Origin of the sequence: Runella salmonicolor, assembly GCF_024158025.1 — a bacterium.
Taxonomy (GTDB): domain Bacteria; phylum Bacteroidota; class Bacteroidia; order Cytophagales; family Spirosomataceae; genus Runella; species Runella salmonicolor.
The window spans coordinates 496,971-612,313 of record NZ_JAMZEL010000001.1; the positions used below are offsets into that span (position 1 = coordinate 496,971).

At 44.8% G+C, this 115,343-nt stretch carries 83 protein-coding genes (2 of these 83 cut by a window edge); 31 read left to right on the forward strand and 52 right to left on the reverse strand.

Features of this window, described 5'->3' with window-relative positions; translation table 11 throughout:
* The 19 genes from NCI00_RS02180 to NCI00_RS02270 form a co-directional block, all read right to left on the reverse strand.
* Positions 1 to 377, reverse strand: the 5' portion of a protein-coding gene (locus NCI00_RS02180) for an alpha-1,2-fucosyltransferase (RefSeq protein ID WP_253524535.1). The gene continues 460 nt to the left of window position 1, outside the view; only the first 377 of its 837 coding nucleotides appear in the window; the start codon lies at positions 375 to 377; the stop codon falls past the left edge of the window.
* Positions 377 to 1,054, reverse strand: coding sequence for a hypothetical protein (locus tag NCI00_RS02185; RefSeq protein ID WP_253524537.1), 678 nt, complete (start codon positions 1,052 to 1,054; stop codon positions 377 to 379). Before NCI00_RS02185 ends, NCI00_RS02180 begins: the two co-directional genes overlap by 1 nt.
* 1 nt (position 1,055) lies before the next feature.
* Positions 1,056 to 1,796 carry a class I SAM-dependent methyltransferase gene (locus NCI00_RS02190; protein ID WP_253524539.1) on the reverse strand — a complete coding sequence of 247 codons (741 nt, stop codon included), beginning with the start codon at positions 1,794 to 1,796 and terminating at the stop codon, positions 1,056 to 1,058.
* Positions 1,783 to 3,063, reverse strand: a complete 1,281-nt coding sequence (locus NCI00_RS02195) for an ABC transporter ATP-binding protein (RefSeq protein WP_253524542.1) — start codon at positions 3,061 to 3,063, stop codon at positions 1,783 to 1,785. Before NCI00_RS02195 ends, NCI00_RS02190 begins: the two co-directional genes overlap by 14 nt.
* Positions 3,064 to 3,163: 100 nt before the next feature.
* On the reverse strand, positions 3,164 to 4,648 hold the full coding sequence (locus NCI00_RS02200; RefSeq protein ID WP_253524545.1) for a glycosyltransferase family protein: 1,485 nt from the start codon (positions 4,646 to 4,648) through the stop codon (positions 3,164 to 3,166).
* A 53-nt stretch (positions 4,649 to 4,701) separates the two neighbouring features.
* Positions 4,702 to 5,556 carry an ABC transporter permease gene (locus tag NCI00_RS02205; protein WP_253524547.1) on the reverse strand — a complete coding sequence of 285 codons (855 nt, stop codon included), beginning with the start codon at positions 5,554 to 5,556 and terminating at the stop codon, positions 4,702 to 4,704.
* Between the two features lie 39 nt (positions 5,557 to 5,595).
* Positions 5,596 to 6,549 (reverse strand): Gfo/Idh/MocA family oxidoreductase, encoded by a 954-nt coding sequence (locus NCI00_RS02210; RefSeq protein ID WP_253524550.1) that lies wholly within the window; start codon positions 6,547 to 6,549, stop codon positions 5,596 to 5,598.
* A 17-nt stretch (positions 6,550 to 6,566) separates the two neighbouring features.
* A complete protein-coding gene (locus NCI00_RS02215) occupies positions 6,567 to 7,142 on the reverse strand; it encodes an acyltransferase (RefSeq protein WP_253524553.1) in 576 nt (191 codons plus the stop codon).
* 10 nt (positions 7,143 to 7,152) lie between these two features.
* On the reverse strand, positions 7,153 to 8,313 hold the full coding sequence (locus tag NCI00_RS02220) for a DegT/DnrJ/EryC1/StrS family aminotransferase (protein WP_253524556.1): 1,161 nt from the start codon (positions 8,311 to 8,313) through the stop codon (positions 7,153 to 7,155).
* Between the two features lie 14 nt (positions 8,314 to 8,327).
* A complete protein-coding gene (locus NCI00_RS02225) occupies positions 8,328 to 9,434 on the reverse strand; it encodes a sugar transferase (RefSeq protein WP_253524559.1) in 1,107 nt (368 codons plus the stop codon).
* Between the two features lie 148 nt (positions 9,435 to 9,582).
* Positions 9,583 to 11,949, reverse strand: a complete 2,367-nt coding sequence (locus tag NCI00_RS02230; protein ID WP_253524563.1) for a GumC family protein — start codon at positions 11,947 to 11,949, stop codon at positions 9,583 to 9,585.
* A gap of 78 nt (positions 11,950 to 12,027) precedes the next feature.
* Positions 12,028 to 12,873, reverse strand: coding sequence for a polysaccharide biosynthesis/export family protein (locus NCI00_RS02235; RefSeq protein WP_253524566.1), 846 nt, complete (start codon positions 12,871 to 12,873; stop codon positions 12,028 to 12,030).
* Positions 12,874 to 13,114: 241 nt separating this feature from the next.
* Complete coding sequence (locus NCI00_RS02240) at positions 13,115 to 13,612, reverse strand: UpxY family transcription antiterminator (RefSeq protein ID WP_253524569.1); 498 nt, start codon at positions 13,610 to 13,612, stop codon at positions 13,115 to 13,117.
* A gap of 1,539 nt (positions 13,613 to 15,151) precedes the next feature.
* The gene (locus tag NCI00_RS02245; RefSeq protein WP_253524572.1) at positions 15,152 to 16,135 is read right to left on the reverse strand and encodes a DUF1028 domain-containing protein; all 984 of its coding nucleotides are present in this window, start codon (positions 16,133 to 16,135) and stop codon (positions 15,152 to 15,154) included.
* 11 nt (positions 16,136 to 16,146) lie between these two features.
* Complete coding sequence (locus NCI00_RS02250) at positions 16,147 to 17,472, reverse strand: M20/M25/M40 family metallo-hydrolase (protein WP_253524575.1); 1,326 nt, start codon at positions 17,470 to 17,472, stop codon at positions 16,147 to 16,149.
* A 96-nt stretch (positions 17,473 to 17,568) separates the two neighbouring features.
* The gene (locus NCI00_RS02255; protein WP_253524577.1) at positions 17,569 to 18,627 is read right to left on the reverse strand and encodes an alpha-hydroxy acid oxidase; all 1,059 of its coding nucleotides are present in this window, start codon (positions 18,625 to 18,627) and stop codon (positions 17,569 to 17,571) included.
* Complete coding sequence (locus tag NCI00_RS02260; RefSeq protein WP_253524579.1) at positions 18,624 to 20,111, reverse strand: serine hydrolase domain-containing protein; 1,488 nt, start codon at positions 20,109 to 20,111, stop codon at positions 18,624 to 18,626. Before NCI00_RS02260 ends, NCI00_RS02255 begins: the two co-directional genes overlap by 4 nt.
* 112 nt (positions 20,112 to 20,223) lie before the next feature.
* Positions 20,224 to 22,413, reverse strand: coding sequence for a sensor histidine kinase (locus NCI00_RS02265; protein WP_253524581.1), 2,190 nt, complete (start codon positions 22,411 to 22,413; stop codon positions 20,224 to 20,226).
* A gap of 20 nt (positions 22,414 to 22,433) precedes the next feature.
* The gene (locus NCI00_RS02270; RefSeq protein WP_253524584.1) at positions 22,434 to 24,464 is read right to left on the reverse strand and encodes a tetratricopeptide repeat protein; all 2,031 of its coding nucleotides are present in this window, start codon (positions 24,462 to 24,464) and stop codon (positions 22,434 to 22,436) included.
* Positions 24,465 to 24,562: 98 nt separating this feature from the next.
* Here NCI00_RS02270 and NCI00_RS02275 point away from each other — a divergent pair, with 98 nt between their 5' ends.
* Both NCI00_RS02275 and NCI00_RS02280 read left to right on the forward strand, forming a co-directional pair.
* A complete protein-coding gene (locus tag NCI00_RS02275; RefSeq protein WP_253524586.1) occupies positions 24,563 to 25,762 on the forward strand; it encodes a hypothetical protein in 1,200 nt (399 codons plus the stop codon).
* A gap of 9 nt (positions 25,763 to 25,771) precedes the next feature.
* Positions 25,772 to 27,208, forward strand: a complete 1,437-nt coding sequence (locus tag NCI00_RS02280) for a C1 family peptidase (RefSeq protein WP_253524588.1) — start codon at positions 25,772 to 25,774, stop codon at positions 27,206 to 27,208.
* Between the two features lie 4 nt (positions 27,209 to 27,212).
* Here the strand turns inward: NCI00_RS02280 and NCI00_RS02285 are convergent, their stop codons facing one another.
* The 5 genes from NCI00_RS02285 to NCI00_RS02310 are packed head-to-tail and all read right to left on the reverse strand — an operon-like array spanning position 27,213 to position 36,941.
* A complete protein-coding gene (locus tag NCI00_RS02285) occupies positions 27,213 to 27,392 on the reverse strand; it encodes a hypothetical protein (protein WP_253524591.1) in 180 nt (59 codons plus the stop codon).
* A 58-nt stretch (positions 27,393 to 27,450) separates the two neighbouring features.
* Positions 27,451 to 31,146, reverse strand: coding sequence for a two-component regulator propeller domain-containing protein (locus NCI00_RS29480; protein ID WP_310586762.1), 3,696 nt, complete (start codon positions 31,144 to 31,146; stop codon positions 27,451 to 27,453).
* A gap of 37 nt (positions 31,147 to 31,183) precedes the next feature.
* Entirely contained in the window at positions 31,184 to 33,196 is a 2,013-nt protein-coding gene (locus tag NCI00_RS02300) for an ATP-binding protein (protein ID WP_253524594.1), read from the reverse strand.
* Positions 33,193 to 35,211, reverse strand: coding sequence for an ATP-binding protein (locus NCI00_RS02305; protein ID WP_253524597.1), 2,019 nt, complete (start codon positions 35,209 to 35,211; stop codon positions 33,193 to 33,195). The genes NCI00_RS02300 and NCI00_RS02305 overlap by 4 nt, the downstream gene beginning before the upstream one ends.
* 2 nt (positions 35,212 to 35,213) lie before the next feature.
* Complete coding sequence (locus NCI00_RS02310; protein ID WP_253524601.1) at positions 35,214 to 36,941, reverse strand: sensor histidine kinase; 1,728 nt, start codon at positions 36,939 to 36,941, stop codon at positions 35,214 to 35,216.
* A 1,047-nt stretch (positions 36,942 to 37,988) separates the two neighbouring features.
* On the opposite strand from NCI00_RS02310, the gene NCI00_RS02315 reads away from it, so the two are divergent.
* The 3 genes from NCI00_RS02315 to NCI00_RS02325 are packed head-to-tail and all read left to right on the forward strand — an operon-like array spanning position 37,989 to position 43,214.
* Positions 37,989 to 40,883 carry a tetratricopeptide repeat protein gene (locus NCI00_RS02315; protein WP_253524605.1) on the forward strand — a complete coding sequence of 965 codons (2,895 nt, stop codon included), beginning with the start codon at positions 37,989 to 37,991 and terminating at the stop codon, positions 40,881 to 40,883.
* Between the two features lie 8 nt (positions 40,884 to 40,891).
* The gene (locus NCI00_RS02320) at positions 40,892 to 41,713 is read left to right on the forward strand and encodes a caspase family protein (RefSeq protein WP_253524607.1); all 822 of its coding nucleotides are present in this window, start codon (positions 40,892 to 40,894) and stop codon (positions 41,711 to 41,713) included.
* A 19-nt stretch (positions 41,714 to 41,732) separates the two neighbouring features.
* Positions 41,733 to 43,214: a C1 family peptidase gene (locus tag NCI00_RS02325; RefSeq protein WP_253524609.1), complete on the forward strand. Its 1,482-nt coding sequence runs from the start codon at positions 41,733 to 41,735 to the stop codon at positions 43,212 to 43,214.
* A 19-nt stretch (positions 43,215 to 43,233) separates the two neighbouring features.
* Here NCI00_RS02325 and NCI00_RS02330 read toward each other — a convergent pair whose 3' ends face one another.
* The 4 genes from NCI00_RS02330 to NCI00_RS02345 form a co-directional block, all read right to left on the reverse strand.
* A complete protein-coding gene (locus tag NCI00_RS02330; RefSeq protein WP_166561721.1) occupies positions 43,234 to 43,413 on the reverse strand; it encodes a hypothetical protein in 180 nt (59 codons plus the stop codon).
* A 55-nt stretch (positions 43,414 to 43,468) separates the two neighbouring features.
* Positions 43,469 to 45,598 (reverse strand): tetratricopeptide repeat-containing sensor histidine kinase, encoded by a 2,130-nt coding sequence (locus NCI00_RS02335; protein WP_253524612.1) that lies wholly within the window; start codon positions 45,596 to 45,598, stop codon positions 43,469 to 43,471.
* A 204-nt stretch (positions 45,599 to 45,802) separates the two neighbouring features.
* The gene (thrA, locus tag NCI00_RS02340; protein WP_253524614.1) at positions 45,803 to 48,265 is read right to left on the reverse strand and encodes a bifunctional aspartate kinase/homoserine dehydrogenase I; all 2,463 of its coding nucleotides are present in this window, start codon (positions 48,263 to 48,265) and stop codon (positions 45,803 to 45,805) included.
* A gap of 287 nt (positions 48,266 to 48,552) precedes the next feature.
* Positions 48,553 to 50,274: a GMC oxidoreductase gene (locus NCI00_RS02345; protein ID WP_253524616.1), complete on the reverse strand. Its 1,722-nt coding sequence runs from the start codon at positions 50,272 to 50,274 to the stop codon at positions 48,553 to 48,555.
* Positions 50,275 to 50,557: 283 nt separating this feature from the next.
* Here NCI00_RS02345 and NCI00_RS02350 point away from each other — a divergent pair, with 283 nt between their 5' ends.
* Positions 50,558 to 51,244 carry a 3-keto-disaccharide hydrolase gene (locus NCI00_RS02350; protein WP_253524618.1) on the forward strand — a complete coding sequence of 229 codons (687 nt, stop codon included), beginning with the start codon at positions 50,558 to 50,560 and terminating at the stop codon, positions 51,242 to 51,244.
* Between the two features lie 411 nt (positions 51,245 to 51,655).
* Here NCI00_RS02350 and NCI00_RS02355 read toward each other — a convergent pair whose 3' ends face one another.
* Positions 51,656 to 53,068, reverse strand: a complete 1,413-nt coding sequence (locus NCI00_RS02355) for a DUF1593 domain-containing protein (protein ID WP_253525995.1) — start codon at positions 53,066 to 53,068, stop codon at positions 51,656 to 51,658.
* Positions 53,069 to 53,427: 359 nt separating this feature from the next.
* On the opposite strand from NCI00_RS02355, the gene NCI00_RS02360 reads away from it, so the two are divergent.
* From NCI00_RS02360 to NCI00_RS02370, 3 genes are read left to right on the forward strand one after another with little or no spacing between them, the layout of a single operon-like run.
* Positions 53,428 to 53,985: an RNA polymerase sigma factor gene (locus tag NCI00_RS02360; protein WP_253524620.1), complete on the forward strand. Its 558-nt coding sequence runs from the start codon at positions 53,428 to 53,430 to the stop codon at positions 53,983 to 53,985.
* On the forward strand, positions 53,960 to 54,676 hold the full coding sequence (locus NCI00_RS02365) for a hypothetical protein (protein WP_253524623.1): 717 nt from the start codon (positions 53,960 to 53,962) through the stop codon (positions 54,674 to 54,676). Before NCI00_RS02360 ends, NCI00_RS02365 begins: the two co-directional genes overlap by 26 nt.
* Before the next feature lie 7 nt (positions 54,677 to 54,683).
* Positions 54,684 to 55,826, forward strand: a complete 1,143-nt coding sequence (locus NCI00_RS02370) for a hypothetical protein (protein ID WP_253524625.1) — start codon at positions 54,684 to 54,686, stop codon at positions 55,824 to 55,826.
* A 102-nt stretch (positions 55,827 to 55,928) separates the two neighbouring features.
* Here NCI00_RS02370 and NCI00_RS02375 read toward each other — a convergent pair whose 3' ends face one another.
* The 3 genes from NCI00_RS02375 to NCI00_RS02385 all read right to left on the reverse strand — a co-directional run bounded on the left by NCI00_RS02375 (position 55,929) and on the right by NCI00_RS02385 (position 59,368).
* Positions 55,929 to 57,647 (reverse strand): GMC oxidoreductase, encoded by a 1,719-nt coding sequence (locus NCI00_RS02375; RefSeq protein WP_253524627.1) that lies wholly within the window; start codon positions 57,645 to 57,647, stop codon positions 55,929 to 55,931.
* 31 nt (positions 57,648 to 57,678) lie between these two features.
* Positions 57,679 to 58,230: a gluconate 2-dehydrogenase subunit 3 family protein gene (locus NCI00_RS02380; RefSeq protein ID WP_253524630.1), complete on the reverse strand. Its 552-nt coding sequence runs from the start codon at positions 58,228 to 58,230 to the stop codon at positions 57,679 to 57,681.
* 103 nt (positions 58,231 to 58,333) lie between these two features.
* Positions 58,334 to 59,368: a LacI family DNA-binding transcriptional regulator gene (locus NCI00_RS02385; RefSeq protein ID WP_166559765.1), complete on the reverse strand. Its 1,035-nt coding sequence runs from the start codon at positions 59,366 to 59,368 to the stop codon at positions 58,334 to 58,336.
* Positions 59,369 to 59,745: 377 nt separating this feature from the next.
* Between NCI00_RS02385 and NCI00_RS02390 the strand changes: the two genes are divergently transcribed.
* The 13 genes from NCI00_RS02390 (at position 59,746) to NCI00_RS02450 (ending at position 82,418) form a co-directional block, all read left to right on the forward strand.
* Entirely contained in the window at positions 59,746 to 60,912 is a 1,167-nt protein-coding gene (locus NCI00_RS02390; protein WP_253524632.1) for a glycoside hydrolase family 88 protein, read from the forward strand.
* 70 nt (positions 60,913 to 60,982) lie between these two features.
* On the forward strand, positions 60,983 to 61,597 hold the full coding sequence (locus NCI00_RS02395; RefSeq protein ID WP_166559763.1) for an RNA polymerase sigma factor: 615 nt from the start codon (positions 60,983 to 60,985) through the stop codon (positions 61,595 to 61,597).
* Positions 61,598 to 61,689: 92 nt separating this feature from the next.
* On the forward strand, positions 61,690 to 62,781 hold the full coding sequence (locus tag NCI00_RS02400) for a FecR family protein (protein ID WP_253524634.1): 1,092 nt from the start codon (positions 61,690 to 61,692) through the stop codon (positions 62,779 to 62,781).
* 79 nt (positions 62,782 to 62,860) lie between these two features.
* Entirely contained in the window at positions 62,861 to 66,310 is a 3,450-nt protein-coding gene (locus NCI00_RS02405) for a TonB-dependent receptor (RefSeq protein WP_253524636.1), read from the forward strand.
* Positions 66,311 to 66,342: 32 nt separating this feature from the next.
* Positions 66,343 to 67,956: a RagB/SusD family nutrient uptake outer membrane protein gene (locus NCI00_RS02410; protein WP_253524638.1), complete on the forward strand. Its 1,614-nt coding sequence runs from the start codon at positions 66,343 to 66,345 to the stop codon at positions 67,954 to 67,956.
* Between the two features lie 246 nt (positions 67,957 to 68,202).
* Complete coding sequence (locus NCI00_RS02415) at positions 68,203 to 69,078, forward strand: 3-keto-disaccharide hydrolase (RefSeq protein ID WP_253524640.1); 876 nt, start codon at positions 68,203 to 68,205, stop codon at positions 69,076 to 69,078.
* Positions 69,047 to 70,912 carry a DUF4962 domain-containing protein gene (locus tag NCI00_RS02420; protein ID WP_253524642.1) on the forward strand — a complete coding sequence of 622 codons (1,866 nt, stop codon included), beginning with the start codon at positions 69,047 to 69,049 and terminating at the stop codon, positions 70,910 to 70,912. Before NCI00_RS02415 ends, NCI00_RS02420 begins: the two co-directional genes overlap by 32 nt.
* A gap of 6 nt (positions 70,913 to 70,918) precedes the next feature.
* On the forward strand, positions 70,919 to 71,728 hold the full coding sequence (locus NCI00_RS02425) for a 2-oxo acid dehydrogenase subunit E2 (RefSeq protein ID WP_253524644.1): 810 nt from the start codon (positions 70,919 to 70,921) through the stop codon (positions 71,726 to 71,728).
* A 638-nt stretch (positions 71,729 to 72,366) separates the two neighbouring features.
* Positions 72,367 to 75,552 carry a SusC/RagA family TonB-linked outer membrane protein gene (locus NCI00_RS02430; RefSeq protein ID WP_253524646.1) on the forward strand — a complete coding sequence of 1,062 codons (3,186 nt, stop codon included), beginning with the start codon at positions 72,367 to 72,369 and terminating at the stop codon, positions 75,550 to 75,552.
* A gap of 58 nt (positions 75,553 to 75,610) precedes the next feature.
* Positions 75,611 to 77,386, forward strand: a complete 1,776-nt coding sequence (locus NCI00_RS02435; RefSeq protein WP_253524648.1) for a RagB/SusD family nutrient uptake outer membrane protein — start codon at positions 75,611 to 75,613, stop codon at positions 77,384 to 77,386.
* A 143-nt stretch (positions 77,387 to 77,529) separates the two neighbouring features.
* Positions 77,530 to 78,744, forward strand: coding sequence for a mandelate racemase/muconate lactonizing enzyme family protein (locus NCI00_RS02440; protein ID WP_253524650.1), 1,215 nt, complete (start codon positions 77,530 to 77,532; stop codon positions 78,742 to 78,744).
* 209 nt (positions 78,745 to 78,953) lie between these two features.
* A complete protein-coding gene (locus NCI00_RS02445; protein WP_253524652.1) occupies positions 78,954 to 80,840 on the forward strand; it encodes a heparinase II/III domain-containing protein in 1,887 nt (628 codons plus the stop codon).
* 66 nt (positions 80,841 to 80,906) lie between these two features.
* The gene (locus NCI00_RS02450) at positions 80,907 to 82,418 is read left to right on the forward strand and encodes a BNR-4 repeat-containing protein (protein WP_253524654.1); all 1,512 of its coding nucleotides are present in this window, start codon (positions 80,907 to 80,909) and stop codon (positions 82,416 to 82,418) included.
* 18 nt (positions 82,419 to 82,436) lie between these two features.
* Here NCI00_RS02450 and NCI00_RS02455 read toward each other — a convergent pair whose 3' ends face one another.
* Positions 82,437 to 82,880, reverse strand: coding sequence for a YHS domain-containing (seleno)protein (locus tag NCI00_RS02455; RefSeq protein WP_253524655.1), 444 nt, complete (start codon positions 82,878 to 82,880; stop codon positions 82,437 to 82,439).
* A gap of 252 nt (positions 82,881 to 83,132) precedes the next feature.
* On the opposite strand from NCI00_RS02455, the gene NCI00_RS02460 reads away from it, so the two are divergent.
* A complete protein-coding gene (locus tag NCI00_RS02460; RefSeq protein WP_253524656.1) occupies positions 83,133 to 84,743 on the forward strand; it encodes a hypothetical protein in 1,611 nt (536 codons plus the stop codon).
* Between the two features lie 106 nt (positions 84,744 to 84,849).
* Here NCI00_RS02460 and NCI00_RS02465 read toward each other — a convergent pair whose 3' ends face one another.
* The 3 genes from NCI00_RS02465 to NCI00_RS02475 form a co-directional block, all read right to left on the reverse strand.
* Complete coding sequence (locus NCI00_RS02465) at positions 84,850 to 86,094, reverse strand: putative porin (RefSeq protein ID WP_253524658.1); 1,245 nt, start codon at positions 86,092 to 86,094, stop codon at positions 84,850 to 84,852.
* A 232-nt stretch (positions 86,095 to 86,326) separates the two neighbouring features.
* Positions 86,327 to 87,940: a DUF5060 domain-containing protein gene (locus NCI00_RS02470; protein ID WP_253524659.1), complete on the reverse strand. Its 1,614-nt coding sequence runs from the start codon at positions 87,938 to 87,940 to the stop codon at positions 86,327 to 86,329.
* A 135-nt stretch (positions 87,941 to 88,075) separates the two neighbouring features.
* On the reverse strand, positions 88,076 to 88,420 hold the full coding sequence (locus NCI00_RS02475; protein ID WP_253524662.1) for a winged helix-turn-helix transcriptional regulator: 345 nt from the start codon (positions 88,418 to 88,420) through the stop codon (positions 88,076 to 88,078).
* A 130-nt stretch (positions 88,421 to 88,550) separates the two neighbouring features.
* Between NCI00_RS02475 and NCI00_RS02480 the strand changes: the two genes are divergently transcribed.
* From NCI00_RS02480 to NCI00_RS02495, 4 genes are all read left to right on the forward strand, one after another.
* Complete coding sequence (locus NCI00_RS02480; protein WP_253524666.1) at positions 88,551 to 89,315, forward strand: type 1 glutamine amidotransferase domain-containing protein; 765 nt, start codon at positions 88,551 to 88,553, stop codon at positions 89,313 to 89,315.
* Between the two features lie 19 nt (positions 89,316 to 89,334).
* Positions 89,335 to 89,988: a hypothetical protein gene (locus tag NCI00_RS02485; RefSeq protein ID WP_253524669.1), complete on the forward strand. Its 654-nt coding sequence runs from the start codon at positions 89,335 to 89,337 to the stop codon at positions 89,986 to 89,988.
* 6 nt (positions 89,989 to 89,994) lie between these two features.
* Complete coding sequence (locus NCI00_RS02490; protein ID WP_253524671.1) at positions 89,995 to 90,933, forward strand: bestrophin family protein; 939 nt, start codon at positions 89,995 to 89,997, stop codon at positions 90,931 to 90,933.
* A gap of 80 nt (positions 90,934 to 91,013) precedes the next feature.
* On the forward strand, positions 91,014 to 91,628 hold the full coding sequence (locus NCI00_RS02495; RefSeq protein ID WP_253524673.1) for an NADPH-dependent F420 reductase: 615 nt from the start codon (positions 91,014 to 91,016) through the stop codon (positions 91,626 to 91,628).
* 75 nt (positions 91,629 to 91,703) lie between these two features.
* On the opposite strand, the gene NCI00_RS02500 is transcribed toward NCI00_RS02495, so the two are convergent.
* Positions 91,704 to 95,324 carry an alpha-L-rhamnosidase gene (locus tag NCI00_RS02500; protein WP_253524675.1) on the reverse strand — a complete coding sequence of 1,207 codons (3,621 nt, stop codon included), beginning with the start codon at positions 95,322 to 95,324 and terminating at the stop codon, positions 91,704 to 91,706.
* A 239-nt stretch (positions 95,325 to 95,563) separates the two neighbouring features.
* Between NCI00_RS02500 and NCI00_RS02505 the strand changes: the two genes are divergently transcribed.
* Positions 95,564 to 95,944 (forward strand): hypothetical protein, encoded by a 381-nt coding sequence (locus NCI00_RS02505; protein ID WP_253524677.1) that lies wholly within the window; start codon positions 95,564 to 95,566, stop codon positions 95,942 to 95,944.
* A complete protein-coding gene (locus tag NCI00_RS02510; RefSeq protein ID WP_253524680.1) occupies positions 95,937 to 96,362 on the forward strand; it encodes an HNH endonuclease in 426 nt (141 codons plus the stop codon). The genes NCI00_RS02505 and NCI00_RS02510 overlap by 8 nt, the downstream gene beginning before the upstream one ends.
* Before the next feature lie 59 nt (positions 96,363 to 96,421).
* Here the strand turns inward: NCI00_RS02510 and NCI00_RS02515 are convergent, their stop codons facing one another.
* The 9 genes from NCI00_RS02515 to NCI00_RS02555 all read right to left on the reverse strand — a co-directional run bounded on the left by NCI00_RS02515 (position 96,422) and on the right by NCI00_RS02555 (position 106,085).
* On the reverse strand, positions 96,422 to 97,291 hold the full coding sequence (locus NCI00_RS02515) for a metallophosphoesterase family protein (protein WP_253524681.1): 870 nt from the start codon (positions 97,289 to 97,291) through the stop codon (positions 96,422 to 96,424).
* A 165-nt stretch (positions 97,292 to 97,456) separates the two neighbouring features.
* On the reverse strand, positions 97,457 to 99,586 hold the full coding sequence (locus tag NCI00_RS02520; protein ID WP_253524683.1) for a xanthine dehydrogenase family protein molybdopterin-binding subunit: 2,130 nt from the start codon (positions 99,584 to 99,586) through the stop codon (positions 97,457 to 97,459).
* A 9-nt stretch (positions 99,587 to 99,595) separates the two neighbouring features.
* On the reverse strand, positions 99,596 to 100,057 hold the full coding sequence (locus tag NCI00_RS02525) for a (2Fe-2S)-binding protein (RefSeq protein WP_253524685.1): 462 nt from the start codon (positions 100,055 to 100,057) through the stop codon (positions 99,596 to 99,598).
* Between the two features lie 128 nt (positions 100,058 to 100,185).
* Positions 100,186 to 100,431 (reverse strand): hypothetical protein, encoded by a 246-nt coding sequence (locus NCI00_RS02530; RefSeq protein WP_253524687.1) that lies wholly within the window; start codon positions 100,429 to 100,431, stop codon positions 100,186 to 100,188.
* Positions 100,432 to 100,706: 275 nt separating this feature from the next.
* On the reverse strand, positions 100,707 to 101,096 hold the full coding sequence (locus NCI00_RS02535) for a hypothetical protein (RefSeq protein WP_253524689.1): 390 nt from the start codon (positions 101,094 to 101,096) through the stop codon (positions 100,707 to 100,709).
* Positions 101,097 to 101,166: 70 nt separating this feature from the next.
* Positions 101,167 to 103,257, reverse strand: coding sequence for a PKD domain-containing protein (locus NCI00_RS02540; RefSeq protein ID WP_253524691.1), 2,091 nt, complete (start codon positions 103,255 to 103,257; stop codon positions 101,167 to 101,169).
* A gap of 34 nt (positions 103,258 to 103,291) precedes the next feature.
* Positions 103,292 to 104,110: an SDR family NAD(P)-dependent oxidoreductase gene (locus tag NCI00_RS02545; RefSeq protein ID WP_253524693.1), complete on the reverse strand. Its 819-nt coding sequence runs from the start codon at positions 104,108 to 104,110 to the stop codon at positions 103,292 to 103,294.
* 4 nt (positions 104,111 to 104,114) lie between these two features.
* Positions 104,115 to 104,495 carry a hypothetical protein gene (locus tag NCI00_RS02550; protein WP_253524695.1) on the reverse strand — a complete coding sequence of 127 codons (381 nt, stop codon included), beginning with the start codon at positions 104,493 to 104,495 and terminating at the stop codon, positions 104,115 to 104,117.
* 72 nt (positions 104,496 to 104,567) lie between these two features.
* Entirely contained in the window at positions 104,568 to 106,085 is a 1,518-nt protein-coding gene (locus NCI00_RS02555; RefSeq protein WP_253524697.1) for a hypothetical protein, read from the reverse strand.
* Positions 106,086 to 106,343: 258 nt separating this feature from the next.
* Between NCI00_RS02555 and NCI00_RS02560 the strand changes: the two genes are divergently transcribed.
* A complete protein-coding gene (locus NCI00_RS02560) occupies positions 106,344 to 107,069 on the forward strand; it encodes an NUDIX hydrolase (RefSeq protein ID WP_253524699.1) in 726 nt (241 codons plus the stop codon).
* A 180-nt stretch (positions 107,070 to 107,249) separates the two neighbouring features.
* On the opposite strand, the gene NCI00_RS02565 is transcribed toward NCI00_RS02560, so the two are convergent.
* The 5 genes from NCI00_RS02565 to NCI00_RS02585 all read right to left on the reverse strand — a co-directional run bounded on the left by NCI00_RS02565 (position 107,250) and on the right by NCI00_RS02585 (position 112,464).
* Complete coding sequence (locus NCI00_RS02565; protein ID WP_253524702.1) at positions 107,250 to 108,233, reverse strand: aldo/keto reductase; 984 nt, start codon at positions 108,231 to 108,233, stop codon at positions 107,250 to 107,252.
* 62 nt (positions 108,234 to 108,295) lie between these two features.
* A complete protein-coding gene (locus NCI00_RS02570; protein WP_166559777.1) occupies positions 108,296 to 109,186 on the reverse strand; it encodes a helix-turn-helix domain-containing protein in 891 nt (296 codons plus the stop codon).
* 3 nt (positions 109,187 to 109,189) lie between these two features.
* Complete coding sequence (locus NCI00_RS02575) at positions 109,190 to 109,984, reverse strand: hypothetical protein (protein WP_253524705.1); 795 nt, start codon at positions 109,982 to 109,984, stop codon at positions 109,190 to 109,192.
* Between the two features lie 167 nt (positions 109,985 to 110,151).
* The gene (locus NCI00_RS02580; protein WP_253524708.1) at positions 110,152 to 111,384 is read right to left on the reverse strand and encodes a multidrug effflux MFS transporter; all 1,233 of its coding nucleotides are present in this window, start codon (positions 111,382 to 111,384) and stop codon (positions 110,152 to 110,154) included.
* Positions 111,385 to 111,702: 318 nt separating this feature from the next.
* Positions 111,703 to 112,464, reverse strand: coding sequence for a hypothetical protein (locus NCI00_RS02585; protein WP_253524711.1), 762 nt, complete (start codon positions 112,462 to 112,464; stop codon positions 111,703 to 111,705).
* 203 nt (positions 112,465 to 112,667) lie between these two features.
* Between NCI00_RS02585 and NCI00_RS02590 the strand changes: the two genes are divergently transcribed.
* A complete protein-coding gene (locus tag NCI00_RS02590) occupies positions 112,668 to 113,567 on the forward strand; it encodes a helix-turn-helix domain-containing protein (RefSeq protein WP_253524714.1) in 900 nt (299 codons plus the stop codon).
* A 57-nt stretch (positions 113,568 to 113,624) separates the two neighbouring features.
* Here NCI00_RS02590 and NCI00_RS02595 read toward each other — a convergent pair whose 3' ends face one another.
* Positions 113,625 to 115,343 carry the 3' portion of a glycosyl hydrolase gene (locus NCI00_RS02595; RefSeq protein ID WP_253524717.1) on the reverse strand. Its footprint extends 1,566 nt past the window's final position, so 1,719 of the gene's 3,285 nt are visible here — the last part of the coding sequence; its start codon lies beyond the right edge, outside the window — the gene reads right to left on this strand; its stop codon occupies positions 113,625 to 113,627.

Here is a 115,343-nt window from a genome sequence, read left to right on the forward strand (position 1 = left end):
AAAATATTTCTAATATCAGATGTGTATTCCTTAAAATAAAGTTCTGACTGCCAAAAGCCTTTATATACAATAAAAGGAAAACAATGGCTATAGACAGCTTGAAAAATACCACTTTTGTTTTCTTTTACAGTCCTAAAAATATATTTTGTAAGGTAAGTTGTATGGACTTTTTTAATTCTCCTTTGATATTTTTTTTTTATAGGTGGTATTTTTTTAAAAATAGAGGACAACTCATAACCATTGTGATGTGTATAACTTGCCTCTACGTCAATTTCTGTTAACCAAAATGAAGCTTTTTTAGATAAGGCATAGTAAAATGCATAAATAAACATCTGATTACCAAGACCTCCATTTAACTCTACAATACTTACTATCATCAAAACTCTAATCGTAAAATTCTCTTTATAACATATTTAATTTTTTTTTTCTTTTGATCAATAGCATATTTTCGACTTGCTTCTTCTTGGTCTTTAGTAGTTTTCTCTTGCATAAATTCTAAGAATACTTTTTTTGCAAAAAATGGAACTGCAATAATTACGTCCTCATAAATAACAATCTCATGGTGTTTTTTATTTAGTTTTTCAATAATTTGTTGAATATTAGGATAATATTCTAACAGATTGGGCAAAGGTGGGGGGGAAAGAAACAAACGAGCATCATCAATCAATAAAAAATGTTCAAATTCAGACGAATTTATTATATCTAATTCTTCAAGAAGCGGACATTGGTCTTTTTCACCATATGATCCAAAGCTACACCAATGAGCATCAAGCCAAAATAATGCTGGCGCTTCAAGAGCTGCAACAATATCTTTTAGTTCTTTTCTAGAATCACCAAATATAAAATCTACATTTTGCAATTCTTTATATTTCTCCTTAGTAATATTAAAAATATCATTTGAATATTCTATAGTTTTAACTCTATCGAAAATTTTCGAAGCCCAAATTGTAGTCCCTCCATAAAATGTACCTGTTTCTATAAACAAATTTACATTAAAAGAAGACTTCAGAAATTCAATAACATCCTCAGGTGGTCCCATTCTAACAATTCCCATACTAATACCTTTTTTTTAAATGATAACAGCCAACTCCAAATTGTTGAGCATTAATTGTATTTTGGAAATTCGTGCCATAAATATATTTTTTATCAACAACTTCAAAGTTTGGAAAAAGAAATGATAGCAAATATTCTTCATTAAAAGCTCGGTGAGCATTAAAATATACTTTATTTATTTCTTCCACTGGGACAGAAAAATAGAAATTTGCCCCTTTTTTAAGAACTCTATTTATTTCTTTAACGGCTCTTTCCGTACCTAATGGATCTATTTTATCTCCATATCTACCTAAGCCAATATGCTCAATTACACATATTGAGGATAAGGACTCAACAGATTCTTCTTTGAAAGGCAAATCCAAAATATCTCCTTTCATAAATTTTATAGTGTCCATTTCTAATGATAAGGGCCTTATATCAACCATTGTTAAGCTAGTAATTTTTGACAAAAAAGATACTAGTTTATGGCTTGATCCAATATCAATATGTTCATTTGGATTATTTAGAAGTATTCTTTCAAAAGCCCAAGCATCTTGATAAAAATACATAGGCTCTATATATGTTTCACTTGTTGCATCATATAAACATGGATATAGGTATTCTTTCTTAGCCTTAGCTTCTACAGTTGCTAGAGTATTATAGAGTTCGAAATCACTTTCAAAACGCCTCCTAAGCTTAAAACCTTCTAATATTGGCATAATTTTATTAAAAAAATTACGTTTTAACGTTCTATATATTTTCATTTAATTTCCATTTTGCTTCAATTAACACTAAACTATGGGATGACGGAGGAGTTTCTCCATTATTATAAAAATTACTACTTATTATAGAAAATTTTTTTGCAAAAGAAAGACTATCTAAAAATTCACTATTACTCAGTAAGCTGAAACCAATATAATAACTACCAGGCACTATATTTAAAGATGCTATTTCAAAACTGAAATAGCCCTCATTTGAACTGTTTTTAAAAATAACACCATTAAGCCTGCTGTGATGTGAATATATAAATTGCTCAAATTGATTTATTATGGACAAAGTTGGAATCACAGATATATTATCTTTCACAAATTTTCTATAGAAGATTTTTACAATCATCTTAGAGCCTGCTAAAATCTCATCTTTTTCCTGATTATCCTCTCCATAGATAACAATATTAGTAACTCTTATTTTACCGTTACCTAATCTATCTACAGTATTCATTAAATCATTTTCAGCATCTGCTTTTGCCATTAAGTAATTGTAAATAACTGATTCAATATCTCCTTGAAAAGTTATCGTTCCATTATTAATTACCAGTCCTTTCGTGCACAAATTCTTCACCGCTCCCATATTATGACTCACAAACAGCACCGTCCGGCCGTGATTGCGGCTAACGTCTTGCATTTTGCCAATGGCTTTCTTTTGGAATTCGGCATCGCCCACGGCCAATACTTCGTCTACCACCAGAATCTCAGGCTCTAAGTGTGCGGCTACCGCAAAGCCCAAACGTACGGTCATCCCGCTTGAGTAGCGCTTTACGGGCGTATCAATGTAGCGCTCACAGCCCGAGAAGTCAATTATTTCGTCAAGTTTGGTCCGTATTTCGTGTCTTGTCATTCCCAAAATAGCCCCATTAAGGTAGATATTTTCGCGCCCAGTCAGTTCAGGGTGAAAGCCCGTGCCAACTTCCAACAAACTGCCAATGCGTCCGTCGTACAGAATACGGCCCGTGGTGGGTCCAGTTACCTTTGAGAGTATTTTCAAGAGTGTTGATTTCCCTGCACCGTTTTTGCCAATAATGCCCAAAATCTCTCCAGGCATCACTTCAAAGTTAATATCTTTCAACGCCCATACGTAGTCACTGCTGCCTTTTGAAGTTCGGTCATTGCTTTCTCCAACGGTCAAAAAAGGGTCTTCTTTTCCTCTTACTTTGTGCCACCAGCGTTTCAGGTCGTTGCTGAGCGTGCCCGTCCCGATGGTGCCAAGGCGGTATTGTTTGGAGAGATTTTCTACTTTAATAATGGGTTTCATTTTCCAGCAATTCAGCCAATAGTTGTACTTAGCACTAAAATATTTTCAAAGATTCACATTACTCATTTGAGCATACTTCTAATTTTATTTGGCACCAGAGTTAATACCTTTCGAAGAAATTTTTGGTACCATGAACTAATTTATATCGGCATTCTGGACATCTACTTCGTATTGCCTCTGAGGGCATGATGATTAAATCAAATTCAAGGAGTTTATTAATCGTAACGTCCGTAAACTTTTTCACTTCCCTACCGATAGAATGTACCGTCCCTTTTTGAAAAGTAAATTTATTAGGATATACTTTCTTCTTCTGAGCACTTAATTTTCCGTATTCATATAAATATTTAATAAAAGGACCTTCTCCATACTCAACAAAAATTTTATCATATTTACTAGTATTCAATACAGTAAAATTATCATATATATATTTGTTATAAAACACATTATAGGTAAGTCGATTTCTTATAAATAAATTATCAGAAGTTGAATAAAAAGAAAAAAAAACCATCACATAAGATAGGTTATAGGCAATATCTGTCGATTTTTCAAATACTTTAAGTATAACTTCTCCACAGAATGAAACAAAACAAATCGTAAATAACATTATAAGAGAAATACACCTAAAATTTGACAGTGACCAAGGGTGTTTACCCAAAAAAGAAAGTATTATAAATAAAATATTACTAAGAACTGTTACAAATACAAGAGATTGGTATTTTTCTATTAGTGGGTATTTATGCTTTTGATAAAATAATCTTATCAAAAGTGCAATACACAAAAGCGCTAAAATATTTTGAGGCTCAACCAAAATGCTTATATCCTTACTGAGATAAGGCAGATAATACAGCTCAAGAAGATCATTGTTTTGAAATACTAGTGCAAAAAAATAGACATAAGCTAACGTTACAAGAAGGGGGAGAGAATACAATAGTATTGACAACACCTTTTGAGCTAATGTTAACTCAGACTTTGTTATGAGATATAATACATAGATTGAAACGATATATAAAATCAAAATCTCTGAATATCTGGATGTCATAAAAAAAGAAAACACACAACTCCACAGCAATAATTTTCGATAAGTTATTCTAGTATTTAAGTTTTCTAAAGCAATAATCCCTATAACCGTACCCAAACATTCCATACTATATGCCCTTATTTCAAAGGCCATATAAAGTAGTTTAGGGGATAATATGGGGATAAAACCCATCAAGATTGCCACATTGATATTTCTAGTCCAGACAAATGATAAATAAATAAATGAGATGACTACACCAATAAAAAAAAAAAAGGGAAGCATTCTCAGCCAAACATGGTGATTAGAGATAAATGTCCAATAGTGCAATAAAATTCCGAAGCCTCCAGGATCTAGGTTATAATACTTGTTATTTTCAATTACTTCCAATACGCCTTTTTCAGGTGTCATTGGTTCTGAATCATGGTTGAGACCTTTTGCAATCCAAAACTGACCTGCTTCGTCATACCATAGATACGGCGTAAATAAGTTTCTTGAAATCGCCAGAAAGAAAATAACATAGGCTCCTATAAAAAAGAGTATATATGATTTATTATTCGACAATTTCATGGCAACAAAAACTATTATTTTATTTTCTCCCTAAAATAAAATTTGTACGAGCGCTAAACCGTATCCATAAAGTTTTTCTCGGTATAATTAAATACCACCAGTCCCAACAGAAATACCACAATAGTGAATCCAGCCGAGTAACCCAAAAGCTCCCAAGAAAACGTTCCCGTTGAAAAAAAACTGTACTTGAAGGTTTCAATGATGCCCGTCATGGGATTGGCCAACATCAGAGGGCGGTACTTGTCGGGTACGGCCGAAAGCGGCAATATCACGGGCGTGGCATACATCAACAATTGCACCCCAAAATCCACTAGGTACTGCAAATCTCGGTATTTGGTGGTCATGGCCGACACCAACATTCCCAACCCCAGCCCCATCAGCCCCATCAATAAAATAAGCACGGGCAAGAGCAGCAATGATGTATTGAGTGACAAAGTCGCACCTGTTACTACAAAATAGAGATACAACAACAAAAACAACAACAATCCAATCCCGAACTGAATCAGGTTGCTGATGATGATGGACAAAGGCGTGACCGCCCGCGGAAAATACACCTTACCAAACAGAGATGCATTGGCCGTGAAGGTGTTAGAAGTCGTACGCAGGCAGTTGGCAAAGTAATTCCAGCAGGTAATGCCCGCTAGATAAAACAGAATAGGCGGAATGCCGTCGGTGGAGAGACTGGCCATGCCTGCAAAAACAAGGGCTAAAATGGCAGTTTGAAATATGGGCTGAATAAAAAACCATACGGGCCCTAAAACGGTCTGTTTGTATTTGGCCACGAAATCTCGCTTTACAAACAGCAACAATAAATCACGGTACTGCCATATTTCCTTCAAACGAAGGTCAAACAATGCATCTTTCGGAACGATGGCGTTCGCATATTTTTTTGTGTCGGCAACCTGCATTTTTCTTATTTAATTGCTACGTTTCAATCACCTCCTCTATCAAACCTTCTCTAAGGTCCGTTTAGCAAACGGGTGATAATCACCCGTTAAGCCAGCAATGGGGGCGGTTCGGATATTATGTGCAATTTCAATAGAGGGATAAGCTTCCGACAAACCAAACCCGTTTCCGTCCAGAATATGTTGATAACTTTGGGTATGGAGGTCGGTAAAACCGTCGCTGAATTCAATTTCTTCGCCTTCCATTTGCAGTGAGCGGTAGGTTCTTTTGTTGCGCAATTTTGCTTCTTCGGGCAAGGTGTTGAAGTCGGTGCTTAAAAACCAGCGTACGCGCGCGCGCTTCAAGTCTAAATAGCCCGCCGCCGAATTTGCTTCGTGCAAATGCACGATATTCCGCTTTACCGCGCCAAAAATCCACGTAAGCGCGTCAAAAAAATGAATGCCGATATTGGTGGCTATTCCGCCCGATTTACTGACATCACCCTTCCAACTGATATTGTACCACTTGCCTCTTGACGTGATGTAAGACAAGTCTATATCATAAATTTTATCGGCTGGCCCTTCTTCTACCTTTTTTTTGAGGGCCATAAGGCTCGGGTGTAGTCTGAGTTGCAGGATGTTATAAACCCTTTTCCCCGTTTCGCTCTCAATTTCGCTCAACGCGTCAATGTTCCAAGGATTGAGCACGAGCGGCTTTTCGCAAATCACGTGGGCATGACTCCGCAACCCAAAACGGATGTGGGCATCGTGGAGGTAATTGGGACTACAAATACTCACGTAATCGACGGGATTTCCCTCCCGGCGCAGCTTATCAACGTGCCGGTCAAAGCGTTCAAATTCAGTAAAAAAATTAGCTTCGGGAAAATAACTGTCCATTACGCCTACCGAATCTGACTTATCAAATGCCGTCAGCAGCACATTTTCAGTATCTCTGATGGCTTTCATGTGACGGGGTGCTATGAAGCCTGCTGCACCAATAATTGCAAATGTTTTCATGAAGTAGGGTATTGAAATTAACGAATAGCGGATACAATATTTTGGTGGAGGTTGTACACCGTCCCGCTCTCTGGACAAGTCGCAAGGCCATGATTATCAAAACTCAAACGGTGACCATATTCACTTATCCAGCCCACTTGCCGGGCGGGATTTCCGAGCACGAGCGCGTACGGAGGAACATTTTTGGTCACTACGGCACCGGCTCCGATAAATGCATATTCTCCGATGTCGTGTCCGCATACAATGGTGGCATTGGCTCCGATACTGGCCCCCTTTCCTACGTGCGTTTTTTCGTACTGTCCACGACGGTTAATGGCGCTTCGGGGATTAGACACGTTGGTAAATACCATCGAAGGCCCTAGAAAAACATCATCGTCGCAGGTGACGCCCGTATAAATCGAGACGTTGTTTTGGACTTTCACATTATTTCCCAAGATAACCCCGGGCGAAATCACGACGTTTTGACCAATGTTACAGTTTTGTCCTATTTTACAATCGGGCATAATGTGGCAAAAATGCCATATTTTGGTTCCTTCGCTTATTTCGCAACCTTCGTCTACGACGGCGGTAGGGTGTATAAAAACGGGCTCCATGCGTAAAATCTCAGGAAAAATAAGTGGCAATGGCTTCCGAAATATAGGCAATGTGCGCCTCGGTCATTTCGGTGTGCATCGGCAAAGAAATGACCTGCTTACACAACTCTTGAGTTACGGCCAGGTTGCCCACCACTCTTCCTAAGTGTTGGTATGCTTTCTGTTGATTGAGCGGTACTGGATAATAAATCATGCTCGGAATTTTTCTTTGCCGCAGGTATTCCTGCAACCCCTCCCGGTGTGGCGCGGGCACTTTCAAAGTATATTGGTGAAAGACATGGGTGGAAAAATCGGCTCGAAACGGGATTTTAACCGCCGCTACCTCCGCCAATGCCGCATCGTACAGGCTGGCGGCTTTTTGGCGTGCGAGGGTATATTCATCCAAATACCGCAGTTTTTCGGTCAAAATCGCCGCTTGTAGGGAGTCCAATCTTGAATTGATCCCAATCATTTCATGGATATATTTTTTCTCCTGTCCGTGATTAGCAATCATTCTTGCCTTCCTTGCCAACTCTTGACTTTGCATATATACAGCACCGCCATCGCCGTAACAACCAAGGTTTTTGGAGGGAAAAAATGAGGTTGTGCCCATATCTCCGAGCGTTCCTGCCTTCTTTGTGGTACCATCGGCAAACCGATACGTGGCTCCAATGGCTTGCGCGGCATCTTCGATAACGGCTATTTGATGGGCCGTACATACGTCCAGTATTCCTTCCACGTCGGCGCATTGACCAAATAAATGCACGGGCACCACCAGCTTGGTTTTGGGCGTAATGGCGGCCTCTACCAGCTGTCTATTGAGGTTGAATGTCAAGGGGTCTACGTCTACCATCACGGGGGTAAGCCCTAGCAATCCAATGGCCTCGGCTGTGGCTACGTAAGTAAACGCTGGCACAATCACTTCATCACCTGGTTTGAGTTCGAGGGCCATCATCGCTATTTGGAGGGCATCGGTGCCGTTGCCACACGAAACTACATAATTTGCGCCAAGGTAATCGGCCAATTGAGCCTCAAAATGTGCTACCTGTGGGCCTTTGATAAACGTGGCATTATCCAAACAGTTGTGAATGGCCGCATCAATGGAAGGTTTGATTTTGGCGTACTGCCCCTTCAAATCAACCATCTGAATGATCTCCGCGACTTTTTTATTTGGGGCTTCTACTCCTGTCATCTTTTTCGCATCCGTTATTTACTACGGGCTTTATTAATCACAATGTTTTTCAAAATTTTCCACAGATAGTTTACATCCGTTTTGAAAGGCGCCTTTTCGTAGGCCTCCAAATAAGTTAGTTCAGACTGTACAATTTCTTCAAACGTTTCGGGCAAATCTGCATAATAAGGTGGCAGCAATCCCGGAGTATGTTTTTTACGAAGAGCTTGTAATTTCTCGGGGTATAGCCCAAAGTAATGCTCACTGATGGGCCGGACGCCAATCAATTTAAGATCACCCCGAAGCAGGTTGTACAGCATCGGCAATTCATCAATCCAGTATTTCCGAATGAGCCGGCCTCCCGTACTTACCCGAAAATCATTTTTAAATTTCCCACCAGCATCCAATCCTTGCGTGCTGTGCAAGTATTCCTGCACGTATTCAGCGTAAGGGTGCATGGAGCGAAATTTATAAACGGTCATCTTTTTCCCTCCTTTACCTATTCTATTCATCCTAAACACCACGCCTTCACTCGCCTCTGGATTAGTCAAACTTGGATTACTCTTACGATTAATCTTAGCAATGATTAGCGTCTCCTTACAATCGTCTACTACATCTACGATTTGAAAGCCATTATAGATTAGGCGCCCCATTATTTCTGCCTTTGACATATCAACGGGGATTTGGAGCTTCCGGTAAAACGTATGAAATCCAGCTAGTTTGGGCAAAACCCTCCTAAACAAAAAGTGCACTGGATAATAAAGACGAAGAAAGAAAGGGGAAATGTCCTTCTGAATTTCACATTTAATATTTTCTGCCGTAACAATTTTAAGGGCAAAATATCCATTGATGCCAATCAATCGCCTAATTGTTTCCAACACAATATTTGGATTATATCTTTGGAGCATCAACTCATCCAGATACAAATTGGGGCCCTTAGGCGAAAAATTACGCATCAAAACAACGTCTGCCTCAACTTGACTCCAAGAACTGGGGGAGCCAAACTTCAACAAATAAGCGGGTATGGCCTGATTTACGGCGTTTTTACACACCGAACTAGGCACGGGCATCTCCAAAATATCTTTTGATATTCCCGAGATTGGAACGTTTGTTCCAATGAAGTTAAGTTGCCGATGAGTCATCGGTATCAGCGGTAAAAACCGGTGTTAGGTAAAGTGTTAAAACTGGGTAAAGTGTTGATATACTAAAACTTATTAAGCGCGCTTAGCAACGGAGTCAGGAGTCTACTCTTTCCTCCAAAACAAAAAATAAATATTGGGTAACGGGATATTATTTTTTAGCCATTAATTTGTCAAACCAGCCTTTCGAACTTTTTTCTTCTCCGTAATAGCCGCCATATTGGGTACCGTAGCCGTAGCCATAGCCATAATCTGCCGATTTTTTGATATTGACAGCGTTAAAAATCAGATTGAATGATTTGAAAGTTTTCTTTCGGTCCAGCTCCTTTATGGTTGATAAAAACATTTTAGGGGTCTTGTTGTGACGTATCAGGTAAAACGTTGCTTCAGCATAAGGGGCCAAAAGGGTAGCATCAGTCACCAAACCAATGGGTGGAGTATCCATGATGATGTAATCAAACGAGTATTTAAGTTCATCAATTAAGTCCTTGATACGGCCGTTGGCAATCAACTCAGAGGGATTGGGAGGCATAGGCCCGCTGGGTGCTAGATAAACATTGTTGATAGAAGTACTCACAACGATGTCTTCGGCCTTTGCTTTTCCAATCAAATAGTTAGAAATCCCTTTTTTATTGGCGACGCCTAAATACGAGTGAATGGTGGGCTTGCGCAGGTCTAATCCAAGAATAACCACTCTTTTGTCAAGCAACGCCAACGACGCCGCGATGTTGGTTGCCACAAAGGTTTTACCCTCTCCGCCCGTCGACGAAGTAAAAAGAATCACATTGGCAATGCCTTCGTGTACATCGTTAGAGAGGATGTATTTCATGTTGGAGCGAATCATCCTGATCTGTTCACTGATAAAACTGCGGCTACCTGTATCAATGATTTCGCCTTTATTTTCTCTGGGCTTAATGGCAATTTCACCAAACACTTTCAAGCCCGTTTTTCGTTCTATTTCCTTCTTCGTCTGAACGGTATTCGTCAGTAGCTCTTTGGTCGCTATGATGGTAGCAGGAATAACCAACGCCAACAAAATAGCCATCATGTAAATATTTTTGCTGTTTGGCCGAATCTGCCCCGTGAGGAAGGGCGCTTCAATCACCCGGCTGTCGGTCACGGTCGAGGCATACGACAGCGCCGTTTCTTCTCTTTTTTGTAACAATAATAGGTACAGATTCTCTTTTATTCCCGCCTGCCGTTTGATACCCACATACTCTCTTTCTTTGCGCGGAATGGTAGAAATGGAGCCCGAAAGACGGTTATTAAGCGCCTCCAGACTTCTTCGGCTTACCTGTATGTTTGCCTTTTGGTTGTTGAGGTTTTCACGGATAGCCTGTTTAACATTTTTCATTTGGTTGTTTATCGTTTCCAAATAAGGGTTGCCAGGCTGAACGGTTTGGGCGAGCTTGCTTCTCTCGGCTTCCAACTGCACAAATTGGTCGATGTAAGAATTCAGCACTGGGTCATTTACCATCATGGTGGCGGGGGCGATGTTTCCTACCTGCGTGCTGTTGAGGTATCGTTCTACCTCGTTGAGTACGTTCTCTCGAATATCCAATTCATTGATTTTGGCGTCGTTTTCCTCTACTTTTCCCAAAAAGAGGCTTGCTTCTGAGCTGAGGTCTGTAATACCTTGGCTACGACGGTACTGCTCTACATCTTGTTCTACATCTCCGAGTTCGGAAGTTACCAATTTTAGGCGTTCCTCAATGAAACGTAGGGTGTTGGTTGCCTCCCGGTTTTTGTCTTCTAGGGTCCCAAAAGCGTATTCCTCCAAAAGTTTGTTAAGAATATCTTTTCCTTTGTCGGGTACCGTCGTTTGCAATCCAATGGAAATGATGGTCGAATAATATTCTTTGAGGGGGGCTATCTGAAGGCTCCCAGCCAAGCCGCCAATTAGACCCTCTCTGGATTGAAAAAGCACCTTGATGGGCGTACTGTCTACAATACTAACGCTATCTCTCTTAAATACCCTAAAAGTACCGTGTTTGGTTTTAACCAACTGACTATAATCAAACGTTCCCAAAATATTTTGGTCTGCGGTTACTACCTGATACTTATTATCGTCAAACGGCTTAATGTACAGCGGGTTTCCGTAGGCATAGTCTGTCAAATCCTTCGTGTTTATTTTGATGGGGCTCTTGGTATGTAGCTCCTCATCACGGGCTGAGCCTTCTTTCCAGTACGAAACCGTTAGGTTGAGGGCATCAATTACCTTGCCCACCAACGGTCTTGATTTCAGCACTTCGATTTCGTTATCAATTACCTTGGGGTCATTGACCGAAAACTCGTCTTTAATATCTTTACTGAAGCGTTTTGAGCGGTCGTCTTTAATCAACAACGACGCTTTTACCTCATAGACTGGCGTATATTGTCGGAGGTATTGATAAGCCCATCCCATTCCAATGGCCCCAGTAAGTACAAACCAGTACCAATAGCGTAAGTATTTGAATATGACACCAAGAATGTCCAAGTCTTCATCTTGCTCTTCGTTAATAGTATTGTCATTGTTCATAATAGGCGGCTTTTAAAGAGGAAAAATCGTTTCAGATGTTAGGTGCTTATTGTAAATAAAGGTGAAATCAGTTTGGGCTTAACGGGTAAAAAGGCTGAACAAAATAACGACCGTAGAGACCAAACTCAGGTAAATGGGCGCTCGTTGGAGAAACACGCTTGGCGGTGGTGCCTGGGGCTGCGGAGGCAACGGAATAAACTTGTCTTTGGTGGGTTCAACATAAATCAAATCCCCATTTTGAACATAGAAATAAGGCGACGTAAACACGGTTCGGTTGCGAAGATTCACTTTACCGATTTCGCGTTTTCCGTTTACGTAGCGAATCACCGTCACGCTGTCGCGCTTACCATAAATAGTCAAATCGCCTGCCAAGGCAATAGCCTCCAGAATGGTCGTTCGTTCATCCAACAAATTGTACGTACCTACCGCACCTACCTCTCCTAAAATGGAGAATTTATGGTTCATAAAACGCACATTGACCACTGGATCTTTAATGCTTTTTTCTAGCTCTTGCCGAATTTTGTCCTCTGCTTTTTGCAGCGTCAAACCACCGAGCATTATTTTACCAATCAAAGGAATCACTACTGTCCCTGATGAATCTACGGGATAGCCCAAGGGCTGCGAACCGCCCCCCACGTTTCCTGAGAATACCGATACTGGCAACGTGTTGATATTAGTAAAGTTGAGTATTTCATTCGACTCTTTATTGAGACTACTGACAATAACGGCTAAAATATCATCTTTTTGAATCTTGGCAACCTGCGGCAGGTTCGTCTCCAAATAAGCTGGGAAGGAGGCATTTTCTGTTTGAAAATATTCCAAATTGGGAGGCGTAATTTTCTGAACCGTTGTGCAAGACGACAATTGGAAAATCACGGCGATGCTCAAAAGTAAAAGTAGAGGTTGAGTTTGAATATAACGCATAATAAATGTACTGTTAAGGATGTTTTTACTGCATATCAGGAAGATTATCAAATATATAGTAAAAACAAAATGCTAATTTTAAATTAAAGTTTTTTTTACGGCTTCGCCCTTTCAATCCCATTTTTGGTATAGGATCTAGGTTTTATTGAAATGCAATACACGCACCGTTAGGGATAAAATCGTGTATGTACAATATATGTCATTACTACTCTTATCCCCTTCCATATGAGAGGAAACGTAGCTAGGCAATTGCCTGAATTTTCTTAATTTTATTCTTACTCTTGTCGATGGCGATACAGATACCCAAAGAGTCTATTTTTGCAATGATTTTTCGACCTTGGGTTGAAACTACCTCGGCTTCATGATCAATGAATGCCCCAGAATCTATCCTGATGCGGTCTGCCACGGCTAAGCTCACAACCTCGATACTACCGTGGTCAAAATCATTCAACATATCTTTAATTATGTCAATCTCGGCTTGCTTGACAATGGCGGGTTTTTTCAACCAAAACAAATACCTCACCACTCCCGAAACCCCAAAAACTAAGCTTCTTTCTTCTTCTCTCAGGTTCACAAAACAGTAGGATTTAAACAACGGCTCCTCCACAATCTTTACCCGGTCAGACCATTGCTTTTGTCTCTTCATGAGCGGGCAGTAGACTTCAATACCCTTTTTTTGGAGGGCATTGGCTACCAATTTCTCACTTCTTGACTTAGTATAAAGTACAAACCACGGCATAAGTATACGTTGGTTGGTGATTACTAAAAACAGGATATCTTTTTACTGATTACACCTACAAAAACGAAGGGAGAAGCCGCGGGCAGGATAACCGCAGGAGAGGAAATTCCTCGCGGTTTAGCCCAACTCATTTTTTTTTCTAAAAATGCGGCTAAAATATCCGAAATCATATCGAATACTAACCTAAAAGGTAAAAGTATATTTTTTCTCATTAAGTAGGGTACGGCCATGCCGTCTATAACTAGTATACCAAAATAAACAAATTCACAATGCTGACAATTACCGTATTCCTTGTAGGAAACAATCTGGCAACTCACTCACAATTAGGTGAACTTGCAAAAACAGTATGTCAATTAATCATCACTATTGACAACTGAGAGGTTAAAAATGAGCATTTTAATAAAAACAAACAAAAAAACTTATCCAACGGTATGCAGATTTTATTTTTCAGCTCAGGCGTTGATTGCGATTTGAACAAATATACCAAGCAGATAAGAAACATATTTATATCCCTACCAATCATACCCTCAAATCAAAATAGAATAAATATACAATACAGGTAAATACTCGGCTTTTGAAATTTATCGCACAAATCAGGCGAATAAATTCCACAAATAGCCCTTAAAAAGTGCCATTATGAACACGCTATCATTCTAAAACTGCGTTGTACAACACAAATAAAGCGATATTACTCTTAAAATATATACTAAAAAGAATATACAAATAGACCAAAACCAATACCTATTTTCTTGAATAAAAATAGAAAAAGGCTATGGTTTTAGTAGTTCATACGGCTTTGGCGTATAGTTCATACTTTCTCCGAGATTAATGCGAAGCTACGCTCAAAAAATGGGCGTCTACTTACCATTTTAGCCTCACTTGACATACCTGATTATTTTATTGCTCCAATTATTAGGACTCAAAATATAAAAACCAGTCACTACGTAGAAATACGTGTTTTTCAAAGTATTTTTACTCAATTCTTTATCTTCCAAAAGCATAGGTAAAAGCTGCTAATTGAATGATAAAAAGCATAGTAAAGTAGCTTTAGACCAATGGAATAATCGCTGTAAAGAGCCGATTAAATATTAACTATTGTAAATCAGCCTTAATAGCCGCCAAATCTGCTGTTACGCCTAATAAATTTCCGATTATGTTATGGCACTAGGTGTTTCGACGAATCTGATTGGGATGTTTGTTTAGGACTTGAGAATATTCACTAATTGGAAGTACAACGCCCCACCAGCTTTCCAGAGAGTATATCGTATTCTAATAATTGCAGTCGGAGTGCCTTGTCAATCAAAGCAGTACTAGGCTTAAGAATTGCATCGTATTTGAAGTGATAAAACTCAACCTAAAGCCACCCAGTTATACCCAACTCTACCGCCTACAAGCGAAGTGTATGAAGGACTTTGATTCACATCAATGTCGATGTTCAATGTCTTCATTTAGTGATTGATAGCACAGATTCAAAAGGTTTTGGAGAAGGCGGCGAGGCCGCCCTATTACTCTGTATTTCATGCAGCAAGAAAGGCACTGCTATTTTAACAACAGCGATAACTCTTTTTCTTCGACGGTCAGCAATCCTGCTTTGGGCAACCTTCGGGTCATTTTTCGCCAGTTCGGTTCTTTGGCGTAAATGGCTTGCAACATCAGAGCAGCTTTTTGTACATTGCCGCCGTTGGCCAGCGTGATGGCCGTCCAATACTGCATTTCCAGATTTTTGGGAAACATTTTCATGGCCGCTCCGTATTCCTGCATGGCCAAGGTCATGTTGTTGTTTTCAATGGCCAAATCGCCGTTGTTCATGTGCTCATAAGCCCGATGGGTTTTTAATAATCGTTCCATTTCGGCCAACGGGTCAGCGTGGTCGTCGACGCGCAAATCCACCAGATGGTTGTCATCCCAGGGTTTGCCCGTTGCTTCGCCTTTCACCACCAAAATAGCCGCCGATTGCTTTCCTCGAATATCACCGCCGACTTTTTGAGCCGCCTTCAAGGCTTCCAAGACCCGCTCGGCCAAAGGCAGTCGGGCATTGGCTTCAAACGATTTTGCCATGGCCTCAGGCACCTCATTGGTCAGCATCATGTTGGATTGTACGGCGTAGTTTTTGCCTTTTAAATCGCCCGCAAAATCCACGCAATTTTTGCCCGTAAAATTGGCAACGTTTCCTTTTGCATCCACAATCCCAACTTGCCGCACTTCCTTGCCTGGGTCATCAGACAGAAGAATATCCAACGCCTGTTGGGCCGTTTTGCCTTCTTTAAGCAACGCCAAACCTCTGATTCCGAACGATTTGTTGGTAAATGATTGGGTTGCCACGGCCCCGACTCCCGCTTCGGCCCACGAAACCGAAGTACCCACGCTGAACCAATGACTTTGAACACCGACGGCGATTTCTCCCGTTTTTTCGTCGCGGGCCACTATCGAAAACGTATGCGCCAAGCCATTGTCTTTCCTGAAAAATTGGGCCTTTGTTTGACTGAAAGAGAGTACGATACTGATAAGGATGTAGTTTTTCATACAGTTTTTAATTAAGGATTGACCATTCCTGCTTCAGAAACCAGCGTCAGCAATGCCGCCTGAATGGATTTGTAGGCTTCGTCATCGTACCACCATTCGTTGAGGGCGTGCGCATTGCTTGATTTACCCCCTCGCCCTAGGGTAACGGCAGGGATTCCCTTTGAAATAGGGGTATTTGAATTGGTCGAACCACGACCAATTTTTGGGCTCACTCCGAAAGTAGTGATGGCGGCCATAGCGCGCTGAACGAGGGGTAAATTCTCGGGAAGCTCGCCCGAAGGACGGTCGCCGATTTTTTTGATTTCTACCGTCAATGCGGGGCCCATGCGTTTCATGGTATTGTGTTCTTGAAGGGCCTGCTGTACCGATGCTTTTAAAAGCGAGTCCACTAAATTGAGGTTTTCGGGGATTTCGGAGCGCATATCCACTTCCATCCAAGACTCAAAAGCAATGGAATTGACCGACGTACCGCCGCCGATTCTGCCTACATTGTAGCTGGTACGGGCGCCCGTCCGGGTAAATTTGTCGGCGACTTTTGAAAAATAATGGATGGCTGAACCCAAGGCATGTTGGGGATTGGCCAAACCAAATGCCCCCCACGAGTGGCCACCGGGGCCTTTGAACGTAACCCGATAACGGTAGGAACCCAATCCCATGTTGCTCATCCGCCCAAGCTCTCCGCCGTCCACGGCAATCCACGAATCAATGCGCGGGCTTTGGTCGGTGAATAGGTATTTTACACCTCTCAAATCACCCAATCCTTCTTCGCCCACGGAGCCTATGAACAATACATCTGCTTCGGTCTCTATTTTAGCTTCTTCCAGTGCTCTCAAAACCGACACCACCAAGACCAAACCTTGCGTATTGTCGCCTATGCCAGGGGCAAAGAGGGTATCACCTTTGATTTTTACTTTTACATCGGTTTCAAGCGGGAATACCGTGTCTAAGTGGGCGTCAAGAGCGACGGTACGATTGCGTTTTTTGCCTTTGCGCAGCGCAATTACGTTGCCCACTTTGTCCGTCCAAACCGAGTCTGCGCCCGCTTCTTTGAGCATAGAAGCAAACCGAATAGCGCGTTTGGTTTCCAAAAACGGCGGGGCGGGAATCTCCGTCAACATAATGAGCTCGTCCCGATTGCGTTTGTTTTGTGCCAAAATGGATTGAAAAGCTTTTTGAATTTGCTTGTTTTTGGTCAGTTGCTCTGCTTCTTTTAGATAAGCGGCTTCTACTTTTCCACTCCTGCCCGCGTCTTCCTCTTGGGCATAAACAGCACTAAAAATGAGCGTGAAACAAATAAAAAGCCCAAGGAGACGCAAAGTAGATTTTCGATTTTTCATAGTTGGTTTTTAGTGGTTATTATTTTGTCAATTTTACAATAGATAGGTTTAAATAGTCACGCAAAGTCATTAATAAACAGCGACTTAATACATCAACTATTTCCATATCACCGAGGAATCTATACTGGCAATCGTGGTTTTACCCGTGAGTGCCATCGCCAGTTCAAATTCATTTCGGAGTATTTCCAATACCTTCGTTACGCCTTCGGCCCCGCCACAGGCCAGCCCGAAACAGATGGGTTTGCCCACCAATACGGCATTTGCGCCCAAAGCAATGGCTTTCAGTACATCGGTTCCGCGCCGTATGCCGCCATCCATCAATATCGGGATTCTTTTGTTTACTTTTTCGGCAATGCGCGGAAGCGCTTCGATGGTGGCGGGCACGGTGTCCAGATTTCGTCCGCTGTGGTTAGAGACGATAATACCCGAGACTCCCGACTGAACCGCTTTTTCGGCGTCTTCGGGATTTAAAATCCCTTTGAGCAACACGGGGATTTTGGCGAAGGATTTCAGCCATTCAATGTCTTTCCACGTAAGGGATTTTGTGAGGGCAAAAGCATCTTGCATGTGGGGCGTATGTATACCATGAGGCAGGGCAAAATTGACTCTTTGTTGACGATTACGAGCACCCGCCACGGGCGTGTCTACCGTAATGCATAGTGCTCTACACCCTTGGTATTCAGCTTCTTGAACAAGGTCTTTGGTAAAGTGTCGGTCGTCTCTGACGTACAACTGAAGCCACAGCGGTTGAGTCGCCACCCTGGTTATTTCTTCCAAAGGCGTTGTGGTAAAAGAACTTACTACATACACGGCCGAAGCGTCACCAGCACCACGAGCCGTGGCCAGCTCTCCTTCAGGGTGCATGATTTTGTGATAGGCCGTCGGAGCAATGAGTATTGGATGGGACAAATCAAGCCCTAAAAGTGAAGTACTGGTATCTATTTGACTGACATCAACAAGTACCGTTGGATTGAGTTTTATCGCATCCAATGCCTGTCTGTTCCATCGAACCGTAAACTCGTCGGCGGCCCCGCTTGCTACGTATTCATAGGCCATATTGGCCATTTTACTCACTGCCAATTTTTCAAAATCAAACAGATTAACGATTTGTGAAATATCAATTTTATCCATTTCCAGTTCGTTTTCTTGGTTCATTTCTTTTTTTCAGGTACGGCTTCCATCAGCAGCGAATATGCCTTGTTCAAGGCTACGCCTCCTGCCTGCGAGCCCTTGTAATGCCCCAGACGAACAACTACTAAGTCGTGCGATGGAATAATCGTAACCGACTGTCCACCAGCCCCCAACATCATGTAGGCATCTTTGGGAATTGGGAAACCACCATCACCGTTTATCCAAAACAGACCTCCATAAATAGGTCGCCCGTCGGCTATCCACGGTTCGGCGAGGGTACTGACAAACTTTGTAAAACCTTCGGGCAAAATGCGTTCGCCGTTCCAAACACCGTCCTGCAAATACAAATTTCCCAGCCTCGCCCAATCTCGACCCGAAGCAAATTCGTAGCCTTGGGTCAAAAAATTGCCGTACGGGTCGGTTTCCATGACCATCGTGCGTACCCCAATTTTATCAAACAAAGCCCGTTGCGGAAAGGTATGATACACTTCACCCATTTTTTCTATTCCCAACCGATTCAGGTAGTTGGTCAGGACGGGGTCAGAGTTACGGTAGCGGCCTACGGTATTGGGTAGCCATTGTTGAGGCAAATTGGCCGCGTATTCAAACGAATTTACGGCTCCAGTGTACAAGTACAAATGGTCGGGATAACCCAATGCGGGATTGTAGTCGGGGTCTTGTGGCGCACGACAATACAACCCACTAGACATGTGCATGATGTCCATGATTCGGATTTTAGCTCTTTCATCGCCTTTGCCCTGCCATTGCGGAATGGGCGCGGGTTGATCTAATTTATAAACCCCTTTACCAACTAAAATGCCCATAATTGTTGCCGAAAGGCTTTTACCCATCGACCAGCTTTCCAACGGGGTATCTTTGGTAATACCTTCGCCATAACGTTCAGCGATGATGCGCCCCTTGTAGGTGACGACGAAAGCCGCCGTTTGGGCCTCGGCGGGTTCAAAAGCCACCTTGACGGCTTGTTCCACTTTGGCCCTATCAATTTCCGAAGGCATTGGGTCAGTGGGCAACACATCCCCCATGGGCCACGGAGTCGTAGCGGCATTTGGTAGATTACGTACTACTTTTACAGGACTGTAGTTCAACGAATTACTCCCTTCGGGCAAGGTTACGCAACCTTGGTCGCCCGCGTAAATAGCGGTTCGGGTAACACCGTTGGGCAAAGTAATCGAAACTGATTTTTTATCATAATCAACGACGGGTTTACCTACCTTGGCCCGCTCGGCGTAGGGGCTTGTAAAATACCCCACATTCTCGGCGGCAAATTCGGGTTTGAGCCCCGTAATGAACACCGCAGAACACATGATTTTGGCGTAGCCCGACGTATGATGCGAAAGCGCATCGCCAGGGGGCGCTTTGTAAGTGGCGGTCTTCAATTCGAGTTGAGCGCCCCGCGCAATCATTTTATTGCGTGCATCTTGGGCGTTGATAGTCAGGCCATTCAAAAGGTGAAAAGCCAAAAAGAAAAGAGGAGAAATTCGGTTCATTTTGATATTTTGTTTAGGGTTTAAGAGTCGATTGGTTACCTAATCACAGGCCTAATTTCGTTCTTTTCACAGGCAAACTTTATCTCATTTTACTTATTTCTTCGGAGGCGTTTTATATTTCCGATGAAATCTTATTCAGCGTTGGCAAGACCATTATTACTTCCGTGAATTTGCCCTCTTCTGAATCAATTTTAATTTCACCCTTGTGTATTTCTATGATGTCTTTGCTCATAAACAGACCCAAACCTGTGCCTTTTGAGGTGGGTTTGGTGGTAAAAAAAGGATTGCAAAGCCTTTCCAAATCACGCGGTGAAACACCCGTTCCATTGTCTTTTACTTTTAAAATAATGTCATCATTCACCAATTCCGTCGATATTTTGATCTGAGGACTAAAGGCTTTATCGGTCACGCTTCTGTCGGCAAGGGCATAAAATGAATTATCAATTAGTGCCACAATCACTTCCCCAAATTCGGGCGGTAGAATCTTGGTTTCGAGGGGTTGTTTTGCCAAGTCAAGGAGTAGTTCCACCCTAAAATCGGGATAATTTACTTTTATTTCATCATAAACACATTTGGCTTCATTTTCGACAAAAACATTGAGGTCAGTTTGCAAAAAGTCTTTTGATTTTTCTTTCAATAGCTTTTGCATGTCTTTTACAATTCTCGTTGTAGTAGCACCATGCTCGTAAATTTTTATCACACTGCTTTTAATAAGGTCTACGACACTCAAAAACTCTTCTTTTATACTTTCTGGTACGGCGTCTTTGTGCTTTTCAAGCATTTCGTTGAGTTCATCCACCAAAAGGCTTGAGGATTCTGAGAAATTGTTGATGTAGTTGAGCGGATTCAGAATACGGTCAACGATACCCTTCGTGAGTTGTCCAACCGAAGCCAACTTTTCCTGCCTGATGAGTTCTTCTTGCGTATTTTTAAGGTGATTTAAGGTTTTTTCGAGGTCTTCCTGCGAGGCTCTCAGCTCGGCCGTGCGTTGTTGTACCTGTTGTTCGAGCAGTATATTTTGGTTAGCGAGCAGTTGTTTTTTCTCTTCACTGACTTTGACGAGTTTGTTGGCCTGCTGTTGTATGTCAATCAACAGCTCCTTCATCAGCAGCGACACATACACCACCAATGAAATCGGGAAAGAAATGCGAACCCCCGTCAGCAACATATTATAGTTGTAAGGGGTGTCGTTATAATCAAAAAATGCCATTAATATCGCAAAACAACTTGCCACTATCACCCCAATAATAAGGGCCCGGGAAGCGCCTTTGATGTTGTCTCGCCCGAGTAAAATGAGCGCTATGAAGATACAAAACTGTATCGGCAAATAATAATCAATCAACGTTCCGTCAAACACATATACATTTAGAAAACCTCCCAGAGCGTGTATACCAATGATGACGACAGACCATCCTCGGGAGATTTTAATGCGTAAAGCCATCGCCAAGGCAACAATCGCAAAACCGTTGCTTGTCCAGGCGGTCAGGCTCAATACCAGCGCATTAACCAATAATTCTTGGTGAGAAAGGCTAAAATTAAGTAAAAAACGCGCCAGCATTTCCACAGAAATCAGGGATTGAACAATGGCAATCAAGTGAATGATTTTCTTCTCGTATAGATTCAGAAAAGACAACAGCCAAAGCAGTAATGCAATCAGTAAAGAAACAAACAACCAAGTGGCGGTATAGACGGCGTTATTCTCGGCCCGTTGGTGCATCAAGGTCGTGTATTTAGCACCCGTAAGCGAGAGCATCTGCCCCGAGCGAGGCAATGATGGCAACATCAGGGGTTGTAATTGCGAAGTCTCGTCCACGATATGAATCGCAATCAAATGCGCTTGCTGAGGTTGTAATTGTACAGGCACCGGCAGTACATAATACGGGTTATGCTCTTCAAACGGCTTCCCATCGCGCCCTGTATTACCGTAAGAATGAATCAATTGTCCATCCAGATACACATCAATTGCCGCCCATGTTTCTTTAGACAAGCTGAGGGGAAAATGATAGAAAGTTGAATCCAACTTCACTCTGAGCCGAAACCAACCCTCTACCAACCCTGATGAATCGGCGTAGCGGACAGGTATATCTGCTGGGCGAAAATGTTGCCAATCGGAAGTATTGAGGTTCTTTTTTGACCAATCGGCATTATTTCCTGACTTAAATACCCAGCCGTGCATGGAAGAAATAACCAGTTGCTCATCTTGTGCAAACATTTTTTTGGACAAGACGAGCGTAGTATCCTGCCCAAACCCCGAAAAACAAACAAGGTTGAAAAGTATGGCCCGAAGAATGCGTTTTATCATGTTATCGCTCGTGATTATTGTTACTTGATAGGCAATTCCACCCTAAACGTCGTCCCCTCGCCCTCTATACTCTCACATTCAATCGTTCCGCCATGGCCTTTCGTCACAATATAATACGCCAAACTCAGCCCCAAGCCCGTGCCTTCGCCCGTGGGTTTGGTCGTAAAAAAGGGTTGAAAGATTTTGGACTTGGTAGCTTCTGACATCCCTATACCGTTGTCTTTAACTCGGATTTCAACATGATTATCAACAACTTGGGTACTGACAACAACTTTGGGTGAGTAACCAACGTCGGCAGCGTTCAGAACGCTGCCGACGTTTATGCTACCGACGTTGACTGCGTAAAATGCGTTGTTAATCAGATTCAGCAAAACCCTACCTATTTCCTGTGGAACCACTTCAATTTTTGGCAAGTTTCTATCCGTAATCAACTCATATTCAGCATTAAATTGGGTCACCGAACCATCTTTGTCTTTTGCTCGAAAACCATGGTAGGCCAGACGCAGGTACTCATCCGCCAATTGATTTATATCCGTCAACTCTCGCTCTCCCGTTGATTGGCGGGAATGCTCCAACATCCCTTTCACAATACTTGATGCCCGTTTGCCGTGAAGGTTGATTTTCTCTTGATTTTGAGCGAGGTCATTCAATAAATCTTTTTCCAGCTCTTCATCCCGTTCTCCGTATACCTTGTTCCGTTCTTCCAATAACTCTGAAACCAAATCCACGCTCAATTCCGAGAAGTTATTGACGAAATTCAATGGATTCTGAATCTCGTGGGCGATGCCTGCGGTGAGTTCGCCAAGGCTGGCGAGCTTTTCTTTTTGGATGAGTTGGGATTGAGTGGAGCGGAGTTGGGTAAGAGCTTCTTCGGCTTTGTTGCGTTGGAGGTTTATTTCGTCGCGCTGGTGTTGGAGCAAGGCATTTGCTTTTTGTTTGAGTCGGATGTTGCGATACAAAAGCAGCAACACTACAAAAAACACTACTAATACGCTCGCCATTGCATATACTTTGACGCGGTTTTGATAGGCTTGTTCGGCTTGTTTGATTTCCTGTTGTCTGAGCTGTTCGTTAAATTCTACCTTCTGAAAATTTTTCACTTTGTCGATGCTCAGTATACTATCTTTAGCCACCCACGCCATTTTGAGGTAGTCGAAAGCGCGGGCTTTGTTGATAGACTCATAGACTGACGATAACAAGTAACTGGCGTTTACCACCGTTGGAATAATATTGGCATCTTGAGCTAATTGTAAGGCATTTTGGGCATAAAAAATGGTCGAATCGCTGCGGTTGAGTTTTCTAAAAATTTCGGCAATGTCTAAGTAAGTTTGGCTCAACGCCCGGTGATTTTCAGCGGTGATAGACTTCGGAATGCTGTTTTTGTAATAGCGCAGCGCTATTTCGTCTTTGCCCATTCGCTTGTAGATATTACCCAGGTTGACCAAGTTTACGTTGAGATCGCCGCCCTTGCCTTCTTTAGACATTTGGTAGGCTATTTGGGTGTAAAATAGCGCGGAATCCAATTGATTCAAGAAAGAGTAGTCCATGCCAATATTGGCCAAAGCGATATTTTTGAGATTATCGTCTTTCAGTTCTTCGGCAAGTTTTCTGGTTTTTTGGTAGTATTCAATGGCTTGAACATGATTTTTCTGTTCTGAATACAAAATACCGATGTTATTGTAGGTTCGGGCTAAGGCATCTCTGTCTTGACTTTCTTGCGCCACTTTGATAGAAGCCAAGTGCGATTCCAGTGACTTGGTGTAGTTGCCCGAAATGCGTAAAATTGAGCCGATTCGATTCAAAACTCGTGCTTTACCCTTGTTATAATTACTCTGATTGGCCAGTTTTAGTCCTTCTTGTGCGTATTTCATGGCTTCTACGGGCTGCGAGTACATCAGGCTGCGCCCCAGTTGGTCGAGGATTAGCACTTTACTGGTATCTGGCATGGGCTGAGTGAGCATATTTTTGAGACTGTCGGTAAGGCTATTATGCTGACCAACGGCACCAAAGTAAGACAACCACAGAGAGATGATGTAAGTTAGGTTTTTCATATAATAGCGTTGTTTAACAAAGGTATAAATGCGCCCGTATTTTGCTCAAAAAACTTGCCTGATTTGCTGAAAACCACTACCTTTCCCAAAAACCCAACATGAAAAACCTTTGCTTGATTCTTACGGGATTGCTGATGAACGCCTGGGTGTATGGCCAAAAACTCCACGTGGTATTTGTCATCGAAAAAGAGGATATCAACTTCGGCCTGCTCAATCTACGCAACGAAGAACTAATGATGCAGATAATGGAAACGGTAAAATGGGGCTTGAATTACCCCATGCAAACCACCTACTTGTCGGGGGCGAAATTTACGGCGACGGCGGTCAAAAAAGCCATTGTCAACCTCAAAACCAACTCAAAAGACATTGTGGTAGTGTATTTTGCTGGTTTTGGCATAGCACAGCCTGATGACAAAAGCCTTTTTGCCAACTGGAAGCTGCGCGATACCCCCAAAATGGGGCTTTCTGTAGGGGAAGTGGAACGTTGGCTCATTGCCAAACAAAGGGCAAAAAAGCTACGTCTGGGCTTGATTTTGGCAGAATGTAGCGAGCAAAGTATCAAACAAAAACAAAAAATAAGGGCCTCAATAGGGCTGAGGATTGATTTGAGGAGACCTGTTATTAGAAAACTATTTTTAGAAAACTGCGGCATTATCAAGATGGGTAGTTCGCTCCCTTACGAATCTTCGTGGATTACGTCAGATGGACCATCGCTGTTTACAAGTTCATTTCATCGGGCTTTTGAAACAATGCTCACTCCCGCCGACTCGTCTGCGCTGCAAAGAACATCTTTCCAACAGCTGCAAAGTCTTACTTCGATGTTTATGGGTCAGTATTTCTACGATATGGGGATAAGCCAAACGCCCGTTTTGGAAATCAAATCGTGCAAAGGTGCCGCCGCCAACGTAATCATTGGCCCCATACCCGACTCTTTGGTGTCCCAAACCACCGTGCTAAATGGATTACTCAATGGATTGAGCCAAAACAGAGACTCAGTACAACGCGCCCAAATCAGACGGAAAATTATGTCCTATTTTGCCCCAACTGCTACCGTATCTTTGAGTAGCTATTATCTAAACACCGCAATTCCCGAAGTAAAGACCTATCCACTGAAACAATACTTAGACGACATACACTTAGCCAAAAGAAATCCCAAGTACGAGATGATGGTTCTTGACAAAGAATATTTGTTTATTGAAAAAATGGAAGTCAATGCCTCCAATCCAAGGGCGAAGTGGCCACTCGTCGAACAGGTGGCTATTGTTGAGTTTTGGGGAGAAATTAACCGGCCTAGATAACCTATATTTATGAAAAAACTATTGCTCATTTTTTTCCTCTTCAGGTGCCCTGTTGGGGTGTTTGCGCAGGGTATGATGTTCAACGACAATACCTATCAGGGAATGCCTCAAAAACGCTCTGCACAGGCGGTACGTAGCTTACCTAGCAGAATAGACCTCTCAGTTTATGCCCCATCGGTGATGGACCAGGGCGAATTGGGCACCTGCGTGGGGGTGTCGGTAGGATATTACATGCGCACTATGCTGGAGGCCCAACGTAGAAGATTGACTAAAAAAATTGAGATTGATAAACTACGGTTTTCGCCGTCTTTTCTCTACAACAGCATCAAACCGCTTACAGACAATACCTGTATGCTCGGAGCCGACATTGCCGAGGCGTTGGAATATCTCAAACAAAACGGTTTGCCCAAACTTTCTGAACAACCCTATCCTTATTGTGCCCCCAACAAGCCGATAGCGCTCAAAAACGATTCTAAAATTTTGGATTATGTCAAACTATTTGGCATCACCGACCGCGAAGAAAACGTAGTGGTCACCACTAAGAAAGCCCTTTCGGAGCTTTCCCCTGTTGTAGTAGGCATCCAGACCACCTCTTCGTTCAACGACTTATCGCTCAGAAATACCTTTTTCTCGCGCGGGATGGCATTTTTTGGGTCTTCAACAGCCCAGGCCCAAATCAGTCAGTGGAAACCTGCCACCAATGCTTCTACCACCCTGAGCTACGGCCACGCCTTGTGTGTGATAGGCTACGACGACAAAAAATTCGGTGGTGCATTCAGATTGGTCAATAGTTGGGGCGACTCTTGGGGCGAGAGCGGCTACTTTTGGATGACCTACGCCGACTATAAAAAGTATGTAAAGTATGGCTATCAGGCTTACATAGAACCACTTAATGTCGCACAAAATGCACTTTCAGTCGATTTGACAATTTCGGTGGGGACCTTTGTAACGGGCACCCAAGAAGAGGTAGTGCGCGCTAATGCCAACGCCAAACTCACGGCCTACACCTTCAAAAAACCGCAGCGGACGGGTACACCTTATAAATTTAGTGCCAACGTATCAAAGCAGACTTACGTCTATATGATAGCCGCCAATGCCACCGAAAACATCACCACCAAGCTATTTCCCAACAATAATTTTAGCCCCCTCATCGGAACCAATACCAAGTTGGACTTACCCAGCGACGAACTTCTCACCCTCATCGACCCCAAAGGGACCGAGTATTGGTTATTTTTGTTTTCGGACAAAGCCATTGACATAGATGGCTACGTAAAGAAAATCAACGAAGCAAAAGGCCCATTTCCCGATCGTATCATTGAGACTTTTGGCGATACGCTATTGCCTTACCAACAAGTCAATTACAAAGAAAAGAAAATGGGCTTCTTCTTAAAAAACCAGCAACGAGGGCGTATTGTGCCACTGTTGGTGAGCATGAATCACATCTAATTGATTATTTTTTCATGCGCGAGCCAAGTAAGTAGCCAATGATAACACCAATCACTAAGCCAATACCAACCGACAGAAAATCAATACCAGAGCTTGTCTTGGGAGCGGTATCGATAGGCACTTGGGCCATTGCAAAAACACCGACAAATAACAAAAGAAGGGTGAAGGCAAGAGCGCTTTTCATTAGGTAAGAGAGGTTAAAAGGTTAAAAAATCAACCAAATATAGCAGAAATGTATTATTTTAAACTATTGGCAGCTTCACAATAAACGTCGTACCCTCGCCCTCTACACTCTCTACCTCAATCGTCCCGCCGTGCCCCTTCGTCACAATATCATACGCCAAACTCAGCCCCAAGCCCGTGCCTTCGCCCGTGGGTTTGGTCGTGAAAAAGGGTTGAAAAATTTTGGCCTGCACTTCTTTCGACATTCCTATACCGTTGTCTTTCACTTGGATGACAACTTGATTATCAATAGCTTGGGTGCTGACAATAACTTTAGGCGAGTAACTAACGTCGGCAGCGACTGCGCCGCCATTGCTGACCAATCGGCGGTTTTGAACCACAGACGCGTCTGCGTTACCAACTTTGACGGCATAAAAAGCGTTGTTTATCAAATTCAACAACACCCGCCCGATTTCCTGTGGAACAATCTCGATTTTTGGCAAGCTTTCATCTATAATCAACTCATAATCAGCATTAAATCTACTATCTTTAGCTCTTAATCCATGATAAGAAAGCCGCAAAGACTCATCTGCCAGTTTATTAAGGTCGGTAAGCTCTTTTATGCTCATACCTGCTCTTGAGTGTTCTAGCATTCCTTTCACAATACTGCTTGCACGTTTGCCGTGGTGGCTGATTTTTTGCTGGTTTTGGCTTAAATCTGTCACTAAATCCAAGATAGCGTCTTTATCTATTTCTGGCTTTTCTACTTCTTCTTTCAATTCTTGGGCAAGCTCAACGCTCATTTCCGAGAAGTTATTGACAAAGTTCAATGGATTCTGAATCTCGTGGGCAATACCTGCCGTAAGCTCGCCGAGGCTGGCCATTTTTTCCGATTGAATCAGTTGAGCTTGGGTAGATTTGAGTTTATTGAGAGAGTCTTCTAATTCACGGGTACGAATATTTACCTTGTGTTCCAACATTTGGTTTTTTTTCACTAACTGCCGTGAACGGAACACAATATAAGCTCTCAATCCACTTAAAAACAGTAAAGCGTAAATCAAATAAGCCCACCAAGTAGCCCACCACGGAGGCCGAATCGAGAAAGTGTACTGATACTCGTTGCTCCACTCGCCAACGCTGCTGAGTGCTTTTGCTTTGAAGGTGTACCTACCCGGCGAAAGGTTACTGTACGAAGCTCGGTTGCTACTGGAAAGACTACTCCAGCTCCGGTCGTTACCTTCCAAGAAGTATCGGTATTTTACTTTATCTGACTGATGCATCGTGATACCGATAAAATGAAAAGTCAGGTAGTTGTTATCATAAGGCAGGCTTAGACCTCCTGGCAATGCTTGCCATTTAATGGTACTATCTACCCGAATATCACCCACTTGTACACCATTTCCCAGCACTATGCTAGTATCTGGATTGTTGATAAGTGTGTTCCAATCTACGGGCTCATTATACAGCGAAATACCAGTGAGCCGAGTTTTGGGAGGGGCATTTTTTTTCACCTCTCTGCTTGTATAATACACCGTAACTCTGTCATTTGAGCAAGCCCAAATGTTGCCTGCTCGGTCGGCAATAATGGTATTTCCACTTTGACCTCCCATCCCCAAAAAACCATCACCGTACCCAAAGCTTTTAAATAAGTTTAGGTTTTCATCAATGCCCAATGCATTGGGTGTTGTTTTTAAGTAAGATTTTAGGGCTTTTTCTTTGGGTAATTTATTAAGACCGTTACGAGTCACAAACCACATATTGCCTTCGTGGTCTTCGGTAAGTGTGAGCGGGTATATTTCCGAAAGTCCTTCTTTGTGGGTAAAAGCCGTAAAATATTTCCCATCGTATCGGGCAGCGCCTTCTGAAGTACCAAACCATATATTGCCCGCTTTGTCTTCGTGGCTTGCCCAAACACTGTTGTGCGGCAATCCGTCTTTGGTGGTATAACAGGTAAATTGTTTGCCGTCGTATTTGGCGATTCCAGCGTCACTTGTCCCAATCCAGATGTTGCCGTGTCGGTCTTCGGTGAGGCTATTAGTAATGTTGGAAGGAAGTCCCTGTTTGGTGGTAAAAACAGTAATGCTCTTACCATCATATTTATAAACACCCGACCCATAATTAGCCATCCACAGATTGCCGTGCCTATCTTCCATTATATCCTGTATGGCGTTTCCTCTTTCGCTGTTTGGGTCTTTATAGTAGTAAAACTTCTTGCCGTCAAATTTTGCGAAGCCCCCGCCTCCATCGCCCAAACCTAGCCATATATTTCCCTGGCGGTCTTCGGCGATGGAGCGCACCGTTTGTGGTGAGGGTAAGCCTTTTATGGAAGTATAATGTGTAAAATGTTTACCATCATATTTGCACAGACCCGCTTGCGAGCCAAACCACATATTCCCTTTTTTATCCTCCAAAATGCTCCAGTTTCGGTTGAATAACAAGCCCTCCTTGTCCGTAAAGTGATTAAAAGGAATGCCGCTAAGTTTGGTCAAACTACCATAATTCCCAAACCAGATGTTGCCCGAACGGTCTTCCAGCATACATAATACTTCTCTATCAGGAAATCCTTCTTTCGGGCCATAGTGCGTAAACTGTTTCCCGTCGTACTTGACGACTCCCGCGCCTTCGGTACCTAACCAGACGTTGCCAGTCCGGTCTTCTAGCAAGGTGCTAATCGTATTATGACTTAATCCTTCTTTTTGGGTAAAATTGAAAAACTGTTTTCCATCGTATTTTATCAGGCCCGTGCTGTCGGTGCCCATCCAGATGTTGCCAGCTTTATCTTCCAACAAACACCGAATACCTTGGGCGGGCAGACCGTTTTGATTAGTATAATGGAAAAAACTTTGTCCGTCAAATTTATCAACACCCTTTTCAGTAGCTATCCAGAGGTTTCCGTGGCGGTCTTCAATAAGATGCCTGACCGTGTTGCCTGAAAGCCCCTGTTTGGTAGAGTACATCGCAAAATTTTTGCCATCGTACCGACCTATCCCCCCTTTGGTGGTACCAAACCAAATCGTTCCTTTTCGGTCTTGCAACATGGTTCGGACGTGCCCCATTCGCGTATTTTTCTTATCTACGATGTACCTAAAATGTTGACCATCGTACTTAAACAAGCCCTCTTTTTCTGACCCAAACCACATATTGCCCGAGCTATCTTCAATCAAAGTCATGACTCGGTGGCCGTTGGTGGCGGGAATATTGGAAAAATGGGTAAAGTTTTGTCCGTCAAACCTGCTCAAACCTCCTCCCCTCATACCTATCCAAATATTGCCAGCCTTGTCTTGAATCAAAGTATGTACGGAGGGGTGTCGCAACCCTTGCAGTTTGGTGTAGTAGCTAAAATTAGCAGGATTTGGGTCTTTGATGGCCATATCTTTGGCCACTACTACTTCTCTCGGCCCTACCGTAATTTGGGTATCAATCGCCTCAGAGATAATAGGTAACAAGAATGAATCTTTGCCAGGTGTACAAATGGTGGGGGCGGTCAGTTTGAAGGGCTTTTTCGCAATTGCTGCATAAATATTGGTATTAGCTGGAATTGATTTTAGAGCCCCCACAGTTGTGATTTTAAAGTCAGCTGCCGTCACGGGGATTACTTTGGGCGGCGCTAGACTGTCAGCTGGGGTTTTATAACCCTTCGCCTCCACGACTAACAATTGATGAGACTCATTGCCTTTGTTTTCGGATTGACGACACGCGTACTGAGATAAGATGAATAAGCTAATACAAGACACCTTCAGGATACTGATAACAAGCAGAGATGTAGTGTTTTTCATACGAGATATGGGTAGGTTTTCTTTGAATATCAATCGTTTATAGATTAGGCAATCGCATTATAAAAGTCGTCCCTTCGCCCTCCTTACTCTCTACTTCAATCATTCCCCCGTGCCCCTTGGTCACAATATCATAGGCCAAACTCAGCCCTAAGCCCGTGCCTTCGCCCGTGGGTTTGGTCGTGAAGAAGGGTTGGAAAATTTTGGATTTGGTGGCTTCAGACATACCTATGCCGTTGTCACTGACCCGTATCTCAACCCAGTTCTCAGCAACATTTGTCGTGACCGTTACTTTGGGTTGATAATCGGCTTCTCCCTTTTTAGCACGCTCGTTTACGGCATAAAACGCATTATTGATTAGGTTCAATAAAACCCTGCCGATTTCCTGCGCAACAACCTCAATCCTTGGCAAACCTTCATCTCTAATCAACTCATAATCAGAGTTAAATCGGGTCACCGAACCGTCTTTATCTTTTGCCCGAAAACCATGATAGGCGAGGCGTAAGTATTCATCCGCCAATTGGTTAATGTCGGTGAGTGTTCGTTCGCCTGTCGATTGGCGAGAATGCTCCAACATGCCTTTCACAATGCTTGACGCACGCTTGCCGTGAAGGTTGATTTTCTCTTGGTTTTGAACTAAGTCACCCACTAAATCACTGACCAGTTCCTTGTCAATGTCCCGTTTTTCTACTTCTTCTTTGAGTTCCTGAGCTAAATCAACACTGAGTTCCGAGAAGTTATTGACGAAATTCAATGGGTTTTGAATCTCGTGGGCGATGCCTGCCGTGAGTTCACCGAGAGATGCCAGTTTTTCCTTTTGGATGAGTTGAGATTGGGTGGAGCGGAGGTCGGTTAGGGCTTTTTCGGCTTTGTCGCGTTGAAGATTGATTTCTTCCTTTTGGCGGTGAAGTAGGTGATTGGCTTTCTTTTGTTGCTTATTGTTACGCCAGAGAATAAATGCTAAAAACAAAACAACTGTCAACCCGGCAAGTACCGTATAAAATCGTACTCTATTTTGGTTTTCCTTGTGTTCGTTGATCAAGTCCTGTTGTTTTTGTTGTTCGCTCAGGACAAACAATTGAAGTTGTCGGAATTTATCGGGACCATATAGACTATCATTGATGGCTTTGGCGATTGATTGATAATAAAAGGCGCTGTCGAGCTTGTTTTCTGATTTGTAAAGTCGGGTCAGCAAATTGGCAGCACGCAGGTAGTTTACTTTTAAATCTAACTGACGGCTGTTGACCAACCCAAGTTGAGCGTAATAAAAGGCTGAGTCAACTTGCTGTATTTGGTCAAAGAGTTCTGCAATACTCAACTGAGCACTGGATGCACGGCGAATATCTTTTTCCGATAGTGCCATAGTCAGGGCCTGTTTGTAAAGCCTGAGGGCTTCAGGGTAGTGTTTATCCAAAAAAGCAATTTGTGCCGAGCGATTTAATTGAGAGATTTGACTGATAATAGGAAGGGGAGTGAGCTTATTCAATTGCTGCACCTGCTGATTGACAATTTTGGCAGAATCAATCAAGTGCAAGCTTATATAGGTATTGGTCATGTTGCTTAACGCTTGAGCCATGCCGGTTTTGAACCCACTTTCTTCAAAATATTTTTTTGCCTGTTGAAAATAGTGAAGTGCTTTGCGTTTTTCCCCTAAATCAAGGTAAATAACCCCCACTTGGTTCAATTGCCAACCTACTTGTACAGGGTCATTCAAAGTTTGAGCGAGAGTCAATGCTTTAAATGAATAGTCTAATGCTTGCGGTAAATCTCCGTTTAGTCGGGTGATGTTACCAAGTGCTCCCAATGCGCTTGATTCACCCTTGGCAAAGCCGAGTTGACGAGCCAGCAGCAAAGATTGCTGAGCAAATTTCATACTGGAGTCGGAGGAGTGAGCGGTGTAGATAACCGCCAATCTTGTCATGGTCATTACATAGCCAGTGTCTTTTGGACTTTTGGCTAAAATACGCCGTAAGCTATCAATTCGGGCATTTTGCCCCATTATAATAAATTGGGGGGAAGCCCATAATAATAGTAGCAATAGCTGCCTTTTCATGATAGTATTGTAAAGGGTAAGGTAATTATAAACTCAGTATAATCGTTGAGTTGACTTTTAACTTCCAGTGTCCCGCCATGCCCCTTCGTCACAATATCATACGCCAAACTCAGCCCCAAACCCGTGCCTTCGCCCGTGGGTTTGGTGGTGAAGAAAGGTTGGAAGATTTTGGACTTGGTGGCTTCTGACATCCCTATGCCGTTATCACTGACCCGTATCTCAACCCAGTTCTCAGCAACATTTGTCGTGACCGTTACTTTGGGTTGATAATCGGCTTCTCCCTTTTTAGCACGCTCGTTGACGGCATAAAACGCATTATTGATTAGGTTCAACAATACCCTGCCTATTTCCTGCGGTACTACTTCAATTTTTGGCAAACCTTCATCTCTAATCAACTCATAATCAGAGTTAAATCGGGTCACCGAACCGTCTTTATCTTTTGCCCGAAAACCATGATAGGCGAGGCGTAAGTATTCATCCGCCAATTGGTTAATGTCGGTGAGTGTTCGTTCGCCTGTCGATTGGCGAGAATGCTCCAACATGCCTTTCACAATGCTTGACGCACGCTTGCCGTGAAAGTTGATTTTCTCTTGGTTTTGAACTAAGTCACCCACTAAATCACTGACCAGTTCCTTGTCAATGTCCCGTTTTTCTACTTCTTCTTTGAGTTCCTGAGCTAAATCAACACTGAGTTCCGAGAAGTTATTGACGAAATTCAATGGGTTTTGTATCTCATGGGCAATGCCCGCCGTGAGTTCGCCCAAGCTGGCGAGTTTTTCTTTTTGAATGAGTTGGGCTTGGGTGGAGCGGAGTTCGGTGAGGGCTTTTTCGGCTTTGTCGCGTTGAAAATTGATTTCCTCTTTTTGGCGGTGAAGTAGGTGATTGGCTTTCTTTTGTTGCTTATTGTTACGGTAAAGAATAAAGGCAATCATAAGAAGTACGCCCAAACCTGCTAAAAAAGCATATTGCCTTATTTGAGTTTGATAGGCAATTCTTTGGACTTCAGCTTCTCTCTGCCGTACTTGCTCATCCACAACGATGGTTTGCAAGGCTTGCAGTTGTCGTGGCCCAAACAAACTGTCTTTGGCTGCTGCGGCCATCTTATGATAATAGAACGCCTTGATTGGGTCTTTGGCTTCGTATAATTCTGACAGTAAAGTGCTGCTAGCTAAAATACCCTGTTTAGACGAATTCAATTTGGATTCTGCCAATCCTTTTTGCGCATAATAAATACTCGAATCAAGTTGATTTTCTTTCTGGTATAATTGGGCAATTTGATTCAGAAAGCTACCAGTCACTTGTCTCCCATCCTCACCTTGCACTTGGAGACTTTTTCGATAATATTCCATTGCAAGGCGATTATTACCCAATTTGGCCTGAATGTTCCCTAAATTTGTAAACACAATCGGATTAATTCCATTTCCAGCCCGAGCCATTTCCTCATACGCTTGTTGCCCATAATACAGCGCCGAATCCAATTGATTCATTTTCTCAAAGGCATTTCCGATACTCATTTTTTGAGCTCTCACCCGTTGATAGTCATGATTTGCTTCAGAGACCAACATTGACTGTCGGTAATAGCTGATTGCTTTCGGATAGTTGCCCAATGTAGAGTAAACACTACCAATATAACTAAACGGCAAAGCTCTTTCGGCTGACAAGTGATTGTCCTCCGCAATTTGTAAAGCTTTGAATTGCATCTTCAGTGATTGAGGCAAACTTCCTACATCTAACTGTAATCGCCCCATGTAAGCCAATGCCCGTATTTCTCCTTTTGGGAATTTGATTTGTTGTGCCAATGTCAACGCCTGCTGTCCAAACACCAAGGCGGAATCAGGTTGTGGAACACGGTAACTATTACATAATTGTGCCATAATAAGAACGCGACTTGTATCGTGCTTAGCAATGGTCAATTGACGTTTTAAACTCTCAATTATCAATCTGCCCCGGGCATTTTGAGCAAAGCTAATGCTCCCAATAAGGGTAAGAAGAAAGATAAAGGTTAAAGTCTTCATGTTCAGCTATTTTGAATCGGTAATTTCACAATAAACGTCGTTCCCTCGCCCTCTACACTCTCACATTCAATCATTCCCCCGTGCCCCTTGGTCACAATATCATAGGCCAAACTCAGCCCCAAGCCCGTGCCTTCGCCTGTGGGTTTGGTCGTAAAAAAGGGTTGAAAAATTTTGGATTTGGTGGCTTCTGACATCCCTATGCCGTTGTCACTGACCCGTATCTCAACCCAGTTCTCAGCAACATTTGTCGTGACCGTTACTTTGGGTTGATAATCGGCTTCTCCCTTTTTAGCACGCTCGTTTACGGCATAAAACGCATTATTGATTAGGTTCAACAATACCCTGCCGATTTCCTGCGCAACAACCTCAATCCTTGGCAAACCTTCATCTCTAATCAACTCATAATCAGCGTTAAATGTATTATCCTTAGCCCTCAAACCGTGATACGCAAGACGCAGATATTCATCCGCCAGTTGGTTAATGTTGGTGAGTGTTCGTTCGCCTGTCGATTGGCGAGAATGCTCCAACATCCCTTTCACAATGCTTGAAGCACGCTTGCCGTGAAGGTTGATTTTCTCTTGGTTTTGGGCGAGGTCATTCAATAACTCTTTTTCAAGTTCTTCATCCCGTTCGTCGTATAGCTTATTCCGTTCTTCCAATAACTCCGAAACCAATTCTAGACTCAACTCCGAGAAATTATTGACAAAATTTAACGGATTCTGAATCTCATGGGCAATGCCCGCCGTGAGTTCGCCCAAGCTGGCGAGTTTTTCTTTTTGGATGAGTTGGGATTGGGTGGATTTGAGCGTTTCGAGGGTTTGCTCTACTTTTTCTTTTTGAATGTTTAGAAGAATGTTTGCCTTCTGTTTTTGCTGATTGTTGCGGTAAAGAAGGAAGGCAATCACCAATAAAACGCCTAAACCCGCCAGAAAAGAGTATTGTTTGAGCTGATTTTGATAGGCGATTGCGTCAGCTTCAATCTTGCGCTGAAGTTCCTGTTCTTCAAACACTATTTTTTGTAATGCCTGTACTTGCTTAGGACCATAGAGTTCTTCATTGACTAATTGAGCCTCTTTTAAATGATAATGGGCTTTTGAAAGATTCTTTGATTCATAGCCTACTGCTAATAATTTATTGGCTAATAATATCTGTCGCTTAAATGAAATTCGTTTAGCCTCCACGAGGCCTTTTTCTGCATAGTAAATGGAAGAATCATAAAGGTGCTCTCTATTGTAAAATTGGGCAATTGTCAAATAGTTAGCGGTTTTTGTACGGGTATCTTTGGCTTGAATGGCGATTTGAAGCCCTTGTTTCCAGTAATTCAAAGCACTGGCAGTATTTTTGGCCCTGTCCTGAACATTGCCCAAAAGTAAAAAAATGTCAGATTGTAAACGTAGAGGTATAACAACTTGCTTGCTTCTTTCAAAAGCTAACTGACTATATTTTGCGGCTGAATCTATATTATTGGAGGATAAATACAAGATTCCTAAATTCATAAATACGGCGGCTATTCCCTCATCAAAATGAGCTATTTCGTATTTTTTTATGGCTCGGTTGTAAAAATTTATGGCTTTGATACGGTCGATTTCATCCCGGTAAATGTTGCCAATCCGCATTAAAGAATATCCTGTTTCTAAAGGATAAGCGTTTTCCTCGCCAATTTTTAAAGATTTTAATTGAAGCTCTAGTGACTCAGAAAGATTGCCATCCTGTCTGATGATAAGTGCCATAATACTTAAAGCCTTTGCTTCGCCTTTAGAAAATTTTATTTTCTTTGAAAGTTCCAAGGCCTTTTGGGCATATAGTTTGGAGCTTTGGGGACTTGAAACAAAATCATTAAAAGCTATATCAGCCATTAAAAGTACACGACTAGTATCATGTTTAGTAATAAGCATTTCATGCTTTAAACTATCAATTTCTGGTCGGCTTTGGGCAAAGCAAAAGCTCCCTGAAAGTAACGCCATCAAGAAGCTCAGAAGGAAGATTTTCATTGTCAGGGTATGAGGTTTAGAAGGGTAAAATGTCAAAATATCTCAGGCTTTAGCGTCAGATTTACCCGAAACTTCAAATTTTTATGCTTTTTTACTGCGATGAATTAAGTGAATGTTCATCTTCAATAATGAGTTTTCAACCAATGTTTAAACTATTAATCTACTCCAAATACTACCTCCAATAGATATACCGTTTTAAAAGACAGCGGTGGCCTATCTGCTATCCCTGTTGGTGAGCGGGGGTGTTATATCGTTATGACGATACAAATCGTACTTAAACAGGTCCTTTAAAAATTTTAATGCTATACTCGCAGCGCCTCTAACTAAGAAAAAAATCAGCGGCTGCCCTTGGGAGCGGAGGTCTTTCTTGAGATTTTCCATAATAGCAGAGGTTATAAACTACTCCAATTGTACGATGTTTAAATCTCATTTCCAAACAGTTACCCACAACCTATGACACAAAATTTAATATAGAAAAAACGATACAGTTTTCTTGGAAAGATACCGATTCCCGGTATTTTTGGGGAGATTCTTACAAATCGCGACGTTTTGTCAATGCAGGGAGGCTTTTCTCGTCAATCACCCCTAATGTACCGTCGTAATTCATTGCCACGCCAAATAATATTCCTATCATCCGAAAAATAAATGTTCCGAAAAGGCTTTACGATTTCCTTTTAAAAGGAGGAAAAATCAGTTAATTTTACTTTAAAGTATGTCTTTACTCCCCTACCCTTTTTATTAAATATTTGCCATTTGCTAAACCTGATTGGACCTACTTTACGCTTTATGAAACTTCAAAAACTCTTATTCATTTTTTGGGCTTCTATCACGTTTACGGGCCAGATTGAAGCACAGGAAGAACGCGGCCAAAAAGTGGAAAAGGCCAACATGGCCCCAAAAACAGTGGGACAAACGTGGGCGGTGATTGTGGGTGTGTCGCAATATCTACACATCAATTCACTCCGATTTGCTGGCGACGATGCCCTTGCTTTTTATAATTTTCTAACGTCTCCCGCAGGAGGCTCAGTACCCGAATCCAACATTCAACTTCTGCTAAACGAAAAAGCAACCTTAGGGCAGGTTGACCGGGCTATGGGAAACCTACTGGATTTTGTCAAGCCCAACGACCGCGTATTTTTGTATTTTTCGGGGCACGGCGACCAAGAATCCCGCACCATTGCCCAACGCGGCTTTTTGCTTACCCACGATTCTTACAGTAGCAATTATAATTCCACGGCCTTTGCGGTACTTTATCTACAGGATTACATTGCCACCCTCTCAACCAAAAATCACGCTCAGATATTATTATTCTTAGATGCGTGTCGGGCAGGAAAGTTAGCGGGGAATGAAATCGGCGGGGTCCAGCTCATGGGCCAACAATTGCTCAAACAGGTAGCCAATGAAGTGAAGTTTATGGCGTGTCAGGCCAATGAATTATCGTTGGAAGGATACCAATGGGGAGGTGGTCGCGGGCTATTTAGCTATCACCTCATACGCGGAATGCAGGGACTAGCCGATACCGACGGCGACAAAACCGTTACCCTACGTGAATTGGAACGCTATCTGGAAGACCGCGTTACTGCCGAGGCCGCCCCTAATCCACAAAACCCTCTTTTGATCGCCGCCGACAAATCACTGCCCATCGTCAAGGTAGACGCAGCCACGCTAGAATCAGTCCGTAAAAACGTACCGCCACCGCTCTTTGCCGCAGTCCAGGGCCGAGGCGTAACCCAAACTATTTTAGAAGAGGCGGAAACTGACGTCAAAAAACTGTACACTGATTTTCAGGAAGCAGTCACCAATAAACAATTACTTGATGTGCCCAACGCCGCAGAGAGTTATTTTGAAAGATTGCTTGCGGCTCCTTCCATCAAAGACATGCACCCTTTCATTAAGCGAGAGTTTGCGGCAGCCTTGCTGGAAGAATCATCAAAAGCATTTACGGGTCTTTTGGAAAACAGAAACGCGCCTGAAGTGACAAGTGCTTACCAAAAAAACATCCGATATTTAGAAAAAACGTACCTAATTTTAGGAAAATCTCACTTTTTGTACCCCAATCTTCGGGCGCGGGTTTCTTATTACAAAGGCTTAATCGCCGAACCGATCAATGCCGATGCCGCCCTGCTGAACTTTCGTCAAGCCCTCGACGCCGACAGTACGTTTGCTCCCGCCTACAACGACGCTGGGCGCATTCTGTACTTGAAAAAGTCGTACAAGGAAGCACAGCAGGTATTTGAAAAAGGAATTCAATTCGCCCCCAACTGGAGTTTTTTACACGTAAATTACGGCATGGCGCTGGCCGCCCAAAACAAACGAGCCGAAGCAGAAGCCGCGTACAAAAAAGCCATAGAATTAAAATCTGACGACCCCGTAGTCTACAAAAACTACGGCAACCTCCTCTCGACTCAAAACAAAGCAGAAGCCGCCGAAGAAGCTTACAAAAAAGCCATTGAGTTAAAAACCAGCGACGCCGAAACGTTTAATAATTATGGTATGCTACTCAACGCAAAAAAGCGGTACAACGAAGCCGAAAATGCGTATAGAAAAGCCCTTGAACTTCAGCCCAACTACGCCACCGCTTATAGCAATTATGGGATTGTCATGGCCGTCCAGAACCGCCCCGCAGAAGCCGAAACGGCGTTTCAGAAGGCCATCCAACTAGACCCCAACGATGCCCAAGCGCATTTTAATTATGGCATATTATTGGTTTCCCAAAACCGTCAGGCAGAGGCCGAAAACGAGTATAAAAAATGCATTGAATTAAACCCCAACGATGCCTTCGTTTACAATAGCTACGGTGTTTTATTGGCAGCTCAAAACCGTTTTGCCGAGGCCGAAAATGCCTATAAAAAATACTTTGAGCTTAACCCCACCAACTCCGTTGTGTACGGAAATTACGGCAACTTGCTGGCTCGACAGGGCCGACAAAATGAGGCCGAAGCCGCCTACCGGCGCTCTATAGAGCTCAACACCAACGATGCCAACGTCCACAAAAATTACGCGGTGTTACTCAAAAATTTAAACCGCTTGACCGAAGCCGAAATCGAGTACAAACGGGCCATTCAGCTCAATACCACCGATTCGGAAGTGTACAAGAACTACGGAATGCTGCTCAGTGCGGGCAATCGGCCAGAGGAAGCAGAGGTGATGTACAAAAAAGCGATTGAGTTCAACCCCAACGACGCCTACATTTACAACAGTTACGGCATTTTGTTGGCGGCCCAAAATCGTTTTGCCGACGCCGAAGCCGCTTATAAAAAATCCATTGAATTGAACGCCATGAACGGCCTTGTTTACAGCAATTATGGAAATTTACTTTCCCGCCAAAACCGTTTTGAAGAAGCCGAAACTGCCTATAAAAAAGCCCTTGGATTTACGCCCAACGATGCCAATTTTCACAATAATTATGGCAACTTGCTGGAAAGACAAAATAGACTAGCCGAAGCCGAGGCTTCTTACAAAAAAGTAATCGAACTCAATCCCGCTTATTTCCGCGCTTACTATTACATTGCCACCATCAAAGCCCGGCAAAAACTTCCTTTTGAAGCCGTTGAGTGGCTAGGCAAAGCCCTAGAAAGAGGCTATACCAATTTTGACAGTATCAGCAAAAATCCCGATTTTGATTACCTTAGAGACATGCCCGAGTTTACGGCGCTCATTGGACGATTCCGAAATAAATAACCCTTTTTATGAAAAGTTACTTTTTGCTTTTTCTGTTTGCCCTTTCCCCCTTTATCAGCCGCGCCCAAAAGCTGCACCTCATTCTGGCCTCAGACTATGAGAACAAAGATTTTGGGATGATAAGCCTCAAGGATGAAGAGATGGTAAGCACCATGTTTAAAAAAATCAGTACCCAAATCGGATACCATTTACAAACCGTTTATGTAAACCGAAAAGTGGATGGACTGACCGAAAAAGCCGTCAGAAATGCGGTCAGCGACACCTCCATTCACCCCAATGACATTGTCGTTTTTTATTACTCTGGCTTTGGCACCTACCCCGGCAACAGCACCTTACCTTCGATGCAATTAGACAATCCTGGTTTGTTTAAACTTGAGAAACACAGTCTGGTATCAATTGATGAAGTGGCCGCTATCCTGCAAACCAAAAGATTGCGGCTCGGTATGGTGATGGCCGATTGCCGAGATAAAATGATTGACCGCTACCCCACTCCCTTACCCAGAAATACGATTGTAAAACATGACCGCAGCAAAGAAATTCTAAAAAAACTGTTTCTCGGCGAGCCTTGCCGTATCCTGAAAATATCCAGCGGACAAAAGGGTAAACCAGTCTTTACCATCCAACGAAATTCGGTCTTTACCTATTCGCTTACCGAGGCTTTTGAGGATATGTTGTACGCAAAAAATCTCAAGGAGGTGAGCTTAAACAATCTGTTGGCAAGAATTAACAAAATTACGAAATCATTTATCCCCGAATACGCGGGCTTGAGTCAGGTCCCAGTAAGTTGTCGTCCCTCGGCCGTCAAACCGGTTGTCAAAGCTACCCGATAATCTCCTCAAAGTCAATCGTATGAATTCAATAAAGCACCTCTCCCTACTCACGTTTTTGTGGATGCTGGGCCATACCACACTGCACGCCCAAGGACTGAATTTCAACGATACTTCGTACAATAATGTCCTGAAAAAAAAATCGAGTCTGGTGGTCAGCGAAGACGGGCTCCCCCCCAAAGTGGATTTATCGATGTATGTACCTTCGGTTCTCAACCAAGGGTCGCTCGGTACCTGCGTGGGATTTTCGACGGCCTACTACATGCGTACGATATTAGAAGCTAAACGGCTCAATATTACCAACAAAGACTCGATAGATGCGCTGCGTTTTTCGCCCTCTTTTCTTTACAATGCCATCAAATCCCCCAACGACGACGCATGTAAAAAAGGGGCAGAGGTAGCCAATGCCCTTGAATTTTTGAAAACCAACGGAGTAGCCCGGCTCGCCCAGCAGGGCTATCCCGACTGTACACCGATGACCTCGTTGCGGCCAGCGGCCGAATCCAAAATCATGGATTATATCCGCCTTTTTGGGTTGAACGACCGGCAAGAAGACATCGTGGTCGCGACCAAGAAGGCGTTGGCCGAAGGAACCCCCGTTGTTATTGCCATTCAAACTACTCCTTCGTTGGACGAACTGGGTTTTTGGCCCAAGCTCTGGATGCGCATTTTGCGGTTTTTTGGCATTGGCTCGGGCGACGAGTACGGCCTATGGGACCCTAACAAATCGGACAATTTACGCGGCGGGCACGCAGTTTGTGTGGTAGGCTACGATGACAAAAAATTCGGAGGGGCTTTTCACGTCGTCAACAGCCGAGGGGAAGATTGGGGAGAAGATGGGTTTTTCTGGATTCGGTACGATGATTACACCAAGCACACCAAATACGGTTTTCAGGCGTATCTATCCACCAACAACTACACGACTGAGGCCCTCCGCTCAGGCGATGTGACCATCGAACTGGCCAATTTACGCCCCGTAGAGCTTCCTTTTACGCGCCAGTCGCCCGAAGGAAACACCGCCGCCAATGAGCCGCTGGTGGCCTACTCCCTCCGCGACCCTCAACAAACCGACACCGAATACAAATTCCGCATTAACGTAGATAAACAAACCTACCTGTATGTACTCGGTGCCAATGCCACCCAGCCCAGCGTTGATAAACTTTTCCCGATTGATTCCATCAGCCCCGTAGTTGGTGCCAACACCAAGGTATTTCTCCCCTCAGAGGAGCAGGTGTATGCACTCAATGAAATCACCGGGACAGAATCTTGGCTGTTTTTGTTTTCTGATAAAGAAGTCAACATCGACAGTTGTATCACCGCCATGAACGGGCAAAAAGGCACTTTTACCCAGCGGGTGCAGAAGGTAATAGGCTCAAAACTATTGAATTACGAGCAAATTGACTACAAAACGAAGAAGATGGGTTTTGAGTTACGGGAAAAACATGAAGGTAAAATCGTCCCGCTGTTGATTACACTAGAACACGTCAAAAGGAGGGATTTATAGTGTCCCCCCTTTTACGCTATTACTTTTTACCCATTTTCGAGCCTACCAAATAACCAACCACTAAGCCTATCACCACGCCGATAACTACCGACATCGGCTCAATGCTGCTACCCTCTCCTTCGGTCTCAATGTGAGCCTGAGCAAATGAAAGGTGTGCCGCTATCAAAAGAATACAAGTAATAAAAAAAGACTTATTCATAATGTAAGGGAGTTAAGTAATGGTTTAATGAACAGTTAAATATAATCAAAACGAACTATTTCTTTGCTTTCTTTTTCTCTTCTTCGGCAAATGATTTGATCGGTAATTTGACAATAAACGTAGCTCCTTCCCCTTCTACCGTCTCCACATCAATGGTACCGCCGTGGCCTTTGACCACGATGTCATAGCTGAGCGACAATCCCAGCCCCGCTCCTTCGCCCGTGGGTTTGGTCGTAAAAAACGGCTGAAAAATCTTACCCCGCACATTATCCGCGATTCCAGTGCCGTTGTCTTTTACGTGGATTTCAATCATATCCTTCCCTTTTTTCGTAATTACCGTTACGTTGGGTTGGTAAGTGGCCAATACCGCCATCATGCCGTCGTTTTGTTTACTGGTTTGGTTGGCTTTAAAATTGACCGAATAAAACGCGTTATTACACAAATTCATCATAACCCGGCCAATATCCTGCGGTACAACGGTGATGTCGGGTAGATTTTCATCCGCCACAAATTCATAGGCCGAGTTGAAATTTTTGTATTTGGCCTTCATGCCATGAAACGCAAGGCGAAGGTATTCATCAACGATTTTGTTGATGTTGGTGATGTCTGGCTCGCCCGTACCCGTGCGCGAGTGTTCGAGCATACTTTTCACGATGTCGCTGGCGCGTTGCCCGTGGGTGGTGACTTTCTGAAGGGTTTTCTCTAGGCTACCCAAAAGCTCCATTTCTAAAATCTCATCTTCCTCGTTTTGTGCCTTAATATCAGGAGGCAATTCGCCCCCCGTTTGGACGGCGGCTACCGAATTGGTTCGAAGCTTGACTTCTTCTTTGATTTCCATCAGTTCTTGCACCATTCCGACGCTGATGTCGGCAAAATTATTTACGAAGTTCAGCGGGTTCTGAATCTCGTGAGCAATGCCCGTAGTAAGCTCGCCCAAGCTGGCGAGTTTTTCCCTTTGGATGAGTTGGGCCTGGGTATTTTTGAGGGTTTCGAGCGACGTCTGGAGTTGCTTCTTTTGGGTTTGAATAGCCTCTTTTTGTTTGTGCAAAAGCTCATTTGCCCGATTCTTCTGAATATTGTTCCGATACAGAATCACCATCACAATCAAAATCACACCCATCACCCCAAACAAAAGGTACATTCGTCGCTGATTCTCAAACTCTTTTCGGGTGGCGCTCAGTTCTTGTTGCCGCAATTGCTCATTTAAGCCTAAATTTTGAATTTGCTTTGTTTTTTCTTCACTAAAAATACTGTCTTTGGCCACCGCCGCCAGTTTAAAATAGTCGTAGGCCTGGGCTTTATCGTTGGATTCATACAACGACGCAAGCAGCATTCCTGCTTCGTAGATATACTTCGTATTGTTGACTTCCTGACTCAGCGCCAAGGATTTTTTGGCGTAATACTGACAAGAATCCAAACGTTTTCGTGCTTTAAATACCTGCGCCATCTCAAAATACGTTTGGCTCAGCAGTCGATTATTATCGGCGGCTTTCAGGTAAGGTAAGGCCGAACGATAATACTGAAGCGACAAGGGATAATTCCCCATTCGGTTGTAAATATTACCCAGATTCATCAACAATACAGGCACATTACTACTTTTACGCTTGACGGCCATCTCGTAGGCCGCTTCGGTATAAAAACGCGCCGAATCGGTTTGATTCAATAGGGCATAATCGGTTCCGAGATTGACTAACGAAATTTGAAGGAGATTTTGGTCGTTTATTTTTTCGGCAATGACTTTTGTCTTAAAGTAGTATTCAATTGCTTTTTTGGATTCTTTTTGTTCTGAATACAAAATCCCGATGTTGTTGAGGGTTCGCGCTACCCCTTCTTGGTAGTCAATTTTTTCCGCAATTTTCAAGGCGTTAAAGTGCATCTCCAACGCCTCGGCATAATTGCTCGTAAAGCGAAGAATAGACCCCAAACGGTTCATATTTCGGACTTTCCCGCGGGGGAAATTGATTTTTTCGGCCAAATCTAAGCCTTCTTGAGAATACTGCATCGCAACCACTGGCTTTGAATACATCAACCGCAGACTCAGTTGGTCGAGCGTAAGCACCCGGGCCGTATCGGGCATAGGCTGAGCAAGGACTTTTTTTAGGCTGTCAACTGGACTTATTTGTGCAAAAGCAGCATTTACGAATAGGACCAAACACAATAAATGTGTTGAGGCAATCGCTTTCATTCTCATAGAATTAAGAGTTCATCACGAACAAAGATATAATAATATTTGAGATGAAATGTACCCTTTTAATAATCGGTGCAGGACAAATTTAGGCAACTTGGGTTTGTACATACCCATCAATCGGCTAAAAAAAGGCATTTACAAAAAAAACGTCGGCGAGGCTTGATGCCCCGCCGACGTTCAGCAACGTACTGACTTTTAGTCTTATGATAAATAACTACTGATGCTCATCACGTCGGCAAATACACCCGAAGCGGTTACTTCTGCCCCAGCGCCGGGGCCTTTGACCACCAAAGGACGAGAATTGTAACGCTCGGTGGTAAACGACACGATGTTGTCGGCACCCGAAAGGGAATAAAAAGGGTGGTCGGCATCGACGGTGCGCAACTGAAGCGTAGCTTTGCCGTTTTCGAGCGTAGCGATATAGCGTAATTTTTCTCCTTTTTCGGCCGCCGCTTGCAGCAAACCCGCAAAATACGCGTCAGAATTTTCTAATTCAGTAAAGAAATCAGCAACGGTTGGAGCTTGAAGACAATTGTCGGGCAAGATTGGCGCAATTTGAATGTCGCTCATTTCGAGTCCGACGCCTGTTTCACGGGCCAAAATCAGGATTTTACGCGCTACGTCGAGGCCGCTCAAATCGTCGCGCGGGTCTGGCTCGGTATAGCCTTTTTCTTTGGCCTCACCCACAATATCAACAAATCGGGTTCCCGCCACAAAGCTGTTGAAAATGAACGACAGCGTACCTGATAAAATAGCTTCAATTTTGACAAATTTATCCCCGCTAGCCATCAATCCCTGAATGGTGTTGATGATGGGCAAACCTGCGCCCACGTTGGTTTCGTACAAAAACTTAACTCCCTTGCGAACGGCCGTTTGCTGCAACCGTCGATACTCCGCGTAGCTACTCGAATTGGCCACTTTGTTAGGCGTCACGACCGATACGCTGGCGTCGAGCAAAGGATGATAATAATGGATAATGTCCTTGTCGGACGTGCAATCAATGAATACACTGTTGGGTAAGTTGAACTCCCGAATACGCTGTACAAACGCTGGCAAGCTCGTGGTTTTGCCGTTTTCGTCCAGTTCTTGCTTCCAATGCGTCAGGCTGATACCCTCAGGATTGAGCCACATTTTTTTGCTACGGGCCAAGCCTACCACGTTGACTTTCAGCAATTTCTCTTTGGCTAAATAGTCCGACTGTGCCGAAAGTTGTTTCAAAAACGTACTCCCAATCAAGCCCGTTCCGACAATAAACAGGTTCAATGTTCGTACTTCCGACTGAAAAAACACCCCATGAATGGCGTTAAGCGCCTTGGAAAGGTCATTTTTCTGAATAACCACCGAGATATTCAACTCCGAAGAGCCTTGGGCGGTGGCAATGACGTTGATACCGTTTTTGCCAAGCGCCGTAAATAATTTCCCCGAAACACCCGTACTACGACGCATTCCTTCGCCCACGATGGCGATAATAGAAACGTTTTTTTGAATCTGAATTCCATCACGGTCAATATCGCCTGCGCTGATTTCGGGCGCAAAAGTTTGGTCCAAAACCTCCTTGGCGCGGTCGGCGTTTTTGGGGTCGATGGCAAAACAAATCGAATGTTCGGACGACGCTTGCGAAATCAAAATGACGCTGATTTTATGCCGCGAAAGCGCCGAAAACAAGCGCGCCGACACGCCCGCTACGCCAATCAAACCGCTGCCTTGCACGTTGACTAGGGCAATGTCATCAATGGAGCTGATGCCCGTGATGGCAAAAGGCGTTTCATCAGAGGTCGTATGAACGGTGGTTCCTTCCGATGCTACGTTGAAAGTATTCAGCACCTTAATCGGAATATTCTTAACAAATGCAGGTTGTAAGCTCGGTGGATAAATCACTTTGGCCCCAAAGTGACTCAACTCCATGGCTTCCGCGTAGGTAATGGTCGGAATCGTAAATGCGGTAGAAACCTTGCGAGGGTCGGCGGTCATCATCCCGTCTACGTCGGTCCAGATTTCAATCACGTCGGCGTCGAGTGCCGCCCCAAAAATGGAGCCCGTATAGTCAGAGCCACCGCGTCCGAGCGTGGTTGTAATCCCTTCGGCCGTGGAGGCAATGAAGCCCGTGATGCACTGCATCGCATCGGTTCGGGCAAAATGGGCCAAAATTTGCGCATTTGTCACCTCAAAATCCACTTCGGCGTAGCCAAAATGATCATTGGTGCGTATCAGGGTGCGGGCGTCGCAAAACTCCGCTTTTACACCCCGGGCTTTGAGGGCCTCGGTAATGATGGTTGTAGAAAGGCGCTCGCCAAAAGACATTAACAAATCAAGCGTTCGGGCCGACAGTTCCCGAATCAGCGAAATACCTTTCAGTAAATCTTCTAATTCGTTGACCAATCCACGCACTTTGGCGATAGAGCTACTTTGATTTTTGATGTCAATTAAGCCACGAATGGCCGCAAAGTGGCGTTCTTCGACGGCTTTGAGCGCATCAAAATACTCGACATTCCCTTTGGATGCCATGCGGCCTATCTCAATCAGCTTGTTGGTTACGCCGCCCATCGCCGAATACACCACGGCAATGCGCTCACCTTTGGCAATATTATCTTGTAAAATCTGAATGACCTGTTGGATACTTTCGACTGTGCCGCACGAAGTGCCGCCAAATTTGAGGACTTTCATTCTAAAAAAATTTGTAAACGGCTCATCACCGCAATTTTAAGGTGGCGTGACGACTTTTTTAAAGCTAAACTCATCACTTAGGCTACAAAGATAGCGGGGAGAGGCTATTTTTACAGTAAACTCATGACTTTTATCGTATATACGACGGCTGATTTTCCATTTTAGGGTTCGTATAAAACAAAATAGCGGGGCAGTGCCCCGCTATTTCCAGATAAAATATGCCGATTTTTTTAAGCGTCGGTCGGTTATTCGTCGCGGTTGGTAACCGACTGACGCTTGGCTTGCGTTTATAGATTCTTTGCTTTTAGCTGCTTCACGGCGTAATCGGTGGCACGGGCCGTGATGGCCATGTAAGTCAATGATGGATTTTGCGTAGACGTAGACGTCATACACGCTCCGTCGGTGACAAAGACGTTTTTGCAGTGATGGAGTTGATTCCATTTATTCAATTGCGACGTTTTGGGGTCTTTACCCATGCGCACGCCGCCCATTTCGTGGATGTCGAGGCCCGGGGCTTTGCTAGGCACGTCGTTGGTGCGGATGTTGGTAAAGCCTGCCAACGTCAACATTTCGGTCATTTGTTCGTGAAAATCCTTCACCATTTTGTCGTCGTTGTCATCATACGCTACTGACACTTTCAGGAGTGGAATGCCCCATTGGTCGGTCAGGTTTGAATCAAGCGTCACGTAATTGCTCTCTTTCGGAATGGTTTCGCCCATCATCCAAGAGCCCACGCGCCAATTTCCGTATTTCGGTGTTGCCAGATTTTCTTTTAAGGTTTCGCCCATGCTTGACGTATCGCGAGATACAACTCGCTCTCCCGAAAACCCTGCAGCATAGCCCCGCAGAAAATCAACTTTATCTTGCTGAAACACATTCCGAAAACGTGGAATATAACTACTACCGGGACGTTTTCCTTCCGTAACGGTATCCAAAAGTCCTTCATATTCACCCGAAATAGTAGTTCGGAAGTTGTGAAACGCCACGTATTTACCCAATAATCCGTTGTCGTTGCTCAACCCGTTTGGAAAACGATTGGATTTGGAATTCAACAAAATCAAGTTGGTATTGAGTGCCGAGGCATTCAGGAAAATGATTTTGGCGTAATATTCGACGGCCTCTTTGGTATGGGCATCAATGACGCGTACGCCCGTTGCCTTGCCCAGTTTTTCGTCATAAATCACCGAATGCACCACCGAATCGGGCCGAAGGGTCATGTTGCCCGTTCGTGCTGCCCAGGGCAGAGTCGATGCATTGCTGCTGAAATACCCGCCGTATGGACACCCCCGTACACACAAATCACGCTGCTGACACTGCGCCCTACCCTGCTGATAATGAATGGGTTTGGGCTTGGTTAGATGCGCACATCGACTTACAATAATGGGGCGTGCTCCTTTATAATGTTGCGCCATTTGTTGGCTAAAATGCTTTTCTACACACGACTGCTCAAACGGCGGCAAAAATTCTCCGTCAGGCAATTGGGCTAAGCCATCTTTGTTGCCCGAAATCCCCGCAAACGTCTCAACATGGCTGTACCAAGGCGCCAACTCTTCGTAGCGAATGGGCCATTCCACCGCAAAACCATCACGGGCGGGACCTTCAAAATCGTACTTCGACCAGCGCTGTGTTCCGCGCGCCCACATCAGCGACTTACCACCCACATGATAGCCACGAATCCAGTCAAAAGGTTTTTCCTGCACGTAAGGATGCTCGGCGTCTTTCACAAAAAAATGCGCCGACTCTTCTTTAAAGGCATAACAGCGGCTAGCAATGGGGTTGGCATCTTTGATGGCTTTGGGCAACTGCCCCAAGTGGTCAAACTCCCACGGATTCATCATCGTAGTGGGGTAATCGGTCACGTGTTTGACGTCTCGCCCGCGCTCCAAAACGAGGGTTTTAAGCCCTTTATCGCACAATTCTTTGGCCGACCAGCCGCCGCTGATGCCCGAGCCTACCACGATGGCGTCGAAGGTGCGGTCTTTGATAGAATCAATATTTAAGTAAGACATATCTGATTTTGAATTGTCGATTTACAGTGTGTTGTTATCATAAAAAAGACAACTTATTTTTGAATTACTGTTTACTTTGTCAAAATTCTTATCAGCCTTCCCAATCACCACTTATAGTCTTCTCTCGTGAGGTACAAATTATGCAAATGACTCCTGACTAATTCTTTGTTTTGAAATTTTACACCCACCAAAAACGTCGTATTTGAGTAATATTCTAATCCAACCCATAAAACGGTAAAAACAGTATCCCGCGCCCTTTTATAAAGATAAAATCACCAAATCCATGAAAACCACGATTCTTTTATCCTTCATTTTCATCACCTTATTTTTCAATACCTACGCGCAGGAAAAAAGCCTGTTCAATGGCAAAGACCTGACGGGCTGGCACATCGACGTGCCCGCAATGGACAAAGACCCCAAGTTGAAAAACCCCTTCATCATCCGCAACGGCCTATTGGTAAGTTTAGGCGAGCCGCAGGGCCATTTGATTACGGATGCCGTTTATGAAAATTACCGTATTGAAGTTCAATACCGCTTTGCGGGCAAACCTGGCAACTGCGGCTTGCTGCTCCACGCTTCTACTCCGCGCGCGCTGTACGGCATGTTTCCCAAATCCATTGAATCGCAAATGATGCACAAAAATGCGGGCGATTTTTGGTGCATCGTCGAAAACATCGAAGTTGAAGACATGGAAAAACGACGCGGACCGAAAGAAAATTGGGGAACGGTCGACGGCAAAGAACGCCGCGTAAGAAACCTGACCGACGATTCAGAAAAACCCTTGGGCGAATGGAATACCATGGTGGTTGAATGTCTCAACGACCACATCAAGGTCTGGGTCAACGGTGACATGGTCAACCACGGTTTTCACTGCACCGCCCAAAAAGGCCACATCGCCCTGCAAGCCGAAGGTGCCGAAGTGGAATTTAGAAAAGTAGCGCTGACCCCGATTAAGAAGTTGACGGAGTGAAATGAAAACGATGACCATTCGAACTTACTTCTTCCTTTTGGCAACTTTCCTTTTATCTACGGGCTGCACAAAGAATTTTGAGGTGGAAGACACCGATAAAAGGCAGGAATTTTATATAGGACGTCCTTATTTCAGCTTCGGTTTAGAATAACCGATAAAACTAACCGTAACGGACCAAATAGACGGGAAAGTCCTTATTTACATTACCCCTTCTGCAAGTTCCTATAATCCGGGCTATTCTATGTCATTTAGCCCCCGTTATAGGAAAAGAACTCTCGCAGGGAGTTATTTTTTAAAAGGCATGTAATCGTTTATAAACCTATAACTGCTAAGAAAGGAAAATTGAACATTAAGGTTGAGTTTTAAGCCTTTTTCTGCCCTTTTGATGGTCTTATCAACAACAAAAGCACTTTATTCTACGGCTACAATTACCCTTTCGTAGCGCGTTAAAGTCGGGTTCCCGTTGTCAGTTACGGCCAAAATAATGTGCATCGTACCTAATCGACTGCTTTTGGGTACGGTAAACCACGCCTTTTCTTGGTTGGCATTCTCAATGGTAAGCGGATTGCCTGTTCGGGCGGTTGAAACAGTAAACGTGCCCACTTCCGGATAATAAAACCATTGATAAGAAAGCGTATTACCATCGGGGTCGGTGGAACCTGCGGCACTTAAATGTATTGTATCACCTACTTTGGCTTTGATATATTTCTCACCGCTGAGTTTTACGACCGGTGGGTGATTGGCATCTTTGTACGATTTTATACTCCAGTCCATTCGGGCGACAAAATCATTCTGAAAAGCCTCACGCCAACGCCAAATGGTTGGTTTGTTGCCGGTATGCCAAGTGCTGTCAGCACCCATTACTTCATCTTCGGCATCCGTCCAAAGCGGGCGGGTCTCGGGTTCCGAAAACCACTTTTCAGTGCGAGGTTGATAAAATTCGTATCTACCGCCCCAGCTTCCCCAGTTAGGGTTTTCCGGATTTCCTAAACCATTGTTTATCAGATACAAAAAACTCGGGGTATCGCCTTCCATCAAAAACTTGGCAAAAGGATATTGTTGGCCCAAAGGACCTTTGCTGCGAATATGCGTATCCAGCCACGGATTATCGACTATTTTAAAATTTCCTCCGGCAAAACGACCATGAAATTTATCGCCACTGATCCCCGACCATGTGGCATGATGATACCCTCCCAACTCATGAACACCGGGACTGGCAATATAAAATAATCGGGGGAACGTTTTCCGTAGCCACGGGCCGCTATCGTCTTGGTCTGAAATGGTATAAACCCTCAGTTTTGACACAAACTTTTCTAATTCGTTGGCATTTCGGGTGTTTTTTACTTTCCAAAGAGCCTGCGCCAGGCAATTGGGCCCACCCCAAACCAGCACCCAAACCGGGCGGCTATCAGCGCGGTCAACCGAATGTATGATCAATTCTGACCCTTCCGAGTCCATCCCTTTGCCAACTGCCTGCATACCATAATCGGCTCGCCCGTCTTTTGTGAGCGACAGCAGCTTTTCTGCCCTTGGGTAGCCTTCTTCGTGCAACGACAGGTTGGGCTGCACTTTTCCGTAAGCTTCTATAATTTCCCGCAGTCGCCAGGAAGCCACTTTGTTTTTTTGGTGAACGGAAGTGGTAGCAATAAGACCTTCAATCTCAAATTGATTGGCATAAGTAAGAAACCGCACCGTTGACATGGCATCATCGGGTTCATTTTCTATATCCGTCAAAACAATGACCCTCGGCTTATTTTGCGCAAAGAGTTTGGAGATAAAAATCTGACAGAATACAATGATTATCAGTAGTTTAAATATTTTCATCAAAATAAAGTTGAAGGTATCAGGGTTGAAGATTTCAATGCCGCAAAATACTGCAAAATTCCACCATCTTAAAAGCAATACCGTTCCAATGGCTTTGAGCAAATTTTTCAAACAGGCATGCTGCCCAGGAATAATAGGTTGTTGCGGGGCCACACGTGCGGTGATAACACCAACAACGGCCCAAAATAGATACAACGGCACAAAAAACTCCATTAAAGGCCGCTTAACTGAAAATTTTTACCAATGTTTGCCTGCCTTTAACTCAGTTATCGGGGAGATCGAATTTTTTTTTTAGTTTTTTCCATAACGCGGGCAACCATTTCTATGTGTATTTTATTATACGCTCAAAACAATTGTTCTTGATTACACTCGCCATCATACAGCAAGCTCAAAAGCGTGATATAAAAGCTCAAAGACACATCTTTGAACACTACGGAAACACGCTATATCGGCTGGCATTCAGATATTTACGAGAACGTATGGAAGCGGAAGATGCAGTTGCGGAGTCATTCTGCGCCATTTTTGAGAACATTTCAAAAGCAAAGTTTGAAAATGTGATGCTCTTTGAGGGGTGGATTAAGCGAATCACCGTCAACGAATCATTGAAAACACTTAAAAAAAGGGCGAATTTTCAATTAATTTCAGATACTGATTATGAAACAATCGTCATCAGAAACGAGGTTATTGAGTACCTAACGGCAGCCCAAATACTTGAATTGGTATCTCAGTTGCCCGTAGGCTACCGAACAGTATTCAACTTATACGAAATAGAGGGTTTTACCCATGCTGAGATTGCTAAGCTCCTAAATATCAACGAAGGAACTTCCAAATCGCAATTAAGTAAGGCCAAAGGGTTATTGCAGAAACGGATTATTGAACTGGATGAAGACTATGCAAAATCAAAGATTGTTCGATAAAATTCGCACTTCCCTTGCCGATGAGGACGCGTGGAAGCAGGAGTCGCTCGAATGGAGTAAAGAAGACGTATGGCAAAAAATTGAACAACGTCATCATCAGAACAGGAAAATGATTTGGTGGCCTTTTGCAGCGGCAGCGGCTTTAGTAATCTGGATGGGTGGATACGTTTGGTTTTTAGCAATTTATGAAGTTGAAAAACCAACGGCAAACCGTGTTACTTTAGCTGAGAAGGAAAGAGACATCAAGGCAGTTTCGACTGTTCAGACTAAGAATAACATAGCTGATTCGAAATCACCAATACATAAGTTTAAGAAAAGTGAAACAATACCCGAAAGAAAAACGGTCACACAGGATACATTTTTGGTCGTTCATCCGCCGACCGCTCCGGTGGATGTAAAAAGCACTCCCGAGCAGGACTCTGTTTTAACCGATGCTGTAGCTACAGAAATACCCCCCATTGTTGAAAATAATCCCGTAGTAAGGGTTTTGGTAGTTGATATAGATTTGCCCGATGCGCCACCGGTTGCTGAAGACATGTTGAAAACAACTTTCTTACAACGATTCAGCCAACAGGCAAGACGCCTGAGAACAGAGCGAAAATTTGACATAAAAGCCCTAGATCCAAAACCCGGTGCCGGAATCTGGTCGTTTGTGGGACAGAGTTTTGTAACACCCGACGTTAAACACTAATATAGCCATGAAAAAGATCTTTTCAATTTGCCTTTTAACAGCCTACAGTACTTTTGCCGTTGAGCAGCCGGATTCCATCATCGTGAATGCGGGCAAAAATAGTCGAGTAATTTTTTATGGTAAAACGCAGCAAGACCTCAAAAACATCGAACGACTTGATCTCAATAAATTGCTGCGTGATTTGAATCAAAAACAGGATTCCGCCAAGGCTGTCTTAAACCACCTGCAAATGAGCTCGGAGTCGTACCAAACTACGACGACCAAACCCATTCCAAAGTGGAAACAACTCTGGCAGAACTACAAAAAAAACACGTTTTTGAATGCCCACGTAGGATTGGGAAGTTATCGTTTTTTTGGAAAGCCCATTGGCGAATATGAATACTTTCGACTAACCGACCCAAATGTAATCATGCCCAACAGCGGGCTTACGGATTTTACAATGCGCCAATCCCTTTGGCTTCGGACGCGCTCAGTAGTTGGGATAAGTTTACTGCATGATATTCCGCTAATCAATACATCTCGTATGGCGTTTAAATTTCGGTATGGCTTAGGAATTGAGGCGTTAGGGCTACGTTTTGAGTATTCAAATTTAATGCTCATTAATCCAATATCCAGAGAGTTTTTAGAAAGTGATGGTTGGCGAACTTTCAACAATACTAAATGGCAATATATCCAAGGGCTGGGCACAATTCTTGAACAAACCGATGTTAGAGCCATGAATTATTATGCTCAAATAATGCCCAAACTCGTTTTAAAGGATAAAAAAGGACGAGAATCATTTTCATTTGGGTTGGGGGTTCGCTTGAATAAGAGCTCTCTAAAACAACCTATTCATAGTGGAGACCCTAATAATTGGGGTATTTATTCTTCAAACAGTAATCCTTCGGGGGGGGGACGAACAACGTGGTCAGAAGGCCCAATTGTAAGGGCAAAAGAGGTGTTTTATGTTACTAATAACTCCAATGCAAAAAGCATAAGCTTTTTGGCAGAAGCAGGCTATCGTAACATTTCATTATTTGCCAACTATACACCTGCTTTTACTGAAATTTCGCCACGATTGAGAGGTAATGGCACTTCAACCACTGCCCCATTCAATACCCAATCGGGAAAGTTAGGCTTTGTCAATTTTGGGGTAAAATTCGGCCGTTGATACTCTTCCGTCGGCACAGGTTGTGGGTAATATTCAAACTGCTTAAAACGGCAAAAGAGCGAAGCAATGCCCCGCTCTTTTGCATTATGAATTTTTCACCTATTACAAATTCTTCGCCTTCAATTGCTTCACGGCATAGTCTGCCGCGCGGGCAGTGAGGGCCATGTAGGTCAGCGAAGGGTTTTGCGTGGCCGTGGAGGTCATACAAGCGCCGTCGGTGACGAACACATTTTTGCAGGCGTGCAGCTGATTAAATTTATTAAGCATCGATGTTTTGGGGTCTTTGCCCATGCGCACGCCGCCCATTTCGTGGATGTCGAGGCCCGGGGCCTTGTTGGGTATGTCGTTGGTTCGGATGTTGGTAAAACCTGCTTTGGTAAACATCTCCGTCAACTGCTCGTGAAAATCCTTGATCATCTTCTCGTCGTTGTCGTCGTAGCTGACCGAAATCTTCAACTGCGGAATACCCCATTGGTCGGTCAACTGGGAGTCGAGCGCTACGTAATTGCTCTCTTTCGGAATGGTCTCGCCCATGATGTGCGAGCCTACGCGCCAGTTACCGTATTTTTTCTCGGCAAGACTGTTTTTCAGGTCTTCGCCCATGCCAGAGCGGTCGTTGTAGGTCATGCGGCTCGCGCCGAAGCCTGCCGCGTAGCCGCGCAAAAAGTCCGTTTCCTGCTTAAATACGTTGCGGAAACGCGGAATATAACTACTGTTAGGACGGATACCCTCGGTGGTGGTATCCATAAATCCTTCATACTCACCCGAGATACTCGTGCGGTAATTGTGGAAGGCAATGTATTTACCCAATACACCACTGTCGTTGCCCAAACCGTTTTGGAAACGATTGGATTTTGAGTTCAGCAAAATCAAATTGGTATTCAACGCCGCCGCATTCACGAAAATGATTTTGGCGTAGTATTCTACGGCCTCTTTGGTATGGGCATCAATCACCCGAACGCCCGTTGCTTTGCCGAGTTTCTCGTCGTATAGGATGGAATGTACCACCGAATCAGGCTTCAAGGTCATTTTACCACTGCGCTGCGCCCACGGAATGGTGGAAGCGTTACTGCTAAAATATCCACCGTACGGACAGCCGCGCTGACACAAGGCGCGGTTTTGGCACTGCGCGCGGCCTTGGTCGTAGTGGATTTGGTTGGGCTTGGTCAGGTGGGCACAACGCCCGATAATGATGGGCCGCGCACCGCTGTAATGCTTCGCCATTTGCTCGCTGAAATATTTCTCCACGCACGATTGCTCATGCGGCGGCAAAAACTCTCCGTCGGGCAGTTGGGGCAAACCGTCTTTGTTTCCCGAAATTCCCGCAAATTTTTCGACATAGCTGTACCAAGGTGCAATGTCGTCGTAACTGATGGGCCACTCCACCGCGAAACCGTCGCGGGCAGGGCCTTCAAAATCGTATTTTGACCAACGCTGCGTTTGGCGTGCCCAGAGGAGGGATTTTCCGCCTACCTGATAGCCGCGAATCCAGTCGAACGGTTTTTCCTGCACATAAGGGTGCTCGGCATCTTTCACGAAGAAATGTGCGGCATCTTCGTTGAACGCGTAACAGCGGCTCACGATGGGATTGGCGTCTTTGACAGCTTTGGGCATTTGCCCTAAATGGTCAAACTCCCACGGATTTTTGAGCGTTGTGGGGTAATCGGTCACGTGCTGCACATTTCGCCCGCGTTCGAGTACGAGCGTGCGCATTCCTTTGCCAGTCAGCTCTTTGGCCGCCCAGCCTCCGCTGATGCCCGAACCAATCACGATGGCGTCGAACGTACGGTCTTTGATGGAATCTATATTGAAATAAGACATTTTGTGGGTTATGCTTTAGCTGATAAGTGGCCTACCGGTCCGTTTTTTTCTCCATCTTTCCCTGGGCTTTGGCAATCGGAACGCAGCCGTGATAAAAGCCGGGAGCCATGTTGTATTTCTGAATGTTAACCATCACGTATTCAGAGTTTTGATACCCCTGAATGGTCAGGCCTTTAATCATGTTTACAAACTGCTTCGTGGCCACATCGGGGGAATTTGCCAGCTTTTTGAGCAACTCAAGGCGTTGGGCGGGTTCTATTTCTGCAAACACTTTTCCGTGCGCCAGTTTGGATGCGATGTCGGTCGTAGCGAGGCCATCCTTCAGCCCTTTTTGGGCGGCTTCTCCGTAGCAATCGTTGATCATCCGCATCGCAAATTGATGCACTTTAAGCGATTTTGCGCCGGGGGTGGAGGTTTCGGGAATGATGGTTTCTACGATTTCGGCCAATGTTCCCTCTTCACTCAAGGACAACGTTGATACCTTTCCGATGGATTCGGGAGTCCAACCCGAAGCCCAAGTTGGAAGACTCATCAATCCTCCCACGGCCATGGTCAAGTTCCGTATTGCTGAACGTCTTTGCATGATTAAATATCGTTATGAACAGTTGTTAATCTTTTATAGTATCCCTGATAAAGGAGTTTAGTGAGGTAAAATTACCCATTAAAAAAGATAAAAGCGTGTCTAATCAACTAACTTTTTTCTTAGACAGCATCGAAGATTCTCTGACCATCAACTGGGTGGAGAGGGTCACGGTTTCGGGTACGCTGTGCTCCGATTCCAGTTGTTTGAGCAACAGCCTCACTACCTGCGAGCCCATTTCCTGAATGGACTGATTCACGCTCGACAGCGACGGTGACAGGTAAATACAGGTAGGCTCGTTGTTGAAGCTGACGATTGCCACGTCGTCGGGAATGCGTATTCCTTTCTGCTTCAGGGCATACATGGTCGAAAAAGCAATGCGGTCGCTCATGGTCAAAATGCCATCGGGAGGTTCAGGTAGGGCCATCATGCTCAAGGCTTGCATCATGCTATTTTCTTGCGTAAAATCACTGTGAAATACACAACGCTCGTTGTAAGGCAAATCATATTTTCGCAAGGCTTCCTTAAATCCTTCCAATCGCTGATTACTAATCAAAAGATTAGGCGGCCCCGCCAAACAGCCCAACCGTCGGCAACCGTTTTCGATGAGGTGCTCGGTGGCTTTAAAAGCCGCCAATTGATTGTCCACAATCACTTTTGAGGCTTCGATTCCTTCGGCGTAGCGGTCAAAAATCACCACGGGGATTTGCTTGCGCAACAGGCGATTGATGTGGTCAAGGTCTTGGGTATCGCGCGCCAACGAAATAATAAAGCCTTCCACCTGACTATTGAGCAGATTTTGTATTTGCGCCACTTCGCGCAGATATGACTCGTTGGTCTGACATACCACCACGCTATACCCCGCCTGCATGGCGGCTTCTTCGATGCTGTTGAGAACCGATGAAAAAAAGTAATAACTCAACGTAGGCAAAATAACCCCGATGGTTCGGGTACGGCTTTTCACGAGGTTTTTGGCCAGTTGATTGGGCTGGTAGTCCCATTCTTGCGCCAACTGTAAGACGGCCTGCCGCGTTTCGGGATGTATTTCGGGCATACCCCGCAGGGCACGCGAGACGGTAGAAGCCGATAAATTGAGCGCATGTGCAATGTCTTTAATGGTGACAGGCGTATTTTTGGTCATCGTTTTTAGGAAATATCATTTTTACAATAAACGGTGTTAAAACATACAATTTTTAGGCCGAAGAAAATGTGATTTTTCACCCGTTTTATTAAACAAATATAATTTAATTTTTTGAAGACCTGAAATTCATTTTCACAAAAACCGCAAACGTTTGCGGTTACGTTTGCAAACAACCACAATAAATTTTTAGCCATTTTTTTGCCTTTTTACTCGCTTAAATTGCAATTTTTCCTTAGTTTTAAAACAGCAACAAGCTTTTTTCGGGTCTAGCCACCAAAAAGCTCCTTTATACGTCACGCTATTCATCAATTCATTTTTTGTACTTTTCTACTATTTTTAAACGATTTTATTTATCTAACTTTTAACCGTCTTTGTTGATGAAAAAAGTATTATTACTTTGCCTTGTTCTAGTGGCCTTTGCGGCCCAGAGTCAATCAAAAATTGATGTAAAAAAGGAATTTGAATTTGCCGCCAAACAATACGAAGGAATGTTGGCCGCCCACCCCGACCTCACTAAATTCCCGCAGTCGACCAATCCCGACGGCACTCCCCGCGACATGAAATCGGACTGGTGGTGCAGTGGATTTTTTGGAGGTTCGCTTTGGTATATTTATGAATACAACAAAGCCCCACAGTGGAAAGAAGCCGCCCACAAATGGACCATGGCCGTAGAAAAAGAGCAGTACAACACAGGCACGCACGACCTAGGCTTTATGATTTATTGCCCCTTCGGCAACGGCTACCGCCTCACCAAAAACGAAGCCTACAAGCCCATTATGCTCACGGGGGCTAAATCCCTTTCGACGCGCTTTGACCCCAAAAGAGGCGTGATTAAATCTTGGAACAGCTTCAAAGGCGGGTATGATTATCCCGTTATCATCGACAATATGATGAACCTAGAGTTTTTGTTTTGGGCCGCGCGCGAGTCGGGCAACAAGGAGTTTTATAACCTCAGCGTGACGCACGCCGATAATACCCTCAAGAATCACTACCGCCCCGACCACAGCGCCTATCACGTATTGTGCTACGGTCCAAACGGCGAAGTATTGGCCAAGAAAAACCACCAGGGTGCCGCCGACGAATCAGCTTGGTCGCGCGGGCAAGCTTGGGGATTGTACGGCTACACGGTGATGTACCGCGAAACCAAAGACCAAAAATACCTTGACCACGCGCGCAACATCGCCGATTTTATCTTAAACAACCCCACCCTACCCGCCGATAAAATTCCGTACTGGGATTACAGCAAACCCGGCGAAGAGCGCGACGCCTCAGCGGGTGCCATTGCGGCTTCAGCCCTGTTGGAATTGAGTACGTATGGCGGCAAAAACGCCAAGAAATACTACAACGATGCCGTCATCATGCTCGAAAACCTGTCAAAAGCACCGTATAAAGCCGAGTTGGGAAAAAACAACCATTTTATTTTGCAACACAGTACGGGTCATAAGTTGGGGAAATCAGAGATTGATGTGCCGCTGGTGTACGCTGATTATTATTATCTGGAAGGATTGCTTCGTTATGATGCCTTGAACAAACGAAAAAAATAACCCATTCTTAAAAAAAACAGCCTTCCGTAGAGTATGATGCTCTCGGAAGGCTTCTTTTCCAAGAAAACTCATGGTGAAACTCCCCGACAACCAATCGACCTTTTCTGATCTTCAGCTCTGGCTTCAGTTGAAGAACGGAAGTGAGTTGGCCTTGGGTAAACTCATCAAAAAATACTTCAATCCTTTACAAAACTACGGCTACAAGTTTGTCCGCGACGAAGATTTTGTGAAGGATTGTGTTCAGGAAGTTTTTATTGAAGTATGGCAGCGCCGCGACCGCCTCAGCACGCCCGACAGTGTACGGGCCTACCTGTTGAGTTCGGTTCGGAAGCGGGTGCTCCGCGAAGGATTTCGGCAGCAAATTATCAAGGAAGACGAACCCCTCGACCTCGAAAATAATTGGCATTTTATTGAACTTCCGCACGAACGATTGATGATTGAAGAAGAGCACGAAGCCCAACTCAAACACAAGATAGGCGCGTTGCTCAACCAACTCCCTAAACGCCAGCGAGAAGCCATTTATTTGCAGTTTTACCAGAATTTGGAGCGCGAAGAAATCGCCCAAATCATGGATATTCACCCGCAATCCGTCTCTAATTTATTGCAAACGGCGTTTAAGTTATTCCGCCAAAATTGGCAAGTAATCTATGCTTTGCTGGGAATACTCGATTTGTTTATTTTTTAAAAATCCCGAAAAAACAAGTATTTCTCTTCTCCTATTGCCATCTATAAAAAATGCCCCTTGGCCTCTGCCAAATTTAACGAAACCGTTCCTCTATGAATACTTTGTATCGCAACTACCGATTCGAAGATTTTGCCCGCGATGAGCGCTTTCGTCGGTGGGTTCTTGACAACGAACCAGAAAGCACCCATTACTGGACTGAGTGGATGAACCAAAATCCCGACTGTGGCGAAACAATACAGTTGGCCAAGGCCTTTTTGTTGGCGCTTGAAAACGACGAAACCACCTTCAATCAAGCTGAGTTGGAACGGATTACCCAACACATAGTGGCCATCCCCGAAAAACCAGTGGTGTCGTTCTGGAAAAACACCGCCTTTCGTTTGGCCGCCTCCATTCTTTTGGTGGTAGGGGTAGGATTTGGCTTGTACAAATACCTAAGCACACCTTCTCTTCCACTCGCGGAGGTGGAAGATTCATTTCTGCCACAACTTACCAATAACTACCTAGAAAGCACCAATCAGACTAATATTCCGCAAAAAATCAGATTGGAAGATGGCAGCACCGTTACGTTGTATCCTAAAAGCAGCCTGCGTTATCCCACCCCCTTCAACGCCTCACGAAGAGACGTATATTTAAACGGAAAAGCGTTTTTTGACATTGCCAAAAATCCACAAAAACCATTCTGGGTCTATACACATCATATCTCAACGCAGGTATTGGGAACGAGCTTTATGGTCAATTCTTTTGCGGATGCCCAAGAAGCAAAAGTGGAAGTAAAAACGGGTAAGGTATCGGTTTATACCCGCAAAGACCTCGAAAAAGCCAAAGAAAGCCAACAAAACGTGATGGCTGGCGTAGTGCTGACGCCCAACCAACAGGCGGCATTCTTAAAAAATGAAGAGCGCCTCTTCAAATCCATCGTAGAGGCCCCCGAAGCAGTGGTTGAAGCCCCCAAACAAGAATTCATTTTTGAAGAAACTCCTGTATCTCAAGTGTTTAAATTTGTAGAAAAGATGTACGGCATTTCGGTCATTTATGACGCAAAGACCATGGAATCCTGCTACCTCACCGCCAACCTCTCCGACGAATCACTTTTTGACAAGCTTGATTTAATCTGTAAAATCACCCATTCTACCTACGAAATGGTTGATGGTCAAATCATTATCCACAGTCGAGGCTGTAAATAGAACTTTTTCAAAAAAAAACGTTAAAAAACAAGTATCTTAGCTTTACATCTGCCATCCATGAGAAAACCACTATTTCATCATGGATAAATTCTACCAAACAACCAATCTTCTCCGAACACTCATGAGAATTTCCTTCACACAGATGATTATTGCCATTCTGTGCATGAGTGCCTCTTATGCGCACGACGCGGTGGGTCAGGAAATGCTTGACCAAAAAGTAACCCTTAAGCTTTCCAACGAGGATTTGAAAAGCACATTGGGTGCCCTTGAACGCACCACCAACGTGCGGTTTATCTACAACCCTAAGGAAATCAAGGCCAATCAAAAAATTAACATTAACGCCCAAAACGAAAAACTAAAGTCAGTGCTTGAGCAAGTACTGACGCCGCTCAACATCAGTTTTGAGGCCAAAGGCAAACAAATTGCCCTTTTCAAAAAAGCGGTGGGGTTTATCGAAACACCTCTCCAAACTCCAAATCTTCTGCAAAATCAGTCCATTGACCGGAATGTAACCGGTAAAGTGACCGACGAAAAAGGTGAGGCATTGGTCGGGGTAACGGTACAAGTGAGAGGAACCACCCGGGGAGCTACATCAGACGCGCAGGGCACCTTCCGTATTTCGGTAGTGGATGAAAAATCGGTGTTGGTATTTTCCTACATCGGCTACGCCAAACAAGAAATTACGGTGGGCAACCAGACCAATTTCAACATCAGCTTGGTGGTAGATGATAAAAGCCTCGAAGAGGTCGTGGTGGTAGGATACGGAACCCAAAAGAAAGTAAATCTGACGGGGGCCGTGTCGACGGTAGATTCCAAAATGATTCAAAACCGCCCAAGTAGCAACTTAGCCAACGCCCTTCAAGGAACAACCCCCGGCTTAATTGTAACCCGCGTAACGGGGCAGCCCGGTAATGAAAGCCTCAACCTGCAAATCAGGGGCGCAACCACCGCCAACGGCGACGTGCCACCCCTCGTGATTTTGGACGGAGTAACAGTACCCAGCTCCACGCTCCTCAACATGAACCCCAACGACGTAGAAAGCATGAGTGTGCTGAAAGATGCCGCCGCCGCCGCTATTTATGGCGCACAGGCTGCGGGAGGGGTAATATTAGTAACCACCAAAAAAGGAAAAGCGGGCAAAGTAACTTTTGATTATTTGGGTCAATACGGTACCGAGTGGGCCATCAATGTGCCCGAACGATTGAGTTTATTGGACGAAGCCAATCTGGTAAATTTGGGACAACTCAATGCAGGCGCAGGCCCCGAATACAATGCATTTGACTTGGAACAAATCCGTAACAACGTACCGTACGTGGTCAACCCTGCCGATACCAACAACTACTTGTTTTATAATCAAGAGCCACTTACCGACCGACTTTTACGGAAATATACGTCAATGCGTACGCACAACATCACAGCGCGCGGCGGTACGGATAAGTTTAACTTCATGGTTTCGGGCGGTTATTACGAAAAACAAGGCGTTTTTAAGGTCGGCCCCGACAACAACAAACGCTATAACCTGCGCGTAAACTTAGGCACTCAGCTCACCAAACACCTTTCGTTGGATACCAGAATTGCCTATACCCTCGAACAAACCCGCCAGTCTTCTTCAGGAGCCGATGGCGGCGGGCTTTTATACCAAGTGTATCGCCTACGCACCCGAACGCCTTTCTTCACGCCTGAAGGCCGCTACAACGGTGCTGGTTCGGCCGCGTCGGCCTATGCTGAGTTGGAATCGGGAGGCTACAACAATCTCGACAAAAACTTCTTTGACGGAACTTTTACCCTCAAAGCCGCCGAAATCGTAAAAGGCTTGACCCTTCGGGCCGTGGCAGGAACACAGTTCCGTCCCCAAAACCGCAACACATTTTTCCGGACGGTTCCTTTGTGGGGCCGCAACAGCATCTCGCGCTACATAAATCAGGTAAACTCCTACCGCGTTACCCGCGATTTGACCAAAAACTTGAATTTACAATTCTTGGCTGATTACAATTTCAAAATCGGCGACAAACACAGCTTCAGCGTATTGGGAGGCTATCAGTGGGAAGACTCCCGTTTTGAAAGTGTGTTTACCCAAGCCAACAACCTTGTAAGCAACGACTTGCCTACGCTAAGCCTCGGCGACGACGCCACCAAAAGCAACAGCGAGACCATCCGGACCTATGCATTTCAATCAATTTTTGGTCGTTTCAACTACAATTTCAGCGACAAATATTTATTTGAAGTGACCGTTCGCCAGGACGAGAGCTCCAAACTTGCACCTGGCCTGCGTACCCAAATTTTCCCTGCGGCATCGGTGGGTTGGAACGTTCACCGCGAAGCCTGGTTTGCCAACTCATTAGGATTTATCTCTGAGCTTAAACTGCGCGGCTCATGGGGCCGTTTGGGAGGTGCTTTGGGAAGTACCCTCGGTTTTTATGACTACCTAAACCAATTGTCGAGAAGCTCAAACCTTGTATTGGGCGATGCCCGGGCTTCCTATATTGGTCAAACGTTTATTCCGTCGGCGGCACTTTCTTGGGAAACCATCGAAACCACCAACGGAGGGGTTGACCTCGGATTTTTCCAAAATCGTTTGCAGGCCAACTTTGATTATTACGTCAAATTCAACCGGAACATGCTCACCCCGCAGCAGCTTCCCGCCACCATCGGGATTGCCACTCCGCGCAAAAACAACGGAGAGCTGAAATCATGGGGCTGGGAACTTGACCTGCGCTACCGCGACCGCATCGGCAAAGATTTCAACTACAATGTTTCGTTCAATCTTTCCGACAACCAAAACAAACTCATCAATTTCTCGGGCCGTCGAGTTATCAATGCGGGCTTCAACAGCCTTATTGAGGGTTACCCCATCAATACCCTTTGGGGCTACCAAACCGCTGGGTATTTCACGTCAGCGGATGAAGTCAAAGCTTCTCCATTCCAAGACAACCGTACAGGCCCAGGCGACGTAAAATACATCGACCGCAACGGTGACAACCGCCTCACGGTGGGCAAAGGAAACGTGGAGGATTTTGGTGATTTAGTGTATTTGGGTACCGACCAACCCCGTATGTTGTTTGGCTCAACATTGGGATTTGATTGGAAAGGCTTTGACTTCATGGTGTTCTTCCAAGGGGTTGGCAAACGTCGCTTCCGTCCCAATACCGAGTCGATTGCCCCTCGTTTAGTGACTTGGAAACAACCTTTGGCCATTCACGCCGACTACTGGACTCCCGAAAATCCTGACGCCCTTTATCCTCGTCCATTTACGGGTGCTACGCACAACTACGTAGCCTCTGACAAGTGGATTTTGGACGGCAAATACATGCGTCTTAAAAACTTCCAAGTAGGCTACACCCTGCCAAGTACGTTGACTAAGCGTGTTAAAATTGAGCGCGCCCGCTTCTTCTTCTCAGGACAAGATTTATTTACAATTTCGGGCTTGGGAGCATTCCAAGGCTATTATGACCCCGAAACCCGCAACGGTGTCGAAAACGATTATCCGTTTTTTGCCACGGCATCAGTGGGTTTGAACGTCTCTTTCTAAGCACCGAATTTTTAATTTTAGCACTTTCGAAAATGAAAAAAATACTTAATTATACCGCTTACACTTTCGCATTGATGCTGGGACTGTCGGCCTGCGAAGTGAACCGCCTGCCCGAAACCGCCATCAGCGACGATACCTTCTGGCGCTCAGAATCTGACCTTAAACAAGCCGCCAATTACCTGTACACTTGGATGCCCGGGTTTAATACCGACGACAACTGGTCGGACGACGCCATTGGTTTATCGTCAAACGGTATCAGCGACGGCTCACGTTTGGCTCCCTCTACCGACGGGTCGTACAACACGCCGTACCAACTCATCAGAGCCGCCAACAACATCATTGAGAAAGCTCCGCGCGCTACCGAAGCCAGCGCCGCAATCATTGACCGGTACATCGCTGAGGCTCGCTTTTTCAGGGCTTTTGGTTATTTTTCGTTGGTACAACGCTACGGCGACGTTCCCTTGATTTTGAAAACGCTCACCGATGATTCTCCCGAGCTAACCGCCGCTGCCGCCCCACGTGAGCAGATTGTTGATCAAATGTATCAGGACTTGGATTTTGCCGCTTCAAAATTGCCAACTCCTACGCAGTTGGGCAATGCCAATTATGGTCGCATTTCCAACACCGCCGCCTTGGCATTTAAAGCCCGCGTAGCGTTGTTTGAAGGTACACGGGCCAAATTTCACAATTCGGGCAACTCTGTCAAGCACTTAACGGCCGCTTTAAACGCCGCCAAAGCAGTCATCGACAGCAAACAGCACGATTTGTTTGGCAACTATTTTAACCTGTTTCAATACGAAGGAGAAGGTCGTCAAAACCGCGAAAATATCATAGTACGCCAGTACGGTGTTTCTACCACTGACCGGGTTTCAACCCACGCTTACTACCGGGGTTCTATCGAAAACGGCAATACCAATCCTACAAAAGCGCTTTCTGATTCATACGTGATGAGCGATGGGTTGCCCATCACAAAATCACCGCTGTACAAAACGCCAACGGCTACCATTGAGATATTTGCCAATCGCGATGCCCGGATGATTGCCACTTTTATGAAACGTGGCGACGCTCAAATGACCACCAAACCCATCTTCGACGTAGCCAACCTTTCGTTCAATAAAACGGGTTACATGTTCCGCAAGTTTGCCAACGTCGACGACTGGAACACACAGGCATCCCTCATCGACCGCCCCGTTTTGCGCTACGCCGAGGTACTACTTACTTACGCAGAAGCCCGTTTTGAGTTGGACAACGCCATCAGCGACGCCGACCTTGACTTAACCCTCAACCGCCTACGGGCCCGCGCAGGAGTAGCCAAATTGACCAATGCTTTTGTAACCACCAATGGCTTGACGATGCGCGAAGAAATCCGTCGCGAGCGTCGCGTAGAATTGGCCCAAGAAGGATTCCGTTATTGGGATTTGATTCGTTGGAAAACTGCCGAAGTTGAGCTTCCGAAGCCCATTTTAGGCATTTATTTCTTTAAATCAGAGTTCCCGCCTGCGACCGTCAACCTCACACCCGATAACTTTATTTTGGTGCAGGCCGCCAGTTTCCGCAAGTTTGACCCTGCCAAAGATTATTTGTGGCCATTGCCCATCAACGAAATATCACTCAACCCATCGTTGAAACAAAATCCCGGTTGGTAATCGTAGTGGTATAGGATGCTTACATCCTACACCCTTCAAAAGCCCCTACAGGATACCAAATTTGGGGTATTTTTATCCAACACAAACCTTTAGAGGCACATAAAACACCTACGAAACAACGGTGTGTTTTGTGTGCCTTTCTTTTTTTCGATAAAAACACTTTAGTAGTCAATAGTAAATGCGGGTCATAATTCTCTTGATGCAGTAGCAAAGAATAAACGTTTGTACCAACTACTCACAACCATCATGAAATCTGTCATTACTACTTCTCGACTCCTTTCCTGCTCATTGGCCCTCCTGCTGGTGGGAATCATGTCGTTTATCCCGCCCAAAAAGAAAGACAAAGAAGATTGGATTTCTTTGTTTAACGGAAAAAATATCAAAAACTGGACGGTCAAAATTCACCACCATGAGGTAGGTGATAACTACGGGAATACGTTTCGGGTGGAAGATGGCATCATCAAAGTGCGCTACGACCAATATGATAAGTTCAACGAGCGCTACGGGCATTTGTACTTCAACACGCCTTACTCCTATTATCACCTTAAAATGGAGTATAGGTTTACGGGAATATGGCGCAAAGATGCTCCGAGTTATACCGAACTCAACAGCGGCGTGATGTTTCATTCACAAGACCCCCGCACCATGCCCAAAGAACAGGATTGGCCTATCTCGGTAGAAATGCAGTTTTTGGCAGGACTGGCCGACGGCAAACCACGCCCCACGGGCAACATGTGCTCACCGGGTACCGACGTGATTTTTGAAGGTAAAAAAGACCCGCGTCACTGCATCAACTCAACCTCCAAGACCTACCCCAAAGAAGAATGGGTAACGGCAGAACTCATCGTGTTGGGCGACTCGCTCATCACGCACAAGATCAACGGCGAAGTCGTGCTACAATATGCAAACCCGCAAATCGGCGGTGGAGTGGCTAATCGTTATGACCCCGCCATCAAACAAGATGGAAAAATGCTCAAGGAAGGATTCATTGCCCTACAAAGCGAAGGGCAGGAAATTGATTTCAGAAATATTCAACTCCTGAATCTGGAAGGCTGCATGGACCCGAAATCCAAATCATACCGACCGTATTATGTCAAAGACAACCCTTCAAAATGCAGGTAAAAAACTAAAAACAGTTCTCTGTTGCCTGTATACTGTGTTTTTTCTATGGGCAACAGAGTCCTGCAAACCAGCGGAAGCCACCCCGCCCATGCCTGAATTTACGGGCATTTTAAAAAACATCAAGGCTGAGCATCCACGCCTGATGCTTTCCAATGAGCGCATAGAAGAGCTGAAAACATTACAAAAAACCGACCCTACGCTCGATAAATACATCAAAGCGGTTTTGGCGACGGCCAACGCCATGCTCACCAAAGCACCTTTGCAACGGGTGCTGGAAGGCCCCCGGCTACTGGGCGTAAGCCGCGAACTACTCAACCGAGTTACGCACCTGTCGCTAAGCTACCGCCTCACCAACGACAAAAAATACCTAACTGCCGCCCTTACCAATCTGAAAGCCGTTTGCGCGTTTTCAGATTGGAATCCCTCTCATTTTCTGGACGTTGCCGAAATGCTACATGGCGTAGCGATTGGTTATGACTGGCTATATGCCGACCTGAGCCAAGCCGACCGAGACGTGCTTCGAGAAGGCATCAAAAAACACGGATTGGCCGAATACCGCAAACGCTACGCTACTGAATGGTGGAGCAAAGCCGAAAACAACTGGAATCAAGTATGCAACGGCGGACTCATCGTAGGCGCATTGGCAGTAGCCGAAACCGACCCTACTTACGCGCGAGATTTCGTTCCTTTGGCCCTACAAAATATGCCCGTAGCCCTCAAAAACTACGCCCCCGACGGACTTTGGTACGAAGGCCCTGCCTACTGGAGCTACGCCACGGAGTATTTGGTGTACGGCATGGCAGCGTTGCAATCAGCTTTGGGCACGATGGGTGACTTGGAAAAATCGGCGGGGTTAGATAAAACGGGCTTAGTTCCGATGATTTGTACGTCACCCAATTATGGTTTTTTAAACTTTGCCGATGCGGGCGAAAACAGCAAATCCGACGCTTCCAAAGCCTTTTTTTATTTGGCTAAAATCTACAACAACGCCAACATTTCCAACTACGCCCACGAAGTCATCAAAAGCCGCAGTTTATTGGCGCAGCCACACCATGTGCTGTGGTACCAAGCACCCACAACTAGCACTCCTACCCGTGATTTGGACAGTTATTTTAAAGGAAAAGTAGAAGTGGTTACGATGCGAAGCGCTTGGAACGACCCTAATGCCCTTTGGTTGGGCGTTAAAGGCGGGGTGAACAGCTCTGAACACTCGCACCTCGACTTGGGTAATTTTGAGCTTGAAGCGGGTGGCGTCCGCTGGGCGCGGGATTTGGGCTCCGACGATTATAACCTGCCCGGCTACTGGACCATGGGCGTGGGCGGCCAACGCTGGGCATACTATCGCCTCAATTCGTTCAGCCACAACGTGCCGCTGTTGGGCAATAAAAACCAATATGAGCTGGCCAAAGCAAATTTTATCGAAACCAATCTAAACACCGCAACCCCGTCTGCAGTACTTGATTTGACGGAAGCTTATCGCGATTTCTCATCCAAAAGCACCCGAAAAATCAGCATGATTGAGACCCGAAAAGCATTTTTAATCGAAGATACGCACAAGTTAACCAAAAATACCGAAGTGGCTTGGGGCATGACAACCGCCAACCAAATTGAGCTTTTGAAGGGCGGGAAGGCTATTTTACGCAATTCTACCATCACCACCCGAACCCTAGAAGCTGAAATCATCGCTCCCGTAGGGGCTGAATTTACGGTAGAATCCGCGACGCAAAAAGCCCCCGAAAAATTGAATACGGGCAACAGCCGCCTGATGCTGCGCCTGCCAAATCAGACGGGAGAAATAAAAATTGTGGTTAAATTAACGCCGAAGATGTCTTAATACTCCATGAACCCTTCGGAAACCTTCAATACAACGTGGCGCAAAACCGCCTCCACGATTTATAAAAAACCCATTGATTCAAAGATTTTCGGCTCGGTCGAAATCGACATTACGGAGCTAGAACGCTACATTCAGGCCCAACGCAAAGCGGGCGTCAAAGCCACACTGACCCATTTTTTCCTGTTGGCAACGGCCCGGGCCATCAAAGAAGAAGTGCCTGAATTTAATACCTACCTCAAACGCGGCAATATCTACACCCACCCGCACATCGACGCCACGGTGAGCGTACTGCGCCACGACGGCGAAATGGGTTCGGTCAAAATGAACAACATTGACACTTACACCTTGCCCGAACTCGTCGAATACCTCCGCCAAGAAATCCGAACCGCCCAAAAAGGAGAAGATACCTCGAAGGCCATGAAAGATTCGTTGGCTCGCATTCCGTGGCCATTGCGCGGCATGGTCTACCAATTGATTAAATACATCACGGTGCATTTGGGGCTCTCGATTCCGTTCCTGAACCTGTCGGCCAATCACTTCGGGGCATTTTTTCTGTCCAATATCGGCAGCCTCGGGCTGGATATTGGCTACCCTGCGTTGTTTCCGTCGGCCAATGTTTCTTTTGTGCTTATCATGGGTGGCATTTCCAAAAAGCCTTGGGTGGTCAACAACGAGATTGTTCCGCGCACCATTATGACCCTCGGTGCCGCCCTCGACCACCGCGTGGTTGATGCCTCTCACGGCGGCAAATTGTTTACCTATTTGAAAAAAGTCGTCGCAAAGCCCGAATTGCTGGAAAAAATATCCTCTCACTAATCTAACACCCTTCTTAAGCTACTGCTTCCCCAAAAAGTAGATTATTTTTATATCCATCTATCAAAGATGAATATACGTTGGTCAATGTAATTTTTGAGCAACAAAAGTCAGTTTAATTTTTTTAAGTTACCCAAACGTAGAAACCTAAAACTGCAAACGTAACCGCAAACGTTTGCGTAAAATTTACCAGCAGAAATTTGGGTTATCTATTGTCTTATTTTATTTATTAATAGTAATTTACCCATATTTTTAAAGTAGAAAAGGCCCAAAACTTCTTTTAAAACAAAATCAAGTTTGCTTTCTTTCGATTTTTCTTCACACACCACTATTGTACTTTTTTAATAAACACCCTTTTGATAGTTAGCATCAAATAAGTACTTTAATCATAAATATTTCACCCAAAACAGCAATCTCAAGCGTTCAGGTGTGACGCGGCCCGTTTCTGCAATTCAAAGTTTGAGTTTTATCAAAATTAACCCAACGTCAAGGCCAAGCTGCGATGTCGCGGTGCATCTCAGCTTTATTGCTCAAAAAGACCCATACAGCTTACGCCCAAAACACAAATTTGGCAACCGCCTTTCTTATTCTTGCTATACGCTTACCTTTTCTCAATAATTTCACTCAAAACAACTTAACAAATGAAAAAACAATTACACGTATGTTGGCAAATCGCCCGGAATACGCTTTTAGGCGGTATTTTAGGGATATTTTGCCTAGCGAGTGTAGCCCGAAGCCAAAGCATTTCGGGACAAATCACGGCGGCTGAAAACGGCGAAGGTCTGCCCGGCGTCAGCATCCTTGTAAAAGGAACCAACCAAGGAACAACCACCGACAATACGGGAAAATACACCCTCAAAGTACCCAACAGCAATAATACAACGCTCGTGGTGAGTTTTATCGGCTACTTGAAGCAGGAAATTGCGGTAGCAGGCCGCTCGGTCGTCAACCTTTCCCTTGAAATCGACACCAAAGCCCTCGAAGAGGTCGTGGTGGTCGGGTACGGCGTACAGGAAAAAGTAAACCTAACGGGAGCCGTCGGAACCGCCGACAGCAAGCGCCTCATGAACCGCCCCATTGCCAATGCGGGTGAAGGTTTGCAAGGCGTGATTCCCAACCTAAACGTCAACGTTCGTAACGGTGACCCTGCCGCCGCCGTAACGTTCAACATCCGTGGCTATGAATCTATCAACGGTGGCTCACCACTTGTTTTGGTCGACAACGTGCCAATGGATTTGAACCGAATCAACCCCAACGATATTGAGAGTATCAGCGTACTGAAAGATGCCTCTGCCGCCGCCGTTTATGGCGCGCGTGCGGCGTTTGGGGTAGTTTTGGTGACCACAAAAAGTGGTAAAAGCGGCAAAGTGACGGTCAATTTCGGCACACAGACGTCGTTGGCCAAGCCTATTTTTAACATGGATGTTGTAACCGACCCTTACGAGTTTGTACAGGCCCGTAATGCAGCCAATATCCGTACCAGTGGCGTACCTTCCTACGACGCCGACATGGTGGCAGGGACAAAAGCTTATTCAGAAAATCCCGCCACGGCTCCTCAATGGAAAGTAGTCAACGGAGCGCTTCGTTACTACGGTTTTAATGACTATCAAAACCAAATCATGACAGACTACGCCCCGACCAACCAATCGGATTTATCGGTTTCGGGTGGTTCTGACAAGTCGAAATTTTTTGTCTCGTTAGGATATTTCAGCAAGGATGGTTATTTGAAAGAAAAATCAAAAAATGAGACCTTCAAACGCTATAACATCTTAGTAAAAGCTGATTTTAAAGTAAATGACTGGTTGAGTTTGGACGAAAAAGTGGTTTTTAACTCAGAAAACAGCAATAAACCCCACTTCTACAACTGGGACGTAAACATCAACTCGCTGGCGCGTGTTCCGCCCATCATGCCGATTCAATTTCCAGATTTACCATTTTATGTAACACAAGGCGACCGGGAGAAGTACGCACCCTATATCGGTAAATATTTCGGCGGTACCAACTTCTTCCCATACCTAAAAGACGGTGGCCGCACCACTTACACCAACAACGACATCTGGCTGACCCAAGGTGTAACCCTTACGCCGCTAAAAGGCCTAAAAATCCGTTCGGATTTCTCGTACAACATTTTCAATCGCATGTACCAAGATGTACAAAGCAAAATTGAAATTGTGGACGCCAACTTGTTGGCTGCCAACCTAATAAGCAATGGTTTTAGTGGTGATGACTGGATTCGTAACGAAAATACGTACAATCAATACTACGTTTTCAACGCTTTTGCGGAATATAAATTACCGCTTTCGGTAAACCACAACATGACCGCGATGGTGGGTTTCAACCAAGAACGCGGCCAAAACCGCTTTACGGGCGCACAGGCCCGAGGGCTTATCACGCCGCTGGTTACTGACCTAAACGCCACTACGGGGGTTCAGCAAACCTTCGGTAGCAAGTCACATGTGGCTTTGCGCGGGGCTTTTTACCGCCTAAATTATAACTACCGCGAGCGGTATTTGATTGAATTGAACGGGCGTTATGATGGCACCTCACGCTTTCCGCAAGACAGCCGTTTTGGTTTTTTCCCCTCTTTCTCGGCGGGATGGCGTATTAGCAATGAAAACTTCATGGCGGGGACCAGCAAGTGGTTGGACAATCTGAAAATTCGGGCTTCGTACGGAACACTGGGCAATCAGCTATTGGGCAACAACTTTTATCCCTACGTTTCTACCATGGGCACGGGCCAATCTCCCTACATTTTTGGCACGGGTACCATCCCGGTAGTAACGGCGGCGGGTTTGGTAAGCCCAAGCCTGACTTGGGAAACGGTAGTTTCCAAAAACATTGGTCTTGATTTTACCATGCTGAAAGGCCGTTTGGATGCTTCTTTTGACCTCTTTACGCGGGATACCAAAGACATGCTCATGAACGTGACCTATCCGGCTATCTTAGGAACCAACGCTCCACAAGAAAACGCCGCCGACCTACGCACCAAAGGCTGGGAACTGTCTATGACATGGCGCGACCGTATCAAAAAAGATTGGAACTATGACGTAACCCTCGCCCTTTCTGACTGGACGGCCGAAATCACCAAATTCAACAACCCCACAGGCGCCATCAATAACTACCGCGTAGGACAGCAATTGGGCGAAATCTGGGGATTTGAAACCGTAGGCATTTTCCAAACCGCCGACGACGTGGCCAAAGCGCCTAAACAAACCAACATCGGTAACAACTGGAGAGCGGGCGATATTCAGTACGCCGATATCAACGGCGATGGCAACATCACCCTCGGTAACAACACCGTGGGCAACCCTGGCGACCGTAAAATTATTGGTAATTCTACACCTCGTTATAGCTTTGGTATTAACAGCGGTATTAGTTACAAAAACTTCCGATTGGGATTGTTCTTTCAGGGAATCGGCAAAAAAGACCACTGGCCTACATCCGACAACTGGACGTGGTTTTTCCCCTTCAATGCAGGTCACGTAGAGCGTTATTACATCACCGATACCTGGCGTGAAGACAACCGCGACGCGTATTTCCCCGCCGCACACATTTCAACCAACGACAAGAAAAACGTGCAGGTACAGTCGCGGTATCTGCAAAGTGCCTCTTACATCCGTTTGAAAAACATCACGTTTAGCTACGACCTACCGCAAAACCTAATCAAGAAAATCGGCATGGGCAGAGCACAGGTGTTTGCTACGGGCATGAACCTCTGGGAATATACCAAAATGCGTAAGCCTCTGGACCCCGAATCCATTCAATCGGCGGCGATTGAGTACCCTATGCAGCGAATCATGACGTTGGGCTTAAATGTGTCATTCTAATGGCCTGATTCACCAAAACCTGATGTTGGAAGTAATTAAAACAGTAAAAGAGAAAAACATGAAAAAACATATCATAACCCTCGGCATTTTCACAACCACGCTTCTGTTCAGCGGTTGTAATGACGATTTTTTGGAACGCTATCCACTCGATAGAATCACCAACGATACTTTTTGGAATACCGAAAACGACTTGCGGGTGTACAACAACAGCATCTACGATCTAGCCCGCAACGACGATAACGTGCCCATCTTGATGGCGCACCACAACGGGTTTGACAGTCACTGGGCAAGCGTATGGTTTCAGGATGAGTTTGCCGACAACATGGCCCCCCGCCACGCGCGCCACACGGTATTTCAGCAGGTACGCGCCGGCAAGCACACCGTTCCAGCCGCTCCACAGCAGTTTGGTTACAAAGGCTGGAACTTTGTCAGAGCCTGTAACGTGGGCTTGGCCAACTACGGTAAAGCCAACGTTGCCCAGAACATCAAAGACCGTTACATTGCCGAAGCACGTTTGTTTAGAGGCTGGTTTTATGCCGAAAAAGTATCCAAATTCGGCGATGTGCCGTGGGTAGAAAAAGAACTCAACACCGAGTCGGAGGAGCTGTTTGCTGCCCGAATGCCACGCGAGCAAGCCATGGAAAAAGTGTTGGAAGACCTGAATTTTGCTGCCACCAAACTCCCCGACAACTGGGGCGACGGCGGTGCGCCGGGCCGTCTCAACCGTTGGGCCGCGCTGTTGGTTAAATCACGCGTGTGTTTGTTTGAAGGTACTTGGCGCAAGTATCACGGCGGCACCGACCCCAACAAATGGCTACAAGCCGCTGCCGATGCCGCCAAAGAATTGATGGACAAAGGCCCATACAGACTGTATACTACGGGAGACCCTCAAAACGACTATAACGCCTACCACCGAGTCTTGAACCTTGCTGGCAACCCTGAAGTATTGTACTGGCGCAAGTATCAACTGGGCGTATTTACCAACCACGTACAGTCTTATTTTGAATACGCCGGCGGAGCTACCAAAAGTTTGGTGGAAGATTATTTGTGTACCGATGGTTTGCCGATTTCATTGTCACCGCTTTACAAAGGCGACGGCAAAATCGAAGATGTATTTGAAAACCGCGACCCGCGTTTACGCCAAACCGTGCTTCACCCTGCCGATGCCGCTAAGTACAAATATCACTTGGGCGATGGGCGCACGTATCCACGTATCTTGGGTATGGCGGGTGGCTACATCTCCGAAACAGGCTATCACATTATCAAGCATTACAACGCCGACGATATGATTGGAAAAGCCTTTGACACGGCAGAAGCCCCGGGTATCATCCTGCGTTTTGGCGAAGCTTTACTGAACTATGCCGAAGCACAGGCTGAATTGGGCAAAATCACCCAAGGAGACCTTGATGCCAGCATTAACAAACTCCGCGACCGCGTCAAAATGCCGCATCTGATGCTGGCCAATGTCCCCGTTGACCCACGTTACACCAGCGACGGCGTAGCGCCCATCATCGTCGAAATCCGTCGTGAGCGTCGAATTGAGCTGTTCATGGAGGGCTTCCGATATGGCGACCTCAGACGTTGGAAACAAGGTAAAAAACTTACCATTCCTACCATGGGTATGCAATGGGACGATGCCGCCAAAGCCCGCTACCCGGGCGTGGTGGCAAAAACCTCCGTTGACCCTGTTTCAAAGAAAACCTACATCGACGTCTATCAGGGAACTGATTTTGCCAACCCAGTTTTTGACGAAAGCAAACACTACCTGTGGCCTATTCCGCTGAACTCACTGGCCGAAAACCCCGCCATTAAGCAGAATCCAGGCTGGCAGTAAGTCATTTATAAATAATTTTCAAACGCTGCCAAGGCTTGTTACTCGCAATTTCAAGCTTTGGCAGTTTGTTTTGTAAAAGTCAAAACTATCCGTAATACCTTCCCAGTTAGGCTAGCCAACCATTTACAGAAAAGGTAAATCTCATGCTCAATCGCCGTAATTTCTTCAAAAATAGCCTTGTGGGGGCGGCTTATTTTACGTCTCCAGTTAGCACTGATACCGACGAACTTCCTCATTGGCCTCAACCCAACTTAAAAACACTCTTTCCCGAAATTATTAAGATTGAATCCGTCGAACTGCTTAAAACACAGGGAGAATTAATGCTCGTTGTCAGAGCAAACGGTCAGCTCGGCATAACGCAGTGCAACGACCGAATGCAACACCTTACCTCCTTGCTGAAAGGGCTGGTATTGCCGCATTTTGTGGGAAAAGATGCCCGCGATTTACCCCAATGTGTAGACAACGCCTATCGCCTCAACAGCAATTATAAATACGCGGGAATGCCGCTCTGGAACTGCATCGGTAGCGTCGAAATTGCCGTCTGGGATTTGTTGGGAAAACTTCTTCAAAAGCCTGTTTATCAATTGCTGGGCAAGCAAGTTAGAAGCGAATACCCAGTCTATATTTCTGATTTTAACCGCGAAGGTGACCCCGAAAAAATCGCTAATCAACTCTTGGAAAAACTAACGGTAACGGAAGCCAAAGGGGTAAAAATAAAAGTAGGCGGACGCATGGTCAATACTCCCGAAAATGCCGCCCAAACCCGAAAATACATTCCGCTGTTACGCAAGATTTTGGGCAATGAAATCATCATTTACGCCGATGCCAACGGCTCCTACACCCCGCACGAAGGCATTGAAACGGGAAAAATGCTCGAAGATAACGGCGTAGCCATTTTTGAAGAGCCCTGCAATTTTGAAGACGAAGAAGGCATGAAAATCGTCACCAAAGCCTTGTCTAAAATTGTACTCGCTGGCGGAGAGCAAGACAGTAGCTTGTATCGCTTTCAGCGCTTGGCACAAGACAAAGTCTATGACCTTCTCCAACCCGACATGTACTATAACGGCGGTATATTACGGGCGCTGCAAGTGGCCGAAATCGCCAAAAAATACGGTGCCGTGGGTATTGCACCGCATACCCCCAAAGCTGACCCACTCATCGCTCCCTTTTGGCAGGTGGCAGCGCTGATTCCCAACCTCTACGGCTTGCAAGAATTTGTTTATAATCCCACCGAAAAAAAGCCAACTTGGCATTCCGATATTCGCTTAACAAAAGGAAAAATGACCATTCCCAATCGAGCAGGTTTAGGAATAGACTATGACCCATCCATCTGGCAGTCGGCTGAAAGAATTGTGTAAAATGAAAACTTTTGCGCTAAAATCTAGGCGGATATACATTAAAACGGCACGTTCTGTGGGTTTCATCTCGGATTTTTATGGTAAATCTGCCCAATTCCTGCTTTTTACTAAAGAGTTTTACATTGTTACTTTTACATATTGGTAATATGTCTCTCTTCTATCTTGCGTTCCAACTACCACAGAGCATTATCCATAACACAGTCTTTAAAATGAAAAAAGCACCATTTTTTTTGTACTTAATAGGAGTCATTCTCTTCTTTCATAGTGTCGCTTTTGCGCAACTAAAGCACCTTAACCATGTCAGCAAACTCCCTGACCACCCGCGAATTATGTTGTTGAAAGGAGAAGAAAAAGGAATCCTGAACAACATCAATTCCGATAAAAATTGGGCCACCATTCACCAAACCATTTTGGTCGAAAGTGACAAAATCATCGACGTGCCGCCGTTGGAACGCATCCAAATCGGGCGGCGTTTGCTCGACAAATCGCGCGAGGCATTGCGTCGAATTTTCATGCTTTCGTACGCGTATCGCATTACCCGTGACCAAAAATACCTCAACCGCGCCGAAACTGAATTATTGAAAGTTTCATCGTTTTCGGACTGGAATCCGTCGCACTTCCTCGACGTAGGCGAAATGACCATGGCCGTGGCCATCGGGTACGATTGGCTATACAACGATTTGCAAAAATCTTCCCTGCCCATTCTCAAAGAAGCGATTCTTAAAAAAGGCATTGAACCATCGCTGGATTCAAAATACAACAGCTGGCTAACTGCCTCCCACAACTGGAATCAGGTCTGCAACGCGGGCATGACCTACGGCGCATTGGCCATTTATGAGGACAATCCAACGCTGGCCAAGCAAATAATTGACCGCGCCATTGAGTCCATCAAGCTGCCCATGGAAGATTATAACCCCGACGGGGCATATCCCGAAGGTTACGGCTACTGGGGATACGGAACAAGCTTCAACGTATTGTTTCTGAGTGCCGTACAAAAAGCACTCGGCAGCGATTTTGGCTTATCAAACGGCCGTGGATTCTTAAATACGGCCGCTTATTATCAGCACATGGTCGGTACGTCGGGCAAAACCTTCAACTATTCCGACGCGGGCAGCGGCTCGGGCGGCGTCAGTCCAGCGGTGTTTTGGTTTGCCAACCGCACCCATTCTCCATCGTTGTTATTCGGGGCCAAAAATATCCTTGAAAAAGGCGCGCCCAATATGGGACGTGACCGGATTTTGCCCGCCGCCATGATTTGGGGCAACGGCATTAAATTTGAAAAGGTAACCGCCCCCAAAGCCCTCCTTTGGGCAGGTAAGGGCAAAAACCCCGTAGCCATGATGCGCTCGTCTTGGACCGACCCCTCTGCTATATACGTTGGATTAAAAGCGGGCTCGCCTTCTGTCAACCACGCCCACATGGACATCGGTTCGTTTGTGATGGACGCTCTCGGGGAGCGTTGGTCGATGGACTTGGGAATGCAGGAATATGAATCGTTGGAATCAAAAGGTGTAAAGTTGTGGGATAAAGGTCAAAACGCCCAACGTTGGGAAGTGTACCGGTACAACAACATGGCCCACAGCACCCTGACATTCAACAATGAACTACAACGCGTGGATGGCTACGCTCCGCTTTCGGGAACGGTCAATAAGCAGGCTTTTACAGGGGCCATTACTGATATGAGCGCGGTGTACAAAAACGCCGTCGCCTCCGCCAATCGCGGCATTGCGATTGTGGATGGCCAATACGTGGTAGTGAAAGATGAAATTTTAACCAACGAAAAACCCGCCACCGTCAAGTGGGTCATGCTTACCCCCGCCGAGGTGCGCATCGACGAAAACGGAATGGCAGAATTGAGTCAAAACGGCAAGAAACTTCAACTGAAAGTAGCCGAACCCGCCAACGCTTCCATCAAAACCCGATTGGCCCAGCCTACACACGATTACGATGCGCCCAATCCGGGGACAACCCTCATTGAAGTTGAAATCAGTCTGCCCGCCAATACAAAAAACACCATCAATGTATTGCTGATTCCAGAGGGTGTTTCGGTCAATAAAGAGACAAAAATTCCGTCGTTGAGCGATTGGAAAAAGTGATTTATCAGAAAATTCAGCAATCATACCAACCCACCTAACGAGTGCTTTCCCAACTCTAATTAATTCATGAAAAAATGGCTTTTATTGCTAACGTCGGCAGGGTTTAAAACCCTGCCGACGTTGTTAGGGTTTGGAACCCTGCCGACGTTTTTGCCGACGTTCTTGTCAACCTCAGTCTTACAGGCGCAAACCCTAAATCAGACCGACGACGGATTTCGCGGAATTTGGTACCACATCGGTAAACTCGACAACGAATACGTCCACAAATACAGCGGTGGACTCGGCACCTACCCCGCCAACCACAGTCCATTTTCAGTCTACAGTCCCGAAGCCAAAAAAACGTTTTTTTGCTTTGGAGGGGCATCAAAAGACGCAAAACCCAGTCTTTTGCACGAAATTTCATATTTTGACCATACCACGGGCCAAGTAGCCCGCCCAACCATCGTGCTCAATAAAGCCACCGACGACGCCCACGACAACCCCGTACTCAACATCGACGCCCAAGGGTATCTTTGGTTGTTTTCGACCTCCCACGGCGTCGAACGTCCTTCGTATACTCACCGCAGTCGGAAGCCATACGACATCAGCACCTTTGACAAAATCGAGGCAACGTATTTCAAAAATGGTAAACAATTGCCTTTTGATAACTTTTCGTACCTACAAAGTTTCTACCAAAAAGGCAAAGGTTTTTTTCATTTGATGACGCATTACGAACGGGGAATCTTGAAATACGGGGCAAAAAAACCGCGTCGCACCATTGGCTATATCACGAGCAAAGATGGTATTCAATGGTCTGACATTAAAGACATTGGCACCATTGAAGAGGGCCACTACCAAACGGGCGGACAGTGGAACAACAAAATTGGAACGTCGTTTAATATGCACCCCGACACCGAAAAAGGCGCAGGCTTGGATTACCGCACTAATTTATATTATGTAGAAACCAACGATTTCGGACAAAGTTGGCAAAACGCCCAAGGCGAAAAATTGACCTTGCCTCTATCTACTCCCCAAAACGGTGGGTTGGTCAAAGAATACCGCTCTGCGGGCCTGAACGTTTACATAAATGACCTTACCTACGACGCCAAAGGCAGACCGATCATTTTGTTTGTCACCAGCAAAGGCCCCGACCCCGGGCCAAGTCAGGGGCCGCACACGTGGCAGGTGGCTTTTTTTAATGGTAAAACCTGGGAAATCAACCCTGTGACAACCGCCGATCACAACTACGACATGGGTTCGCTATACGTCGAAAACCCTACCACTTGGAAAATCATCGGCCCCACCGAAGCAGGCCCTCAACCTTACGGAACGGGTGGTGAAGTGGCGGTTTGGATCAGCAAAAATCAAGGCAAAACTTGGCAAAAACAGACTAATCTGACCCCAAACAGCGCCTTCAATCATTCCTACGTACGACGGCCGCAGAATGTACATCCCGATTTTTACGCTTTTTGGGCCGATGGTCACGCACGGCAGCCTTCGGAGTCATCGTTGTATTTTTCCACAAAAAAGGGCGAAGTGTTTCGTCTGCCACGTCAAATGAAAAATGAACTTGAAAAGCCAATTCGGGTGAAGCCCTAAACTCAAACCGTTTCTCGCTCATTCTTGAAGTTTGACGGTAGGCCAGTTTTTATTGGCTTTGTCAATAAAGTTAGCTTGGTCTTTACGCCAATTATCCATCACTTTTTTGTTGTAATTCAGATACAATTTTCCGTCACTTACGGTCCAAGCATCGGGGTCAGTGGGGGCCTTATAGCCTCCCGCTGTGCCGTACGCACAATAGCCGCCGTATTGCGGAGCGTACTTTTCAGGGGAGGCTTTGAAGGCTTCCTGATTTTCGCGGTTGGCAAAGTACCATTTGGCCCCTTTCCATCCATAAACAAACTCTGAATTGCCTTTCACAGGGGCCGATTGGGTGAAATACGCCACTACATCATAGCCTCTGACCGCGACACTGTCTTTGGCGAAAATTTCTGATTTTTGCGCTTGCAGTTGAATTGATAACACCAACAAAACAATAATACTTCCTGCTAACTTTTTCATGCGTATTGGCTTTTAGTTATACATAACATCCCAAAGTTTGCAGGAATAAAAAAGGTAAATTGTCGGCTATACGACACTAATTCACATTTTGGTTGTAAATAGAGGTTTTCACCCGTAAGCCACGATAGGCAAGCCATGAAATTTAACTAAAGAGAGCATTCTGAGGGCTTTAGACTAAAAAAGGCCGCCCTTAGATTATAACATTAAATTGCGCCCCTTTTTGCTTTTATAAATATGTCTAAATCCTTCTCCATGAAGACTTTCCCGTTTTTCCTGCTTTTTATCCTTGCCGCAGTTGTGGGCTTTGCTCAAGCACCATTTACATCGCAAGAAAAAGAAAATTTTGCGCAAGCCCTCACCAACGGCCAAGCCGCCAATGAAGCCTTTCGTCGGAGTCACCGTTTTTTGTTGGGCTGGCTTAGCAAAGCCGACCCAATTACGGGCCTTATTCCGCGTAATCTCAAAGAAAGTACCTGCATTTGGAACGCTTACGATGCCGCCGCCGACAATTATCCGTTTATGGTCATGACCGCTGCGATGTTGGATAAGCCGCTTTTTGAGGGGAAAATGCGCGAAATGCTCGCCACCGAAACTCGCCTGACGTCGCGCGTGGGGCGGCTGCCCGACACCTATTCTTTTTGCAAAAAAGGGTTTCAGAATGACCACATCGACACCAGTCAGGTGGTGTTTGGCAGTGCCGAATACATGAAAGACGGCCTAGTACCGCTCACCGAATGGCTCGGCCCCAGTCCCTGGTCGGAGCGGATGCTGGGCATTTTGGCAGACCTTGACAAAATCGTGGACGTTCCGACTCAAATCAAAGGAAATTTCTTTGGCAACAGCGCCGTTGTGGAAGTGGGCGGGGATTTATTGCAAGTACTGGCGCGGATGTATTGGCTCACCAAAAAACCTAAATGGCTGGCGTGGGGCATTCAAATCGGCGATTATTATTTAAGCGATGCCCATTTACCCACGCGGACCCTCTCCCGCTTGCGCCTGCGCGACCACGGTTGCGAAATCGTGGCGGGCTTGGTTGAAATGTACGCCGTAGTCAACAAGGCCAATCCCACCAAAAAGAAGCAATGGCAACCGTATTTGCACGAAATGCTCAATACCATTTTGGCCACTGGCCGCAATGAACACGGACTTTTTTACGATGAGGTCAATCCCCTGACGGGTGAGGTAGTACAAAAACGAATCGCCGACAATTTTGGCTATACACTTAACGCCTTTTATACAGTCTACATGATTGACGGAGTAGCCGCTTACCGGGAAGCAACGCTGAAAGCACTCGGCTCGCTCTCAGCAAATTACCGTAACCATGATTGGGAAAACGGCAGTGCCGACGGCTACGCCGACGCCATCGAAGGCACCCTGAATTTATACCTGAGAGAGCCGATTCCGAGCGTAAAAGACTGGCTCGAAAGCGAGATAAAAGTGCTTTGGAATTTTCAAAAATCCGACGGAATTATTGAAGGCTGGCACGGCGACGGAAATTTTGCGCGAACGTCGCTGATGTATGCACTCTGGAAAACCGCAGGAGTTCATATTTCCAACTGGAATCCTGACGTGATTTACGGTGCGGTAAGCGACAAAAACAATATTTACATTACGCTGACTTCACCTACGGCTTGGAAAGGGAAACTCATCTTTGGAGCCAATTGGCACGCAGACCACCTCCACATGCCCGCTGACTACCCTCGTATCAATCAGTTTCAGGAGTGGTTTTCGATTGAGGCAACCAAAAACTATCGACTGACCATGGGCAGTAAAACCCAGACCATAAAAGGCTCAACGCTGATTGCAGGTTATCCCATTTCTCTCAAACCCAACGAAACGATTCAATTGCGCTGCACTCGCTGAGCAATCCTGTTGTGGGTTTTGAGAAACCCACAACACACAGTAACTCTCACGGCGGGTTTTGAGAAACCCGCTACACGTCGAAAAAACTGCGTTTACATTCAGAATATTAAAAATTAAAATGCGTTCGAAGCGTAAAAACTCCGTCTTTCACGTCGGTTTCGTAGCCTTTCACGGCCGTTTTTTCGTTGACGGGATGTTCATACCAAAAAACCACGCGGAGGTATTGATTCACGTAATACACGTAGCCGCCGCCAAAAGTATCGAACCGAACATCCGCACTCGTAAAACCATTTTTGGCGTCAATCATTTTTCCCTTCACGTCGGTATTGGGATTGTACCAATCATACTTTAACACAAGCTGATGGTCTTGGCTTCCAAGATGCTGAAGAAAGTAAAAATAAGCCCCGTCAAATCGGCGCGTGTAGAGTGGCAATGGCGCTCCTGCGCTCGTAACAGGATAACTCCCCGGCGTGGTACTTGACGCCGCCGTTGCGGTTTGCACACCCCGAATGTATTCCGCCCGAAATTCTGACTGCCCCCTTTTGTTGGGGAAAATCAATTGAAAATCGGCACCAAGATAGCGCCTTGGCGCAGTGCGGCCGATATTTGATGCAGCCGAATCCTTTTCAATAATGGGCTTTCCATCCACTGTTTTAGCCGCGTACATCAAGGCATTTTGACTCGTTATACCCCCCAAATAACTGCTAACACCCCACGAAAGCTTACCTCCCGACCTACTTATCGTGCGTCGCTTAGAGCTGATACGCGCCACTATGTCCTTATGACTGTCGTATTCGGCCGTTCCAGTGAGGCCCTGACCATTATAAATTCCTAAGTCAACCGCCAACCATTTGAAATTTGAATTCTTTCTTCGGGGATTAAAACTAAACATGAAGCCCAAATCACGCTCGGTTTGCACTAAAGTTTGCGACATCCGACCGCGCTCGGGAGCCTCTCTAAACGCCGATGACAACAAAACTTCATGCCCAAAAGGCCTTGCCATTACGCCTGCCGAGAAGTGAAATAAATCCCATTTGTGTTCAAAAACCCGTCCCCAAAAATCGCGAATATTGACCCCACGCTCGGTACCGTCAAATTGAAACACAAAATAAGTCGAAGGTCGTCCGTCGTCGGTCAAATGCGAAAAATCGGCCCGAAAGCGCCCACGGCGCAGGCGAAAGCGATTGTTGACCTGCGGCCCGAAATCCCCACCATTGTAGATATTTCCACCCGCTCCGTTCGACTCAGCCAACTGAAACTGCGGCTGCAGATAGCCACTGAAGCCTATTTTTCCCAAACGACTATTGAGCGATAGCATACTTTTCCCGATACGGGTGGTCGTATCAATCATATCGGTTAGCAAGCCACCGTTGTTATTAGTTATCTGTCCAATAGATTGAAAACTGCAAACAATAATAATGGAAGAAAAAGAAAGTATTATTTTTAAGCGTTTCACTAGGGGGCGTTTTATACGGGACCATAAAAGTACCCTTGAGTAGTTAAAATAATTAACACAAAGATAAAGATTTGGTAACAATGACTGCATAAAATTAGGTCAACCTAAAGCATACCCTGTAATAAAATTACTTTATCTCTCTGATTCTCAACGCCATGTAGGGGCGCAGAGGTAGTCTAACCTTCCTTAGGTCTTTGTCGAACAAACGGTAATCCGTTTCGGGACCCGTTTCAAAAACGGTCGGAACAGCCTGTACAGTCATGTCCCAAGTGTCTATGATTTCGATGCTGAAACGTTTGCCAGCGGTCAGTTTCGGGCCTTCTCCGTTTTTAGCGGGGAGGTTAAACAACCAAAAATCGTTGACTTCGCTGCCGAAATACACAAAATAATAGCCTTCGCCAGCGGATGAAGTGCGGTAATCGCGGCTCACATCGCTCATCGAAAGCGGCGAAGGGGCTTCTTCAAGAATTTTCCGGAGAAAGGCAAAACGCTTCCAACTTGTACCTTTAAATTGGCCGCCTTTGGCCCAGAAAATAGTATCGGAGGCATCCTTAAACATGTACGACTCGCCGTGGGTCACGTAGGTGCCCGCCATCGCACCTACCCACGCCAAGTGGGTCATCTCCTCAGGGCTGTACCGCCCCCAGCGCGATTTTAAGTTTCCTTCATATCCCACCTCGTCTAGTACAATGGGTTTGTGGTACACATTGCGCAGGGTCGACACGCCGCCCGAATGCCGAACGGGTGCATCATCCTGAATACTTGCGTGGGTAAACGCTGGCTTCCAGTAGTCATAATAAGTAGCCGTAGAGCCATGAATAGAACACAAATGACGGTACGGGTCAGACTCCACCACGGCTTGGGTAAGGGCATCCCAATCGGCAACGGTTTTGGATTTTACATAATCCCACTCGTTGGCCAATGACCACCAAACATTCCGAAAAGACGCCAATCGTGCTGTCAAGTATTTGATATACTGCACATTGACCTCATGAGGCATGGCATCAAACCCCCAACGTCCTTTGTCATAAGGATGAAACAAAATCAAATCGGCCTCAATGCCTAGTCGGTTGAGGTCGTCGATGCGTTTTTCGAGGTGTTGAAAAAATATGGGATTAAACTGCGTAAAGTCCCAAACGTTGAGTACGTTCCCTTTCTCGTCCTTTTTCACTTCACGCACGATAAAAGGATACAGTTCGGGCTCTTCTTTCACCAATTCGTAATTTTTGGGAAAAACGCACATTCGAATCTTGTTGAATCCTGCGTTTTGAAGCGAACGCAGGGTCTGCTCTTGCAACCCCTGCCCCATGTGGGTCCACGCGTAGGCGGTCGTGCCCAACGGATAATACCGCGTGCCGTCGGCGTACTTAAAGTGATGAACATCGCTTACTTTGACGGGGCCACGGTTGTTACCCGTTGCGTTGACGCACTCGAACGAGCCTTTTTTGTTGTTGAGTTCTTTTTTGTTGCTGGAAGTCGTGTACGTCCAAGTGCCCGTTTGGGTGGGCATACACCTGACTTTAAAGCGATTGTTGCCGTCATAAAACCCCGCCACCGTAAAAGCGGTATCGGGGCCCACAAATCGGGCGGAAAGTTGCACATCACGGAAAAGATTTCCGCCCGACGCGTACGACCACTCTGCTTCAAACCTGGCCCAACGCTCTATTTTAGGCTGCGCATATAGCACCGCACTGACTGAAAAAGAGAGGCAAAAAATAACTTTACGAAGTAGCGTATTCATTGAGTTAATGGGTAAATAAGTGGTACTAAAGTGTGTCGGGGCGTTTATTACCTACAATATTGGTGGCACTGCCACATACCCTCCGTTGAGCCTTTGTGAGTGGACTTAACCACGCGTCTGCGCCAATGCGCTGTTTTATAGTTTTTTATTTTCTTTTTCAATTAGTTGGTTTCCATACTCCCTTATTTGGGTTATTAGCGGTATGACTTCCCTTCCTTTCTCCGTCAGCGAATATTCTGTTTTGGGCGGCACAACGGCATAAACTTGTCGGTGTACATAGCCGTCTTCTTCCAACTCCCGAAGTTGTGTGGTAAGCATTTTATCGGATATGTGCGGTATGTCATTCCGCAACTCACCGTAGCGCATGGTGTGGTATTGCAGTCGCCACAGAATCGGCATTTTCCACACGCCCCCGATCTGTTCCATCACCAATTGAACAGGGTTGTAGTAGACTTTCCCTTTAAAAATAAAATCAGGCATACCATAAACTGTTGATTGTCAAATACTAACCAAAAAGTATGTATCGCACTTTTTGGTGATACTCTTGGCAAAAGTAGGTATAGAATTAAAATTTGCAGCATCATTTCAATAAATTTAACAATCGTCAAAAATGAGTGCAATCACAGAAATTCAATCCTATGTACATTTTCACGGAGCACCTACAAAGGGCAAGATCCTTATGGTGGCAAGCTCACCCTCAATTTCCCAACAAACAGGCTGGCCCATTGGCTTTTGGGCGGCCGAGTTGACCCATCCGCTTCGGGTGTTTCAAGAGGCGGGCTACGAGGTAGAGTTGGTTTCTACGGAGGGGGGTAAATTGATGATGGACACCTACTCCAACCCCACTGACCCAAGCGGTTATTCGGCGCACGATGTCATTTCGTTGGGCTATATGCAGCAAGCATGGTTTAACGAACTGCTCGAAAATACCCCAAAACTCACCGAAGTCGAAGCTAAAGACTACGTTGCTATCTTTTTGGTGGGCGGTCAAGGCCCTATGTATACCTACCGGGGCAACAAGGATTTGGAAAAACTCTTTGCTACCTTCTACGAAAGTAGCAAGCCAAGCGCTGCTGTTTGCCATTCAACGGCCCTGCTTTTGGAAGCCCAAAAATCAGATGGCCAACTGATTGTTAAAGGCAAAACATGGACAGGCTTTGCCGATGCTGAAGAAGAATTTGCCGACCAAGCCGTGGGGCAAAAAATCCAACCTTACCGCATCGAAAGCGAGGCCCGGAAAATCGAAGATACAACGTTCAAAGTGGCTCCCCCGTTTTCGGCTTACGCCATTGCTGACGGTAATTTGATTACGGGGCAACAACAAAATTCGGGTGCAGCAGCGGCCGAGTTGTTGGTCAAAATGCTGGACAAATAGCATTCTCACCTATTGGCCAATGAACCCTAAACTTTTGAGCATCATCGTCCCGTTGTTATGGGTAAGCATGGTGCAGGCTCAGATACCAGTGGAAGTGTTCGGTGGCGACAAAAAAGCGAGTTTTGACATGATGTTTTTTAAGTTCTTCAAAAACAAAGAAGGTCAAAATAGCCACTTTCTTTTTTTTACACGAGAGCGAGCAGTGGTTGATTATAAACAAACAGCAACGAGCAATTTGCCGCAATTTGGCTTTACAGAAGCTTTTTCGTACAATCATCCTGCGTTCAAGGGTTTTGCGCCGGTGTTGGTTGGGCAGGTATTGAATAGAGGCACGTTTGCAAAAACTGGTATTCAATACGCCCATGTGTCTGCAACACTCACGGTGTTTGGTTGGTCGGTCGTAGCGTTAGAAAGCAAGCCAGATATTGATTTATTTTTGCTTTTGCGCTACACCCCACCATTGAACAAAAAATGGCATTTGTTCAGTCAAATTGAACTCATAAATGCCTTGCCAACGGACCAAACAACCTATTTTAATTTTGCCCAACGCCTGCGTTTGGGTTTGAAAAAAGCAGACTGGCAGTTGGGTCTGGGAAGCGATTTGTCGGCGGCGGGACGAAAAAGCTACACCACTACCCAAAATACAGGTTTATTCATTCGTCACGAATTTTGAAAGCGCATGATTTTAAGAAAAATATTCAATCCTATCGCTGTCGTACGCTACATGCGCTGGGAATTGGCAGCATCTACTTTTTTGTCCACGGCTGTTTATTTTTTGTATCACAACCAGCCTTTGGGGAAAATCAGTATACCGTTTTCGCTGGCGGCTATTTTGGGCAGTGCCTTGGCGATTTTCTTGGCTTTTCGCAACAACAATTCCTATAACCGCTGGTGGGAAGCCCGCACGGTGTGGGGGAACATCATCAACAACAGCCGTATTTTTGCCCGACAAATCATTGCCAATGCCGATAGCGCTTTGTCAAGTGGTAAGGTAAGTGCTGAGCAAATCAACGACTACAAAAAAGAAATGGTTTATCGTCAAATTGCTTTTACGCACGCTTTGCGCTTGCACCTACGAGGTCAAAAATCGCTGGACGAACTAAAACATTTGCTATCAAAAGAAGAATTTGAACACGCCGTTCAGAAGCAAAACATTCCCAATTATTTGCTGTTTGTACAAGGCAAACGTATCAAAGACGGAATGAAAATGGAGATTTTGGGGGCATTCGACAACATCAGTTTGGAACCTACTTTGGCAGGTTTCAACAATTTTCAAGGCGCTTGCGAGCGCATCAAAAACACGCCCTTGCTGAGGCAATACCATTTTTTTACCAAACTCTTTTTATGGGTTTTTATGGCAATATTGCCGTTTGCGCTGATTACAGATTTCTCAAAAATGGGCGCTCCTGCCTTGATGATTCCCCTTAGCATTTTGGTCGCCTTTGTGTTCGGTGTGATGGGGAAAGTCGGCGAAGTAAACGAAGACCCTTTTGAAAACCGCATCACTGATATCCCGATGTCGGCAATGAGCAATACGATTGAGCGGGACTTGAAAGAAATGCTGGGCGAAACAGAATTGCCGCCCAAACATGGCCCGCAAGATGGTTTTTTATTCTGAACAACTCAATTTTATGTGGCATCGGCCTTTAAATTTGCATAAATGGCCAGACAACAATTGCATCAAATACTACTAAAATCATGAAAATAGCCATTATTGGTTCTGGAAATGTCGGTGGCGCATTAGCACTACAATGGATTAAGGCGGGTCATAGCGTTTTGATTGGCGCAAAATCCCCTTTGAGCGACAAAAACATTCGGCTCGCCACCAAAATTGGCGAAGATAAGTTTACCAATATCCCGTTTGCGGTCAAACAATCCGACGTGATTTTGATTGCCACACCGCCAACGGCCATTTTTGACATCATCGAACAAATGGGGGACGTATCGAATAAAATATTGATTGATGCGACCAACACCGTGCGTCAAAAACCTGCACCCTACGACACTGTTTATCACGCTTTGACCGATAAAACCGCCGCACATGTGGTCAAATGCTTCAATTCAACGGGTTTTGAAAATATTTTGAATCCTGTTTATGATGGCGAAAAAATAGATATGTTTATGGCAGGCGACCACGCCGAAGCCAAACAAACTGCTTACCAGCTTGCGATTGATGCGGGTTTTGGCCATTGTTGGGATTTTGGAAAAGGTAACAAAGTGTTGTTATTAGAACAATTTGCTCTTTCGTGGATCAACCTCGCTACTATGCAAGGGCAAGGGCGGGCAATTGCTTTTCGGGTGGTAAAGCGGTAAAAGCTTTTTCCTTGGTTTCAGCATGAGGCGTATGTGTTCGTATTTACGACCCTCATGCTGAAACCCAAAACCACCTTACTCTTTTATTTCAAAAGTATAACTTCCCGAAACCAAGGGGATAATTACGCTCCCATTTTCTTGCTTCGCGCCTTTCCATGTGGCTATGCTTTTCCCACTTTCCGTGATTTGAGCCATGCTTTTTGCGGGTAAATACAAAGTAGCCGACGTGTTGGGCGGCACGGTAGTTTTATAAGTCCACTTGCCGTTTTCCCATTTCCATTCACTGCTGATTTTACCATAAACAGAATCATAATAGCCTTTGGCAAAAGTCATTACCTTATCTGGGTCGGGCGTCGGTTTTAGCACAATTTGTTTGAAAGCAGCACTTTCGGGGTGGCGTTGAATACCCAACGAGTAATTGTACATCCACGACGCCACGGCGCCAAACGAATAGTGATTGAAGGAGTTCATGCTGTTGTTGCCTCCAAATCCGTTTTCGACGGTGTATGAGTTGAGGCGTTCCCAAATCGACGTTGCGCCGTTGACCACCGAATACAACCACGAAGGATAATTTTTTTGTTGCAACAATCGGTAAGCCATGTCGTGGTTGCCGTTTTCAGACAGGGCTTCGGAAATGGAGGCCGTGCCGATAAATCCCGTCATCAGTGAGTACTCAGGACGCTCAATGCCGCCATCGTCTTTGTTTTTTCGCTGAATGGCTTCGTTGAGGTACTTCACCGCGAAGGGCTTATTTTCTTCGTTGAATATCCCCAACGCCAACGGAATGGCATAAGATGCCTGTGTATCCATGAGTTGCCCTTTGTCGGATTTCTGCTCGGCCTGCTGCTGACCGGGAGGGCCCATGCGAGCCGCTCTTACACCCGACTTGACGGTGCGGTGCGTAGTTTTATCAACGTACACCTCGTTAAACTTCGCTTTGACGGCGTTGTGCTGCGTCGTAAAATTGGCCGCTTCTTCGGTTTTTCCCAGAATGGTCGCCACTTTCGCCATGATTTCCAAGTCGTAGGCATAATAGGCCATCCAGAAAAGCGTATTGTCATTTTTACCATTTTCGGGACTCAACCAGTCGCCCAGCGGCCCTTCGTTCAGAATACCCGTTGCCTTTTCTACTTTGGTTTCCAAAAACGCTACGTACTTTTTCATGGCGTCATAATGCTCTTTTAGCAGCTGCACATCACCGTATTGTCGATATGTTTCCCAAGCAACCACGATACCCGCGCTGCCCCAGAGGGTTCCGCCAAAACCACCGCCCATGGGAGCGACGTCGGTAAAACGGCCGCTTTCGGCCTGCACGTCGCGCATGGCCAAGAGGTGACGACGGAGAAACAAATCGGAATGGGTCAAATAAGTAGCACTGCGCGAAAACACCGAAATATCGCCGCTCCAGCCCATGCGTTCGTTGCGGGCGGGGGTATCGGTAGGAATAGAAAGGAAATTGCTGCGCAACGACCACGTAATGTTTTGCCAAAGTTTATTGACCAACTCGTTGGAGGTTTCATAGCTTGACGAAAGGCCCGTAATTGAACTGATTACCAAGCCTTTGACCGAAGCCGCAGGAACCGCTTGGTCGATGCCCGTGATTTCGACATAACGATAGCCGTGAAAAGTAAACCGGGGCTGAATGGTTTCGTCGCCGCCTTTCAGAATGTAGGTATCTTGGGTAAGGGCTGCGCGGATATTTTCCATCATTACCATTCCTTCATTCCCCTTATAATCAGGCAGATTCGGGTATTTTACCTCGGCATAGCGCAGAATAATCTCCTGTCCTTTTTTGCCATTTTTAATTTGAATCTGCGGTACCCCCACCATGTTTTGGCCCATGTCGTACACAAATACCTTGGGTCTCACTTCTTCCACGCTGCGGGCCGTGAGGGTTTTGACGATGCTTGCATTGTCGCCCATTTGCCCGATGAGTTTGAAATCGTTGTACTCCAGCGACGACTTTCTACCCATCACATCGGTAAAAGTTCCCTTAAACGCGTTGCCATCCAGCGGCACTTCCACGGCCGATTTCCAGCCATTATCATTGTACGAAGCCAGCGACCAATCTTTTATCAGGGCTTCTTTGCCCGCATCATAGACTTCCCCCTGGAAGAAACTTCCGTAGCGGACGGGGCCGTCGGTAAAGAGTTTCCAATCAGCAGGATTTGAGGTGATAATTTGCTCAGAACCATCGGAATACGTAATGACCAATTTGCTCAACAGCGATTGACGGTCGCCGAAAAAATTCCAGCTTTCACCGCTAAACGTGATGTTTCCGCTCCACCAGCCTTCGCTCAACCAAGCCCCGATGGCGTTTTTTGTGCCCTGTTTCACCGAAGCCGTCACGTCGTAGGTTTGGTACATGTGATTTTTGTTGTACTGCGTCAGGCCCGGATTAAAATAATCGTTGCTCACCCGCTGGCCGTTCAGAAACATCTCATAAATCCCGCGCGCCGTTACGTACAAACGGGCATTTTTGATGGACTTTGCCTGCGTCGAAAAGGTTGTCCTGAGCATTGGCGCCGCATTTTTGCTCGGATTAGCCAAAATTAGGGCATTGCCTTTGATTTTATAAGCGCCATTTTCAACCGTCAGATTAGGCGATTTGAAAATGCCCGAATAGGATGCCGAATTAAGTTTTTCCGTAAATAAAGCGTTGGAAGGAAAACGGTAGTTTTTGACGGTTACTTCCGAAAAATGCGCCGTTTGACCATTCCCAACCCCAAAACCAATATCGGCCAACATCGGAAAACTGATGTAGTTGTTACCACTGCCAACGGGATTTAGGTTAATACCCCGCGCACCAAAGCCACCTCCCACCGCTGGGCCCGTTGTTTTTTCTTTCAGTTTGTTATCGTTTTCTCTTCCATCAATGTACAGCTCAAACAACCCAAAATTACAGTCGGCAAATACCTTGTGTTTTTCATATTTATTGGCGTTATTAATGAGTTTCTGCGGAATCTCAAGGCTTTTAAAGGGCACTTCTGCTTTGTCGTCGAGCGTGTAGCCAACGCGATAAATATGCAATTTTGCTAATCCTTCGGGAGAATCATTTACGCCCGAAATGTCCAACTCAAACGCGATATAACTTTGATTATTACCCGTTTCAACGCCCATTAGATTCAAGGCTTTTTTCATCAACCGCTTATCGTTTCCGCCAAACAAAAACGACGCTTTGGTCGAATTCGTAGCTTTATCGAGCTGAATACCGTATTCAAATTTGAATACCGACAGATAATGCGAATAAAACACCAAGTCATCCTCCCCGCCACCAATCCATCGCGCCCCCGACCAAGCGGAGATATTTGGGTTCATCAGGCCCGTTTCAAACCACGAACTGCTTGATACAGTAGCGTTTGCATTGTCCCAAACCGTGACTTTCCATGTGTAGCGCGTGGTGGCTTTTAGCGGAGTGCCCGCGTATTCGATACCGTGCGAAATATCGGAATTGACTTTTTTAGAATCCCAAACCACTTGATTATTAGCGTCGGTCACCACGATTTGATAGGCTTTTTGGGCATACCCCCGTTTGGCATCTAAGGCCTTCATTTGCCAACTAAAATGCGGATTAGCAATGTCAATCCCCAAAGGTTTTTCCTGATAGTCCACGCTTAGATTGACTATGGACACACCCGCAAAAACGGGAGCCATCAGGGCGGTCAGCAATAAGAGAATAAAGGAGAATTTCTTCATAGGTTTTAGATGATTTCAGAGATGAGAAGGGCGTTATCAATGAATAGATTGGACAGTAGTCTTTTGTAAATTCAAAAGAATAACAATTTTATACTATCCGTATCCTGTACAATCCCACTATTGACTCAGAGTGAGACAATAAAAAGAGAGCAACTTCATAAAATGAGTTTGTCTGTGTATTTTTCACTATTCAATGATTTTTTCTCGTATTTTAGTGAAAAATAAAGATTACAAGGGGTATGAACTCTTCCGTTACAACACTTTTTCACGAGGCAGAACGCTTAGACAATCGTTCATTAGATGCCTTTATTGACGATATTCTTTCGTTGCGTATTCGGCGTGAAACTCCTGATAAACAGAAAGAAGAGGCTATGTTGTTAAAAAAAATAAACAGAAGCCTACCTATTGAGCAAATACAACGTTTTAGAGTGTTAAACCAAAAGCGCTTGGAAGATGATATTTCAGAGCCAGAGTATGCTGAATTGCTTATTTTACTCGATAAAATTGAAAAGCTGAATGTGAGCCGTCTCAAATATTTAACCTCACTTGCCCGATTGCGTAAGGTTTCTGTCCGCGAATTGATGAATCAATTAGGTATTTCAAACTCCCTGAATGGCTAAATTTTATATTTCATCAAGTATCAAACAGGCCATTTTTGCAAGAGCGCAAGGTTATTGCGAGTATTGTAAAAGTTCTGCTGACTTTACCACAGAACCATTTTCCATTGAGCATATCCTGCCGCTTTCTAAAAATGGCTCAAATGATTTTCTTAATTTGGCATTGGCCTGCCTCGGATGCAATATTATCAAATCTGACAAAACTGAATTTATTGACCCTGTTTCATTACAAGTTTCCTCCTTGTTCAATCCACGTACAATGTTGTGGGATGATCATTTTATATGGGATGACACATTGACCTCAATTATTGGCAAAACAGCTATCGGGCGAGCAACTATCGAAGCTTTAAAACTGAATCGCCGGCCATTAATAAACCTTAGACGCGCCCTAATTGCCATTGGCGAACATCCTCCTAAGTAACCCTACAAATAGTACGCCGCGCTGCGACTTATGTTTATCCTCCTTTTATTTCACATGAGTTAGTCTTTATCCTCGTACGATACAAACTCATAGGTAGCGTCGCCACCAGATACATTAAATTTCAAAAAGCCCCTTGAACCATGTGTATTACCGCGCCAAGATGGTCGTCCAGCGATGGACCCACCAGTTATGTAGTGGGTTTTTCCCGCTATATTTAAGTCCTCAAACCAGTGAATGTGTCCTTGAAGAACAAACTTGAGGTTATGGTCTTTAAAAAGGGTTAAGACTTCGTTACGGTTAGAGACCGGGGGCTGAGAGAGATAGCCGTTTTGAGGTGGATACAAGTCATGGTAAGTTGTAACCAAAGGAATATGAGCGACCACCACCACGGGGGTTTCAGGTTTTACGGAACTGAGATCATTTTTTATCCATTTTAACTGACCTTCATCCACTCTCCCAATGTACTTATAGTTATCTACATCCAGAACGTTTAAGACTATGAAATGCCATCCTTTGTGGTCAAATGAATAGTAGGGATCACCAAAATATCGCTTGAACATGCCCAATTTATAGTCGGGATGTGAGGAATCCTCTGGGCTTTCCTCGTATATTCCAAAAAGGTCGTGGTTTCCTACGCAATTGTAAACTGGAACTTTAAATCTACGAGTCTGACTAAGGTAATAGGTAAAAAGAGAATCTCCTTTTGCTCGATTCCCCCGCATAATATCAAAAATCTGGTCTCCACCCGAAAGCACAAAATCAGGTTTTATTTGCTCTATTCGTTGTACTACTTTATTGAATGCTTTTTCTACGACGGGGTCGGGGCGTAGATGCATATCAGTCATAAAAACAAAGGAAAAGTTTCCGTTTTGAGCCAAAACTGTTTCTACACTGAGACAGTAAAACAAAACAAGTAGAAGGTGCTTCATTATGAAAATACGATTTTTAGAGGTATAACTTAAAAAAGCACTGTTCAGGCTATGGCGTTAGATAAATAAAAGAGATACAATTATTTCGCTCATGGTGGTATTTTCACCGCCAAACCCCTCTGAAGTTGATGAAAAACACCAACTTCGGCAGAGACTCTAACTACTTTACCCAAACTTCACCCCTTTCATAGCATCTTCCTGCATAAAGGGCTGATTGTAAAGTCGTTTTCCCGTGGCTTTAAAGAAGGCATTGGCCAAAGCCGCCGCTGCGGGCGGAAGAGCTGGCTCTCCGAGTCCCGTCGGATTGATGGCGCTGTCTACAAAATACACCTCTACGTCGGGGATTTCTTTCATGCGTATCAGGCGGTAGGTGTCGAAGTTTTTTTGGTCAGGTACGCCGTCTTTGAGGGTTACTTCACCGTACAAAGCGTGCCCCAAGCCGTCGATGATGCCGCCCTTTACCTGCTGGTAAGCACCGCTTAAGTTGACGACCACGCCGCAATCTACCGCGGCAACCATTTTTCGCAATACGGGATTGCCATTCTGCATTTCAATCTCGGCTACCTGCGCAATGTACGAGCCGTGCGAAAAATAAGCACTGAATCCTTGAAATACCTTTTTGTTTTTGCCCCAACCCGATTTTTCTGCCACCAATTCAATCACCCCTTTCATGCGGTCAATATCATATTTTACCGCTCCAGTGGGCGATTTTTTGGCTCTATCAAGGTACGAAAGTCGGTATTCGATGGGGTCGCGATTGGCGGCGGTGGCGATTTCGTCGAAAAAAGACTGCTCGGCAAATCCCAAAAAATTCTCGGAAGGTGCCCGCCACGGACTCGTCGTTACGGGGGATTTATGGTCGATGGAATCCACCAAAAAATTAGGCACGGCTCCCGCCGGAAAATGATCTGGACGCGTGCTGTTGCCAGAGTTGACACCTACCCCGCGCATTCTATACCCAATCCAATTTCCTTCGGCATCCAAGGCTGCCTGAAAACGGTAGCGCATTGCTGGCCGGTATTGTCCGCCCCGCATATCATCCTCCCGGGTCCACATTACTTTGACGGGCGCTTTCAACAGGCTTGACAGCTCGGCTGCCTCCATCGAATAGTCGGAGCGCTGCCTACGTCCAAAGCCACCGCCCATGCGCGTCATTTCTAAGGTAATCTTCTCAATATCAACACCTAACAATTTGGCAACATTCTTTCGGGTATCTTCGGGCAATTGGGCTGGGCCAATCAATTCAACGCCATCGCTTCGCACATGGGCAAAGAAATTCATCGGCTCCATGCAGGCGTGGGACAAAAAGGGCGCTTGGTATTCGCGCGTGATTACCTTGGCGGCGGTTTTAAAGATGGCATCCACATCGCCATCTTTGCGCGAGGGTTTTACGTCTTGTTTGTCCAATAGTTGTTTCATCAAACGGTCGTGGTCGGTCGTACTTTCCACCGCACCGTCTGGCTCGTATTCCACTTTCAGTAACTTCCGGGCTTTGGTTACCTGCCACGTAGATTTGCCCAAAACCGCTACCTTGTCTTTAAAAATAACCACATCCACAATGCCCGGCATGGCCTTGGCCGCACTCACATCCGCTGATTTTATTTTGGTCCCAAACGGAGGCCGTTCAATCATGGCCAGCAACATTCCTTCGCGGTAGACGTCCAAGCCATACAACGGCTTCCCCGTAATCATCTCCGCATTGTCGACGTTGTGAATGGGCTTGCCAATCAATTTATAGTCTTTTTTCTCTTTGAATTTTACCTCGGTCGGAACCACCACCGTCGCCGCTTCCGTGGCCAATGCCCCGTAGTTGAGCTTACGCCCGCTTTCTTTGTGCCACACAAACCCGTTTTCGGTGGTCAACGTTGCCGATGAAACATTCCAGCGTTTGGCGGCCGCTTCCATCAACATCAGGCGAGCGGTAGCCCCAGCTTTGCGCAGTCGGTCCCACGAATGCTGCATGGCACCGCTTCCAGCCGTGGCCTGACGGTTGAATTTTTGCGTATCCAAATTGGCCTGCACCACTTTTACGTTTTTCCAATCGGCATCCAGTTCTTCGGCCACAATCATCGGAAAAGACGTTTTGATGTTTTGCCCCACTTCGGGATTGGGTGATAAAATGGTGATTACATTATCGGGAGAAATAGAAAGGTAACTGTTAAACGACACCTCCCGTGCGGCACTTTCAGGGAGCGGAGCCGCCAGCGCGTCGGTCCACCGAAAACTCAGCAAAAAACCTCCGCCAGCCATGGCCGAAGCCTTAATAAAATCTCTTCTCGTTGATTTCGTTGACATGATGTGTGGTTATTTGCGTTTGGTGGCGGCGAGCGCAACGGCTTCACGGATACGGTGATAGGTTCCACAACGACAGATGTTGCCGTTCATGGCTTCTTCGATTTGCTCGGAAGATGGTTTGGGATTTTTGCTGAGAAAGGCCGCCGCAGTCATCATCTGACCCGCTTGGCAATACCCGCACTGAGGAACGTCAAGTTCAGACCAGGCTTTTTGCACAGGATGCTCTCCATTGGCCGACAGTCCTTCGATGGTGGTGATTTTTTTAGTGCCAATCGCCGAAACTGGCAACACGCAGGAGCGCACGGCTGTGCCATTCAAATGCACAGTACAAGCGCCACATTGGGCAATACCGCAGCCGTACTTGGTGCCTACCAAGCCAAGATTATCGCGGAGTACCCACAACAACGGAGTGTCTTCTTCGACATCCACACGGTAGTTTTTGTTATTGATTTGTAAGGTGTAGTTAGCCATTTTACGGTCGCTTTCACAGTTTGACTTTGATTTATAAAAAAGCCAGTAAACCGAGATATATACCGTACAGACTACCTATTCTTAACGGGTTTCAATCGTCAAAAACCCATCTTTTAACCCTTTAGCTTTTAGCGTAATTTTTCCCGCTTTTTCAGCCGGGCGAACAATAACCAAGCCTCTGCCTTGGAATACTGTTTTTCGGGCTTTTGGAAACTTGACATATCTCTTAGATTGCCATTGCCTACACCAGCGATGCTACCATTAACAGAGATTTGGTATTTGACCAAAACATCATCCATGTTTGGCACAACATTTCCTGCTTCATCCACGATTTCTACGCTGATATAACATCGGGCTTCTACGCCACACCACATCTAAATAATAAGAGGCTGATTTTTTATTGCCAATTAAATCTAACTCGCCAGACTGGAGGGACCAATGAGGTTATATGATGGATTTTTGGCTAAATCTTCGATACTCCAATCATGGGAGATGTCTAATTGGCATCAAAAGATTGATTTCGGCCTGCTTTTATTTGAGAAAAAACCGACTTAAAAAAGAGCAGAAAGCTGATTATGAGCAAAATATAATTTCTCATTTTGTTTTATTTTTGCCACGAACGCACAAATGATTCGTGGCACAATTTCAATTATTTCACTCTTTTTGCCTTCACATCAAACATATTCATCAGTGAACCTTTCAGATTTTCATCATCTACTTTTTCTAACAAAACATTGACGTCATAATCTTGAATAGTAAAGTAAAGGGTAATTTTTCCGTCGGCTTCTTCAATGTTTGAAATCTTAATTTCTTCTTTTTGATCGCTCGTTTTAGGGATAATTGTACCTGTCAACTTTCCCTCTTTTCTAACCAAAACTGTAGTAAGCGCAGCATCACCGTTGGGTGTGCCAATGATTAACATTTCCCATTTGCCAGTATAAACGTCACTGGTTGAGGCAGCGGGGGTAGCGGCTTGTGAAAAACCTTGGAGTGCGATTCCGAAGAATGCTAGAATAAGTAAGATACTTGCTTTTTTCATTTGTTTTTGCGTTTGGTGCGTCGCCACGGTTGTTTTAAAATTAAAGTTTAATTGGAAATTTTTCTAAATACTACTTCACCACCACCCGTACCCTATCCAAATTTTGAATACGAGTATAGGGCGTTTTAGCATCGCCCTCTCTTTGCGAAGCGACTCTTAACGTCGGGAAATAAGTCCCTGATTTAGAAAACGTATAGGTCGTTTTTAGGGAGAAATGTCCCTTTTTCTCGTCAAAAGAAATGGCTTTTTGGCTTATTGGGAATGTGCCTACCCCTTCAAAATCCCATTCTGCCGAAACGATTTTGCCAGTATGCGGCGGTACTTCTACCACTGCGGTAAATGTGACGGTTTGACCTGATTTTACATCTGCTCGTTTCCCTCCATTTGCTTTCAGGGACACTAATGGCTGAATTCCAGCTCTTTTATTGGCAGTTTCGGGTACAATTACCTGACCGTCCACCACTTCGTAATTGGTAGAAGGCGCGGGGGCAACGCCTTTTTCCACCCAATCGCTCAGGTCGAGCAATGCCTGTTGTAATACCCCAACATAACTTACCGTTCTGGTAGGGTCTTCCTGTTTGGTTAAATCGCCATGTAAGGCACGGTCGGTAAACCACAATCGGAAGTAATCGTTTGTTTTGTCCCCTAAATTCTCAATGACTTTTGAACGATACCAATCGGCCTGCCATGGGAAAGCTTCTCTATCCCAAAGTGATTCGAGCATAATCATTTTCCCCTTGAATTTACCGTTTGGCAAGACGCCCGAAGCACCTCGGGTAAACATCGGCCCTAACAAAAAAGGGCCCTGCGGATATAGTGGTTCGCCTTTTTCATTTCTGAATTGGTCCCATACTTTGTATTCTTTGCCCGGCACCTGATGCCGATGATAAGTTTGAGCGGCTAAGAAATTGGAATTATCGACCACCACTTCGTCACCCGTTTTTATTTGTGCTAAAATTTGGGGAGCAGTTGCGCCCAAAACCACTTTATCGCCTTCTACAGCGAGCAATTGGATAGTTTTCCCGGCAGCTTCTCCCGTTTTTATGAGCAGGTCTCCCCCAAGGAAATTTACATTGGGCAGAATATCTTCTAACTGGAATGCCACCGGCAAGGTCCCTTCGGTGTTTCCCAGGCTTTTCCAAGCAGCTTCAGCTGTTCCTTTTTCTTGGTCAGACATTGGCTCCACCAACTTGGTATCAACAGCTTCCAAATACGGAATTCCTTTTTTAATTTTACTCGTTTTCTGTAAACGCGCTTTCAGAAATGAGGCTGGCGGCTTTGATCCATAATAGCCTTCCTTCGTCCAAAAGTTTTGAAAATAGGCTCTATCGGCCATGGTCATGCCCGAATAAATCGCCCTGAAACCATGCACGCCCATCGTTTTATAGCCAAACCATGATTTAGGGGGGAAACCCATTTTGGTTACTTCCACCAAAGCCGCTTTTTCTTCTTCGTTAAGACCAGCATACATATCACCGCTTCCACCAGGCTCTAAGGCATCAATTATTTGCGGAAATTTATCATTCAAAATACGCATGGCGTGCATTCTTACCGAGAACACATTCGGAATAGCCATAGGCGAACCCACTACATAAGGCACCACGCCATCCCATACCCCTTCCGTATTTTCGATAGCACCAATGGTACGATATGCCCCACCGCTACCACCAAATGCATAGCCATAGGTACGGTGTGGACCAAAGATTTTAGAGGCAAATGTTTTAGAAAATTGCGCCGCCGCCGCATTGGCTTTATAAGCGCCAATTAATGGGTCGCTTACTTTTTTTTGACCCGTAAAATCAAACCTTCCTCCGCCGTTGGTTTCAATAAAATACGCACCGTGACTCACCGAAAACCCGATTTTATCCTCCTCACCTTCTGCCCCCTGCGAAAGATTTTCATTATCAGGAAATGGGGTGATGTACTGAAAAAAGTGACCCTTATATTGCTCTTTTGAAGGGAAATAAAAAGAGAATCGAGCCTCAGTACCTTCAAAACCCCCGTGTACATAGCGATGTCTGACGGGTTTTTCCCGCCATTCGTCAGCATCAATATAGGGTTTATTGAAGAGTGTATCTTTTGCTACGGCACTTTGCGTTTGAGCCAAGTTTTTCCCGATACCTATTGTACAGAAAAACAGGTAGAATAATGCCTTTTTCATGGGTTTGATGGTTTCTTTCTTGGAATTTCACGAATTACATCCCCACTTTTTTCATCATTTTGCCGATGAAATTGGTGGCAAATCGGGGGTTGAATCGGTAGAGAATGTCGAGCATTGTGGCATCTTTTCCTACCGTTACTCTAAACTTGTTTTTCTCCATGGCCCGAATGATGATTTCGGCGGCTTTTCTGGGCGAAAGTGTCATTTTAGCAGCGGCACTGGCATTTTTAGGGTCGTTTGGGTCTATTTTAGGCTTGCCCAAACCTGAGTTTTCGGTGATGTTGGTCGCAACTGCCCCTGGGTGAACCACCGTAACGCGCACATTTGTATCTTTTAGTTCGGCATAAAGCCCTTCCGTAAAGATTTTTACCGCCGCTTTTGCCGCCCCATAAATGGTTTGTTTGGGAAATGGGATGAATCCTCCCATGCTCGAAATATTCAGAATGTGGGCTTCGGGACGTTCTAAAAACAAAGGCAAAAAGGCTTTGGTCAGGTAAACCGTTCCATAAAAATTCACGTTCATCACTCGGTGGATGTCTTCGATGGTCAGGTCATTGACGGCAATAAATTTCTGAATAATTCCTGCATTGTTGATGATGCCATCTACTGAGCCAAAGTGTCTGATTACTTCTGCCGGCAAAGCATCTACTTTCGCTTTATCGGTAATATCCATCACAAAACCTTTAAAACGGTCGTCGCCAACACCCGCTATTTTTTGGGTTTCCGCAAGGGCATCAGCGTGAATGTCTATACCTGCGACATTGGCATGTTTTTGCAATAATAACAGGGTCAATTCTCTACCAATGCCACTTCCAGCACCCGTAACTACGATTGTTTTGTTGGCTACTTGCATTATCTTAGTCCTTTATTCTTTTGGCAGTAGCTTCAAAATCCATCAACTTTCCTTTGAGATTGTTATCATCCACTTTCTCTAAGTCAATAGAGATTTCTCCACCCTGCTGAGACTCAAAGTATATTTTCAATACTTTGTCGGTTTCTTCTATTTTGGTGATTGGACGTTTTCCCGCAGTTGGATCATCTGCCCTCGCCAACTCACCCGCCAGTTTCCCATCTTTACGAACAAGATTTGTGGTAAATTTTACATCTCCCATGGGTGTTCCCGCCAGTGCGATTTCCCATTTCCCAGCAAAGAAATCAGTTGACGGAGTAGTTTGAGAAAATGCTTCCGTAATTACTCCTAAGAAAAGTACGATAAAAAAGAGATTTGCTTTTTTCATTGAGATTGCGTTTGGTGCGTCAACACGCCGTCGCCACGTTTGTTTAGTGAATACTTTTAGAACAATTTATTTTTAGAATTTCTCAAACGTAAGAAACAGTATGCTGTGGGCGGGCAATTTTACTACGCCTGCTTTTACCTTTTTCCCAACTAGGACGGGTACTTCATCTTTTGGAGTAAGCATCAGTTCTTTTCCATTCAGTTTTACTTTTTTGGTCATCAGCTCATCTGCCGTCATTAAATATTGGTTCGCATTTGCAGGAATAATGAGCGATGCCTCCGTTTCGTTGGTATTTAAAATCAGGATTGCTCTGCCATTCGATTTATTTTTTAAGTTATGGGCAAAAATATCAACCCCTGGAGCAATACTTCCAGCTTCATATACTTGCGTCCCCATCAACCGGCTCCAAAGCAATGCCGCCCAGTAGTTGGGTCTGGGATTGTGAGTATCATGGTCTAATAAAGCGTATTCGCTGCGAGTGAGGGTATTGTGCATCACCACCTGAACCCCTTTTTTGGCCAATCGACCCAACTGTTCTAAGTATCGGAAGCTATCAAGGTAGGTAGCAGCCCAAGGATTGCCCCCACAAGCGGCTTCGGCGGTCTCGGTGAGCCAGATGGGCGCATTGGGCACGTATTTATCACGGGCGTTTTGGTAAAATTCCAGTCCTTTTTCGGTTCTGCTCAGCCATTCGGCAGAGAGGGCATTTTCGGGCTTTTGTCCACCCATACAACGCCTTGACACCGTGCCATAATAGTGGTACGTAAATACTTCAAAAGTGGGTTTGGGGGTGGCCGACAATAGCTCATCCACCGATAGGTCCAACCCCGAGGGGAGTATGCCTTCGCCCGTAGAGCCCGGGCCAATGATTTTCATTTTAGGGGCGGCTTCGGCGGCAAAAGCGCTAAAAGCCGCAAAGTCTTTCGCAAATCGTGCACCGTTGTAGCCTTTGGGCGCATCGCCATGAGAGGCGTGTGAAGGTTCGTTGAACAGTTCAGCGGCGGCTATTTCCCCTCCTATGGAGCGTGTATAGTCCAAAATAGATTTTATCTGCGTTGGGGTCCAGTTTCCGTCTTTATCTCTCATTCCATCACTAATCGGAAATGAACTTACCAATTTACCATCCACTGCCTTGCAAAAATCTACCACCCCTTTCCACTGCTGACGGGTAAGAATATTCTTAAAACCCGCAGGTGGGCTGGCTAACTTGGCCTCGTCATTGTCTTGAAAATAGACGGCATTAGCCCACGTACCGCTTACCCTCACATACGTTGGCCCTAAGGCAGCCGCCAGATTACGTAGCTTTTGCTGAGCCAAATTGATGGGCTCGATTTTCCATTTGAGGGCATCAATTCCCTTTTTATTAGAATGTTTTCTTACCGAGTCTATTAACTCATAAGGAATCCAAAAATCGCCGCCAATTACCTCACACATCTCCACGTTAAATGATTGGTACCGTTCGTCAACCTTTCCAATCAGGCCCATTTGCGTCAGATTGAGTTTGTTTTGCGCAAAAGTTTCTCGTACAAAGCCAGACAAAGGGAAATAAGCAAGAAAAGTTACCAAAAGATAAAATTGTATTTTTCTCATCGCCATAAAGGTTAATGCTTACACAAAAGGCTGATTATTAGTGATTGACAAGACAAAGGTAAACAAAGTTTTATTATTGTATATTTTTTATACAATAATTTTTATTCAATTATATACCTTTGCAATGCAATTATAATTGAGGCTGTTTTTCCTTCATTGATTGGGCAATTTTATAAAGCACCACAAATCGTAGATTCAACGTGGCAAATGCACAAATTTGCACATCACAACAGACCATTGTAGTTATCATATCCATTTATGAAGAATCCAAGTCAACAAAACTATATTTCCCAAGTCTCAATTGATTGCGTGATTTTTGGCTACTATGAGCGACAACTCAAAGTCCTGATTCCCAAAATAAATTTCAAGGGTGACTTTTGGGCGCTACCGAGTGGGTTCGTGTATCAAGACGAAGACATAGACCAGGCCGCCGAGCGCATTTTGCGCGACCGCACCGGCATCCAAGATATTTATTTGGAGCAATTTCGGGTGTTTGGCAAAGCAAGTAGAACCAATAAGCCCTTTCTTGATGAATTGATTGCCTTCAACTTCGATAAATTAAATGTAAAAAATGAAGCTCAACAAGAATACGATTGGTTTACGAAGCGGTTTATTTCGATAGGGTACTATGCATTGGTGGACATCAACAAGGTTGTACCACAAAAAACAGATTTGGATGAATCCATAGAATGGTACAGCATTCATGAATTACCAAGGATGATTATGGACCACAGCGACATCGTAAATGAAGCCCTAAAAACGCTACAAAGCCACCTCGACGAAAAGATTAATGCGTTTAATCTCCTCCCAGAAACATTTACGATGAAAGAGGTTCAGGAAGTATATGAAGCCATTTGTGAAAAAACATTCGTCCGTACCAACTTTCAAAAAATGATTTTGGAATTAAACGTATTAGAACGCCTCGAAAAGAAATTTACGGGGGCGGCCAATAAAGCCCCATATTTATATCGGTTTAAGAAGTGAGATGAAGATTATTCACCATTTTTTTACTCTATACCATTGGTGGTGTTCTCTCCGCCAACCCTTCTCAGTTTGAAGATAAGCAAGGGTACGGGGCCCTGCGGTGAAAACACCAAACTTAGTAAATCATACGTAAGCCCCCACGGATTTTCGATGATAAAAGCTTAGTTTTAAAAATACAGTTTACAATCCTGTACTATTCTCCATGGCGTCCGTGTATCTGGTTCCCATCACCTTTACTTCTTCAGAAGCTGCGGTTAATTCAGCCAATTCTGAAGCGGTAAAAGTGACATTAACCGCCGCGTTGTTTTCTGTCAAACGGTGCAATTTGGTAGTACCAGGAATAGGCACAATCCACGGTTTTTGCGCCAATACCCACGCTATTGCAATTTGAGCGTTTGTTGCCTCTTTTTCTTGAGCAAACCGTTCGATAACACCCAGTAAAGCTTTGTTAGAGACGCGTGCTTCTTGGGTATATCTTGGCAAAATATTACGAATGTCACCTTCGGCAAAGGTGGTGTTTTCGTCTATTTTTCCTGCCAAAAATCCTTTTCCAAGCGGACTGAAAGGAACAAAGCCGATGCCTAGTTCTTCAATAGTAGGAATGATTTCATTTTCGTGTTGGCGCGTCCAAAGCGAATATTCTGATTGTAAGGCCGTTATGGGCTGTATAGCATGGGCTTTGCGAATGGTGGTTGCTCCAGCTTCCGAAAGACCAAAATGTTTTACCTTTCCTTCTTGAATCAAGTCTTTTACCGTACCAGCTACTTCTTCGATGGGCACATTGGGGTCAACCCGGTGTTGGTAAAACAAATCAATTACCTCAATTTTGAGCCTTTTCATTGATTCTTCGGCTACTTTTCGGATGTTTTCGGGGCGCGAGTTTACTCCAGCCATTTTTCCATCTACAAAATTAAACCCGAATTTTGTAGCAATCACAGCTTCTCCTTTAAATGGAGCTAAGGCTTCGCCTACTAATTCTTCATTGGTATAAGGACCATACACCTCTGTAGTATCGAAAAAAGTAACGCCTTGCTCTACCGCCGCCCGAATCACTTTTATCATTTCTGATTTTTTGCCCGCTGGGCCATAGCCAAAACTCATTCCCATACAACCCAACCCAATGGCTGAAACTTCCAAATCTTTTCCCAGTATTCTCTTTTTCATTGTTGCTATCATTTAGTTTTAAACCGATAGATAATGTAAAATGGCCTAATCAGCTATAAATATTAAGCATTCCGAAACTTTACAGGACTCATTTCTGTGTGCTTTTTAAAGAAATTATTAAAATACGTCACCTCCGTAAAACCCAAAGAAAATGCAATTTCGGACACGTTCCATTTGCTTTGCTTGAGCATGATTTTGGCTTCTCGTAAAAGCCGTTCGGCAATTAGATTTGAGGTCGTTTTGCCACTGGTCTCTCTTACCGCCCGGTTGAGGTGATTAACGTGAACATTCAACTGGTCTGCAAAATCGGAGGCGGTTCTTAGCTTAATTTCGGTATGGTTTTCGTCAATCGGGAACTGTCTTTCGAGTAGTTCCAAAAACAACCAATAGATTCGCTGTGAGGCATTGATAGGAAGCTGCTCAATGCGCGTCGATGGACGCGTTTTCATGGCATAATGAATCAACTCGTATATCAAGTTTCTGATGGCATCGTACTTATGAATGTATTCAGAACTGAGTTCAGCTTCCATTTTTTCATAAATCCCGCATAGATGCTCAAATTGAGCATCGTCTAATTCAAAAACGTGCGTACCCGTTGGCTGAAACACCTCATACTGAATCAGATTGCCAAATTGGTTAAAAAAAACAGTATTGAATATCACATAAAACCCAGATACTTCTTCATTTATATGCTCCCATTTGTAGGGAATAAATGGGTTTGAAAAAACAAGTGCCTGCTTCTCGAATGAAAAAACCTTGTCGGCATAATGGATACGACTCCCCCCTCGACAGAGCGTAACTTTAAAGAAATCACGTCGACGATACGGCACTGGTTTATTGGCAGGATGCGGCAACCGAAACATATTTACATGGCCAATATCTTTACTCAGATTTTCGGGTATCCATTCAAATTTTCGATTATAAAAATCTTGCAAGGTTTCTGACTTTTCCATCATTTACTTTTTTATAATCAGTTTTCTATCCAACGAATAACCCAAACTTATATTCCAATCGAATGATTTCCCTGCAATGTTAGTTTTAATTGGTTTATTGATGGTTGAACCAAGATAAAACGGCGTTTTTTTCGATGAAAGGGTAAAATTTGAGGCAAAATAATAACCATCTTTCTCATCTAATTTTAGATAAAACAATTGCGGATTGATTCGAAATGAGAGGTTTTTATTAATTGAAATAGTGGAAACAGCCCTCAACGAAACCAAAGCGGTATGATTGGTGGCATCATCGCTAACGCCTTTGGCGTACAAACTAAATAAGTTGATGCTGTTGTTTTTATTGATGATAAAATTAGAAGTATACTCAACTGGAATCACCCTCGAAACCGCCAAAGTATTTTTAACGTCGGGGGTTGTTTCATACGCAAGCACCCGAAACGGCACGGCAGGAAAGTGAGTGCCAATGGAGGCTTGAAAGCGATTTTGGTTGATGATTTTATAGCGCCAAATAAAAATAAAAGACCACGGACGCCCATCTTTGAGGGCAAAGCGAAACTCTGGTTCGAAACTAAACCGTTTACCACCGTTGATGTTAAAGTTAAAAATAGCGGCGGGTTTTCCTAGCGAAAAAGCAGGAATAAACGAAAATCCATTATTGGTTAGGCTGGCAGCTCCTCTGAAATTGATAATTTTTGAGGTACTATCAGTATCTTGTGCAAAGGAAATTTGAAGGGTAATTGTAAGGAAAAGTGTCAGAATTATCTTTTGGAGGATGTTTTTCGTAAAAGAATAAATCATTGGTCTTATTTTGAAAATTTTTGTTGCTACAAAAGTAGCAGCACTCTGTGCCATATTTTAACACTTTTCAAATCAAAACTTACAAAAATCAAACAATAAAACACCCGCAAAAAGCGCTGATTTTCAGCAACTCAGCACTTCGACAAAATGATTTTGAACGTATTTTCTCAACTCCTCAAGGCTTGTTTATTTTTACCTCTGATAATCCAACGGCCGACCCCGAAAATTGTCAAACCAGTCAGGGCACAGCCCGCCATTACGCCGGTCATGGGCAAGCTGGTTCCGTTGCTCAATACGCTCACGAGCGCCGCTGCCAGCGACGCAAGGCCCATTTGCAAAGCCCCCAACAGCGCCGATGCTCTGCCTGCTTCTTTTGAAAAAGGGGCCAAAGAGAGTGCTGAAGAGTTGGGGAAACTAAACCCTTGACAGCACAGAAACAAAAAGATGAGCGAGATAGAGTTGTATAAATTGAGCCAGTTAAAAAAGCTCAAACTGCACAGAATGATGCCCAGTGTGGTTTGAATCAACAACGCGGCCTTAATAATCTGCTCAGAGTGGTATCTGCGAAGTAATAAATTATTGAGTTGGCTACTAAGAATAAGCCCCCCCGCCAGCAACCCAAATATCCAGCCGTATTGCTGTTCTGTCACCTTAAAAATCTTCATAAAAACAAAAGGTGACCCCGACAAATAGGCGTACACCCCACCCGCTACCATTGAACCCGCAACCGCATACGTAAAGAACTGGGGATTGGTGAAAATATTTACAAAACTTGGAATAATGTGCTTTGGCAATAGCGAAACAGAAGCGTCAGGTCTTTTACTTTCGGCCAAGACAAACACTACGGCCAACAATAACAATAAGCCCATAACCCCTTGCAGCCAAAACACGGAATGCCAACCCCACGCGCTAATCATATAACTCCCAACGGTGGGCGCAATAATGGGCGATACACCAAGGATGAGAATCAAAGTAGAAAATATTTTGACACTTTCCTGAATGGGGAAACTATCTCTCACAATGGCCCTCGGCGCAACCATGCCCACACAACCGCCCAAAGCTTGTAAGAAGCGTAATGCTATGAGCATCTCGATTGAGGTAGCCACGGCACAACCTATCGATGCAAAAAAGTAAATGACCAGACCGATGGTCAAAGGTGTTTTGCGACCAAAACGGTCTAGCAAGGGGCCGTAGATTAATTGGCCTACCGAAATACCGATAAAAAAACTGGATAATGAGTAAGAAACATCTTCCACTGTCACCTTCAAATCGGCCGCTATACTCGGGAAGCCCGACAAATAGGTATCAATCGAAAATGGGCCAATGGCCGAAAGTAAGCCCAAAATCAAAATTAACAATGAACGTTTATTTTGATTAACTGCCGTTACCTCTAAGTTCATTCAAGCTTGCGTTAGGTGAATTTTTCAAAAAAAAACGAAAGTGACGGAGCTTGAAGTCCTTGACAAGTTCCTAATCTGCCACCATTTATGGTAAACCAAGGCAGTCTTAAAATGGTGCCCTTTGCCTTTGCTGGTATTTTTACTTGCCAAATTTATTGGCCGCCAAACTACGCCCAAAAACGCAGCTTTTGCACCACAAAATTAGGAGATTGGTGGGTATTCTTATGAACACAATTCAAAGCAATAATTACGAAAATCAAACAATTAGTTTGCTGGGGGTGTAAAACACTAACATCGGTAGAAACGTACTCAATGCCATTATCTAGTTTTAAAGTATTTGTTATTGATGTTATAAACCAACCCAATACTCCACAAAAAGTCTCTTCCCTTAATTTCAGATTTGATAGTTTTACTAATATTTGCTGAAATAGAAACAGGTAAATGAGTCTTTGCCAAGCCTAAACTTGCATTGAAATACGTTCCTGCGGCTTGGTCTTGTTTTAAGTAATAAAACTGCGGAACAAATGAAAAATTGAGTTGATTTGTTAGCTTAAGATTTGAAATGATTGCCTTTAGTGCTACAAAATGACCATATTGAATTAAATCCTTGGTCAATCCATGCGAACCTAAATAATATAACCCCAACCCTACCTTCTTGTTCAAATGGTAAGTGGGGCTGGCTTCCCAAGCTACATACCGTTGGGCGGTCGTCAATTCTTTGCTGATACCATTGACAGTAACGGTTTCGGCCCTAAACAAAAATGCAGGGTGACCACCGATTCCCATTGAGAATTTTTTGTTGGCAATCAACTTGTACCTAAACCAAAAAACAAACGTCCAAGGCTTCCCATCTAAGCCAAAGCGGAACATTGGATCGAAGCTCAGGCGTCCTTTTCCCATCGACAAATCAAACAAGGCCGCAGGCTTGTTTAAAGAGAAATTTGGTATGAGCGAAATCCCATTGTTGGTAGCGGTGATTTGGCCGCTAAAAAAACTAGGCGTTTGGGTAGTATCTACCGTTTGGGTAAAAGCAGAATAAGGGGAAAACAAAATACAAAACAGGAGGAGTGTCTTTCTCATTATTTTAAATATCAGTCGTTGGGGCTGCTTATGCCGTTCATTTTTAATTGATTATCATTATCTGACGGACAAAGTTCTTTCTATTTTTCAATTAGACTCATACCCGTATTACGGTATCATTTACCATTTTTACCGATTTAGAAATGCTACCCAAAAAGCATTTAGTATTTATCGTATTTTTGAATCAATAGCATTTAAAAATCATGGAGAAAATCGAAAAACTAGCAAGCGTCACGCAGTTTAATGCTCATAGAGGACAAGAAACTTTGCACCCTTTGGTAAGTGTACTTGACCAATCAAAATCGGTGAAAATTCAGGCCAATAAATATCTTTCAGAGATATATGTTATTTTTTTGAAAGATGTAAAATGCGAAGAAATGGCCTACGGACGCAATCAATATGATTATCAAGATGAGACGTTGATTTTCATTGCTCCAGGGCAGGTTTTTGGATTTAATTTACCCGACCAAATATTGGTACAGCCCACGGGCTGGGCCTTGGTGTTTCATCCTGACTTTATTCGTGGCACATCCTTGGGTAGAACAATCAAGGAATATGGTTTTTTCTCCTACGATGTCAACGAAGCCTTGCACATTTCGGAGCGCGAACGACAGATTGTTTTGGAATGCTTCAAAAAAATAAAAGAAGAGTTAGAACGTGGCATCGACAAGCACAGCAAAATGTTGATAGTGAGCAACATTGAGTTATTTCTCAACTACTGTATTCGTTTCTTTGACCGTCAGTTTATTACCCGAGAAAACATAAACAAAGATATTTTGGCACGATTTGAGAACTTACTGAATGAATATTTTGAATCTAACCAGCCCCAACTCGTGGGTTTGCCCTCGGTAGCCTATTGTGCCGAAAAACTGAATCTATCAGCCAACTATTTTGGCGATTTGGTAAAGAAAGAAACGGGCAAATCTGCATTAGAATACATACAAGCCAAAGTGATTGACCTTGCCCAAGAAAAGATTTTTGATTCCAACAAATCCATCAGCGAAATCGCCTACGAAATAGGCTATAAATACCCCCAGCATTTTACGAGACTTTTTAAGCAGCGCGTGGGGATGTCGCCATTGGAATATAGATTACGCAAGTAATAATCACGGATAATTTTATGCCTTTGCAGATAAAAACACCTGCAAAGGCATAAAATATTACTTTACTACATTCACCTTGACCTCGCCAATAATCCCCGAAGGCACCAACGGTGAGTCTTTGCGATAAAAAGGCATGGTCGTAAAAGTTGTCTTTTGTTTGACATCAGGCTGGGCATCCCCAACGAGACGGTTTACCCAAGTGTTTGTGACATTGACCCGAATGGCATTGTCACCTGCTTTTATTGCTTCGGTAATGTCCAACTTAAACGGCGTCTTCCAAGCAGTACCCACATTTTTACCATTTACAACCACTTCGGCGATGTTTTTGACGTCGCCTAAATCAACGACATACTTAGCCGCTTTGTCAACAGATGTTATTTTGAATGTATTTTCATAATTCGCGGTTCCCGAGAAATATTTAACATCGACATCGGTATTCTCTGTCCAAGAAATAAGCTTGTCAAACGCCACATTTTTATCATTAAAACTCACTTTCCAAGGGCTTGAAATCGGGGTCAATGTCGTTTCTTTGGTGGCAGGTTTAGTATAACCATTGGCCGTTGTCTTCTCTTTAAAAATGACAAAGAAAGCATCCCAAGATTCAAAGTTTAGCGAAACAACGGTGCGGCCTTCTTTGATTTGATAACTTACTTTTTCGGTTTTGCCAGTTTGGGCATTCCAGAGTTCGGGCACTTTGCCCGTCACCCGGAAACTCACTTCGGCCGAAGTTGCGTTTGCACTGCGGTTGTTGAGCCAATAAATATCTTGGTCGGCTGCCTGACGGTGACGATACAGAATCTTGTTTTGCGCTTTGCTAATAATCACATCTTCGCTCACGTTTTGAGCCTTCAACGCCTCGGCCACGGAGCCTTTCAAGACGTTGGGGCTACCCCAAACTTCGTTGACGATGGCTTGAAACTCGCTCTGATTGTCGGCCAAACTTGGCGACTGTTCGGGCTTTGTACCCGCTACCTTCGCACCTGCTTTTACCAAATCACGTAGTTTTTTCAACACGGGCAAGGTCATGTATTTGGCGGTTTCGTCGAGCACCAACAAACTGTACGTATTGCCACTTTGAGCGACCAGTTTCCCATTCTTTACCTGAATGGCGTTGATGAGGGCCGATGAATTGGCAAAATCATACTCGTAGCCCGACGGAATAGCGGGGAGTTTTTCGCGACTAATCCACGTAATGTTGTTGTTTTCACCGTAGTAGTACAACACATCAGCGATATTGCGGCCTTGTTGTAACAAATAACAACTACGCCCTAAATACGACATCCACGCCTTGCCTCCTACCTCTGCCCAGGTTTCTTGACGGGTGAAATACTGGCCAAATGGCCCAAGCGAGAAGCCTGGCTTTTTATCATCAAGTGGCTGATGAACAGACGTATGAATCACAAAACGATTCAGGCCCGACGCCATCTCCAAATCGGCCGTACGTTTGAGGCGTTCGGGATATTCCTGAAAAGGTTTGCCTACGGAAGTCATAGATTCGGCGGCCACAAACGGCTTTCCATAAATATTGGCAACCGATGCTGATTCTCTGATGTCAGCTTCGCTGCGAACCTCTTCGTCGGCCCCTCCTGCCAGACTGCCCGGTGTCCACATGGCCGACATCGGAATCTCGGAGTTACGTTTCACATCCATGCCATCGGCCAAGTAAATACGCCCACCTTCGTGCGACTCCGTGTAGCGTTTCATGCCTCTTTTGTTCAACTCTTCGCCAATGACATCATAGTGATTTTCGGCAATGAGTTCACCAATGGTTTTTCT

What these genes read in the sequence shown, in the direction of transcription:
- NCI00_RS02235 (WP_253524566.1), bottom strand. Translation starts at nt 12,873, where the DNA reads ATGCGTTATATTCAAACTCAACCTCTACTTTTACTTTTGAGCATCGCC.
- NCI00_RS02355 (WP_253525995.1), bottom strand. Translation starts at nt 53,068, where the DNA reads ATGAAAATATTTAAACTACTGATAATCATTGTATTCTGTCAGATTTTT.
- NCI00_RS02185 (WP_253524537.1), bottom strand. Translation starts at nt 1,054, where the DNA reads ATGGGAATTGTTAGAATGGGACCACCTGAGGATGTTATTGAATTTCTG.
- NCI00_RS02435 (WP_253524648.1), top strand. Translation starts at nt 75,611, where the DNA reads ATGAAAAAACATATCATAACCCTCGGCATTTTCACAACCACGCTTCTG.
- NCI00_RS02425 (WP_253524644.1), top strand. Translation starts at nt 70,919, where the DNA reads ATGAACCCTTCGGAAACCTTCAATACAACGTGGCGCAAAACCGCCTCC.
- NCI00_RS02280 (WP_253524588.1), top strand. Translation starts at nt 25,772, where the DNA reads ATGAAAAAACTATTGCTCATTTTTTTCCTCTTCAGGTGCCCTGTTGGG.
- NCI00_RS02585 (WP_253524711.1), bottom strand. Translation starts at nt 112,464, where the DNA reads ATGAGAAAGACACTCCTCCTGTTTTGTATTTTGTTTTCCCCTTATTCT.
- NCI00_RS02430 (WP_253524646.1), top strand. Translation starts at nt 72,367, where the DNA reads ATGAAAAAACAATTACACGTATGTTGGCAAATCGCCCGGAATACGCTT.
- NCI00_RS02275 (WP_253524586.1), top strand. Translation starts at nt 24,563, where the DNA reads ATGAAAAACCTTTGCTTGATTCTTACGGGATTGCTGATGAACGCCTGG.
- NCI00_RS02310 (WP_253524601.1), bottom strand. Translation starts at nt 36,941, where the DNA reads ATGGCACTTATCATCAGACAGGATGGCAATCTTTCTGAGTCACTAGAG.
- NCI00_RS02485 (WP_253524669.1), top strand. Translation starts at nt 89,335, where the DNA reads ATGAACCCTAAACTTTTGAGCATCATCGTCCCGTTGTTATGGGTAAGC.
- NCI00_RS02515 (WP_253524681.1), bottom strand. Translation starts at nt 97,291, where the DNA reads ATGAAGCACCTTCTACTTGTTTTGTTTTACTGTCTCAGTGTAGAAACA.
- NCI00_RS02420 (WP_253524642.1), top strand. Translation starts at nt 69,047, where the DNA reads ATGTCAAAGACAACCCTTCAAAATGCAGGTAAAAAACTAAAAACAGTT.
- NCI00_RS02375 (WP_253524627.1), bottom strand. Translation starts at nt 57,647, where the DNA reads ATGTCTTATTTCAATATAGATTCCATCAAAGACCGTACGTTCGACGCC.
- NCI00_RS02525 (WP_253524685.1), bottom strand. Translation starts at nt 100,057, where the DNA reads ATGGCTAACTACACCTTACAAATCAATAACAAAAACTACCGTGTGGAT.
- NCI00_RS02225 (WP_253524559.1), bottom strand. Translation starts at nt 9,434, where the DNA reads ATGACTCATCGGCAACTTAACTTCATTGGAACAAACGTTCCAATCTCG.
- NCI00_RS02265 (WP_253524581.1), bottom strand. Translation starts at nt 22,413, where the DNA reads ATGATAAAACGCATTCTTCGGGCCATACTTTTCAACCTTGTTTGTTTT.
- NCI00_RS02320 (WP_253524607.1), top strand. Translation starts at nt 40,892, where the DNA reads ATGAAAAGTTACTTTTTGCTTTTTCTGTTTGCCCTTTCCCCCTTTATC.
- NCI00_RS02445 (WP_253524652.1), top strand. Translation starts at nt 78,954, where the DNA reads ATGAAAAAAGCACCATTTTTTTTGTACTTAATAGGAGTCATTCTCTTC.
- NCI00_RS02370 (WP_253524625.1), top strand. Translation starts at nt 54,684, where the DNA reads ATGAAAAAGATCTTTTCAATTTGCCTTTTAACAGCCTACAGTACTTTT.
- NCI00_RS02300 (WP_253524594.1), bottom strand. Translation starts at nt 33,196, where the DNA reads ATGAAAAGGCAGCTATTGCTACTATTATTATGGGCTTCCCCCCAATTT.
- NCI00_RS02195 (WP_253524542.1), bottom strand. Translation starts at nt 3,063, where the DNA reads ATGAAACCCATTATTAAAGTAGAAAATCTCTCCAAACAATACCGCCTT.
- NCI00_RS02335 (WP_253524612.1), bottom strand. Translation starts at nt 45,598, where the DNA reads ATGAAAGCGATTGCCTCAACACATTTATTGTGTTTGGTCCTATTCGTA.
- NCI00_RS02405 (WP_253524636.1), top strand. Translation starts at nt 62,861, where the DNA reads ATGGATAAATTCTACCAAACAACCAATCTTCTCCGAACACTCATGAGA.
- NCI00_RS02400 (WP_253524634.1), top strand. Translation starts at nt 61,690, where the DNA reads ATGAATACTTTGTATCGCAACTACCGATTCGAAGATTTTGCCCGCGAT.
- NCI00_RS02455 (WP_253524655.1), bottom strand. Translation starts at nt 82,880, where the DNA reads ATGAAAAAGTTAGCAGGAAGTATTATTGTTTTGTTGGTGTTATCAATT.
- NCI00_RS02190 (WP_253524539.1), bottom strand. Translation starts at nt 1,796, where the DNA reads ATGAAAATATATAGAACGTTAAAACGTAATTTTTTTAATAAAATTATG.
- NCI00_RS02240 (WP_253524569.1), bottom strand. Translation starts at nt 13,612, where the DNA reads ATGCCGTGGTTTGTACTTTATACTAAGTCAAGAAGTGAGAAATTGGTA.
- NCI00_RS02285 (WP_253524591.1), bottom strand. Translation starts at nt 27,392, where the DNA reads ATGAAAAGCGCTCTTGCCTTCACCCTTCTTTTGTTATTTGTCGGTGTT.
- NCI00_RS02255 (WP_253524577.1), bottom strand. Translation starts at nt 18,627, where the DNA reads ATGAACCAAGAAAACGAACTGGAAATGGATAAAATTGATATTTCACAA.
- NCI00_RS02570 (WP_166559777.1), bottom strand. Translation starts at nt 109,186, where the DNA reads ATGGAAAAGTCAGAAACCTTGCAAGATTTTTATAATCGAAAATTTGAA.
- NCI00_RS02345 (WP_253524616.1), bottom strand. Translation starts at nt 50,274, where the DNA reads ATGTCTTACTTAAATATTGATTCTATCAAAGACCGCACCTTCGACGCC.
- NCI00_RS02590 (WP_253524714.1), top strand. Translation starts at nt 112,668, where the DNA reads ATGGAGAAAATCGAAAAACTAGCAAGCGTCACGCAGTTTAATGCTCAT.
- NCI00_RS02465 (WP_253524658.1), bottom strand. Translation starts at nt 86,094, where the DNA reads ATGATTGATACGACCACCCGTATCGGGAAAAGTATGCTATCGCTCAAT.
- NCI00_RS02395 (WP_166559763.1), top strand. Translation starts at nt 60,983, where the DNA reads ATGGTGAAACTCCCCGACAACCAATCGACCTTTTCTGATCTTCAGCTC.
- NCI00_RS02215 (WP_253524553.1), bottom strand. Translation starts at nt 7,142, where the DNA reads ATGGAGCCCGTTTTTATACACCCTACCGCCGTCGTAGACGAAGGTTGC.
- NCI00_RS02505 (WP_253524677.1), top strand. Translation starts at nt 95,564, where the DNA reads ATGAACTCTTCCGTTACAACACTTTTTCACGAGGCAGAACGCTTAGAC.
- NCI00_RS02210 (WP_253524550.1), bottom strand. Translation starts at nt 6,549, where the DNA reads ATGAAAACATTTGCAATTATTGGTGCAGCAGGCTTCATAGCACCCCGT.
- NCI00_RS02365 (WP_253524623.1), top strand. Translation starts at nt 53,960, where the DNA reads ATGCAAAATCAAAGATTGTTCGATAAAATTCGCACTTCCCTTGCCGAT.
- NCI00_RS02330 (WP_166561721.1), bottom strand. Translation starts at nt 43,413, where the DNA reads ATGAATAAGTCTTTTTTTATTACTTGTATTCTTTTGATAGCGGCACAC.
- NCI00_RS02575 (WP_253524705.1), bottom strand. Translation starts at nt 109,984, where the DNA reads ATGATTTATTCTTTTACGAAAAACATCCTCCAAAAGATAATTCTGACA.
- NCI00_RS02205 (WP_253524547.1), bottom strand. Translation starts at nt 5,556, where the DNA reads ATGCAGGTTGCCGACACAAAAAAATATGCGAACGCCATCGTTCCGAAA.
- NCI00_RS02305 (WP_253524597.1), bottom strand. Translation starts at nt 35,211, where the DNA reads ATGAAGACTTTAACCTTTATCTTTCTTCTTACCCTTATTGGGAGCATT.
- NCI00_RS02245 (WP_253524572.1), bottom strand. Translation starts at nt 16,135, where the DNA reads ATGAAAAACTACATCCTTATCAGTATCGTACTCTCTTTCAGTCAAACA.
- NCI00_RS02270 (WP_253524584.1), bottom strand. Translation starts at nt 24,464, where the DNA reads ATGAAAAACCTAACTTACATCATCTCTCTGTGGTTGTCTTACTTTGGT.
- NCI00_RS02220 (WP_253524556.1), bottom strand. Translation starts at nt 8,313, where the DNA reads ATGACAGGAGTAGAAGCCCCAAATAAAAAAGTCGCGGAGATCATTCAG.
- NCI00_RS02315 (WP_253524605.1), top strand. Translation starts at nt 37,989, where the DNA reads ATGAAACTTCAAAAACTCTTATTCATTTTTTGGGCTTCTATCACGTTT.
- NCI00_RS02475 (WP_253524662.1), bottom strand. Translation starts at nt 88,420, where the DNA reads ATGCCTGATTTTATTTTTAAAGGGAAAGTCTACTACAACCCTGTTCAA.
- NCI00_RS02510 (WP_253524680.1), top strand. Translation starts at nt 95,937, where the DNA reads ATGGCTAAATTTTATATTTCATCAAGTATCAAACAGGCCATTTTTGCA.
- NCI00_RS02490 (WP_253524671.1), top strand. Translation starts at nt 89,995, where the DNA reads ATGATTTTAAGAAAAATATTCAATCCTATCGCTGTCGTACGCTACATG.
- NCI00_RS02495 (WP_253524673.1), top strand. Translation starts at nt 91,014, where the DNA reads ATGAAAATAGCCATTATTGGTTCTGGAAATGTCGGTGGCGCATTAGCA.
- thrA (WP_253524614.1), bottom strand. Translation starts at nt 48,265, where the DNA reads ATGAAAGTCCTCAAATTTGGCGGCACTTCGTGCGGCACAGTCGAAAGT.
- NCI00_RS02350 (WP_253524618.1), top strand. Translation starts at nt 50,558, where the DNA reads ATGAAAACCACGATTCTTTTATCCTTCATTTTCATCACCTTATTTTTC.
- NCI00_RS02260 (WP_253524579.1), bottom strand. Translation starts at nt 20,111, where the DNA reads ATGAACCGAATTTCTCCTCTTTTCTTTTTGGCTTTTCACCTTTTGAAT.
- NCI00_RS02380 (WP_253524630.1), bottom strand. Translation starts at nt 58,230, where the DNA reads ATGCAAAGACGTTCAGCAATACGGAACTTGACCATGGCCGTGGGAGGA.
- NCI00_RS29480 (WP_310586762.1), bottom strand. Translation starts at nt 31,146, where the DNA reads ATGAAAAACACTACATCTCTGCTTGTTATCAGTATCCTGAAGGTGTCT.
- NCI00_RS02500 (WP_253524675.1), bottom strand. Translation starts at nt 95,324, where the DNA reads ATGAAGAAATTCTCCTTTATTCTCTTATTGCTGACCGCCCTGATGGCT.
- NCI00_RS02480 (WP_253524666.1), top strand. Translation starts at nt 88,551, where the DNA reads ATGAGTGCAATCACAGAAATTCAATCCTATGTACATTTTCACGGAGCA.
- NCI00_RS02540 (WP_253524691.1), bottom strand. Translation starts at nt 103,257, where the DNA reads ATGAAAAAGGCATTATTCTACCTGTTTTTCTGTACAATAGGTATCGGG.
- NCI00_RS02545 (WP_253524693.1), bottom strand. Translation starts at nt 104,110, where the DNA reads ATGCAAGTAGCCAACAAAACAATCGTAGTTACGGGTGCTGGAAGTGGC.
- NCI00_RS02520 (WP_253524683.1), bottom strand. Translation starts at nt 99,586, where the DNA reads ATGTCAACGAAATCAACGAGAAGAGATTTTATTAAGGCTTCGGCCATG.
- NCI00_RS02535 (WP_253524689.1), bottom strand. Translation starts at nt 101,096, where the DNA reads ATGAAAAAAGCAAGTATCTTACTTATTCTAGCATTCTTCGGAATCGCA.
- NCI00_RS02530 (WP_253524687.1), bottom strand. Translation starts at nt 100,431, where the DNA reads ATGTGGTGTGGCGTAGAAGCCCGATGTTATATCAGCGTAGAAATCGTG.
- NCI00_RS02230 (WP_253524563.1), bottom strand. Translation starts at nt 11,949, where the DNA reads ATGAACAATGACAATACTATTAACGAAGAGCAAGATGAAGACTTGGAC.
- NCI00_RS02450 (WP_253524654.1), top strand. Translation starts at nt 80,907, where the DNA reads ATGAAAAAATGGCTTTTATTGCTAACGTCGGCAGGGTTTAAAACCCTG.
- NCI00_RS02440 (WP_253524650.1), top strand. Translation starts at nt 77,530, where the DNA reads ATGCTCAATCGCCGTAATTTCTTCAAAAATAGCCTTGTGGGGGCGGCT.
- NCI00_RS02390 (WP_253524632.1), top strand. Translation starts at nt 59,746, where the DNA reads ATGAAAAAAGTATTATTACTTTGCCTTGTTCTAGTGGCCTTTGCGGCC.
- NCI00_RS02410 (WP_253524638.1), top strand. Translation starts at nt 66,343, where the DNA reads ATGAAAAAAATACTTAATTATACCGCTTACACTTTCGCATTGATGCTG.
- NCI00_RS02555 (WP_253524697.1), bottom strand. Translation starts at nt 106,085, where the DNA reads ATGAGAAAAATACAATTTTATCTTTTGGTAACTTTTCTTGCTTATTTC.
- NCI00_RS02200 (WP_253524545.1), bottom strand. Translation starts at nt 4,648, where the DNA reads ATGAAATTGTCGAATAATAAATCATATATACTCTTTTTTATAGGAGCC.
- NCI00_RS02385 (WP_166559765.1), bottom strand. Translation starts at nt 59,368, where the DNA reads ATGACCAAAAATACGCCTGTCACCATTAAAGACATTGCACATGCGCTC.
- NCI00_RS02460 (WP_253524656.1), top strand. Translation starts at nt 83,133, where the DNA reads ATGAAGACTTTCCCGTTTTTCCTGCTTTTTATCCTTGCCGCAGTTGTG.
- NCI00_RS02415 (WP_253524640.1), top strand. Translation starts at nt 68,203, where the DNA reads ATGAAATCTGTCATTACTACTTCTCGACTCCTTTCCTGCTCATTGGCC.
- NCI00_RS02580 (WP_253524708.1), bottom strand. Translation starts at nt 111,384, where the DNA reads ATGAACTTAGAGGTAACGGCAGTTAATCAAAATAAACGTTCATTGTTA.
- NCI00_RS02550 (WP_253524695.1), bottom strand. Translation starts at nt 104,495, where the DNA reads ATGAAAAAAGCAAATCTCTTTTTTATCGTACTTTTCTTAGGAGTAATT.
- NCI00_RS02250 (WP_253524575.1), bottom strand. Translation starts at nt 17,472, where the DNA reads ATGAAAAATCGAAAATCTACTTTGCGTCTCCTTGGGCTTTTTATTTGT.
- NCI00_RS02565 (WP_253524702.1), bottom strand. Translation starts at nt 108,233, where the DNA reads ATGAAAAAGAGAATACTGGGAAAAGATTTGGAAGTTTCAGCCATTGGG.
- NCI00_RS02470 (WP_253524659.1), bottom strand. Translation starts at nt 87,940, where the DNA reads ATGAATACGCTACTTCGTAAAGTTATTTTTTGCCTCTCTTTTTCAGTC.
- NCI00_RS02560 (WP_253524699.1), top strand. Translation starts at nt 106,344, where the DNA reads ATGAAGAATCCAAGTCAACAAAACTATATTTCCCAAGTCTCAATTGAT.
- NCI00_RS02325 (WP_253524609.1), top strand. Translation starts at nt 41,733, where the DNA reads ATGAATTCAATAAAGCACCTCTCCCTACTCACGTTTTTGTGGATGCTG.